We start from the raw sequence: 115,343 nt of genomic DNA, 5'->3' as shown, positions 1-115,343 counted from the left end.
AGCTGGCGACGATCACATTCTGATAGTTTTGCTTTATTTTGTAAGGGGTAACAGGTAAGAGATGCACGTTTGGGAGGTAAAATAGTGGGAAAGTAGGGCGACCAACGGCCACCCCACAGAATGGAAACTTAATTGAGTTCTTCTAACAATAGGGGCCATTGAACATAGCTCTGCCAATGACTTTCTTGTTCTAATGCTTCTGCTCGGTAAGGATGTTGTTGCAGCCAGCCCTGAGGCAGCAGTACATAAAGTGCCTCGCCATTAGCGCGCAATCTAACGGCTGGTAAGGTGTCATCCCGCCGACGGCTGGAGAAAATAATCGCCAGACGCAGCAAGCGGCACAGATGTTGTGCCATATCTACCGGCAATGCATTTTGCTGATTGAGCAGTGACAAATCGAGGGTATCACACTGGTTTTGTAGCAAAGCAGAAAGCAGAAGTTTTTGAGCAGGGGTAAAACCGGGTAAATCCAGATTGCGAATCAGGTAAGCAGCATGTTGGGGAGCGCGTTTAAAATCGACGCTTAGACCAATTTCATGAATCAAACAGGCATTTTGCAATAACTCACGACATCGGCCATCAAGATGCCACTCTTTTTCTACCTGAATTAAAAAACTATCAGCCAGTTTGCTGACACGCTTGGCTTGCTCGGTATCAAGGAAATAGCGGCGTTGCAAATTTCGCACCGTTCGGCTGCGAATATCCTGCTCTACCGGCAAATGAAGCATACCGTAGACTAAACCTTCACGCAGTGCACCGCCAGCCAGTGTCATGCTCTCAATCGCCAGTTCTTGGAATATCGCGATTAAAATAGATAACCCGCTAGGAAAAACCAGCGCTCGCTCCAGTGTTAAACCGGGGATTTCCAGCTCTTCTAGCTTGCCGCACTGAATGGCTCGTTGCTTAAGTTGTTGCAATTTGGCTAAGGTGATCAGTTCATCCATCCCCTGCGCAACCATGATCTCTTGCAATGCTTGAACGGTACCAGAAGCGCCGACACAAATTTGCCAACCATGATGACGAAAACGTTCGGCGATGGGTTTGAGCATCTCGCGAGCAGCCAGTTCAGCGCGTTCAAAATTATCTTTAGCCAGATTGCGGTCACTAAAGTAACGCTCTAGCCAAGTAACACAACCCATTGATAAACTAACCAGAATATTGGCCTGAGCGCCACTGCCTGTTACCAGCTCGGTGCTGCCACCGCCAATATCCACCACCAGACGCTGCTCCGGCCCACCGGTGGTATGTGCCACACCGTGATAAATCAGGCGGGCTTCTTCTTCCCCACTGATGACCTGAATGGGACAACCGAGGATCTCTGTCGCAGTTTGCAAAAACTCTTCCGCATTTGAGGCCAAGCGCAGAGTCGCTGTCGCCACCACGCGGATCTGATCCAGAGGAATGTCCTGCAAACGCTCTGAAAATAACTTCAGACATTGCCAGCCACGTTCCATGGCTTCTTGCGATAGGTGATTTTGCGTATCCAAGCCCGCGGCCAGACGGACTTTCCGTTTGATTCTAGCCAGAGTTTGGATACTGCCTGCCACCTCACGTACCACCAACATATGAAAACTGTTGGAGCCAAGATCGATGGCAGCATAAAGTGAGGTGGAACTTAGCATCATTTATCAGCTCGGTCGCTTACGGTTATTCCGCGGTGCACCACTATTACGGCGTGGGGCAGAGTTACGGCGTGGGCCATTCCCTGTACGGGTACGGGCCAGACGTTTTGGCGCCGGCAAATCGGTTAATAGCGCATCGCTATTATATTTGCTTACCGGAATGCTATGACCGGTATAGGTCTCAATAGCCGGTAAGTTTAATGCGTACTCTTCACATGCCAAGCTAATGGAATGACCACTTTCGCCAGCACGACCGGTACGGCCAATGCGGTGAACATAGTCTTCACAGTCATCTGGTAAGTCATAGTTGAAGACATGGGTGACCAGTGGAATATGCAGACCACGGGCAGCAACATCGGTTGCAACCAGAATATCCAAATCACCTTTGGTAAAATCTTCCAGAATTCGCAGGCGTTTTTTCTGTGCCACATCACCAGTCAATAGACCGACACGATGACCGTCAGCCGCTAAATGGCCCCAGATTTCTTCACAACGATGCTTGGTATTAGCAAAAATAATACAGCGGTCTGGCCATTCTTCTTCAATCAACGTCTGAAGCAGACGCATTTTTTCTTCATTTGAAGGGTAGAACAGCTCTTCTTTGATGCGGTGACCGGTTTTTTGTAACGGTTCCACTTCAATATATTCTGCATTATTCATCTGTTCAAAGGCCAATTCACGTACCCGATACGAGAGAGTGGCAGAGAACAACATGTTTAAACGCTTATCAACAGAAGGCATACGGCGGAATAGCCAGCGGATATCTTTGATAAAGCCCAGATCGTACATCCGATCCGCTTCATCCAATACCACCACCTGAATGGCGCCAAGGTTAATGTAATTTTGTTTTGCGTAGTCGATTAAACGGCCAGTGGTGCCGATCAGAATATCAACGCCACTCTCCAGCACTTTAAGCTGTTTGTCGTAGCCGTCACCACCATAAGCCAAGCCTAATTTCAGCCCGGTCATCTGGGAAAGTGATTCTGCATCGGAGTGAATTTGCACTGCTAATTCACGCGTTGGTGCCATAATCAATGCGCGTGGTTGATTAGTCTGGCGACCCTCTTCTGCCGGGTGAGAAAGCAAATAATGGAAAGTAGACGCTAAGAATGCCAGCGTCTTGCCGGTTCCTGTTTGCGCCTGACCCGCTACATCACGCCCGGATAGGGTGAGTGGCAATGCTAACGCCTGAATCGGCGTACAATATTGAAATCCTTTGTTTTCAAGGGCTTCAATAACTAGCGGGTGCAGGGCGAAGTCGGAAAACTTCTGTTCGGTCAAGTGTGTTTTGCTCATAGTGTGGTAGAATATCAGCTAACTATTGCTTTACGAAAGCGTATCCGGTGAAATAAAGTCATCCTATTGTTGGTTAATGCTACACCAACGAGGTAGACACAATCCTTTGGAGTAGAACATGAGCGATAAAATTATTCACCTGAGTGACGACAGCTTCGACACTGACGTGCTGAAAGCCAGCGGCCTGGTTCTGGTCGATTTCTGGGCAGAATGGTGTGGTCCGTGCAAGATGATTGCTCCGATTTTGGATGAAATTGCTGAAGAGTATGAAGGTAGACTGACCGTCACTAAATTGAATATTGATGACAATCAGGGTACGGCACCAAAATATGGTATCCGTGGCATTCCTACGCTGTTGCTGTTCCGTGACGGTGAAGTTGTCGCCACCAAGGTGGGCGCCTTGTCTAAAGGTCAGCTTAAAGCCTTCTTGGATGCAAATCTGTAAGCGGCGTTAAATCGCCAGCACCCAATGCCATTGATGTTGCAGCAAGGTCGCACACAAGCAAGTTCCAATGCGTTGACTCAGGTCACGGATTGCCGCAAGTGAGTGTCGCTAACACCGCTGTGGCTTCAAGGCTGTAGGGTGTGTTTAGCGGCAGTTGTGATTTCTCACACTGACCGCTAGACGCCTGCAAAGAAGCGTGTTAAGTTTACCTCACTGCGTATAGAACATTCCTGTGTATTGAGTCCGGGTTTGTAGCATCTAGCTTATTCTTTAGTATCTAAGAAATAGTCTGTAGCATCTAAATAGTTTGAATCTAAAGTTTTACTCTATGTCGAAATAATTTGTGTTGAGAATATGTATGAACTCAATCAGTTTTTGACAGTCTAGTGGTTTTACAAAATCAGTCTAAGGCACCTTCAATCTTTATACCGTTGTGTCGCGCAAATCTTGCGTAAGTCATTACTTGCGTAGTTTGTCCCAAGGCCGGTGATTGAATGTCCCGTTAAACAGGCACGGATGACGCTGCCATACCATTCACGACCATAGTTCGAGACATACCCCGAGTTTAAGAACCCACCATTATGAATCTTACCGAATTAAAGAACACGCCGGTTTCTGATCTGATAACACTTGGCGAAAATATGGGGCTGGAAAACCTGGCCCGGATGCGTAAACAAGATATTATTTTCTCTATTCTTAAGCAGCATGCGAAAAGTGGAGAAGATATCTTCGGTGATGGCGTGTTGGAGATATTGCAGGATGGATTTGGTTTCCTCCGTTCAGCAGACAGCTCCTACCTCGCCGGTCCCGACGACATCTATGTATCCCCAAGCCAAATTCGCCGTTTCAACCTCCGCACTGGTGATACCGTTGCCGGTAAGATTCGTCCACCGAAAGAAGGTGAGCGTTATTTTGCACTGTTGAAAGTTAACGAAGTTAACTATGACAAACCGGAAAACGCCCGTAACAAAATCCTGTTCGAAAACTTAACTCCATTACATGCCAATTCTCGTCTGCGCATGGAACGAGGGAATGGTTCGACTGAAGATTTAACTGCTCGTGTACTGGATTTGGCATCACCAATTGGTCGCGGCCAACGTGGTCTGATTGTGGCTCCGCCAAAGGCGGGTAAAACCATGCTGTTGCAAAACATTGCAACCAGCATTGCTTATAACCACCCTGATTGCGTCTTAATGGTATTGCTGATTGACGAGCGTCCGGAAGAAGTGACCGAGATGCAACGTTTGGTGAAAGGTGAAGTTATTGCTTCTACTTTTGACGAGCCAGCGTCTCGCCACGTGCAAGTGGCTGAAATGGTTATCGAGAAAGCGAAACGTCTGGTTGAGCATAAAAAAGACGTTATCATTTTACTGGACTCGATTACTCGTTTAGCCCGTGCCTACAACACCGTGGTTCCTGCTTCAGGCAAAGTGCTGACCGGTGGTGTGGATGCAAATGCCTTGCATCGCCCTAAACGTTTCTTTGGTGCCGCACGTAATGTTGAAGAGGGCGGTAGCCTGACCATCATTGCTACTGCGTTGGTTGATACCGGTTCTAAAATGGATGAAGTTATCTATGAAGAATTTAAAGGTACCGGCAACATGGAACTGCATTTATCGCGCAAAATTGCCGAGAAACGTGTGTTCCCAGCGATTGACTTCAACCGTTCAGGTACTCGTAAAGAAGAGCTGTTGACGACCACTGAAGAGCTGCAAAAAATGTGGATCTTACGTCGCATCCTTCATCCAATGGGTGAGATCGATGCCATGGAGTTCCTCATCAGCAAATTGGCAACAGCAAAAACTAACGATCAGTTCTTTGATAACATGAGACGTTCGTAAGTTTCACCTGTTCTATCAAAACGCCACGCTCAGTCGTGGCGTTTTTTGCATTTGGAATATAGGATAGCCGGGATTGTTATCCATGATGTGGATGAATCAATTGAACCGGTCTCTATTTTTGCTCTTAATTGTCATTATTGGCGAGAAAATACCAAAAATAGAGTTGGGAATAACAAGCAAGGCTGTCATCATATTCAGAAATAACTGAAAGCATGGGGCTGGCATGGTATACGCCAAGCCACATGTTAAGCTGTCGTATCTTTTTGCAGAGAGCGGTTAAACGTGAACTTACTCACTATGAGTACTGAAATATTTGTTATTTTCCTGTTTTCTCTGGCATTTTTATTTGTTGCTCGCAAAGTTGCCAAGAAAATTGGATTAGTTGATAAGCCCAATTATCGTAAGCGCCACCAAGGGTTGATCCCATTAGTGGGCGGAATATCTGTGTTTGCAGGTATTTGCTTTACCTTCCTGATTACTAACCAGCAGATCCCCCATTTCCGCTTATATCTCGGTTGCGCCGGTTTATTGGTGTTTGTTGGTGCTTTAGATGACCGATTCGATATTAGTGTGAAAATCCGCGCCTTTGTTCAGGCGTTGGTTGGTATTGCTATGATGGTTTTCGCCGGGCTTTATTTGCGCAGCCTGGGGCATGCTTTTGGCCCATGGGAAATGGTGTTAGGGCCGTTTGGTTATGTTGTGACACTGTTTGCAGTATGGGCGGCGATAAATGCGTTCAATATGGTGGATGGCATTGATGGTTTGCTGGGCGGTCTATCCTGTGTCTCTTTTGGCGCAATGGGGATTCTGCTGTATCAAAGTGGGCAGATGGCATTAGCACTGTGGTGTTTTGCAATGATCGCGGCCATTCTGCCTTATATCTTGCTCAACCTTGGATTATTAGGCCGTCGCTATAAAGTTTTTATGGGTGATGCTGGCAGTACTCTGATTGGTTTCACTGCAATTTGGATGCTGTTACAAAGTACGCAAGGTAACGCACACCCGATTAATCCTGTCACCGCATTATGGATTATTGCCATTCCATTGATGGATATGATTGCCATCATGTATCGGCGCTTACGCAAAGGCATGAGTCCGTTCTCCCCAGACCGTCAACATATCCATCACTTAATTATGCGTGCCGGTTTTACTTCTCGGCAGGCTTTTGTCTTAATCACATTGGCTGCGGCACTGTTAGCTGCGGTGGGTGTTATCGGAGAACGGCTAACATTTGTACCTGAATGGGTCATGTTGGCATTATTCTTGCTTGCATTTCTGTTATATGGCTACTGCATTAAACGGGCATGGCGAGTGGCGCGTTTTATCAAGCGCATCAAGCGTCGTATGCGCCGTGCATCGCAAAATAAGCATGAATCTTAACCAGAGGCTTTTAGGCAGTGATGAAACCAGAATCTATGTCGACTGATAAAACAGGATCTACCAATAATGAGCTTGCTGTGGATAACGAGTTAGACATCCGCAGCCTGTGCCGCACTCTTTGGCGCGGTAAAGTGTGGATTATCGGTATGGCAATTCTCTTTGCTGCAATAGCGCTGGGTGTCTCCTATATGGTGAAACAGCAGTGGAGTGCGACGGCAATTACTGACCGGCCAACAGTCAATAATCTGGGCGGTTACTATTCCCAGCAGCAATTTTTACGCAATCTGGATACTCGCATCAACAGTGGTGTTGCCAGTGAGCAGCCGGGCATCTCTGACGAAGCATACGGTGAGTTTATTACTCAGTTGGCAGCTTACGATACCCGTCGTGATTTCTGGCTGCAAAGTGATTACTACAAGCAGCGCCTGGAAGGTGATGCCAAAGCGGATGCCGCATTGTTGGATGAGTTAGTCAATAATATTGTTTTCACCCCACGTGATGACAAAAAAATACTGAATGACAGTATTAAATTGACGGCTGAAACCGCCAGCGATTCCAATAAATTACTGCGTAGTTACATTGATTTTGCCAGCCAACGTGCGGCCAGCCATTTAAATGATGAAATTCAGGGCGCTTGGGCGGCTCGAACTCAATCAATGAAAGCACAAGTTCAACGGCAAGAAGCCGTGGCTCAAGCGGTGTTCGACCGTGAAGTTGCTGCAGTCAAGCAAGCATTAAAAGTTGCAGACCAGCAAGGGATTAATCGTAATCAAACAGATACCCCAGCGGAGCAATTACCGGACTCCAAGATGTTTATGCTAGGCAAGCCAATGCTCGAGGCTCGTTTGGAAACCTTGCAAGCTACCGGCCCAAGTTTTGATATTGATTACGATCAGAATCGTGCAATGCTGGCAACATTAAATGTTGGGCCAACACTGGATAAAACATTCCAGGCATACCGTTACTTACGTACCCCTGAAGATCCGGTAACCCGTGATAGCCCACGTCGTGTATTCCTACTGATAATGTGGGGTGCCATCGGTGCATTGGTTGGCGCGGGTGTGGTATTGGTTCGCCGTACCAGTACGCAAGCATAAGTCTTTGCTGTAGAAGAGTATAAATCGTTAATGGGTGCATTGTGCACCCAACTTGCAGGCGCTGTCTGCGGCTAACTGACCTTAAAGAGATTCACTGTGAAAGTGTTGACTGTTTTTGGCACCCGGCCTGAAGCCATTAAAATGGCTCCTCTGGTGCATGCCTTGGCTCAGGATGAAGCCTTTGAATCAAGAGTTTGTGTCACTGCCCAACATCGTGAGATGTTGGATCAAGTGTTACGTTTATTTGAGATTCAACCGGATTATGATTTGAATATCATGAAACCGGGTCAGGGATTAACGGAAATAACCTGCCGAATTCTGGAGGGGTTAAAACCCGTGCTGGCGGAGTTTAAGCCAGACGTTATCCTCGTGCATGGTGACACCACGACAACCCTGTCGACCAGCCTTGCTGCATTTTATCATCGTATCCCTGTTGGCCATGTCGAAGCTGGCTTACGTACCGGGAACCTCTATTCTCCATGGCCGGAAGAAGCCAACCGTCAATTGACGGGTCATCTTGCCATGTATCATTTTGCGCCGACGGAAAACTCCCGACAGAATCTGTTACGTGAAATGGTGCCAGAAAATCGTATTTTTGTGACGGGCAATACCGTGATTGATGCGCTGTTCTGGGTTCGGGATCGGGTGATGAATAATCCAGAGCTGCGAGCCAGTTTGGCTGATCGCTATCCATTCCTTGATGCCAATAAGAAGATGATTTTGGTCACAGGCCACCGTCGTGAGAGTTTTGGTGGCGGGTTTGAGCGTATCTGTAGTGCATTGGCTGAAATCGCCCGTAAACACCCTGATGTTCAGGTTGTCTACCCCGTACATCTCAATCCAAATGTCAGTGAGCCGGTTAACCGTATCTTGAAAGGGATTGATAATATTATTCTGATCGACCCGCAAGATTATCTGCCATTTGTTTATTTGATGAACCACGCGTATCTCATTTTGACAGATTCCGGTGGTATTCAGGAAGAAGCGCCTTCATTAGGTAAGCCAGTACTGGTGATGCGCGATACAACAGAGCGTCCAGAAGCTGTCGATTCCGGTACTGTTTTGTTGGTAGGCACTAATATTAATAAGATTGTCGATGCAGTGACCCGCTTACTGACTGATGAAACTGCCTATCATCAAATGACACGGGCACATAATCCTTACGGTGACGGGCACGCCTGTCAACGCATCCTTGAAGCTTTAAAGAATCATCAGGTGACGCTATGAGTTTTGAAACTATTTCTGTTATCGGTCTTGGGTATATTGGTCTGCCAACTGCTGCTGCTTTCGCGTCGCGCAAGAAGAAAGTGATTGGTGTTGATGTTAACGCCCATGCCGTTGAAACGATTAATCGCGGTGCTATCCATATCGTGGAGCCGGATTTAGATAAAGTGGTAAAAATTGCTGTCGAAGGGGGTTACCTGCAGGCAGTAACCAAACCACTGCCAGCAGATGCGTTTCTCATTGCCGTGCCGACACCGTTTAAAGGCGATCATGAACCCGATATGGTTTTTGTCGAATCAGCCGCTAAATCTATTGCCCCTGTACTGAAAAAAGGCGATTTGGTGATTCTGGAGTCTACATCTCCAGTGGGTGCCACTGAACAAATGGCACAATGGTTAGCAGAAGCTCGCCCTGATTTAAGTTTCCCGCAACAAGCAGGTGAAGAGGCAGATATTAATATCGCTTATTGCCCTGAGCGTGTGTTACCGGGGCAGGTGATGGTCGAACTGATTCAAAATGACCGTGTTATCGGTGGTATGACGCCAAAATGTTCTGCCCGCGCCAGTGAGCTGTATAAAATTTTCCTCGAAGGTGAGTGTGTGGTGACGAACTCCCGCACCGCTGAAATGTGCAAGCTGACTGAAAACAGCTTCCGTGACGTGAATATTGCCTTTGCCAATGAGCTGTCACTGATTTGTGCTGAGCAGGGGATCAATGTATGGGAGCTGATTCGTCTGGCGAATCGTCACCCACGTGTGAATATCTTGCAGCCAGGCCCGGGTGTTGGCGGCCATTGTATTGCTGTAGACCCTTGGTTTATCGTTTCTCAAAATCCACAACTGGCCCGTCTGATTCATACCGCACGGTTGGTGAATGATGGCAAACCACTGTGGGTTGTTGACCGGGTGAAAGCGGCTGTGGCGGATTGTCTAGCGGCGACTGATAAACGAGCCTCTGAAGTGAAAATTGCCTGTTTCGGCCTAGCATTTAAGCCAAATATCGATGACCTGCGTGAAAGCCCAGCAGTTGAAATTGCTCATTTGATCGCCCAATGGCACGTTGGTGAAACATTGGTGGTTGAGCCTAATGTTGAGCAGTTGCCGAAGTCTCTGGCGGGTCACGTTACCTTGAAAGATACCGCGACGGCCTTACAGCAAGCCGATGTGCTGGTGATGTTAGTGGATCACAGCCAATTTAAGGCGATTAAACCTGAAGATGTGAAGCAATCATGGATTGTGGACACTAAAGGAGTATGGCGTTGAGACGTATTCTAGTCACCGGTGGGGCCGGCTTTATCGGCTCCGCAGTGGTAAGACATATTATCAATGGCACCTCAGATAGCGTGGTGGTGGTTGATAAACTCACCTACGCGGGCAATTTGGAATCACTGGCGGTGGTTGCTGACAGTGAGCGTTACGCTTTTGAGCAGGTTGATATTTGCGATCGCGCTGAGCTGGATCGGGTTTTTGCACAATACCAACCGGATGTTGTGATGCATCTGGCGGCAGAAAGCCATGTCGACCGCTCTATTGATGGCCCGGCTGCCTTTATCGAAACTAACGTCATGGGTACTTACCAGATGTTGGAAGCGGCGCGCCATTACTGGCAGCCACTCGGTGCTGAGGAAAAACTGGCGTTTCGCTTTCACCATATCTCAACGGATGAGGTCTATGGTGATCTGCATGGTACAGATGATCTCTTTACTGAAACTACGCCTTATGCGCCCAGTAGCCCTTATTCAGCGTCCAAAGCCTCCAGTGACCATTTAGTGCGCGCTTGGCTGCGAACCTATGGCTTACCCACGTTAGTGACGAATTGCTCAAATAACTACGGACCGTACCATTTCCCTGAGAAATTGATACCGCTGGTTATTTTGAATGCGTTGGCAGGCAAACCACTGCCAGTCTATGGCAATGGCGCTCAGGTTCGCGATTGGTTGTATGTTGAAGACCATGCCAGAGCTTTGTATCAGGTGGTTACCGAAGGTGTGGTAGGCGAAACGTACAATATCGGCGGTCATAATGAGCGCAAGAATATTGAAGTGGTTGAAACTATTTGCAGCTTATTAGATGAACTGGTTCCTGAAAAACCAACGGGAATTGCTCACTATCGTGACTTGATTACTTATGTCAAAGACCGGCCCGGCCACGATATGCGCTATGCCATTGATGCCAGCAAAATTGAGCGGGAGCTGGGTTGGAAGCCACAGGAAACGTTCGAAAGCGGCATTCGCAAAACCGTATTATGGTATTTGCATAACGAATCTTGGTGGCGTCGTGTTCAGGATGGCTCTTACGCCGGTGAACGTTTGGGTTTAAGTGACTGATTTAGTAGTCTCTTGCCTATTGTAGGGCACCCCGCCATAGGCTAAAAAATCGATTCATCATCAGGACGGCGCTATTGATTGATATTAATGGCGTCTTGCTTGATGGTTTCAGGAGTAAGTATGAAAGGCATAATTCTGGCTGGTGGCTCCGGCACAAGGTTGCACCCCATCACCCGTGGTGTCTCTAAGCAACTGCTTCCCGTTTATGATAAACCGATGATTTATTATCCGCTGTCCGTGCTGATGCTGGCAGGGATCCGCGATATCCTGATTATCTCTACCCCAGAAGATTTGCCGTCATTCCAGCGTCTGTTGGGCAATGGTGATGAGTTTGGTATCAAGCTGAGTTATGCCGCGCAGCCCAGTCCGGATGGGCTGGCACAAGCATTTATCATCGGTGAAGAGTTTATTGGTCATGAGCCTTGTTGCTTGGTGCTTGGCGATAACATTTACTTCGGTCAGGGCTTTAGTCCGAAACTGAAAGCCGTTGCTGCGCGTCAGAAGGGGGCAACTGTCTTTGGCTATCAAGTCATGGATCCAGAGCGCTTTGGCGTGGTGGAGTTTGATGACAACTTCCGCGCGTTATCTATTGAAGAGAAACCAAGTCAGCCTAAGTCTAATTGGGCAGTGACTGGGCTTTATTTCTATGACAATCAAGTTGTTGATTTTGCCAAGCAAGTTAAGCCATCTTCTCGTGGTGAACTGGAAATTACCAGCATTAACCAGATGTATTTAGAGCGCGGTGAGCTAACCGTTGAATTGTTAGGCCGCGGTTTTGCTTGGTTGGATACCGGCACTCATGACAGCTTGATTGAAGCCAGTACTTTTGTACAAACCGTTGAAAAACGGCAAGGTTTCAAAATTGCTTGTCTGGAAGAGATCTCATGGCGTAATGGCTGGCTGGATGACGATGGCGTAAAACGTGCGGCCACTGCGTTGGCTAAAACCGGTTATGGCAAATATCTATTGGACTTGCTCCATGCCCGTCCACGCCAGTATTGAGCCACTGGACTGGGAAAGTGAATTTTTCCAGCGACCAAGCGCAAAACTAATTTTCTCCGACTCAGCCCCGCAAGTTAATCCGGCTGAGTTGGATGCTTTTACCCTTGTCCAAGCCAAAGTCCCTACCCATCGTCTTGATCTTATTGATTCCCTTGGACTGCTTGGTTTTAAGCTCGTCGAAGGGGAGATTGATCTGGCGCTGTCAGTAGACGACGCGGTTGGCATGGAAAATGCTTCAGTTAGGGCCGATGTTGGAACTTATCAACAGCGGGTCGCTGTCATAGCAGATATACCACTGTTACGCAGTGTTGCTGCTAATGCCTTTGCATTGAGCCGCTTTCGTGCCCCATGGTATGACCCACAAGACAGTGGGCGATTTTATGCCTTATGGGCTGAAAAAGCGGTGCTGGGCACATTCGACCATCAATGTCTGTTGGTGATGGATTCGTCGGGGCAACCTGCGGGGTTTGTCACACTCCGTGATTTGCACGAGGGTAGCGCGCGCATTGGCTTGTTGGCTGTATTCCCTAATGCGCAGGGTAAAGGCATCGGTTTATCATTAATGTCGGCGGCAAAGCAGTGGTGCCAGAGTCATGGATTACACCGGTTACGGGTGGCCACACAAATGAGCAATATTGCTGCTTTACGTCTTTATATTCGCAGTGGTGCTTCGATTGAAAGCACCGCGTATTGGTTATGCAGGGGATGAGATGATTCCATTTAACGCTCCACCGGTAGTCGGCACTGAACTGGGTTATATGCAAGCAGCAATCACCAGCGGCAAATTATGCGGCGATGGTGGGTTTACCCGTCGCTGTCAGCAGTGGATGGAGAAGCACTTTGAGTGCCCGAAAGTGTTACTGACCCCGTCTTGTACTGCATCACTGGAAATGGCCGCATTGCTGCTGGATATCAAGCCTGGTGATGAAGTGATTATGCCAAGCTTTACTTTCGTCTCGACTGCCAATGCCTTTGTGCTGCGCGGTGCGAAAATGGTGTTTGTTGATATTCGTCCAGATACCATGAACATTGATGAAACCAAAATTGAAGCGGCGATCACTGACAAAACCAGAGCTATCGTGCCAGTCCACTATGCCGGTGTGGCTTGTGAGATGGACACTATTATGGCGTTGGCGCAAAAGCATAATTTGTTTGTGGTCGAAGATGCAGCTCAAGGCGTAATGTCGACTTACAAAGGCAAAGCGTTGGGGACTATCGGCCATATCGGTTGCTTTAGTTTTCATGAAACCAAAAACTACACCGCGGGTGGTGAGGGCGGTGCAACACTAATCAATGACCCGTCACTGATTGACCGCGCAGAAATCATCCGTGAAAAAGGCACCAACCGTAGCCAGTTCTTCCGTGGTCAGGTTGATAAGTATACGTGGCGCGATATCGGCTCCAGCTATTTGATGTCTGACTTACAGGCAGCTTATCTGTGGGGCCAGTTGGAAGCGGCAGAACAAATCAATAAACGCCGTCTGGCGTTGTGGCATAACTATTATGATGCTTTCAAACCCTTGGCTGAGGCTGGGCGCATTGATTTACCTGTTATTCCTGACAATCTGGCACAGAACGCGCATATGTTTTACATCAAACTGCGTGATATCGAAGAGCGTTCGGCGTTCATCAGCTACTTAAAAGAAGCTGAGATCATGGCGGTGTTCCATTATATTCCGTTGCATGCTTGTCCGGCAGGTGAGGAATTTGGCCGTATGGATGGCGAAGACCGTTTTACTACTAAGGAAAGTGAACGCCTGGTTCGCTTGCCAATCTTCTACAACCTGACTGATGTTAATCAGAGCACGGTTATTAATACTGTTCTCAGTTTCTTCGCCTGATATGTCTCTGGCAAAAGCATCGATTTGGACTGCTGGCTCTACGCTGATTAAGATTGGCGTAGGGCTGTTAGTGGTTAAACTGCTGGCGGTGACCTTTGGCCCTAGTGGTGTTGGGCAGGCGGGTAACTTTCGCCAGCTAATTACGGTATTAGGCGTGCTCTCCGGCGCGGGTATCTTCAACGGTATTACTAAATATGTTGCTGAATACCATCAGCAACCTGAACGTCTTCGGGCTGTTTTAGGAACCTCATCAGCGATTGTTCTGGGGTTCTCAACGTTGCTGGCATTGATTTTCCTGTTGGCGGCAAAGCCCGTTAGTATTGCGTTATTCGGTCATAGTGATTACCAGAATGTGGTGCGCGCAGTCGCGCTTATCCAGATGGGAATAGCTTACGCCAACCTGTTTTTGGCTATCCTTAAAGGTTATCGCGATGCCATGGGGAATGCGCTGGCCGTGATTGGCGGTAGCCTGATCGGTGTGGTGGCGTACTATATTTGCTTCCAGATTGGGGGCTATCCCGGAGCCTTAGTGGGGTTGGCATTGGTTCCTGCGCTGGTGGTTATCCCAGCGGGGGCAATGCTTATTCGGCGCAAGACTATTCCCTTAAGTTATCTTAAACTTAGCTGGGATAAAGCGTTGGCAAGCCATTTGGGTAAGTTTACCATTATGGCGTTGATTACTTCGGTGACCCTACCGGTCGCTTATGTGATGATGCGTAACTTACTGGCTGACCGCTATGGTTGGGATGCGGTGGGGATCTGGCAAGGGGTGAGCAGTATTTCAGATGCTTATCTACAATTTATCACAGCATCATTTACCGTCTATTTGCTGCCCACGCTGTCGAGACTGAAAGAGAAAGCGGCGATTTCGCGTGAAATCCTGCGCTCACTGAAGTTTGTCTTACCAGCAGTGGCGACCGCCAGCCTGATAGTCTGGTTGTTACGTGATTTCGCTATCTGGTTGCTGTTCTCTCACCAGTTTACGGCCATGCGTGACCTTTTTGCTTGGCAGCTCGTGGGCGATGTGTTGAAAGTCGGGTCATATGTGTTTGGTTATTTGGTAATCGCCAAAGCCTCTTTACGCTTTTACATTCTGACGGAAGTCAGCCAGTTTTTACTGTTAACCGGGTTTGCCCATTGGTTAATTCCAATGAATGGCTCTTTGGGGGCGGCACAGGCCTATATGGCCACCTATATCGTCTATTTCGCGCTCTGTAGCTGCGTATTCCTTATGTATCGTAGACATTCATCACCGTAAACACTCTTTACAGTAGAAAAAAATGACAACCCTGATTCATGTACTGGGATCTGATATCCCGCACCATAATCTGACTGTGCTGCGCTTCTTTAATGACGTGCTGGCCACTCGTGTGCCAGCAGAGCAGGTGCGGCATTTTATGGTGGCGGCAAAAGAGACGACGGCTTTTTCGGCATTCCCTCAATTGGATATCGAGACGCACAGCAATAAAAAAACGTTGGCTGAGGCGGTTATTGCTCGCGCGCAGGCAGATCGCAGCACGCGGTTTTTCTGGCATGGGCAATTTAATGCCACGTTGTGGCTGGCTTTACTGAGCGGAAAAATCAAGCGCCATCAAGTCTATTGGCATGTTTGGGGCGCTGACTTATATGAAGATGCTAAAAACTGGAAATTCCGCCTGTTTTATCTGCTGCGCCGCATCGCTCAGGGGCGAGTCGGCCATGTCTTTGCCACCCGTGGCGATTTAATTCATTTCCAGCAGCGGCACCCTCGAGTACCCGCATCATTGCTCTATTTTCCAACCCGAATGGACCCAGCCTTAACAGGCATTCACATCGAAAAACCGCTTGCTGGGCCAATGACGATTTTGGTCGGGAACTCTGGAGACACCACCAACCGCCATATCGAAGCACTCAAATCTATTCATGAGCAATTTGGCCCTGATGTCCGAGTGATTTTGCCAATGGGGTATCCTGCGAATAATCAGCTCTATATTGAGCAGGTTAGGCAGGCCGGCTTGGCGCTATTTGCGCCAGAGAATCTACGTATTCTGACAGAACAAATTCCATTTGATGACTATCTGAATATCTTGCGTGAATGCGATTTAGGCTACTTTATTTTTAATCGCCAGCAAGGTATTGGCACCTTGTGCCTGTTAACCCAATTTGGTGTGCCTTTTGTTTTAAGCCGGAAGAATCCATTCTGGCAAGACTTGGCCGAACAGCATATTCCGGTACTTTTCTATGGTGATTCATTGGATGAGCCATTGATTCGTGAAGCACAGCGTCAATTAGCTGGGTTAGATAAACACAATATTGCGTTCTTTAACCCCAATTATATTGAGGGCTGGCAGCAGGCGCTGGCACTTGCCGCAGGAGAACACCCATGACGCTGGGGCAGTTTGGTGGTCTTTTCTGTGTCTATCTGATAGCAGTGATTTTTATTCTGACGCTAACGTATCAGGAGTTTCGGCGCGTTCGCTTTAATTTCAACGTGCTGTTTTCAATGCTCTATTTATTGACGTTCTATTTTGGCTTCCCACTCACCTGCATGTTGGTGTTTCAGTTTGGGGTCGGGATCGTGCCGGTTGAGTATCTGCTCTATGCCATACTGTCTGCCACGGCATTCTATGGTATTTACTATGTGAGTTATAAAACTCGCTTGAGTAAGCCGCGTAGCCAGCCACGAGCTCCCATCTTCACGATGAATCGGGTGGAAACTAACCTGACTTGGGTATTATTAGCGCTGGTGGCTATTGGTACTGTCGGTATCTTCTTCATGCAGAATGGTTTTCTGCTATTTAAGCTAGATTCTTACAGTAAAATTTTCTCCAGTGATGTCTCTGGTGTGGCACTGAAGCGCTTTTTCTACTTCTTCATTCCTGCCATGTTAGTGGTCTATTTCCTAAAGCAGGATATGCGGGCTTGGTTTTTCTTTCTGGCCAGTACCGTGGCGTTTGGCATCCTAACCTACGTTATCGTCGGCGGGACTCGCGCGAATATCATCATCGCGTTCTCATTATTCCTGTTTATTGGTATTGTGCGCGGTTGGATAACTCTGTGGATGTTGGCGGCCGCGGGCGTCTTTGGGATTGTGGGCATGTTCTGGCTGGCCCTGAAACGCTATGGTCTGGATGTTAACGGCGCAGAGGCGTTTTATACCTTCCTTTACCTGACGCGAGACACATTCTCACCATGGGAAAATCTGGGGTTGCTGCTGCAAAATTACGACAAAATAGATTTTCAGGGATTGGCACCGATTATCCGTGATTTTTATGTCTTTATTCCTAGCTCTTTGTGGCCTGCTCGCCCTGACTTGGTTCTCAATACGGCCAATTACTTTACGTGGGATGTGCTGGATAACCACTCCGGGCTTGCTATCTCGCCAACGCTGATTGGATCTTTGGTGGTGATGGGCGGGGTGCTGTTTATCCCACTCGGGGCCATCGTGGTGGGGTTAATCATTAAATGGTTCGATTGGTTGTACGAACAAGGCAAAGCAGAAAGTAATCGCTACAAAGCGGCTATTTTGCAAAGTTTCTGTTTTGGCGCGGTATTTAACATCATCGTACTGGCGCGTGAGGGGTTGGACTCCTTTGTTTCACGCGTGGTATTTTTCTGCGTGATTTTTGGGGCCTGCCTGGTACTGGCGAAATTGTTGTATTGGCTGTTTGACACCGCGGGCTTGATAACACAACGGGTACAGCGTCGAGCTGGTAAGCCTAAGGGTCTATCTGCGCCGCAAGCGGGCAGCCAACCGTAAGGATCGTAATGGAACAGAATACTGCTACTCCCAAAAATACTGTTATTTCTAAAGATATCGCCATTCCAAAATACACTGTCCGTGGCTTCGAGATTTGGGGTTTTCGTGACATGACTCAGACGCTGGATCATCTGCTGAGTAGCGGCCCAGTGAAGACGGGCACATTGGTTGCAATGAACGCCGAAAAGCTGATGAAAGCCGAAGATGATGCTGCATTGCGTGAATTGATCTGTGAGGCCGAATATCTGTATGCCGATGGGATCAGTATGGTGCGCGCCATTCGCCGGAAATATCCGCAAGCGAAAATTTCAAGGGTTGCGGGTGCTGATCTGTGGGAAGCATTGATGCAGCGTGCGGGCCAACAAGGGACACCCGTATTTTTAGTCGGTGGCAAGCCCGAGGTGTTAGCTGAAACCGAGGCCAAGTTGCGTGCGCAATGGAATGTTAACTTAGTGGGGAGTCAGGACGGCTATTTCACGCCGGATCAGCGCGAAGCTTTGTTTGCACGGATTGCCGCCAGTGGCGCGGCGATAGTGACGGTAGCGATGGGGTCGCCAAAACAGGAAATGTTTATGCGTGATTGTCGTAAAGTCCATCCTAATGCGTTGTATATGGGTGTTGGCGGCACTTACGACGTCTTTACCGGGCATGTCAAACGTGCGCCTAAAATATGGCAGAACATGGGGCTGGAGTGGCTTTATCGCTTACTGGCGCAACCAAGCCGTATTCGTCGCCAATTCAAGTTGCTCAAGTTTGTTGGTTACTATTACAGCGGACGTCTGTAATCATCACCCAAAAACGGAGTTTTGTGGTGGGCTGTTTCCCTATTCTTTAGCTTGCATCCACTAATGTATTAATGATTAGGCTGAATACTTAAATTCAGCCTTTATTTTTTTCATCACCATGTTTTATTCATAAAAAAACAACCGGAATCCGGAACAGACATACACCAGTAAGTTGATAGAGGATATATGGCAGGGAACGAAGAGAAAAAAGGATTACACCGTGGGCTGGAAGCCCGGCATATCGAGCTAATAGCATTAGGCGGGACAATTGGTGTTGGGCTATTTATGGGTTCTGCCAGTACCTTAAAGTGGGCAGGGCCGTCAGTATTACTGGCATATATTATTGCCGGTTTGTTTGTATTTTTTATTATGCGGGCAATGGGCGAAATGCTGTATCTGGAGCCGGTTGCCGGTTCTTTTGCTGTATATGCGCATAAATATCTTAGCCCCTATTTCGGCTATCTGACCGCTTGGGGCTATTGGTTTATGTGGATAGCGGTGGGGATATCTGAAATTACCGCTATTGGCGTGTATGTCCAATTCTGGTTCCCGGAGATTCCCCAATGGTTGCCGGCTATTGCCGGAGTAGCCATTGTGGCGCTGGCGAATCTGGCCGCAGTCAGATTATATGGCGAACTGGAGTTCTGGTTTGCGATGATCAAAGTGACAACCATCATTGTGATGATTCTGGTAGGGCTGGGCGTCATCTTCTTTGGCTTTGGTAATCATGGCCAGCCTATTGGTTTTGATAACCTGACAGCTCACGGCGGCTTTTTTGCTGGGGGTTGGAAAGGTTTTATGTTTGCGCTGTGTATTGTGGTGGCCTCTTATCAGGGCGTTGAACTGGTGGGCATTACGGCGGGTGAAGCTCGAAATCCTCAGGTCACGCTAAAGCGCGCTATCAATAACATTTTATGGCGTATTCTGATCTTCTATGTTGGGGCTATTTTCGTCATCGTGACTATCTTCCCGTGGGATGGCATTGGTACGACGGGCAGTCCGTTTGTCCTGACCTTTGCCAAGATAGGTATCATTTCAGCGGCGGGCATTATCAACTTTGTGGTGCTTACCGCTGCGCTGTCGGGTTGTAATAGCGGCATGTACAGTGGTGGGCGCATGTTATATGCCTTAGCGAAAAACCGTCAGCTCCCTGCTTGCCTGACCAAATTGTCTGCCAGTGGTGTTCCGGTGTATTGTATTGCCGTTACGATTTTGTGCTTGATGGTGGGCTCTAGCCTCAATTACATCATCCCCAATCCACAGCAGGTATTCGTGTACGTTTATAGTGCCAGCGTATTACCGGGTATGGTGCCGTGGTTTGTGGTGTTGGTGAGCCAGCTGCGTTTTCGTCAGGTGCATAAAGAAGCATTGAAGCAGCATCCTTTCAAATCCATCATGTTCCCGTATGTAAACTACCTCACTATCGCTTTCCTGATTTGTGTGTTGGTGGGGATGGGGATCAACCCGGATACTCGCTTATCTTTATTCGTGGGGATGATTTTCCTTGGATTGGTCACCGTGTGCTATTTTGGCTTGGGTATGCATAAAAAGACGCCAGCCGAAGTGAAACGCCTATAAAACCAGCGAACAAGGCGGAGTGGGGGCTATTAAGCGCTGACTTTTGTGGCAGAGTGAGCAAAGCGTAAGCAAACGCATCATTTCTTCTAAAAAAGCACTAGACAGCCAAGCATTAAAACCGTAGTATCCCCACCCGCAACGGCGCTAAGCGCCCGTAGCTCAGCTGGATAGAGCGCTGCCCTCCGGAGGCAGAGGTCTCAGGTTCGAATCCTGTCGGGCGCACCATTAATTTTGTGTGCAAGAGCTGCGGTGGTAAGATTGCCGCGTAGGACGAAGTAAGCTGTATGAAGTGATGGTGGCTATAGCTCAGTTGGTAGAGCCCTGGATTGTGATTCCAGTTGTCGTGGGTTCGAGTCCCATTAGCCACCCCAAATTTTTGTGGAACATGCGATGGTGGCGGAATTGGTAGACGCGCTAGCTTCAGGTGTTAGTGTCCTTACGGACGTGAGGGTTCAAGTCCCTCCCTTCGCACCACACAAAACGTGTAGATTTTATTAAGATTTACATGGACATAGGTCGAAAGACCATGTAGAGTGAGCAGTAAGAAATCGGCGAGTAGCGCAGCTTGGTAGCGCAACTGGTTTGGGACCAGTGGGTCGGAGGTTCGAATCCTCTCTCGCCGACCAATTTCGAAGAAACCCCGCAATGCGGGGTTTTTTTTCGTCTGTATTTTATCTGTCTTGCCTCAATTCTTACGTCATATCCCACCTTAAGCTTCAGCCTGATGAGTGGCTACTCGCCCTTTGCAATTACCTTTCCTTATGCCTCTGAAACTCTTATTGGCACTCTTTGATCAAATTCGCCAAATGGCGGGAGCAGAATTGGGCATTCTTCGGCCAGAGTATGGGTGTTGGCTTTTTGCGACAAAAGACGAATGTATTGTCTCTGAAAGGTGACATATAACTATTTGATAATTATTAATAAAATTAACGTTCGTTTATAGCGTCGTTTTGTAGCGACAGATCACTCTGACGATATATATCTGAGTGCTGTAGGTGAATAGGATAAGGATATAGGGGGATATAAAAATAAAACCATTATTTATCATGTAATTAAATTAATAATTGAATGAAATGACAATCCATTGCACGATTTGGCACGCTAAGTGCAATATCTCTTATGTAGATGCTCATCCCACTTATTATGACTGCCTGGTTTTATCGCCAATTGTGCTTCATAAACCCAGGGATGATGCAGAGCCGATTTTAGGGTGCCTATTGTCCATGTAAACGATGTTGTATATCTTCATCACATACCGGGCATAACGTTGAGTGAGGCACCGACATTGTTGTCTGTAGACCTGAAAATTTTAGACGCTTGCCCCTATCGGCAAGCGTTTTTTTTTGCAAAAAATAAATAACATAAAGGCCCCCGAAGGAGCCTTTATGTTGCAGTTTAAGTTGAACCAAGGGGATACGTGCCGGCGTAAGCCGCCGGAGTGCCCTAGGCTGCTCAACGCAGGTTAGCAATCAAAGAGATTCACCGTTCTGCTTCAGCGTCAGCAATAACCCTTCGCGACGAGCCTGTGCGGCATCCTCAGGGCAGTGTAGTTTATCCAATGCATCAGCCAGCCATGCATAATCATATCCGTCTGGCCGCTGTGCCAGCGCAGCTTTGAAGGCTTCACTGGCTTTCTCCCACTCACCATGTTTTAGCATGAGCTGACCTAAGGTGCTGTTGAGTAACGGAGTTGCACCATGCTGTTTGATTTGCTGGCGCAATGATTTCTCTAATGGATCTGGATTTCCCGATTGTAAGCGCGGGATCAATAGCACTAAGCGTTCATCGTACTGACGCTTTAGACTGTCCAAAATAATTTGCTGGGCCACTTCATGATCATCACATTCAATTAAATGCTCTGCCAAGGCGACTTGCAGTGGGATCTCATTACGCACTTTACGACTTTGATCTTTCCACCAGCGTTTTAGACCTTCGCTACCTTCTTCAGCCATACATTGATTCATAATGCCAATGTAGGCTTGCTGCTCCAGTGCGGCGATCTCATCCTGGGTATGTACCTGAACTTTGCTCATCGCGGGGAGAATTTCCAACAATGAGCTATAAGCGCCAGAGCGCAAGTAAGCCAGCTCGGCCAGACGCAGGACTTCAGGATGGCGTGGCGCTTGATCTAATAGACGATCAACCCCATGACGAGCAGCATGAATGTGCCCTTGTGCTAATTGGATACGCACTCGGGTAATATCTACTGGCAATTGCTCAGTGTCGGCCACTTCTGCTGCCCGTTCAAGATATTGGTTGGTGCGGAATTCATCACCACGCTGCTGGGCTGCTTCTGCCGCCAGCAGGTAGTTCACCATCGGTTGTTCAGCATGATCAGCATTGCGGGTCAGTAATTTCTCAACCTGCTTGAAATCACCCTCAGCCAGTTTGATCAAGGCAGCTTTGGTTTGTTTACGCGCACGGGTGCGTTTGCGGCCCATAAACCAACCACGGGTGCGTGCGCCGGTACGAAAAATGCGGCGCAATATCCATTCAATTATCAGGAAAGCGACCAGTATCAATACCAACATAATGACCAAACCGGTGACACTGGTTTCGACGTTATAGTTGTCGGTTTGGATCAATACATAACCTTGATGCCCAGCCAACATGGGGCCAAGTACGATACCTGCAGTCAAAATGAGGAATAACAATAATACGCGTAGCATACTTATTCCCCCTGAGTGGCAGCTGGCGTTTGTGCCAGTAGGTTACGAACCCGAGTTTGCATCAATTTTTCCAGCATTGGCTGGCTCTTCAATTGATCAGGTACGTCCATTGAGATGGATTGCTGACTCAAACTCTCCAGTTCATCCAGAAATGCCTTGGTATTCGGATCATTCACATCAAAGTAAGCACGAACCCAAGTGGAGATGGTCTCCAGTGACTGTTTGTACACTTCATCCTGATGGCGTGGTACTGCTTGAGCGGCAACCAGTAGACGTGAGCGGATATTTTCACGCAAGTAAACATCCTGATTTGGTGCCAACAGAGGCTCCGCACTACTATCACGGCGGCGAATCGTAATGAAATCAGAGATAAAACTGTGCCAGCTCTTGCTCAGATTTTGGCGCCATTCAGATAACGAACTGGATAATTCATCGCTATTGGCATCCATGGGTGAGTCATCAATATTGTTATCAGCCAGGCGCAGATTATCCACCTGATTGGACAGTTGGTTCAGTTTGAGGATGATACCGTCAAAATCAACCTGACTGACCGCAGAAAGGGCGCTGATGTCTTCGGTCAACGCGCGACGAACCTCAATAAGACTAGGGTCATTCATATCAGCTAGACTGGCGTCGGCACTTTTCAGTAAGGTGGCAGCAGTAGTGACATCTTGATCGCTCCACAGTTTACGCCCTGCCATTTTCACCAGAAAATCAGCTTGTGCCAGTAACCAAGTCTTGGCATCACTGCCAGATATGGTCGCAACTTTCTCTTGCAACTCATTAAGTTGGCGAGTCAGTGACGTCTGTTGGCGGTCAGCGGCTTCCAGCGCTTTGCCTTGCTGTTGCAATAATGATTCAAGTTGCTGTTTTTCCTGCAATTGGCTCTGTTTAAGTTCAGCCAACTGCTCTTGCAGCGCGATATTCGCCGCATCTTGTAACTGGGCCTGCTGGTGTCCGTGATAATAAAGCCCAGCACCGAGCGCGATAGCCAGTGCAATAGCAATGGCACCCAGAATTGGACCGGTTCGTTTCTCCCGGCGAACTTCTGGTGCTGGCTGTTGGTGCCTCTCAGCCGCGGTGGTTGTCTCTTCCACTGGTGCGGATGGGGTATTTTGTTCCGTCATATTGGGCATCCCATAGTCAGGTTTCAGGTTTATTGAAATTCTTGTAGCGCGCGGATCAGTGCGTCATTATCAGCATTCTCTGCTACCCGGATATCACTCCAGCCCATTTGAGCCGCTAAGGCGGCCAAACGATCGCTCACCACGACCAAGCGGCAACGTAGTAACCAAGAAGAACGATAGTAATCAGGAACTAAAGTATAGATCTGTTGTAACATTTCGCCGCTGGTGACGACCAGAATATCAATCCCAGAGCGTTGCCAATGCGCACTTTGTTCACTGCCATCATAAAAAATAGGGCTACGTTGATAACACTCACAAAAAGTGACTGTGGCTCCTCGTTCTACAAGAGTTTCACCGAGAAGTTCTCGCCCGCCATTACCGCGCAATAGCACTACTTTTTTACCCGACAGCTTTTGCAGGTCGGGCAATGACAGCAGCATCTCGCTGGTTTCCCCTGTGGGGGGGAAAGTCACGTGCAAGCGGCTGGCAGTATGCAGTGCTAATGCCGTGCTACGGCCAATAGCATAATAAGATAACTGTGCGGGCCATGACAGGTTATTTCTTTTTAACAGCGAGTTAGCGTAGCGCACCGCGTTCTGAGATAACGCAAAAACCAAGTCACCCGCCTGCATTTCTTGCAGCAACTCAGGTAACTTGAACAGGTCATCTCCGGGTGAGAAATCAATCAACGGTGCATGATAGGCAACCCGGCCCAGCGCACGCAGGCGGCTGACTAACTGCTCTCCAGAAGGGGATGGGCGGGTAACCAGAATCGTCATAGTGGTGCGTTGTCCTGATAAACTTCAGCCAGTATTTCTCGTGCGCCTCGCGACAGGAGTTCATCAGCCAGCTCAATACCCATTTGTTCTGCATTTTCAGCCGGCCCTCGGCGTTCGCCGCGAATAATCTCACTACCGTCTGGTGCGCCCACCAATGCACGAAGCCACAATGTATCGCCTGCCAATTCGGCATAGCTGCCGATGGGCACCTGACAACCGCCTTCAAGGCGTGTATTCATGGCGCGTTCTGCACAAACCCTTAACTCGGTCTCGCGATGATTTAGCGGGATGAGCAATTGACGAGTAAAATCATCATCCAGACGGCATTCGATACCGACGGCACCTTGACCAACCGCGGGCAATGATTCTTCCGCCGGCATTGCATAGCGAATACGAGTCTCCAGCCCGAGACGTTTGAGGCCAGCAACAGCCAAAATAATCGCGTGATAATCACCGTTATCCAGCTTGGCAAGACGAGTGCCGACGTTACCTCGCAAATCGCGGACAATCAGGTCCGGGCGACGTTCACGCAATTGACACTGGCGGCGCAGGCTTGACGTCCCGACAATGCTACCTGCGGGCAGGTCATCCAAATGTGCGTAATGTGGTGAAACGAAAGCATCGCGCGGATCATCGCGCTCACAAATAGTGACCAAACCCAGCCCTTCAGGGAAGGCAATAGGGACATCTTTCATAGAATGCACAGCAATATCTGCCCGGCCTTCTAATAAGGCCAACTCTAACTCCTTAACGAACAAGCCTTTACCGCCTACTTTCGCTAGCGGTGTGTCCAGAATGATATCCCCGCGGGTTACCATCGGAACTAATTCGACTTGCAAGCCGGGATGATTAGCTTGCAGTAAATGTTGAACATAATGTGCTTGCCACAGGGCAAGTGGGCTTTGTCGCGTAGCAATTCGAATAATTTTGTCTAACATTGCTTGTTACCGTTTTATATTTTATGGCCCATCCTACCATTGACCGATGAAGAGTGTCAGTGCAGTAGCCACAAGAGCAGGGCGGTTAAGTGCATAAGAAAGCAGCTAGTGTAACAAATGTACGACGAGATAAGCGGTTTATACCTTTGCTTGTGACCGCACAACAACGTCGATGACTTTGGCTAGAGATAGGCATTATAATTGTTGGGATAGCTTTACTTTCTTTACGGTCAATCGGCAAGGTGTTAGATTGATCACGTTTCCAGCAATAATTCGTTAAATATTCTTCAAACAAAATGTTTTTTGGTCATTTCAACAAAAAGTACATTGTTGTTTCGATGAAGGCCAAATAAACAATAAACGAACCTGGAACGCGGGTTTCTTTCTAAGCACCGGAACAATCAGGCGAGACGTCTTGTACCTCTACATCGAGACACTGAAACAGCGACTGGATGCGATCAACCAATTACGAGTCGATCGCGCTTTGGCGGCGATGGGGCCAGCCTTCCAAAAAGTCTACAGTCTGCTACCGACCCTACTACATTGTCATCACCCACTGATGCCGGGTTACCTTGATGGTAACGTTCCCCATGGCATCTGCCTTTTCACGCCTAATGAAACGCAGCAAGATTATCTATCTGAAGTTGAAGCCAAATGGGGTCAGCCTTTAGAGCAAAGTGTCGGTGGCGAACTGCCAATTACCGGCGTTTACTCTATGGGGAGCACTTCATCTATTGGTCAGTGCCATACATCCGATCTGGACATCTGGGTATGTCACCAAGCCTGGCTGGATTCAGAAGAGCGTAACCGCTTGCAAAAAAAATGTAGCCTGTTGGAAAAATGGGCTGCATCGATGGGTGTTGAGGTCAGCTTCTTCTTAATAGATGAAAACCGTTTTCGTCACAATGCCAGCGGCAGTCTGGGCGGTGAAGATTGTGGTTCAACCCAACATATTCTATTGCTGGATGAATTTTACCGTAGTGCGGTTCGCCTAGCGGGAAAACGTATTCTGTGGAATATGGTGCCCGTTGAAGAAGAAGATAATTACGATGATTACGTGCTGTCGCTCTATGCGCAGGGCGTATTAACACCGAATGAGTGGCTGGATCTGGGTGGTTTGAGCACCCTGTCAGCCGAAGAGTATTTCGGTGCCAGTTTGTGGCAGTTGTACAAGAGTATCGATTCGCCTTATAAGGCGGTATTGAAAACTGTATTGCTCGAAGCCTACTCTTGGGAGTACCCAAACTCTCAATTGTTAGCGATGGAAATCAAGCAGCGTCTGCATGCCGGTGAAATCGTGGCGTTTGGTCTAGATGCTTACTGCATGATGCTCGATCGCGTTACCCGTTATCTTACCCAGATCAACGACACAACTCGGTTGAACTTGGTGCGCCGTTGTTTCTATCTGAAAGTGTGTGAGAAATTATCCCGTACTCCAGCGAGCGTTGGGTGGCGGCGTGAAATTCTTAGTCAACTGGTCAGCGAGTGGGGATGGAGTGACGAGAATTTGGCCGTGTTGGATAACCGCGCGAACTGGAAGATTGAACGTGTGCGTGAAGCGCATAACGAGTTATTAGATGCAATGATGCAAAGCTATCGCAATTTGATTCGCTTTGCGCGCCGCAATAACTTGAGTGTTAGCGCCAGTCCGCAGGATATTGGGGTATTGACCCGTAAACTGTATGCGGCATTTGAAGCGCTACCGGGTAAAGTGACACTGGTTAACCCGCAGATTTCACCGGATCTTTCTGAAGAGCACCTGACTTTTATTCATGTGCCAGCGGGCCGAGCCAACCGTCCAGGCTGGTATTTGTATAATCAGGCCCCTTCTATGGAGGCTATCGTCAGCCACCAGCCGCTGGAATATAACCGTTATCTGAACAAACTGGTGTCATGGGCCTATTTCAACGGTTTGTTGACCAGCAAGACTCGGCTGCATATTAAAAGTGCCAATCTGTGCGATACCGTAAAGCTACAGGAACTGGTGACTGATATTTCTCATCACTTCCCGTTACGCTTACCTGCACCGACACCAAAAGCCTTATACAGTCCGTGCGAAATTCGCCATTTGGCCATTATTGTCAATCTGGAAAACGATCCAACTGCAGCCTTCCGCAATCAGGTGGTCCATTTTGATTTCCGCAAACTGGATGTCTTCAGCTTTGGCGAGCAGCAACAGTGTCTGGTTGGCAGTATAGATTTGCTATACCGCAACTCATGGAATGAAGTGCGTACGCTGCATTTCAGTGGTGAGCAAGCGGTATTGGAAGCACTGAAAACGATTTTAGGCAAAATGCATCAGGATGCGGCTCCACCAGAATCGGTGGATGTGTTCTGTTACAGCCAACATTTACGTGGCTTGATTCGCACCCGTATCCAGCAGTTGGTCTCTGAATGTATTGAATTGCGGCTGTCGAGTACTCGTCAGGAACCGGGCCGCTTTAAAGCCGTGCGTGTTTCGGGTCAGACATGGGGGCTGTTCTTTGAGCGCCTGAGTGTCTCGGTTCAGAAACTGGAGAATGCCGTCGAATTCTATGGCGCGATTTCCAATAACAAGCTGCATGGGTTATCTATTCAGGTTGAAACGGATCAAATTCATCTGCCGCCAGTGGTGGACGGCTTTGCCAGTGAAGGGATTATTCAGTTCTTCTTCGAAGGCACTGCAGATGAAAAAGGTTTTAATATTTATATTCTTGATGAGACGAACCGCGTTGAGGTTTATCACCATTGCGAAGGCAGTAAAGAGGAGTTGGTGCGGGATGTTAGCCGTTTCTATTCATCTTCCCATGATCGCTTTACCTACGGCTCCAGTTTTATCAACTTCAATCTGCCGCAATTCTACCAAATTGTGCAGTTAGATGGCCGGACTCAGGTGATTCCTTTCCGCAGCAATACGCTGTCACATCTGCATATTGTTGATAAAGAAATGAATGCGCCTGCACAACCGCAGCAGTTCCAGCTACATTAAATCCCCTGCGTCCTTGAGGTCGTGGGGGATTGAGCTGTGTCTTTGGTGTTATTCGTCGAAACGAATCTCTTCACCCGCTTGGGCGGTGGCTGCTTCAGATAACTTGCTGAAAAACTCTTCGCCACTGCGTGAGCAATACCAATGCCCATCGCGGAAATCAAAATGATAACCGCCTGCTTTTGTTGCCAGCCATACCTGATGTAATGGCTCTTGGCGATTGATAACAATCTTGCTGCCATTGTCGAAAGTCAGAGTCATCACCCCACCATTGGTTTCATAATCGATATCACTATCGCCGGTAAAACCATCTAGTGTCTCTTCAATGCAAAGCATCAATTGATCGGCTAACTGATGAAACTCGCTGTCGTTCATATTCAATTCCTATTGCTTTTCATGATCCACCTGCGATTATAGAGACCTTAGACGCAAAAATTACAGGCATTAATACGAATATCCGCGTCAAAACGGTTTATTGATATCAAAACAGGTTACAGGCGTTAAAAATGAAAAATAAATTACGTTGGCTGTTAACGGCAATGATGGTGTTTGCGCTCTCCGGCTGTGGTTTGAAAGGTCCGTTATACTTCCCACCATCAGATAAGCCAAAAGTAGAAACGACCCAGCAAGATAGTGGCAACATTGAGCGTAATCAGCAAAATTCTCAGACCCAGAGCATCGCCGGGCCTCAGTGATTATCCTTATCGCAGCCAGATGAAGTCAGTACCGAATTTAGCCAGTACCGAAAATTTAGCAGGTAAATGAAAGTCAGCGGAGTATGAAATGCAGTTCTCCAAAATGCACGGTCTTGGCAACGACTTTATGGTTGTCGATGCAGTTACCCAAAATGTTTACTTTTCGCCGGAGTTGATCCGCCGATTAGCAGACCGGCACACTGGCGTGGGCTTTGATCAGATGTTGGTGGTTGAGCCACCTTACGATCCTGAACTGGACTTTCACTACCGTATTTTTAATGCCGATGGCAGCGAAGTTGCTCAGTGCGGCAATGGCGCACGTTGCTTTGCCCGTTTTGTCAGATTGAAAGGATTGACCAATAAGCGCGATATCAGTGTGAGTACCCAAACGGGCCGTATGATATTGAGTGTCACTGAAGACGAGCTAGTCTGTGTCAATATGGGTGAACCTAATTTTGACCCGCAGACAGTCCCTTTCCGTGCGGCAAAAGCGGAGAAAACGTACATTTTACGTGCAGCGGAACACACGGTGCTCTGTGGTGTCGTATCGATGGGCAATCCCCATTGTGTGATGCAGGTCGATGACGTTTCGGTTGCCAATGTTGCGTTGCTAGGCCCAGTATTAGAAAGCCATGAGCGTTTCCCTGAGCGGGCGAATATCGGTTTTATGCAGGTCGTGAGCCGGGAACATATCCGTTTGCGTGTGTATGAACGCGGTGCTGGTGAAACTCAGGCCTGTGGCAGTGGGGCCTGTGCAGCGGTTGCTGTTGGGATCCAACAAGAATTATTAGGTGAAGATGTTCATGTCGAATTATCTGGTGGCAGTTTACAAATCAGTTGGAAAGGGCCGGGCCATCCACTGTATATGACCGGGCCTGCCACCCATGTTTACGACGGGTTTATCCATTTATAACGAGTGGTGATGTATGACGGGTGTTACATGAAAAGTTATGAGGAGCAGGCGCTAGCAGGCATCGAGCTAGATGACGATGCTGTTATGCAGTATTTATTGCAAAATCCCGACTTCTTTATTCGCAACGCGCGTTTGGTCGAACAGATGCATATCCCTCATCCGGTGAGAGGCACGGTCTCGCTGGTGGAGTGGCAACTGGGGCGTCAGCGTAACCAGATAAGCCAGTTGGAAGAAGAGATCACTTTATTGATGGAGCAGGCGGGGCTGAATGAAGTGTTATTCAACCGCTTACTGCAACTGCAAGGCAACCTTGCCGCCGCCAGTAGCTTGCAAGATATGCTCAACCGCTTGCAGCGCTGGGCGAGAGATTTCGGGCTGGCCGGTGCCAATGTCCGGTTGTTCACTGACCGCTGGCAAATCGGTGCGCCATCTGATTTCACGCATTTAGGTCTGTCACGCCACGCTTTTGAGCCAATGCGCATCCAGCGGTTAGGTAACGAGCGCCACTATTTGGGGAGCCTAAACGGGCCAGAACTGTTGCTGTTATTGCCTCAAGCCAAGCTAGTCGGGTCAGCGGCGTTGTCATTGTTAGGTAAAGATGGCGATCTGGGGGTTATTATCTTCAGTAGCCGCGATACACAGCATTATCAGCAAGGCATGGGCACCGTGATGCTAAATCAGTTATCGACGCTATTGCCAAGCCTGCTGGAGCGTTGGATAGAACCGGTATGACCGAATTCAGTGCCTCGCTTGCTCCGCAGGTAGAGGCTTTCCTGCGTTATCTAAAAGTAGAGCGACAACTCAGCCCTCTCACCATCATCAGCTATCGGCGTCAGCTACAGGCACTGATGGACATAGGCGAGCAAATGGGTCTGGCGCATTGGCAAACGCTGGATGCCGCTCAAGTTCGTTCACTGGTTTCTCGCAGTAAACGTGCGGGTTTGCACTCATCCAGCCTCGCTTTACGGCTCTCGGCGTTACGCAGTTTCCTTGATTGGTTAGTCAGTCAGGGGGTATTGCAAGCCAACCCGGCGAAAGGCGTCAGTACCCCGCGCTCTGGCCGCCATCTGCCAAAAAATATTGATGTTGATGAAGTCGATAAACTGCTGGATATCGATCTTAATGATCCGCTGGCCGTGCGTGATAGGGCCATGTTGGAGGTGATGTATGGCGCGGGCTTGCGTTTATCTGAACTGGTTGGCATGAACTGTAAGCATGTGGACTTAGCCAGTGGCGAAGTCTGGGTGATGGGTAAGGGCAGTAAAGAGCGTAAAGTCCCAATAGGCAAGACAGCCGTTACTTGGTTAGAGCATTGGTTAGCGCTGCGTGAACTGTTTGAACCGCAAGATGACGCCATTTTTTTAGCAAATACCGGTAAACGAATTTCAGCAAGGAATGTGCAGAAACGCTTTGCAGAGTGGGGTGTAAAGCAAGGAGTCAGCAGCCATATTCATCCTCATAAACTGCGCCATTCTTTTGCCACTCACATGTTGGAATCCAGCGGTGACCTACGCGCGGTACAAGAGTTGCTCGGCCATGCCAATCTGACGACCACACAAATTTATACCCATCTTGACTTTCAACATCTGGCAACAGTGTATGATGCTGCTCATCCACGGGCCAAACGAGGCAAATCTTGATGCATTTTTATCGTCCACTTGAGCAGATTTCTGCCATTACTTTCGATTTGGATGACACCCTGTACGACAATCGGCCAGTCATTACCCGTACAGAACAAGAATCTGTGGCATTTTTACAGCAGTACCATCCCAACTTGGCACAGTTGCAAGCTGCAGATTTTCAACGTTTTCGCAGTGAATTACTGGCGCAAGATCCCGATATTTACCACGATGTCACTCAGTGGCGCTGGCATGCTATTGAGCTGGGGCTAATTCGCCATGGCCTGAGCAAATCAGAAGCGCAATGTGGTGCTGATGCCGCCATGGAAAATTTTGCCGTATGGCGTAGCCGCATCTATGTGCCGCCGGCCACGCATGACACACTCAGCGCGCTGGCTCAACATTACCCATTGGTGGCGATCACCAATGGCAATGCCGATCCCAAAGCGTGTGGTCTGGACGGTTATTTCCAGTTTGTGTTGCGCTCCGGCCCTCATGGCCGCGCCAAGCCTTTCCGTGATATGTACCATAAAGCGGCTAATCATCTGGATATTCCGTTGAAACATATTTTGCATGTCGGCGATGATTTGACCACTGATGTCGCCGGTTCGCTACGTTGTGGCATGCAAGCATGCTGGATTAACGATCGTCAACAAAGTCTGATGACTGCCCAAGATAGCCGGTTATTGCCACATATTGAGATTTCGCAGTTGGCTTCCCTGACAGCATTGCTATAATCCTCTGCAATAACTCTGTATAAATTCACAGTGAAATGCTGGTAAAATCGTCGGATAACCGGCGATTTAGCTATTTTCCCTTACCCGATGAACGGTGCCTATGGACGTTTCTGATCTGCTCGACAGCCTAAATGAAAAACAACGCGAAGCCGTGGCTGCGCCACGCTGCAACCTGTTGGTACTGGCCGGTGCGGGCAGTGGCAAAACTCGAGTACTGGTTCATCGAATTGCTTGGCTATTGTCGGTCGAAAACGCTTCTCCCTATTCCATTATCGCGGTGACTTTCACCAATAAAGCAGCCGCTGAAATGCGCCATCGCATTGAGCATTTGATTGGCACCAGTCAGGGGGGGATGTGGATTGGGACTTTCCATGGGCTAGCGCACCGTCTGCTGCGCGCCCACCATATGGATGCCAATTTGCCGCAGGATTTCCAAATTCTTGATAGCGATGACCAACTACGTTTATTGAAACGTTTAGTTAAGGCATTGAATTTAGATGAAAAACAATGGCCTCCACGTCAGGCAATGTGGTACATCAACGGCAAAAAAGACGAAGGGTTACGCCCGCAGCACATTGAAAGCTACGGTAATCCGGTTGAAGCCACTTGGTTGCGCATCTACCAAGCTTATCAGGAAGCTTGTGATCGCGCGGGGCTGGTCGATTTTGCCGAGTTGCTGCTGCGCGCCCACGAACTGTGGTTGAACAAACCGCATATTCTTAATCATTATCGTGAACGTTTTACCAATATTCTGGTGGATGAGTTCCAAGACACCAACAATATTCAATACGCTTGGATTCGGCTACTGGCTGGCGAGCGCTCCAATGTAATGATCGTCGGCGATGACGACCAGTCAATCTATGGCTGGCGTGGGGCACAGGTTGAGAATATCCAACGCTTCCTGAAAGATTTCCCTGGCGCTGAAACTATCCGTCTGGAGCAGAATTATCGCTCGACCAGCAATATCCTGACGGCTGCTAACGCCTTGATTGCCAACAACGATGGTCGCATGGGCAAAAACCTGTGGACAGAAGGAGCCGAAGGCGAGCCTATCTCGCTCTATTGTGCCTTTAATGAGTTGGATGAAGCCCGTTTTGTGGTTAACCGCATTAAAGTTTGGCAAGACAACGGCGGTGCGTTGAATGATTGCGCCATCTTGTATCGAAGCAACGCCCAGTCACGTGTGCTGGAAGAGGCTTTATTGCAGGCAGCGATGCCATACCGTATTTATGGCGGTCAGCGCTTCTTCGAGCGTCAGGAAATTAAAGATGCATTGGCTTATTTACGCTTAATTTCCAATCGTAATGATGATGCCGCTTTTGAGCGAGTGGTCAATACACCGACCCGCGGCATTGGGGATCGTACCTTAGATGTGGTACGTCAAACCGCCCGTGACCGCCAGTTAACCTTGTGGCAATCAACTCGAGCCATGTTACAGGAAAAAGTGCTGGCGGGCCGTGCAGCTTCCGCGTTGCAACGTTTTGTTGAGCTGGTGGACTCGTTGTCCCATGAAACCGCCGATATGCCACTGCATGTGCAAACTGATCGCGTTATTCGTGACTCTGGCCTGTGGTCAATGTACGAGCAGGAAAAAGGCGAAAAAGGTCAGGCACGTATTGAGAACCTTGAAGAGTTGGTTAATGCTACGCGCCAATACAGTTATCAGGATGAAGATCAGGATCTGATGCCGCTACAGGCGTTTCTCTCCCATGCCGCGCTGGAAGCCGGAGAGGGGCAGGCCGATGCTTATCAGGATGCAGTGCAATTGATGACTCTTCATTCAGCTAAAGGTTTGGAATTCCCGCAGGTATTCATCGTCGGAATGGAAGAAGGGATGTTCCCGAGCCAAATGTCACTGGATGAAGGTGGCCGTTTGGAAGAAGAGCGCCGGCTAGCCTATGTTGGTGTTACCCGTGCTATGCAAAAACTGACGCTCTGCTATGCAGAGAGCCGCCGTCTGTATGGCAAAGAAGTCAATCACCGCCCATCACGTTTTATCGGTGAACTGCCACAAGAATGTGTTGAAGAAGTGCGGCTGCGTGCCACCGTCTCTCGCCCGGTCAATCACCGTCGCATGGGGACACCGATGAATGAAAATGACAGTGGTTTCTCATTAGGGCAGCGCGTACGCCACCCTAAATTTGGCGAGGGCACCGTGGTTAATTTGGAAGGCAGTGGCGAGCACAGCCGGTTGCAGGTTGCTTTCCCCGGAGAGGGGATTAAGTGGCTTGTAGCGGCCTATGCCAGATTAGAAGCGGTTTAAGTTTACCCTGTGGCCTTGGCGCCGTAGCGGTGTTAGCGGCATTCACTTACCCGAATCACTTACCTGAGTAAGCTCATCGGGCTGCGTTCATTTGCTGCCTTGCTGCAACACCAATGACTTTGGGTTTACCCTGCGGCCTTGGCGCCGCAGCGGTGTTAGCGGCATTCACTTACCCGAATCACTTACCTGAGTAAGCTCATCGGGCTGCGTTCATTTGCTGCCTTGCTGCAACACCAATGACTTTGGGTCAACCCTGTGGCCTTGGCGCCGTAGCGGTGTTAGCGGCATTCACTTACCCGAATCACTTACCTGAGTAAGCTCATCGGGCTGCGTTCATTTGCTGCCTTGCTGCAACACCAATGACTTTGGGTCAACCCTGTGGCCATGGCGCCGCAGCGGTGTTAGCGTTTTTCGCTTTCATCCTGAGCGGCTAGACGTGCATCGGTTTCCGCCTGCAACAAAATAGCTTTGCCCATCCATTGAGTGACATCCTGAATTCCTGCTTCATCTAAGTGCCAAATATCTTTGAGCACCATAAAAACTTCTGACCCGTAAATTAATGAAAAGGCATGGATTACCCGTTGCAGTGCTTCTGGTGCCAGCTTGCCTTCCAATGGCTCGACGGCCAACTTTAGTAGCCGCTTACGGTTACCACGAACTAACTTTTCTTCATCGTTTGGATGATTACGGTTATCAGCCCATTGCTGTAATGAGAGATGCAACGCGGCTCGCAGCACGCCTTCGTGTTGCAACATGCGCGGATAAGCAAAGGAGAGTAACTCAGCAATGCGTTGACGAGCATCGGGTTGGGTCGGTTTCCACGACAATATCGGGCCAAGGCTTTCGTCAACCATGGCAGAAACCAGCGCACTTTGTGTTGGGAAATAGCGATAAGCCGTAGCACGGGAAAGTTGAGCGGCATTGGCCACTTCGGTTATGGATGGAAACGCGCCTTGCTCGTACATCGACATTGCGGTGTCGATGAGTAACCGCCGGGTTCTGGCCCTGATGGTGGTTAACGAGGGAGAAGCGCGCTCTTGTTTACCCTGATTATTCACGGTCCCTCCTGAGGGACTGGTCGTCTTTGTTCTCACTATAACAAACCGTTTGCACACATCGCCACGAAAGAACCCTGCATTCAAACTAATTATGAGACTAGAGTCTCATAATTGAATAATGCACTTTGCGCAAATGATACTACAGTCTCAATATGGTTCCATCTTAACCAACTCGCTTCATTATCCAGCAGTGAAAGAACATAAATATCCAATAAAAAGTGAGCTGTTAGCGCATTCATAGAAGGATGTTCAGATGCCTCGTCAAATTTATATTGCGACCACGACAGATACCAAAGGTGAAGAGCTGACATATGTCAGTGAATTGATTAAAGCCACCGGCTTGACGACAGTCACGGTTGATTTATCGACGAAAGAAGGTCCACGGGCCAGTGGTGCGGATATCTCGGCTGAGATGGTCGCGAGCTATCACCCGGATGGACGACAAGCGGTCTTTTGTGGTGATCGAGGGCGGGCGATAAGTGCAATGGCGCTGGCTTTCGAGGGGTTTATTAATAGCCGTGAGGATGTTGCTGCACTGTTAGGTCTGGGGGGATCTGGCGGCACGGCATTAATCACTCCTGCAATGCAAAGTTTGCCCATCGGTATTCCTAAACTGATGGTTTCTACTATGGCTTCGGGTGATGTTTCCGGTTATATCGACGCGAGTGATATCGCCATGATGTATTCAGTCACCGATATTGCCGGGCTTAATCGTATTTCTCGCCGAGTATTGAGTAATGCCGCCCATCAAATTGCCGGAGCGGTTTACTTTGCCAAAGCTGAGGTGGCAACCGATGACAAGCCGGCGCTGGGGTTGACCATGTTTGGCGTAACCACTCCCTGTATCCAGGCGGTCAGTGCGGCATTGTCGTCAGAATATGATTGTCTGGTTTTCCACGCCACGGGCAGTGGCGGTAAGGCGATGGAAAAATTAGCTGAAAGTGGCTTATTGGCCGGAGCGCTGGACCTGACCACCACCGAAGTGTGTGACTTGTTATTTGATGGCGTATTAGCCTGTGGGCCAGAACGATTCGATACTATTGCCCACACTAATATCCCTTACGTCGGCTCCTGTGGTGCCTTGGATATGGTCAATTTTGGTAGCCCAGCAACCATTCCTGCAAAATATTCAGACCGTTTATTCTATAAACATAATGCGCAAGTCACGTTAATGCGCACCACTGAGCAAGAAAATATCCAAATGGCGCGTTGGATTGGCGAGAAACTCAATCGTTGTCAGGGGGAGGTGCGCTTCTTAATTCCAGAGGGCGGCTTCTCGGCATTGGATGCTCCCGGTCAGCCGTTCTGGGATGAAAAAGCCCTGAAAGCCTTTATTCAAACACTGGAAGAGACCGTTATTCAAACCGACAAACGCCGCTTAGTGCATTATCCGTTCAATATTAATGATCCTGAATTTGCACAGGCTGCGGTAGAAAACTTTAAAGAAATAGCAAAAAGCCCAACCCATTAGGGCCATTTAATTAGGGGAGAAACATATGCCAAAATTTCAGCGTCAGGCCATATTAGCCAAATTCCGGGACATGATTGCCCGTCGCGAACCCATTATCGGCGGCGGTGCGGGAACGGGGTTGTCAGCCAAATGTGAAGAAGCGGGTGGTATTGATTTAATCGTTATCTATAACTCAGGCCGTTACCGTATGGCGGGGCGTGGTTCGCTGGCGGGGTTGCTTGCGTATGGCAATGCCAATGAAATCGTGGTCGACATGGCCAAAGAGGTACTGCCAGTCGTCAAAAATACACCGGTACTGGCTGGTGTGAATGGCACAGACCCATTCTGCCAGTTCGATCACTTTTTGGACCAGTTGAAAGACTTGGGTTTTTCTGGCGTGCAGAACTTCCCAACCGTTGGTTTAATTGATGGTAACTTCCGCGCAAATCTTGAAGAAACGGGCATGGGTTATGGCCTTGAAGTAGAAATGATCCGCTTGGCTCATGAAAAAGATTTGCTGACGACGCCTTATGTCTTCAGTGCGGCGGATGCTGTCGCCATGACGCAAGCGGGGGCCGATATTATTGTTCCTCATATGGGGCTGACGACCGGCGGTAATATTGGTGCTGATACGGCGCTGAAATTGGCCGATTGCGTGCCATTGATTAATGAGTGGGCGGCCGCAGCAAAAGCTGTGCGTGAGGATATTATTGTCTTGTGCCACGGCGGGCCAATTTCGACCCCGGAAGACGCTCAGTACATCATGGATAATTGCCCACAATGTGATGGATTCTACGGTGCCAGTTCTATGGAGCGGTTACCGACCGAAATTGCACTGACAGACACCACTAAGCAGTTTAAAAATATAAAACGTTGATATTTGCCAATACCAAAGGGAAAGCCTGTTTGTGAATTTTGCCTGATTATTGGTTGAATGAAGATGCAGGGTACACAAAACCGAGGCTGCTGTAGGCCTCGGTTTTTTTTACTCACATCACTCTACGTCGCACTTTCTGATATTCGTTAGGGAGTACCTACTTTTAACCGGTTGACAGTCTTTTTCTTCTCGGCGTAACATGCGCGCACTATTCTTGATGAGGACATTCGCCTTGGACACACCCAGTAGATACTGGCTCAAAAACCTGTTCATATGGTGCAACTTCTAAGGCTATCCTCATCTTTGCTGATAGCCTTCGTGGTTGTCAGCGACCCCGCTAAACCGTCGCTTTGAGTCAGATCTCCTTATGGTCTGAAACAAACGGTATTTCAATACTCACCTGTTTCTGTGCTTCAATGCGTTTCCCCTATCCACACCGCAAGGGAGTTTTGGCACATGCTGAGCGCATTTAAATTAAGTAACAATCGCTTATCCCGTTTGGAGCTGGATGAATCAGATGACCTGACTACCTCACTTTGGGTCGATTTAGTCGAGCCGGAAGAGGGGGAGCGGGAACGCGTCCAGTCTGAATTGGGGCAAAGCCTGGCCACTCGGCCAGAGCTGGATGATATCGAAGCCTCCGCACGATTCTTTGAAGATGAGGATGGTCTGCATATCCACTCCTTCTTCTACTACGAAGATGCAGAAGACCACGCCGGTAACTCGACTGTGGCATTTACTATCCGTGATGGCCGTCTCTATACCCTGCGTGAGCGCGAATTACCGGCATTTCGGTTGTACCGTATGCGTGCACGTAACCAGACGCTGGTTGATGGCAATGCTTATGAACTGTTGTTGGATCTGTTCGAAACCAAAATTGAACAGCTAGCTGATGAAATCGAAAATATTTACAGCGATTTGGAAGCACTGAGCCGCGTCATTATGGAAGGTCAGCAAGGTGATGAGTATGATGCGGCGCTGTCTACCTTAGCAGAGCAGGAAGATATCGGCTGGAAAGTTCGATTGTGTCTGATGGATACTCAGCGGGCGCTGAATTTTCTGGTACGCAAAGCGCGTTTGCCAAGCAGCCAATTGGAACAGGCACGCGAGGTCCTGCGCGATATCGAATCTCTGTTGCCACATAATGAATCCCTGTTCCAGAAAGTTAACTTCCTGATGCAGGCGGCGATGGGCTTTATCAATATCGAGCAGAACCGCATTATCAAGATCTTCTCAGTGGTCTCGGTGGTCTTCCTGCCTCCAACATTGGTGGCATCCAGCTACGGGATGAACTTTGAGTTTATGCCTGAGCTGCGCTGGTCGTTCGGTTACCCAGGGGCAATTAGCTTGATGATTATTGCCGGTTTAGCGCCATACCTGTATTTCAAACGTAAAAACTGGCTTTAGTCTGACGCTTGGAGTTGCAGGCGTTAGCTGCAACTCCAGTTCTTGGGGGAGCGTGATGGTTAGGTACGTAGCTTGCGTTGGGTGTAGAGCGCATCTAGCGTAAACAGTAACAATGCCGCCCAGATAAAGGCGAAAGTCACCATTTTATCGTTACCGATAGTCTCTCCGTAGAAGGTTACTGCCAGAATAAACATCAGTGTTGGCCCCAAATACTGGAAGAAGCCCAGCGTAGACAGGCGCAAACGGGTAGCCGCAGCGGTGAAGAACAGCAGCGGAATAGTGGTTATCACCCCGGCGGCGGCTAATAAGATATTCAGAGACCAGGTATTGGCGCTCAGGTGGCTGGTTGGGCTATCGGCAATAAAGAACAGATAGACTGCCGCGATAGGCAATAACCACATAGTTTCAACCAGCATGCCCGTCTGGGCATCAATCCCAATTTTTTTGCGTATCAGGCCATATAAGGCAAAGGTGATTGCCAAACCCAGCCCAATGACGGGCAATGAGCCAAATTGCCATAGCTGAATTAACACACCGCCAAAAGCCAATGCCACAGCCACCCATTGCATCCGACGAAAACGTTCGCCAAGAAATAGCATGCCAAATAGCACATTGACCAACGGATTAATAAAGTAACCCAAACTGGCTTCCAGCATATGGTTGTGGTTGACCGCCCAGATAAACAATAGCCAGTTACTGGCAATCAATACGGCGGTAACGGCCAGCAATAACAGCCGCTTATGATTTCTACAGGCACTGCGAACTTGCGGCCAATTGCGGCTGACGGTAAGCAGTATCAGCATAAAGAAAAATGACCAGATAATCCGATGAGTCAAAATTTCGTCAGCCGGCACCTGTTGGATTAGCTTGAAATAAGCAGGGGCAATACCCCAAATAAAATAGGCAGCCAGAGCAAAGAAAATGCCCTGACGGGTTCGTTGTTTATCCATGGTGTGGCTCGGAACAAGAAAGGAGATGCGGTGAGTGTACTGAACTTCGAGCGACTAATCATCACCGATGAAGGTCTATATCTGTCATCTTTCAAGATGCAGGGGGCTGGCTAACATCATTCATCCAAGTCATTGAGTGATATCAACTCCTCGGGTTTATTCAGTTACCACCGACCTGCAACTCGAAATCTATTGGGTCTAATTACCCCACCAGATAGGTCGCTGTTGCGCTGGCGATATGAATTTGCTGTTCATTATGTAACTCAACTCGAGCCACTGATACCTTATTCCCACTGCGTAAAATACTGCTGCTGGCAATAAAATGCTCACCACGACCGGGGCGTAAATAATCGACACGCAGATCGATAGTCCCCATTTTAGCGAGTTTCATTTGCAGTTGTTCTTGAATCAATGGCTCGTGGCGAACCAGACTGTTACCAACGCAAACTAATCCGGCGGCAACATCCAGCACAGCGGCGATAACGCCACCATGTAGAATTCTTTGCGCAATATTACCCACCAGCTTGTCATTATTGTCGAAAGTAATTTCAGCGTAATCTTGCTCAAAGCGGGTTAGTTTCAGACCTAATTCACGGTTGAATGGCATGTGATAGACAAAAATCTCCCCGATGACACGGCGAGCTTCTTCTAGCGTTAAGGGTGTTACTGGCATTGTACTCTGTTCTCTTCGTTACTATTGGCTGGCAATAATATTGTAAGTTAATGAGTTGTTTATTTTATGCTCCTATTTTGTTGTTTTCCAGTCGTTAAATCATAAATATAAACAACACTAATCCCAGATAACATTTGTGTGTAGAATGAGCTGTTTTCATTACAAATAGAAATAATTCGTAAGGTGATGGGGGAATAATGGGAAGATTTTGGCAGATATTAATGGCTTTGTTACTGGTGCCAGCATTGGCGCAAGCAGAAGTCGCAACGGTTGAGAAGATTCACGACGCGCCTACGGTGCGTGGCAGTATTATCGCGGCAATGTTGCAGGATCACGATAATCCATTCCTGCTTTATCCGTATGAAACTAACTATCTACTGTATACCTATACTAGTGATATCAATAAAAACGCCATCAGCTCTTATGACTGGGCTGAAAATGCCAAAAAGGACGAAGTTAAATTCCAACTGAGTTTAGGCTTTCCGATCTGGCGTGGTATTGCGGGTGATAATTCATTACTGGGTGCGTCCTACACCCAGCGTTCTTGGTGGCAGGCATCCAATAAAGATGAATCTTCGCCTTTCCGTGAAACCAACTATGAACCGCAATTATTCCTAGCATGGGCAACCGATTATGAGTTTGCCGGCTGGACATTCCGTGAAGTCGAGTTTGGTTATAACCACCAGTCAAATGGTAAGGCAGACCCAACGTCACGTAGCTGGGATCGTATTTATACCCGTGTCATGGCCCAGCGCGGTGACTTGGAAATTGACCTGAAACCTTGGTATCGTCTGCCTGAAAGCGATGAAAAAGATGATAACCCGGATATCAATAAGTACATGGGTTATTACCGCCTGAAAGTCGGTTATGCATTGGGTAATAGTGTGTTCAGTGTTGATGGCCACTATAACTGGAATACCGGTTACGGCGGCGCTGAAATGGGTTGGAGCTACCCTATCACTAAGCATGTTCGTTTCTATACCCAAGTGTTCAGCGGTTATGGCGAATCAATGATTGACTATAACTTTAGGCAAACTCGGGTGGGTATGGGTATCATGTTGAATGATGTCCTTTAACGTCATCCGGCGTTAGAAAAGTTTTAGACACAGGCCGGTTAGCCGGCCTGTGCAGATCTAATAGTTGGGGAAGAGTGTGTCAACCGCAGCAGTGATAAATCGGGAATTACTGGCAGAGCAAGTATTGCGAGAGACTTTCGGCTACCAGCAATTCCGGCCCGGACAACAGGAAATTATCAACGCCACCCTATCAGGACAAGATTGTCTGGTAGTGATGCCAACCGGCGGGGGTAAATCCTTGTGTTATCAGATTCCGGCGCTGGTGACAGATGGGCTGACACTGGTGGTTTCTCCTTTAATCTCCCTGATGAAAGATCAGGTTGACCAACTGCTGGCTTATGGCGTGGGGGCGGGGTGCTTAAACTCATCGCAAACACGTGAACAGCAATTAGCGGTGATGGATGGGTGTCGCAGCGGTCAGATTAAGCTGCTATATATCGCGCCAGAACGTCTGGTGATGGACAGTTTTCTTGATCAACTGCATCAGTGGCGTCCTGCGTTATTGGCGGTGGATGAAGCGCACTGTATCTCCCAATGGGGGCATGATTTCCGCCCAGAATACCGTGCTCTGGGCCAGTTAAAGCAACGCTTCCCTGATTTGCCCGTTATTGCACTGACCGCCACAGCCGACGAAGCGACGCGTGGCGATATTGTGCGTTTGCTCAATTTGGATCAGCCGCTGATTCAGGTCAGCAGCTTTGACCGCCCCAATATCCGCTACACGCTGGTCGAGAAGTTTAAACCGCTCGATCAACTGTGGCGTTTTGTCCAAGACCAGCGTGGTAAAAGTGGCATTATTTACTGCAACAGCCGGGCAAAAGTGGAAGACACCACCGCTCGTTTGCAAAGCCGTGGCCTGAGCGTTGCCGCTTATCACGCCGGGCTGGATAATGAACGTCGCGCACAAGTGCAAGAAGCATTTCAGCGTGATGACTTGCAAGTCGTGGTTGCCACGGTGGCTTTCGGTATGGGGATAAACAAACCCAACGTTCGCTTTGTGGTGCATTTTGACATTCCTCGCACGATTGAATCTTACTATCAGGAAACGGGCCGTGCGGGGCGTGATGGTTTACCCGCAGAAGCCATGCTGCTGTATGACCCGGCAGATATGGCGTGGCTGCGCCGCTGTCTAGAAGAGAAGCCCGCTGGTGCACAACAAGATATTGAGCGACATAAACTTAATGCGATGGGGGCTTTTGCTGAAGCGCAAACCTGCCGTCGATTGGTTTTGCTCAACTATTTTGGTGAGGGCAAACAGCAATCTTGTGGTAACTGTGATATCTGCCTTGACCCACCAAAGCGCTACGATGGGCTAGCTGACGCGCAAAAAGCGTTGTCATGCGTATATCGGGTGGGGCAGCGTTTTGGTTTGGGGTATATCGTTGAAGTATTGCGCGGGGCCAATAATCAGCGTATTCGTGAATTTGGCCATGACAAACTCTCGGTGTACGGTATTGGCCGCGAACAAAGCCATGAACACTGGGTCAGTGTATTACGTCAGCTTATTCACCTCGGTTTATTGAGCCAAAATATTGCGATGTTCTCCGCCTTACAGTTGACGGAAGCGGCACGTCCGATACTGCGTGCTGAATTACCCTTACAACTGGCTGTACCGCGTATTCAGAGCTTAAAAGTGCGCAGTAGTGCCAACCAGAAATCTTATGGCGGCAATTATGATCGCAAATTGTTCGCGAAGTTACGCAAACTGCGTAAATCTATCGCCGATGAGGGCAATATTCCGCCTTATGTGGTGTTTAATGACGCGACCTTGCTAGAGATGGCTGAACAGATGCCCATTACCGCCAGCGAGCTATTGAGTGTCAATGGTGTTGGGCAACGTAAACTGGAGCGTTTTGGCGCGCCGTTTATGGCGATGATCCGTGACCATGTTGATAATAACGATGACTAACACATCACTTTTCCTGCGATGAGAACCTATCCATGTTAATGCTATTTTTGACAGTTGCATTGGTGCATTTGGTGGCGCTAATGAGCCCAGGGCCAGATTTCTTTTTTGTCTCGCAAACCGCCGCCAGCCGCTCGCGGGGTGAGGCGATGATGGGGGTGGTTGGGATTTCGCTGGGCATTGTTATCTGGGCGGGTGTGGCGCTCATGGGGCTGAATCTGATTTTGCAGAAAATGGCTTGGTTGCATCAGATTATTATGGTCGGCGGTGGCTTGTATTTATGCTGGATGGGTTGGCAGTTGCTAAAATCTGCCCGTGCAAAACGGGAGCCTTCAGAGGCTGAGGTGCACGTTGTGTTGCCTGCCCGTGGCCGGACTTTTATTCGCGGTTTTTTGACCAATCTTTCAAACCCTAAAGCGGTTATTTATTTTGGCAGCGTTTTCTCTCTATTTGTGGGGGATGATGTCAGTGCTGGCGCTCGCTGGGGTTTATTTGTCCTGATTGTTGGGGAAACGTTCGTCTGGTTTAGCGTGGTGGCTTGTGTGTTTGCCTTGCCGGTTATGCGCCGTGGCTATCAGCGGTTATCCCGATGGATTGATGGTTTGGCTGGGGTGTTATTCGCGGGCTTTGGTATTCATCTGATTTTATCCCGCTAATGGACAAGCCCAACCGTTCAGCGTCAGTTGGGCCACTCATCTTATACTTTTCTGGCGGTGGCCAGTAATGCACCGACCAGCATAAATAGGCCGCCAAATACTCGATTCAGTAATTTCATTTGGTGTGGTGATTTAATCCAGCCAGCAATTCGTGTTGCCAGAGTGGCATAGCCAATCATCACAATGATATCGACAATCACACTGGTGCAACCAAGAATCAGATATTGCGCCACCTGCGGTTGATGCGGCAGCACAAATTGTGGGAATAACGCGGCCAGAAAAACAATGCTTTTCGGGTTGGTCAGGTTAACAAACACTGCGCGTTTAAAGAGCTTACGCCGTGGCATGCTGTTGGCCAGTGCATGCAGATCCAGTGCGCCCGCTGCACGCCATTGCTGAATGCCGAGCCAGATTAAATACGCCGCCCCGAGCCATTTTAAGATTTCAAATGCCAATAAAGATTGTGAAATCAATGCGCCAAGGCCCACGCCAACCAGCACAATATGTACCGCTAGCCCAAGCTGTAATCCGCAGATTGAGGCAACAACTCCGCGAGTACCATGGCTGATAGCGGTGCTCATGGTGTTAATAGCACCTGAGCCGGGGGACAAACTGAGGATCAGTGTTGTCAGCAAATAGGTTAGCCACCAGTCTAAGGTCATCGGCAAAACTCCCTGAATGTGCAATTTTATGCCACAATACTCCATTGCTAATAGTTGTGCTACGGCTCACAGAATGATGATTTGTTCACTGAACAGCGAGCGATGCTATGCCGTTAGATAATCATATGAATAACTGGCTGACCCGCGAAGAGCAGTTTGCTGCTTTTGTTAACGGGCCATTGTTAGATTTTTGGCAGCAGCGTGATGAAGATGAATTTATTGGGGTCGATAATATCCCTATTCGCTACGTCCGCTTTTGCGCACCGCAACATACCCGCGTGGTGGTGGTCGTGCCCGGCCGCATTGAAAGTTACGTTAAATATCCTGAAGTAGCCTATGATCTTTTTCAGCAGGGTTTTGATGTCATTGTGCTGGATCATCGCGGGCAGGGTAAATCCGGGCGGCTACTGGAAGATCATAATCGTGGTCATGTGATCAAGTTCGATGATTATATTGAAGATTTTTCGCAGTTAGTGCAGCGTGAATTAACGGATAGCCATTATCAGCAGCGCTTTGCTTTAGCTCATTCCATGGGTGGCGCAATTCTGACACGTTTTTTGGCAAGAGAGCCGCAGGCGTTTGATGCTGTTGCACTCTGCGCGCCGATGTTTGGTATCCATTTGCCGATGCCGGGCTGGCTGGCCCACCGTATTGTCGACTGGGCCGAAGGGCACCAAAAGCTGCGAGATTATTACGCCATTGGCACGGGCCAGTGGCGACCACTGCCGTATCTGGTCAATATGTTGACTCACAGCCGCGAGCGCTATCGCCGCTATTTGCGCCAATATGCTGATACCCCCGAAATCCGTGTGGGCGGGCCAACGTATCATTGGATCCGCGAAAGCCTGTTGGTGGGTGAGCAAATTATTGCCGAGGCAGACAAAATTACGACGCCGGTCCTGTTATTGCAGGCCAGCGAGGATCGGGTGGTTCATAACCCGGCCCACGACGCTTTTTCTCAGGCAATGACTCTGGCGGGGCACCCTTGCGAAGGGGGGCAGCCTATGGTCATTCACGGCGCACGCCATGAGATCCTGTTCGAGCGGGACACACTGCGTGCCGAGGCGCTAGGCGCCATATTGCGCTTTTTTGCACAACACAAAACAATCAGTCGGCCAGTAGACCCCGACGTCACCAGAGGTTAGAACATACCGCTATGTATCATGTTGTTGCTTCCGATTTAGATGGCACTTTGCTGTCACCTGACCACATCCTGACGCCCTATGCCAAAGAGACACTGAAGCTGCTGACACAGCGTGATGTGCACTTTGTGTTTGCGACCGGCCGCCATCACATCGATGTGGCGCAAATTCGCGATAGCCTAGAGATCAGCGCCTTTATGATCACCTCCAACGGCGCGCGCGTACATAACACGGCAGGGGAGCTGATTTTCAGTCATAACCTTGATGCCGATATTGCCCATGATTTGTACAACATTGAGCACCATAATCCGGATATTCTGACCAACGTTTATTTGAATGATGAATGGTATATGAACCGGGAAAGCCCGGCGCAGAAAGAGTTTTTCCGCGAATCGGTGTTTAACTATCAAGTGTTCGAGCCGGCTTTATTGCCTACTGAAGGGGTATGTAAGGTTTACTTCACTTGTGAAGATCATGACAAATTATTGATTTTAGAAGAAGCCATCAATGCACGTTGGGGCGATCGCGTGAATGTCAGTTTCTCCTTCCCGACATGTTTGGAAGTGATGGGCGGCGGGGTCTCTAAGGGCCACGCGCTTGAGCAAGTTGCCAAAATCATTGGTTATTCACTGAAGGAGTGTATCGCGTTTGGTGATGGTATGAATGATTTGGAAATGCTGTCTATGTCTGGCAAAGGCTGCATTATGCGTGATGCGCATCAGCGCCTGAAAGATATGTTGCCGAACTTGGAAGTGATTGGCTCAAATGTTGATGACGCGGTGCCACACTATCTGCGCAAGATGTTTTTAGGGACAGATAAGTAATTCATTATTTCATCTTTCAATCCGTAGGGATGTTGCCGCCTACCCGCAACTCGGAATCTCTTGGGTAGAGTAAAATAGAGCGATAAACAAAAAAATGGCGCACTCATTATAAGTGCGCCATTTTCATATTCTAGGGAATGTCAGACCATCAGCTTACTGATGTTGTCCCTGTTTTTGCAGGAACTGCACCCCTTTATCAGGGAAGTCAGTAAAGACCCCGTCAACCTGTGCTTGATTGTAGATAATATCGAACAACTGATTAACGTCGGTGGCGTATTTCGGCAGTTTATCAGCCCGGATGGTATACGGATGAACCATCATATTGCTGGCATGGGCTTCTTTCACCATATTGGTCAACTTGATGTTATCTGGTGTAGAGCTTTCCACAACCAACATATGGTAGTCAGGACCGATGCCGTCAGCGTATTGCGCGACTTGTTTCATCGCGCCCGGCTTGAACATCCAGTCGTAGCTGTAATTAACCCACTTGCCGTCAGCTTTCTGTTCGTAGGTCTCATTCCAGTCGGTATAGGCCACCAGTTGAACCAGTTTCAGGTTCATGCCCATCTTCGGTTCCAGTTCGTTCTTGATACGTTTTAATTCATTTGCATCAAAACATTGCAGATAAACTTTATCGGCTTTGGTGGTGTAACCGTATTGTTTGAGCACTTCCAACACCTTGGTGGAAATATCTTTCCCTTCTTGCTGATGGAACCAAGGTGCTTTGATTTCAGGATAAATACCAATGTTTTTACCGGTTGAATGATTTAGCCCCTGAACAAATTCAATCTCTTCCTGGAAGGTGTGCACACGGAAGTCTGATTTGCCCATAGGGAAGCGGCCTGGGAAGCTCTGTACTTTTTTGCCATCTTTACCAATATCAAAGCCTTCGGTAAATTTCAGTGACTTGATCTCTGGCAGTGTAAAATCAATGGCGTAATAACGACCATCCTTACGTGCGCGGTCAGGGAAGCGGTCGGCAACATCTGTCACTCGATCCAGATAATGGTCATGCAGAACCACTAACTCATTATCTTTGGTCATCACCAAGTCTTGTTCAAGATAATCGGAACCTTGTGCGTAGGCCATAGCTTTGGCTGGCAGAGAGTGCTCAGGTAAATAGCCACTGGCACCACGATGCGCGATAACGATTTTGTCTGCGGAAGGTTTGGTGAGTGTGGATTTGTCCGAGGAAGATGACTCTGCCGCGTGTGCCATACCCGCTACTGAAGATGCCAAAATGATGCTTGCCGCCAAGGTTTTTATATGAATTTGCATTGATTATGCTCCATTTATCAATTTCAAGGTATGAAAAAGGCTGTGGCGCTATACATCCATAGATAACGACACAGCCTGTTAGAGACTTAAAGCTTAGGGTGAAAATTTACTGGTTTTGCTTTCTCGCCATCTCTTCGTGATGTTTTTTCTCGCTAAACATCACGACGAGCAGCAGCAATACAGCCAAGATGCTGCCGCCAATCATCACCATAAAGCCACCGTCCCAACCGAAGTAGTCAACGGTATAACCAACGATGGCACTGGCCGCGACCGAGCCGCCCAGATAACCGAACAGACCCGTGAAGCCTGCTGCTGTACCTGCCGCTTTTTTCGGCGCTAATTCAAGAGCATGTAGACCAATCAACATGACCGGGCCATAAATCAGGAAGCCGATAGTGATCATACAAGCCATATCGATACCAGGGTTACCGACAGGGTTCAGCCAGTAAATAATGGTCGCGATAGTCACTAATGTCATAAAGAACACACCGGTAGCACCACGGTTGCCTTTAAACACTTTGTCAGACATCCAGCCGCACAGCAGCGTCCCTGGAATACCGGCGTATTCATACAGGAAATAAGCCCACGACGATTTATCCAGTGCGAAGTGTTTCACTTCTTTCAGGTAGGTCGGTGACCAGTCAAGGATGCCGTAACGCAGTAAATAAACGAAAACGTTAGCAATGGCGATATACCACAGCAGTTTGTTAGGGAAAACATATTGCATGAAGATTTGCTTAGCGGTCAGCTCTTCTTCAGCTTCTTTGGTGTAGTCATCTGGATAGTCGTTTTTGTACTCTTCAATCGGCGGTAAACCTACGGATTGAGGGGTATCACGCATCAAGCCAAAGACGATCAGTGCGACCAAAATAGCCGCGAAAGCAGGCATATATAACGCCGCTTTCCAGTCGTTAAACCAAGCCATCCCGAGCAAGAACAGTAGTGGTGGTAAGCCGCCACCCACGTTATGGGCGCAGTTCCAGATAGAAACAATCCCACCACGTTCTTTCTTCGACCACCAGTGCACCATGGTACGGCCACATGGCGGCCACCCCATCCCCTGGAACCAGCCGCATAAGAACAGCAGCACAAACATCACAGCGATACTGGATGTTGCCCAAGGTACAAAGCCCATAAACAGCATCACTGCTGCGGAGAGAATCAAACCGGCGGAAAGGAATACCCGCGGGTTGGAGCGGTCAGAAACCGACCCCATGATGAATTTTGAGAAACCGTAAGCGATAGAAATACCGGATAGTGCGAAACCCAGATCCCCACGAGAGAACCCTTGTTCGATTAAATACGGCATGGCCAGAGTAAAGTTTTTACGCACCAGATAATAGGCGGCGTAACCGAAGAAGATACCCATGAAGATTTGCCAGCGTAAGCGGCGGTAGGTGGGGTCGACCTGGTCTGCGGGAAGCCGTGCCACATGTGGCGCGGGCTTAAAAATACTCAACATGAGTGCCTCCGATGGCTATTTGTTGTTTTTTGACTCCGGTATAGCCTGGTATCTATCCGGTAGTTAAACGGCAGTCGGTAGCTAAACAGCAACGCGACTGTCGTTTATGTTCCATAACGAACGCCATGCTAGATAAATTCTTGGTATTTATCTGTGAGTGATGGCGCATTTGTTACAGTTATATGAAAGCGGCGGCAATTTTGAGCGATTGGTTAACATTTTGAAACCTGTAATCATAAATTACCTGTGACTTTGATCACAATCATGGTTTTTAAACACCACTTCACTTTCGTTTTTCGTTCGTTTTTGTTCCTTATCAAACAATAACCATAAAGATTGTGGCTCAATAGACTCATAATTAGCCGCCAGGCGGCTGTCTGATAATGTGGGGTCTTTCATGACGAACAGTTCTCCTTACACAGAAACGGATGTCATCATCATTGGTGGTGGCGCGACCGGGGCCGGGATTGCGCGGGACTGCGCTCGGCGTGGTTTGGCTTGTACTCTGCTCGAAAGGCATGACATTGCTACGGGTGCGACGGGGCGAAATCATGGTTTGCTGCACAGTGGGGCGCGCTATGCGGTGACGGATGGCGAATCTGCCCGTGAATGTATTGAAGAAAACCGAATTCTTAAACGTATCGCTCGCCATTGTATTGAACAAACGGATGGCTTGTTTATCACGCTACCGGAAGACTCCCTTGAGTATCAGACGCAATTTATTGCTCGTTGTCAGGATGCGGGAATCGAAGCGCAAGCCATTGATCCAAAGTTGGCATTACGTCTGGAACCTGCCGCCAATCCATCATTGATTGCCGCTGTTCGGGTGCCAGATGGCACGGTTGATCCTTTCCGCTTAACCGCTGCCAATATGCTGGATGCCCGTGAGCATGGTGCCAATGTACTGACTTATCACGAAGTGATTGGTTTACTGCGTCAAGGTGATCGAGTCACTGGTGTGCGCGTTTTCGATCATAAAAACCAATGCCAATATGATATCCATGCACAGATCGTAGTGAATGCCGCCGGGATCTGGGGACAACACATTGCAGAATATGCCGATCTACGGATCCGCATGTTTCCTGCCAAAGGCGCACTGTTGATCCTCGGTCATCGGATCAACAACATGGTGATCAACCGTTGCCGTAAACCTGCAGATGCGGACATTTTGGTGCCGGGCGATACCATTTCACTGATCGGTACGACCTCCACACATATTGAATATGATCAGATAGATAACATGATTGTCACCCCGCAAGAGGTGGACACTTTAATCCGTGAAGGGTCAAAACTTTCACCACAATTAGCGCAAACGCGCATTTTGCGCGCGTATGCCGGAGTTAGACCTTTAGTTGCCAGCGATGATGACCCTTCAGGCCGTAATGTTAGCCGCGGCATCGTATTACTGGATCACGCCAGTCGTGATGGGCTAGAGGGGTTCATTACCATTACTGGCGGTAAATTGATGACTTACCGGCTGATGGCTGAATGGGCCACCGATAAAGTATGTGAAAAACTGGGGGTGACTACAGCCTGTACCACGGCCCAAGAGCCATTGCCCGGTTCACAACAATCCGCAGAACAGACACTGACCAAAGTCATTTCTTTACCTGCCAGCATCCGTGGTTCGGCAGTGTATCGCCACGGTGACCGTGCGACACAGTTGTTGGCCGGAAATCGTCTGGATAACAGTCTGGTATGTGAATGTGAAGCTGTGACTGCGGGTGAAGTGCGTTATGCCATTGAATCTCTGTCAGTCAACAACTTACTGGATTTACGCCGCCGCACTCGTGTTGGCATGGGAACTTGTCAGGGAGAGCTTTGTGCTTGCCGGGCGGCAGGTTTACTCAGCCGCTTTAAGGTGACCACTCCCCAACAATCCCGTGAACAACTCGTGCAATTCCTTAACGAGCGCTGGAAAGGTGTGCGCCCAATAGCGTGGGGTGATGCTTTACGGGAAAGTGAGTTTACTCATTGGGTTTATCAAGGGCTTTGTGGTCTGGATGATACCCCGTGTGCGGCCAATGTTCAGGAGAAACACGATGAAATTTGATGTGATCATCATCGGTGGTGGATTAGCTGGACTGGCCTGCGGCATTCGTCTGGCTGAGCAAGGTAAATATTGTGCGATTGTCAGTGCAGGCCAAAATGCACTGCATTTCTCCTCCGGTTCTTTGGATTTGTTAGCAAAATTACCGGATGGGCGGCCGGTGAGCCAACCTCTCTCTGCACTGGAGGCGTTGGCTGAAATAGCCCCTGAACATCCCTACAGCAAGATGGGGCAAACCGGGCAAGTGGGAGAGTTAGCGCAACAAGCAGAATCCCTGTTACAGCGCTGTGGTTTAAAACTGGTTGGTAGTGCGGCTAAAAATCACTTGCGGCTGACACCGCTGGGTGGTTGCCGGCCAACTTGGCTCAGTCCAACGGATATCCCAGTTGCACCATTGGAAGGCCCACTGCCGTGGCAAAAAGTCGCGGTGATTGGTATTGAGGGTTTCCTCGATTTTCAGCCCCAAATGGTCGCCAGTGCTTTGCAAGAGCAGGGTGTTGCAGCCACACCTGACTATTTACATTTACCTGCGCTGGACCGCTTGCGGGATAACCCTAGCGAATTTCGTGCAGTTAATATTGCTCGTGTTCTGGATCAGCCAGAAAACCTGCAACCGTTGGCGGATGAATTAGCACGTTTATCATCTGCCGCAGAAATGATTTTGCTGCCTGCCTGTATTGGTCTGGATGATTCAGCGCCACTGGAAGCGCTACGAGCTGCCGTGGGCAAACCCATTCAACTGCTACCGACATTGCCACCGTCATTGCTCGGTATGCGTCTGCATCAAGCACTGCGCCATCGTTTCCAACAGCTCGGCGGAATAGTCATGCCGGGAGATGCCGTGTTGCGAGCCGAAATGGTGGGCAATCGGATTACTGGCCTTTATAGCCGTAACCACGGGGATATTCCACTGCGTGCCGCTCAGATGGTGCTGGCCAGTGGCAGTTTCTTCAGTAATGGGCTGGTGGCCACGTTCGAGCATGTCTATGAGCCCATATTGGATCTGGATATTTTATCGCTACCAAACCGTGCCGATTGGACCCACAGCAATATGTTTGCGCCACAACCTTATTTACAGTTTGGTGTGAACACGGATAACCAACTACGGGCACTGCGTGGCGGCATCGCGCTGGATAATTTGTATGTTATTGGCGCAGTCCTCGGTGGCTATGATCCGCTGCAACAAGGTTGTGGCGCCGGGGTTTCTTTGACCAGCGCCTTGTTCGTTGCAGAGCAAATTGTCAGCGCAATGGAGGTGACATTATGACCGGGTTACCACAGTACGAAGACATTCAGGATAAACACGTGGCGCGGGATAACAGTTTTGAAAGTTGCATTAAATGCACAGTCTGCACTACGTATTGCCCGGTGGCGAAGGTCAACCCACTGTATCCGGGACCAAAACAGGCCGGCCCTGACGGTGAGCGCCTGCGCCTGAAAGATCCGGCATTGTATGACGATGCATTGAAATATTGCACTAACTGCAAACGTTGTGAAGTGGCCTGCCCGTCAGATGTCAAAATCGGTGACATCATCCAGCGTGCGAAAGCCAGTTACAGCAGTCATAAACCCAAACTGCGCGATGCAATCCTTAGCCACACTGACATCATGGGCACGCTTTCGACACCGTTTGCCCCGGTCGTCAATGCGGTCACGGGCTTAAAACCGGTACGGGCCTTGCTGGATAAAGCACTGAAAATTGATCATCGGCGTGAATTGCCCAAATATTCGTTTGGCACCTTCCGCCGCTGGTATCGCAAACAAGCAGAAAAACAGCAGCAATATGCCGAGCAGGTAGCATTCTTCCATGGCTGCTTTGTGAACTACAACCATCCCCAATTAGGCAAGGATTTAGTCAGTGTATTCAACGCGATGAATATCGGCGTTCAATTGCTTAAACGGGAAAAATGCTGCGGTGTACCGCTCATTGCAAATGGGTTTATCGAGCAGGCGAAAAAACAGGCGCGAGTGAATCTGGAATCACTGACGGATGCAGTGGTGGACCGAGATATCCCCGTTGTTGCCACCTCCTCAAGTTGCACTTTTACCTTGAGAGATGAGTATCCACATTTATTGGATGTGGATACTGCTCCGGTGCGTGACAGAGTAGAACTGGCAACTCGCTATATCTACCGCTTATTAGACCAAGGGCGGGATCTCCCGCTGAAACCCTTATTTTCTAAAGAAAACAAGCCACTACGCATTGCCTATCATACACCTTGCCACATGGAAAAAATGGGTTGGACGGCTTATACCTTGGCATTGTTACAGCGAATCCCCGGTATTGAGCTGGTGGTCTTGGATTCTCAGTGCTGCGGGATTGCAGGGACTTATGGCTTTAAATCAGAGAACTACGCAACAGCTCAAGGGATTGGATCATCGCTATTCCAGCAAATAGAGGACAGTGGTGTTGATTTGGTGATAACCGACTGCGAAACCTGTAAGTGGCAGATTGAGATGTCGACGAGTAAGAAGTGTGAGCATCCGATGACGTTGCTGGCACAATCTCTCAAAGGATGATGTAGACAGCGCGCGGTTTGCCGCGCGCTATTAAGGTAGATTATTTCAGTTTTAAGGTACTGATGATGGACTCTGCTTCAGTTTGCGCTTGTTGCTGGTTCTCCGCAGGCAGCGTAATCTGCATTGTTATCAAGTGATTATCCACTTTCCCCATCAAGACTGATGAATAAGCTTTGTCGCCGCCACTGGTAATAATGCTGTCCAGTTGCTGGAAAGGCTGCCCATCAACTTTGATTTCTTTATTCGTCACGACTTGTAGATTGGCATCACGGGCGCGCTGCTGTTCTGCCAAGCGGTCAGTCAGGACATTCAAACTCTCATTGGTGTTATCACCTAAAATCACGATAACCGCTTTATCGCCCGTTTTATTGGCATAAACGTGCATGTTGTTGGCTTGATTGCCCATTTTCCCGCTTTGGTCTGATAAGTCTGCTGGTAAGCTAAACGCGACTTTACCCTCTAACAGGCTGATTGGCTGGCCAACATTATTATCGCTGCTACCATCACAAGCACTTAATCCTGCAACCAACAGGCCGACGGCGAGAAATTTGGTTATTTTATGCATGAGAATCCCTTATTGATGATTAATCGTCTTATCGCACCTTATTCAGACGCCAAAAGCAATCTATTGTTCAGCGGGACTCATCTGAGTTAGTGCTTGCTGACTGGTTTTTTTAGCAAAGTATTTCAATAACACATTGAGCATCACGCCATAGGCTGGCAGGAAGAAAAGCATGCAGATCAGTAGCTTGAAACTATAATCTACCAAGGCGATTTCCACCCAGTTTGCAGCCATAAACGGGTCAGTACTGCGATAGAATGCAATAAAGAAGAACGCCATCGTGTCACTGATATTGCCAAAGAACATGGCCGCAGTAGGGGCAACCCACCAAGCACTGCGCTGGCGTAGGCGATTAAACACTTGAACATCAAGAATTTGTCCAAGCACATAGGCCATAAAGCTAGCCACGGCGATGCGCGCTACCACCCAATTAAAACTGGTTAATGCCGGGAACCCTTGCCAGCTTCCCTGATAAAACAGGGCTGAAATAAGGTACGAAATAAGCAGTGCAGGCACCATGACAGACAAAATAATTCGGCGCGCCAAAGGGGCACCAAAAATCCGCACAGTCAGGTCAGTGGCTAAGAAGATAAACGGAAAGGTAAAAGCCCCCCACGTGGTGTGAAAACCAAAGATAGAGATCGGTAATTGCACCAGATAGTTGCTGGAGGTAATGATGACAATATGGAATAGCGACAGCCATACCAAAGCGGTCATCCGCTGTTGGGCAGTAAACGAAAACATAAATGTGACCTTTTTGGTTATTGGGGTGAGGGAACCCAAACAAAATATGCCGCAATTTCTGCGACGCGGCGGCATAATACGCGTTTGCGCAACGAATGCAATGGTTAATTTTAACGCAAACGTTAGCGCAACTTGCACCTGAAAAACAGCAGAGTAAACTATCGAACCTCTTTTATATTGCTGCTAACCCACAAGAGAATTGCAATGACCGATATTTTTGCCAATCCGGATAAAACACTTGATGCACTGGGGCTACGTTGCCCAGAGCCAGTTATGATGGTGCGTAAAACCGTCCGGAATATGGAAGACGGTCAAACGCTATTAATTATTGCTGATGATCCCGCCACGACCCGCGATATCCCCGGTTTTTGCCGCTTTATGGATCACCAGCTATTAGCACAAGATACCGTACAGACACCTTACCGGTATCTGGTCAAAAAAGGGGCAAAAGCAGGGTAGTCTGCCGCTTTGCCCGAGTTCTCAAACCTCTCTTCTACGCAACAATCTTAGGGCATTGGCGGTCACTAAGGCGGTTGCGCCAGAATCAGCTAACACCGCCAGCCACAAACCGGTTAAACCGAGCAAGGTGGTGACCAGAAAAATCCCTTTTAGCCCCAATGCGATAGTAATATTTTGGCGAATATTGGCGTTAGCTGCCCGTGATAGCAGAATAATTTCTGCCAACCCGGTAAGCCGATTATGGGTCAATGCGGCATCGGCTGTTTCCAAAGCAACGTCCGTACCACTGCCCATGGCAATACCAATACTTGCGGCTTTCATCGCAGGGGCATCATTAATACCGTCGCCGACCATCACGGTAGGTTGGCTCTCATTGAGCGCCATAACGGCCTGTACTTTATCGGCAGGGAGCAATCCAGCACGGTAATCAATTCCTAGCTCACCAGCAATTGCAGCTGCTGCTCGTGGATTATCACCGGTCAACATCACACCTTGAATACCTAATTTTTTGAGTGAATCAATGGCTTGTTTGGCATCAGGGCGTAACGTGTCACGCAGGGCCAATAAACCAATAAGTTTCTCATTTTCCAGCACTGCGACGGCGGTTTTACCGCTGCTTTCTAACTGATCGAGTAGGTTCTGCCACTCGGGTGTCAATAACATCGGTGATATTTTTCCAGGCGCGCTGACACGAACTGCAAGACCGTTAACTACCCCTTCAACTCCCACCCCCGCTAACGCACGGCGCTCTTCAGCCAGTGGCAGTATGGACATGTTCTTTTGCGCTGATTGTATAATTGCGACAGCTAATGGATGGTGTGATCCAGCTTCGACTGCTGCCGCCAGTGCTAACAGGCGAGATTCACTCACGTTGGGCGCGGGGAGAATATCGGTTACTTTCGGCTTACCCTCCGTCAGAGTCCCTGTTTTGTCAAAAGCAACGGCCTGAATACGGCCAAGCTGCTCAAGTGCCGCGCCTCCTTTAATCAGCGCGCCACGCCGTGTAGCCGCAGCCAATGCCGAGGTAATCGCTGCTGGTGTGGAAATAACCAATGCGCACGGGCAACCAATAAGCAGCAGTGTCAGGCCACGGTAAATCCAGGTTTCCCAAGGTTCGGCGAAAGCCAAAGGTGGAACCAACATCACCAACGCGGAAAGAAGCATAATCGCGGGGGTATAAACTCGACTGAATCTATCGATAAAGCGTTCAATCGGTGCGCGACGTTCTTCAGCTAATTCAATCAGTTGTAATATGCGGTCGATAGCATTATTACCCGGCTCTGAGATAACGCGCATTTCGGTAGCACGGTCAATCGATAAGCTCCCTGCCGCGACTTTCTCACCTTGCTGGCGCTCAACGGGAATAGATTCTCCGGTGAGGGCACTTTCATCGAAGCTGGCAAAAGGGGTGATTAATTCAGCATCTGCGGGTAGGCGGCCACCGGGTGAAACTTCAATGACATCGCCGGGGCGTAAACTGGCGACAGGAACCTGCCTGCGCTCACCATTCTTGAGTAACAGCGCATCTTCTGGAACCAGTGCCATCAACGCAGTGACGCCACGGCGAGCGCGGTTTGCAGCATAGGATTCAAGTAACTCGCCAATCATAAATAGCAGCAATACCATGGCGGCTTCGGCTGTTGCGCCAATAAACATTGCCCCGATAGCGGCAACGCTCATCAAGGTTTCGATGGCAAAAGGGGTACCGGAGCGGGTGAGCTTCCAAGCTTTAGTCACTATCGGAATTAGCCCAACAATGGTTGTTGCGGCAAAAGCAAATTCACTCAGCTCAGTGCTAAATAACGAAATGCCCCAGCTGATAAGCATCAGCGTGGTTAATAATGCGATTGGCAAATATTCACTAAAGGGTGATTCTGGTGAGGTGGTTTGATTCGTTGCTGCTGACTGGGTATCCACCAGATTGAATCCGGCTTTCACTACGGCATTATGAACTTGGGGACGAATATCTGTACTGGCATCGACGACCAGTTTTTCTGTTGCAAAGAACACTTTTACATTTTCAATTCCGATCAGACTACTGACGGCGTTTTCAACTTTACGGGCGCAACTAGGGCAATCCATCCCTTTGATCTGCCAGCTAAAACGCTGGCTTCCAGCAGGTGGTATTGCCGCAAGTATGTCGCTTTCATCGTCGCCCTCATCGGCATGATTCTGACTACAGCAACCCCCTTCGTGATGTGAATGCTCACTAACTTGGTTTGTACTGTCATTATTGTTATTGGTTGCTTGTTGGCTACTGCAACCTGTCTGTTTTTTAGCGTGCGTATGGCCACAACCACAGTGGCTGTGGGTATCGGTTGAATGTCGATGTTCGGAATGTGAATGCATGGTGCCTCCTGGACATAATGTAAAAGAGATACGGGTTCTAAGCGGTATAGTTGCACTCTACACCTTAGAGTCAACTCCAGAGTCAAGAGGGTAAATGAGAATAATTGCTAAACAGTGGGATTTGACAGGAAGGAGGGACATAACGCTCGGCAATGTATCGGCCGTCAAAGATTTCAGCTCCCTCCATGGAACTGTGTGTCATTCTGTTTTATCTTATCGTTTTTGCTAAATCACATTGTATTACAGTGAGTTAATTACAAATACAGTGACCTAACAATCAGGAAGTGCCCAACAAAATAGCACCCCGCGACGATGGCCGCCGACGCTCGGAAAGAAAAACGATAGCGGTTCAGCAACCAAATACTGTGTGATATCAACAACAGCACTGTGCCTGCCAGTAATGAGAAGCTCAGATCCGTACTGCGGGCAAAGTACTGCTCACCCGCCATCCATACCATAAGTAATGTCATTCCGACGAAAGCCACAACAGGCCAACGCATCTCTTCTAATTTGGTCCAGATTGTTGCCAACAAGAGTGCGCCAATGACAATCAACACCAAAGGCAGTGGCCAGAACAGGGTGAATGTCATCTGACTGGCAAAGCTGATGGTATACAGTAAATGCGATAGGAAGAACGCGCCAAGAGCATAAAGTAAGCGCTCACTGGGTAGTAGTAATAACGCGTCGGCAACCAACGTTGCCAGTAGACCTAATACAATCAGATAGCCTGCTGGGCCGAGAATAGGTGCTTGCCATGCAAGTAACAGCAACAGCAATAAAGTGACGGGTTTGAATACCCAACGTTGCCAACGTGGGCCTCGGTAAGTTGCATCAACAAACAACCAACCAGAAAAGAATACGGCAAGGAATGGCCAGCTCATTATTTATCCTTTTTTCTGTACAGGTTTCAATGAAAGTACCTGTGTTGTAATGATAATCCGCAATGCCAGTTGCTCTGGGTATGTCTCCATCAAGTGTAAGGGATGGAAGCAAAGAGTGATAGACGGGCTAACGTGATTTGTATGATTTGTGGCACTTAATGCGTAGCAGTACGCATAATCAGAGTTAGCGGCAGAATCGACCTGCTGAGGTCTTGGTCTTGTTTGGACCACATGTTATGTTAACGCCGATTTCCGTTTGCTAAATCAAGGGATAATAGAGGCAAGAGCGCCATGGCCAATGAACAATTGCTTTATCGTATTCAATTCATAAATAACGGTAAGAATTATCAGCTCTATGTCCGTGAGGTCATCCCAAGCACCCTGTTTGGGTTTATTGAAATTGCTGATTTTGTCTTCGATAGCCAATCAACGTTGCTGGTTGACCCTTCAACAGAAAAATTGAAGACAGAATTTTCCGGTGTTAATCGTAGCTATATTCCACTTCATTCTGTGATTCGAATTGATGCGGTAACGGAAAAAGGCAGTGCACGAATCTCCGAACTGGGCAGCAACGTGATGAGTTTCCCTTACCTGCCGGGTAATAAACCTTAGAGACGTCTCCTGAGTGAGATTTGTAATATTTTATGAATAAACCTCCGTTGTTATTTATTGCTGTGATCGTACTGATTGTCGTGCTGGCAACACGTCAGTATTGGCAAAAGAAACGACAGGATGCGGAAAACGACCGCTCGCCCGTGCGCAGTTTGCAAGTTGAAGTTATTGATAAACGCGAAGTTCTGGCACCCAATCGTCGTTCACGTCAACGTGAAGAAATTGTTGCTGAAGACAAGCGTTATGAAGTGTATTTTCGACCACTTTTCAGTAATGTGGTTGTAAAAAATAATAGCGAAATCAAGATGGTAGTTTCACGGCAGGAATATAATCGTATTGAGCAAGGTGCTCAAGGAACGTTACGTTTACAGGGGACCCGCTATATCGACTTCACGCCAAACCCAGCCACTACGAATCAGTAACTGGGAGAAAGTAGTCAACATACCTATGGCTTGAAAGATGACGGATAGAGAACATTATTTTTTAGGAACCGGTGGCTGCTTCTTTTGCCAGGCCAGTAACTCAAAAACCCCGAACACAAAAATTTTCACTTGTTGTAAGCTACTGATTGGCTGGTCTTTCGGTTGGGTAGATTTGAGCAACACCAATTGCAATCCATGCATTAACACCATGAATATCAACGCAACATTAATAAAATATTTTAACGGCGTTGGGAACGGCTGAAATAGGTTTAAGAGCAGGAAAAACCAGACTCCTAGCATCAGTAATCGGCCGAGATTAATCCACATGGTGTTACTCCTGCCCTTCAACGGGTTCTATGTCTTGATGAGTTTGCTTATGACGAATATAGAGACGATAAGCAACTTGGCCGGCAATTTTCTCGCGGTGTAACTGCCAACTGGTGGGAACATCTGCGGCGGCACTTTCAGCCTCAGCTTCAACATAAATCCAGGCGTCAGCTGTCAGCCAGTTAAACTGCTCCAATAAATTGATGGTTTCGGCCAATAAACCTTGACGAAAAGGGGGGTCAAGGAAAACCAAATCGAAAGGCTGCCCTGGTTGGGCCAACCATTGCAACGAATTAGTATTCACGACTTGCCCGTTTTCGGCACTTAATAGTGTCAGGTTACTGCTCAGTTGTTTAGCGACATGCCGATCAGCTTCCAGCAATATGGCTTCACCTGCGTAGCGCGACAGCGCTTCCAGCCCTAATGCACCGCTACCCGCAAAACAGTCTAGGCATCGGGCACCTTGAATCATAGGAGCAAGCCAGTTGAACAGTGTTTCTCGAACTCGGTCAGTGGTCGGGCGCAGGCCAGGGCTATCAGGCACAGGTAATTTACGCCCTCGCCATTTACCGCCAATGATCCGAATTTGCCCTGCTGACTGTGATGAGGCTTGTTTTGCTTTTGCTGTAGGTCGCTTTGCCATAAATCGCTTTGTTTGAAAGTTGGCCAATATTGCAGCACTGAATAAAAAAGTAGGTTCCTATTCTACCTGTGTGTGCAGTGTGGGGGAAACGTTAAACCTTTGTTGATTGAATTCACAATAGAAAGCAGCATCGTGCGCGTGTTGCTGTTCAGGGGAAAGTGATAGACTTGCGAACTATTATCTTATTTATGCAAACCCAAAGTAATTTAGAGTCCAAAAATGGCAAAAGATAAAAAACGTGGATTTTTTTCCTGGCTGGGTCTTGGCCGGCAGAACGAAGAAAATACAGCAGAGCCATTGGCTACTGAGAAAGAAGATACCGCAGAGCACGTTGCCGTAGAGCATGCGATCAGCGAGAAACCTGCTGAGGTAACCCCCGAAAGTGCGGAAACCGAATCTGTAGCAGAGCACGCCACACTCACCCCTGGTGAATGGGACGGTGCCGCGATTAATGAAGCTGCCGCTGAAATTCTACCCGAAGTGGCGGCAGAAATTGCGGCACAATCAGTTGAAGAGCCTGTCACAATCGAAGAGCCAGTCGTCAGTGAAAAACCGGCAGACTCCGCGGAAGATCCTCAGTATTTACAGCATCATTTCTCGCAGCCTCCTTCGCCGCAACAGCGCGATGATAAGAGTATTGCTGCATGGGATGACGGTACGGTTAGTGCACCAGAATTACCGTTGACACCAGACAATGCGGCTATTGATACCCCAGCACCGCAGCCAGTTGTGGAAGAACCTCTAACTGAGGTTATTGAAGATCTTGATATTGTTGATGTTAATGACGATAAAACTGACGAAGAAATTGAACCAATAGCGGCTCAAGAACAAGAGCGACCAACCAAAGAAGGTTTTTTTGCACGGTTAAAACGCAGCTTAATCAAAACCAAGCAGAATCTTGGCTCCGGTTTTATGGGGCTATTCCGTGGTAAAAAAATCGACGACGATCTGTTTGATGAGCTGGAAGAACAACTCCTGATCGCCGACGTTGGCGTCGAAACAACTCGCAAGATTATTACCTCTCTGACAGAACATGCCAGCCGTAAACAACTAAAAGATGCGGAAGCGTTGTATGGCAAACTCAAAGAGGAAATGTCTGAAATTCTGTCTAAAGTAGACAAACCATTGGATGTCAGTGGTAAAAATCCTTATGTCATCTTAATGGTTGGCGTTAATGGTGTTGGGAAAACCACCACCATCGGTAAGTTGGCACGTCAATTTCAGGCTGAAGGTAAATCCGTCATGCTGGCTGCAGGAGATACTTTCCGTGCGGCTGCAGTAGAACAACTGCAAGTTTGGGGCGACCGCAACAAGATTGCCGTTGTGGCACAGCATACTGGTGCAGATTCCGCTTCAGTCATTTTCGATGCGATTCAGGCAGCTAAAGCTCGGGGTATTGATGTGCTATTGGCAGATACCGCGGGACGTTTGCAGAATAAAGCCCACTTGATGGAAGAGCTGAAGAAGATTGTCCGAGTAATGAAAAAGCTGGACGGTGATGCCCCACATGAGGTTATGCTGACGTTGGATGCCAGTACCGGACAAAATGCGGTTAGTCAGGCAAAACTGTTTAATGAGGCCGTAGGGCTAACGGGGATTACTCTGACTAAACTTGATGGAACTGCCAAGGGCGGAGTTATTTTTGCCATTGCAGATCAATTTGGTATCCCAATCCGTTATATCGGTGTTGGGGAAGGTATAGAAGATTTACGGCCATTTAAGGCTGACGATTTTATTGAGGCTCTTTTTGCCCGAGAGGATTAATACGGATGATTCGCTTTGAACAGGTCAGTAAAGCTTATCTGGGCGGACGACAGGCGCTGCAAGGTGTAGATTTTCATCTGCGCCCGGCGGAAATGGCGTTTCTGACCGGCCATTCTGGTGCAGGGAAAAGTACCTTGCTGAAGCTGATTTGTGGTATCGAGCGACCAAGCGCTGGCCATATCTGGTTTGGTGGTCACGATATCAGCCGCTTGAAAAACCGCGAAGTGCCATTCTTGCGCCGTCAGATCGGGATGATCTTCCAAGATCACCATCTGCTGCTGGACAGAACGGTGTATGACAATGTTGCTATGCCATTGATTATCGCTGGTGCCAGTACCGAAGATATTCGTCGCAGAGTTTCTGCCGCACTGGATAAAGTGGGGCTATTGGATAAGGCGAAAAGTTTCCCTATTCAACTCTCCGGCGGTGAACAACAGCGTGTTGGTATTGCCCGAGCAGTAGTGAACAAGCCTGCGGTGTTATTGGCTGATGAACCAACGGGTAACTTGGACGATGCCTTATCCGAAGGTATTTTGCGCCTGTTTGAAGAGTTTAATCGTGTGGGGGTTACCGTCCTCATGGCAACCCACGATACGTCGTTGATTGCCCGGCGGCGCTACCCAATCCTGACCCTGAGTCAGGGGCGGATGTTAGGAGCGCATCATGGTGAATAACGCACAGAAAGCAAAAACCAAGGCGCTGAAAGGTGGCTGGCGTGAGCAGTGGCGCTATTCATGGGTTAATGCTATTGCCGATATGATGCGCCAACCACTGGCAACGCTGTTAACGGTGATGGTTATCGCCATCTCCCTAACACTACCAAGTGTGTGTTATATCGTCTGGAAAAACGTCAGTCAGGCGGCGGATCAATGGTATCCAACTCCGCAACTGACTGTTTATTTGGATAAAGCTCTGGATGATAATGCGGCAGAAAATGTCGTGACCACGCTGAAAGCGCAAGCCGGTGTAGATAAGGTTAACTATCTGTCGCGGGAAGAAGCGATGGGTGAGTTCCGTAATTGGTCTGGTTTTGGTGGTGCGCTGGATATGCTGGAAGAAAATCCACTACCAGCTGTCGCTATCATCACGCCTAAGTTGGATTTTCAAAGCTCAGGTTCGCTCGATACTCTACGTGACCGAGTCAGTAAAGTTGAAGGAGTGGCTGAAGTTCGTATGGATGACAGCTGGTTTGCTCGTTTGGCAGCACTCACTGGGCTAGTCGGGCAAGTTGCGGCGATGATTGGTGTTTTGATGGTGGTAGCGGTGTTCCTGGTGATTGGTAACAGCGTACGTTTGAGTATCTTTAGCCGCCGCGACACTATCAATGTGATGAAACTGATTGGTGCAACCGATGGTTTTATCCTACGGCCGTTCTTGAATGGAGGGGCAATGCTGGGTTTTGGCGGGGCGGTGCTATCGCTAATCCTATCTGAAGCACTGGTATGGAAGCTAGGTTCAGTTGTTACGCAGGTAGCGACGGTGTTCGGCACCAGCTTTACACTCCATGGTTTAAGTTGGGATGAGTCCCTATTGTTGGTATTGATCTCGGCTATGATTGGCTGGATTGCCGCTTGGCTGGCGACGGTGCAACATTTACGCCGATTTACACCGCAATAAAAAATGTTTGTTATACTCTTTCCCTGTAGTGTTCAGTTAAAGACAGGGAAAGAGCGGTTATTTACCTGTCTATTCTATTGGCTCTCCCTGATAGCCACAGTCGGTTATCTACCCCGATCAACAGCTAGAAACTGTGATCCAGTTTGAACTTTTTTGGCAATAACCAGTCGAAGAACACAGTGAAATGATAAGGTGCCCAGCGCTTGAATCTGTTTAAACAGATGCTAAAATATTTGCGCTGAGATGAATCTGCACTAAACATGCAATGAGAGGGTTTTGAATGACCAAAGAAATGCAAACTTTAGCCTTAGTACCCCAAGGTAGTTTGGAAGCCTATATTCGGGCTGCCAATGCCTATCCGATGCTGACTGCAGAGGAAGAGCGGGAGCTGGCTGAACGGCTGCATTACCAGGGCGATCTGGGAGCGGCTAAACAGCTTATCCTGTCTCACCTGCGCTTTGTCGCTCATGTTGCCCGCAACTATTCTGGGTATGGTTTGCCACAGGCTGACCTTATTCAGGAAGGTAATATTGGCTTGATGAAAGCAGTTCGTCGTTTTAACCCTGAGGTTGGGGTGCGTCTGGTGTCTTTCGCAGTACACTGGATCAAAGCAGAAATTCATGAGTATGTTCTGCGCAACTGGCGGATTGTGAAAGTCGCGACCACAAAAGCTCAGCGTAAATTGTTCTTCAATCTGCGTAAAACCAAGCAGCGTTTGGGCTGGTTTAATCAGGATGAAGTTGAGTTGGTTGCCAAAGAACTGGGTGTGACCAGCAAAGATGTACGCGAGATGGAATCACGCATGTCCGCTCAGGATATGACTTTTGATCCTTCTCCAGATGATGAAGCTCGTGATGGTCAATCTATGGCCCCAGTTCTGTATTTGCAGGACAAAACCTCTGACTTTGCTGATGGCATCGAAGAGGATAATTGGGACAGCCACGCGGCAGATAAACTGTCTTATGCGTTGGAAGGGTTGGACGAACGTAGCCAGCACATTATCCGTGCCCGTTGGCTAGACGATGACAACAAGTCTACGTTGCAGGAGCTTGCTGATCAGTACGGTGTCTCTGCTGAACGTGTTCGTCAGCTTGAAAAGAACGCAATGAAGAAATTACGTATGGCGATTGAAGCCTAATACGGCAACATCGATGCAGTCATACGACAAAAGGGCGATTTTAATATCGCCCTTTTGCTTTTTTGGCGCCGGTGACAGAGCACTAACTCAGTAAAACCGCCATTACTATCGCTGCCAACCTTGTGTAGTGCGAGTAAAGCCACAGGCATGCATAAAACTATCCATTACGATTCGATTTACAGCAGTGACTTGCTCATCACGCAGGTGCCAATGTCTAACGCCAGATAGCTGGCGCACTGTTTCTTCAATCAGATATAACCCCACTCCACGGCGACGCGTCACCTCCCTGATACATAAATCCTCAAGCTCGGCTTGTTCATCTTTTATCATGACTTTAACTGCACCTAACAGACGCTCATTAAAACGTGCGGCAAAGAGCGGTTTATCGTCATTAATCCATTGCTGCCAGACGGTGGGTTGCTGCTCAGGCCAAATTTTAGCTAAATCGATAAGGTCCTGATGAGTAAGGGTTGTTAATCGTTCAATAGTCAGTTTCATCGTCGTTAGACCACAAGGAAGTAAGGGTTATGGGGCTATGGTTTATTGTACTAGATCACAAGTCAGAGAGTTGTGTAAGTTTTTCTGTACGTTCACGGGGGAAAATGTTTTTTCGATACTGCATTTTCCGAGTTTTAACAGAGTAAATGATCACATATCCAGCACAACTCACTAGCATTTGTGCAAAACCCATTCAATTTAATCCTAATTTTCTGCTGTTTACACCGCTTGTTTCTGCTTGTCTCAGTTGATTTACAGCATAAAACTCCTGTTTAATGACATGAAAAATAAAGTCTTATTAGAAAAAAGCATGTCTTTTGAGACTAAATCATTATTACTTATGAAAAAAACGTTACGGCACAATAAAAAACGTTAAGACCAACACACAACACAACAAGCATGTTCACAATGACAGATGGGGAATTCGCAGATGAAATTAACAAAAGGTAAAGTGTTGCTGGCTGGGTGTATCGCAATGGCGATGAGCCATTCCGTGCTGGCGAAAGACATTAAAGTTGCCATTGTGGGTGCGATGTCTGGTCCAGTTGCTCAATATGGTGACATGGAATTTACCGGTGCACGCCAGGCTATTGCTGATATCAATGCCAAAGGCGGAATTAAAGGCGATATGCTGGTCGGCGTGGAATACGATGATGCCTGCGACCCTAAACAAGCCGTTGCTGTCGCTAACAAAGTCATTAACGATGGCATTCGTTATGTTATCGGCCACCTGTGCTCTTCTTCAACTCAGCCAGCTTCAGATATTTATGAAGATGAAGGCGTGATTATGATCACTCCGGCTGCGACCAATGCTGATTTGACTACTCGTGGCTATAAAATGATTATGCGCACCACCGGTCTGGATTCTGACCAAGGCCCAACCGCTGCGAAATATATTCTTGAGACCATCAAACCTAAACGTATTGCCGTGGTACATGATAAGCAGCAATACGGTGAAGGTTTGGCGCGTTCCGTGCGTGACAGCCTGAAAAAACAAGGCACAGAAGCCGTGTTGTTTGAAGGTGTGACTGCGGGTGATAAAGATTTCTCGACTCTGGTTGCTCGTTTGAAGAAAGAGAACGTCGATTTTGTTTATTTTGGCGGTTACTACCCAGAGATGGGCCAAATTCTGCGTCAGGCTAAACAAGCAGGTCTGACTGCCCGCTTCATGGGCCCAGAGGGTGTTGGTAACTCTTCACTGTCTAACATCGCTGGTGATGCTTCTGAAGGCATGCTGGTGACATTACCAAAACGCTATGATCAGGTTCCTGCTAACCAACCTATCGTTGATGCACTGAAAGCGAAGAAACTCGATCCGACTGGCCCATTCGTTTGGACGACTTATGCCGCGTTGCAATCGTTGACTACCGCGATGGAACGTAGTGGCAGCCAGGAACCGGCTGATTTGGTCAAAGATCTGAAAACCGGTAAACCGGTAGAAACAGTGATGGGGCCATTGAACTGGGATGAAAAGGGTGATTTGAAAGGGTTTGAATTCGGTATTTTTGAATGGCATGCGGATGGCTCCTCTACCGCAGTCAAATAACAATAATATTAGAATCATCAAGTTGTAGGGTTGCTCTTGCAGCAATCCGGCCCCTTTTACCAACTGCATCCCCCCACGTTCCGGGGGGATTTTTCCTCTCTGCACACAGTAGATTTGGCGCGGTTGGCTAGGGCAGCCAGGCAAGTGAATCAAAGGGTTAGGGTATGTCAGAGCAGTTTCTTTATTTTCTGCAGCAGATGTTCAACGGCGTTACGTTGGGCAGCACTTATGCGCTGATCGCCATCGGCTATACCATGGTGTACGGCATTATCGGCATGATCAACTTCGCTCACGGCGAAGTCTATATGATAAGCAGCTACGTCTCGTTTATTGTCATCGCCGCATTGATGATGATGGGGATCGATGCCAGTTGGTTATTGATCGGCTCCGCTTTTCTCATCTCGATTGTGATCGCCAGTGCTTATGGTTGGAGTATTGAGCGGGTCGCCTATAAACCTGTTCGCAGTTCCAAGCGTTTGATCGCATTGATCTCCGCGATCGGGATGTCAATCTTCCTGCAAAACTATGTCAGTTTGACCCAAGGTTCACGCGATCTGGCACTGCCCAGTTTAGTGACGGGGCAGTGGACGTTGGCCGAGGTCAATGGCTTTGCTGCAACCATCAGCACCATGCAGTTGACTATTTGGATAGTGACTTTCCTAGCCATGTTGGCGTTAACGCTATTTATCCGCTATTCCCGCATGGGGCGAGCATGCCGCGCCTGTGCTGAAGATTTAAAAATGGCCAGTTTACTGGGCATTAATACTGACCGGGTTATCTCACTGACTTTCGTTATCGGTGCTCTGATGGCTGCCGTCGCAGGGGTCTTGCTGGGGCAGTTTTATGGAGTGATTAACCCATACATCGGTTTTATGGCCGGTATGAAAGCCTTTACCGCAGCAGTCTTAGGCGGTATTGGCAGTATTCCGGGGGCGATGATCGGTGGCTTGATTCTGGGCGTAGCCGAAGCATTAACGTCAGCTTATCTAAGCACTGAATATAAAGACGCTGTCTCATTCGCGCTGTTGATTGTTGTGCTGCTGGTGATGCCAACTGGGATCTTAGGCCGTCCGGAGGTTGAAAAAGTATGAAACAACTCAACTTCCTTAATGCCATTATCTCCAGCTGTGTTCTGCTGGTCCTCGCCTCGTTTGTGATGGGATTGCAGTTGCAGTTAGACGGCACCAAACTCATCGTACAAGGGGCCTCAGAAGTGCGCTGGTTGTGGATTGGCGCAGCGTGCATCGTGGTCTTTTTCTTCCAGTTGGTACGCCCATTTATACAGCAAGGCATTAAAAGAGTCTCTGGTCCGGCTTGGGTATTACCCAGCTTTGATGGGACGACCCCACGGCAGAAGTTACTGGCCGCAGCAATTATTATTGCCGCAATCGCCTGGCCATTTCTGGTTTCTCGTGGCTCAGTAGATATCGCGACACTGACACTGATTTACGTCATGTTGGGCTTGGGCTTGAACGTTGTGGTTGGGTTATCGGGCCTGCTGGTACTGGGTTATGGCGGCTTTTATGCCATTGGCGCCTATACCTATGCTCTGCTGAATCACTATTACGGCTTAGGTTTTTGGGAGAGTTTACCGCTAGCGGGCATTGTTGCAGCGCTGTCGGGTTTCCTTCTGGGTTTTCCGGTTTTACGACTGCGCGGAGATTATTTGGCGATCGTGACATTGGGTTTTGGCGAGATTGTGCGAATTTTACTGCTCAACAATACCGAAATTACCGGTGGGCCGAATGGTATCAGCCAAATTCCTAAACCTACACTGTTTGGTTTGGAATTCAGTCGCACAGCGAAAGATGGTGGTTGGGATACCTTCCACAATTTCTTTGGCCTAGATTATGACCCAAGCGATCGCATCATTTTCCTGTATATGGTGGCGCTGTTATTGGTGATCCTGACTCTATTTGTGATTAACCGATTATTGCGTATGCCGCTGGGACGGGCATGGGAAGCATTGCGCGAAGATGAAATAGCCTGTCGTTCATTGGGTCTTAGCCCTACTAAAATCAAGCTGACTGCGTTTACTATCAGTGCCGCTTTTGCTGGTTTTGCGGGTACGTTGTTTGCTGCTCGACAAGGGTTTGTCAGCCCTGAGTCTTTTACCTTTGTTGAATCGGCTTTCGTGCTGGCGATTGTGGTATTAGGCGGAATGGGGTCGCAGTTTGCGGTTATTTTGGCTGCTGTGCTGCTGGTGGTTTCGCGTGAATTAATGCGGGATCTCAATGCTTACAGTATGTTGCTGTTGGGTGCATTGATGGTATTGATGATGATTTGGCGTCCACAAGGGCTGTTGCCAATGAAGCGGCCACAATTGAAGCTGAAAGTGGCAGATATCAAAGCTAAACAGGGGGAGCAAGCATGAGTACGCAACCTTTGTTAGCGGTTGAAGGGCTGTCAATGCGTTTTGGCGGATTGCTGGCGGTGAATAACGTCGGTTTGACCCTCAATCAGGGCGAGATTGTCTCCCTGATTGGCCCTAATGGAGCGGGTAAAACGACGATTTTTAACTGCCTCACCGGTTTCTATCGTCCGACAGGTGGCACCATTAAGTTACGAGATCGCCATCTTGAGGGGTTACCCGGCCAGATCATTGCCCGTATGGGGGTCATTCGTACTTTTCAGCACGTGCGTTTATTTCGCGAAATGACCGTAGTGGAGAATCTGCTGGTGGCACAGCATCAGCATCTTAAAAGTGGTGTTTTTGCTGGACTGCTGAAAACACCCGCTTTTCGGCGAGCGGAGGCGGATGCCTTAGAACGTGCTGCAACTTGGTTAGAGCGAGTAGGGTTATTGGATTTGGCCAATCGTCAGGCAGGGAATTTGGCCTACGGTCAACAACGACGTTTAGAAATCGCTCGTTGCATGGTGACGCGCCCTGAGTTATTGATGCTTGATGAACCTGCCGCTGGCCTGAACCCGAAAGAAACTGACGAGCTGAATCAGTTGATTATGGAATTACGCGATCAACATCAAGTGTCGGTATTGCTCATTGAGCATGACATGAAACTGGTGATGGGGATTTCTGATCGTATTTATGTGGTGAATCAGGGAACGCCGTTGGCGCATGGTACTCCAGCAGAAATTCGTAATAATCCTGATGTGATCCGCGCCTATTTGGGCGAATAAAACGTGGGCGAGGCATAAACATAACATGTTGTCATTTAATAAAGTTTCCGCCCATTACGGCAAGATTCAGGCACTGCATCAGGTTAGTCTGCATATTCAACAAGGTGAAATTGTGACCCTGATTGGTGCCAATGGGGCGGGTAAAACCACGCTGTTGGGGACACTGTGCGGCGAACCTCGAGCGACCGAGGGCAGTATTGTTTTCGGTGAGCAAGATATTACAAACTGGCAGACTGCGCGCATTATGCGTGAGGCGATTGCGATTGTGCCTGAAGGGCGCCGTGTGTTCTCTCGTATGACTGTTGAAGAAAACCTGGCAATGGGCGGTTTTTTTGCTGATCGTCAACAATATCAGCAGCGTATTGAGCGGGTTTACGATTTGTTCCCAAGACTATTTGAACGGCGCGCTCAACGGGCTGGCACCATGTCTGGGGGTGAGCAACAAATGCTGGCGATAGGTCGTGCATTGATGAGTCAGCCTAAATTATTGCTGCTAGATGAGCCGTCATTGGGGCTGGCACCCATTATTATTTTGCAAATATTTGATACTATTCAACAGCTAAGGGAAGAGGGCATGACCATCTTCTTAGTTGAACAGAATGCTAATCAGGCGCTGAAACTGGCTGATCGTGGTTATGTACTGGAGAATGGCCGTATTGTTCTTGAGGACACGGGGGCAGCCCTGCTTGCAAATGAGGCTGTGCGTTCGGCTTATTTAGGCGGTTAAGTATTCGGTGATTATATTTTTTTAGGCCCGCTTGCGGGCCTTATTTTATTATTTAATAGTTTTATGCTTCTGGGGTGATAGTAAAACTCAGTGTGTCGCTGTAGCTGCCTTTATCGGTAGTGTCCGTACGGTATAGGCGTATTTTAGGTGACCAACACATTTGTTCTTCACCGGTATATTCATTCGTTTTTAACTGAATAAATTTTTTATGTTTTGGTAATGTGAAACTTGTTTGGGTATTGTCATCATTTTTGAGCCTTACTCCATAATTAATAAAACTTTTCCCATTTTTTTCTTTTAATTGAAAGTGCTGGTTACTATTTGATAATCCATTTAGATTGCTGGCGCTAATCATATAACGAGTGCTTTGTACACCCATGGCTCGATAACTGATACAAAAACGATTAGCAGTTCCATTTTTCAATGGAACATATAAACCGTTAGTATCAGTCGTGTTATCAAGTAAGTGATCCAGATCGATAGATTGTAGTTGCCATACAGTCGAAGCTAAACGGAATTTGGGATCGACTTTTAGCGCCTGTGGCGCGGCATTCTGTTGAGGATCAAACGGTAGACATTGATTACCTAAAGGGCCAAAAGAAACGCCTTTTGATGAAAGTAGCGGGTATTTGGGCTTATCCACTCCACCTGTAACCAGTTCACCTCCAACAGTTGCACCGATTCGGATATATTTTAGAGTATTAGCTTTAACTGTGAATGACACGTTATAGCTACTATGCTCATTACTAAATTCCCAAGGATTATAAAATTTAATTTCTCTAATATTATCACTGGAATTATCAAATCGAGCACTGTTGAGTACAATGTTATGAAGGTGATTAATATTGATATTTAAATTGGGTGAACCATCGGCATTGTAGAAGTAGAGAGAAAGAAGGGCCTTACGTGAATGCAATGAAACATTTTTTACCTCTTCATTAGGAATATTTATTAATTTTGCCAACGCAACCCGATGGCGAGATTCTAGGCCAAACAGTTTACTCACCATATTGACATTAAAAGAAACCTTTACACTGTTATCGTCTAATAGCTGCAATGAGCAGTCGGAATATCTTTCGACTATTCCATCGTAAAAATAAGGGCTAGCTATAGCTGTGGGTTGCAATATTAATAGCATTAATCCCATTAATACTGTTTTATATTTAACGTTCACTTAGTGTCTCTCCATGACTGTCAGCTATTTGTTTCAAAGATTAATGTTAGCTGCCCGTGATACTTCCCTGCACTATTTGGGTGATTGGGCGCCAGCGCTGAAATGCGCAATATATAGTCAGTACTGGTTAAACTGGATGTGCCTTCATCTACAGTAAAAATTTCCGGAGTAGCCGATAATGGCTGCAACAGGGTACGTTCTTTGCCCCAATATACTTGTGCGGGGGAAAATGCTAATTCCTGCACGGCAGCATTATTCGATTGGCGAGTGAGTATCAGCGGATTTTTAACTGAAATTCGGAACCCAGTTTGTTGGCGTAGCTTGATTGTTATTGGAAACTCAGATTGATAAACTTCATGATCTTCTAGGCTATTATTCAGCTTTATATTGTCATACCATCCACCTTGCGGTTTTTCGACCTCAATTCTGGGCAGTGCAGTTACCTCTAGCTGGACGTCAATATCCCCAAGGGGAACTGGAATACCAGCAGAAATGGCCAGCCATGGAAAGAATAATGATATGGCCGCTATTTTTATCATATTCATAACGCTCCTTAATTTTTAATCAGTAGAACACTGCAAGTTGAATAATTTATCTTCAACCATTCCCTGTAGATTGCTGACGGTTAGTTGTCGCTGCTGTTCTGGGTAGAGATTAAAATCATCGATTCTTTCTCCCTGTGGGGTCTTCAACTGGTGCCAATGCAGGCGAGTATTACCGGTATTTTGTAATTTCAGCTTCCCGTCGATACAGTGATGCGTCCATAAGTGGTGTGGAGAATCGGGTAGATGCCTGACCAATCCCATATAACTTAGTTGAACGCCCACGACAGCACCTTGACCACCACTAACTCGCAAGTTCTTTTCGGGTACGACTGATAACCGATATACCTGTTCTTTATCAGGCGATTGCAGTGCCTTAAGTAATATTCTCCCGCTCTGATTTGGACCGAGAGTCAGTTTAGATGGCATAGCAAACAAGGATGGTTGTGACTGCTCACCAACAGAAATTAATGATTCCTGATCCGGTGGAACACCTGGGTTATTAATCTGATATAGCTGAACCCTGATGTACTCCGTCATTGAACTGTGATTGATAACGTTGACCACTGCGTTGGCTTGTTGCATTTCCAGCACATGTGGTTGAATGTCTATTGTCGCGATAGCACTGAGCGGCAGCAAACTAGCTACAACGAAGAGTAAAGGTTTCATTATCAGCCTGCCCGCTGAGTTGTTTGACTGATAAAGTGACGGGTGCACCTCGGTATAAATTTAGGCTATCTGCCAATGTGGCGTTATCGGGTGATTTGAGCTGTACAAATTTGCTGTGAACACTGCCTGTGGAACTGAGCATCAGGCCGTCAGGTGTGCATTGATGTTGCCACTGGTGGGTCTGCGCAGCTGCGGGTGGGATATGGTGGATAAGAACACCATAGCCAATACTGATGGTCATAGGCGCATGGATTTTACTTTTATCCCCATCACCTACTGCCTTGATATCAACGACTGGGTCAATATATAGACGGTATAAAGTCTCCTGCTCCGGAGACTTTAGTGGGAGTAATTTTATATCCCGCTTTTGCTTCGGCCCTAACGTAATTCGGCCTGGATTAAAGATCATCTCAGGTTGACTAATATCACTAATCGGTGTTTTCTTCTCCGGATTCATTCCCGGATTTTCTACCCGTTGCAAAGAGATATTTAAATAAAGCGGCTTATCACCACTATTGTAGACCTGTACTGTCCGGTGTTGATTCATAGCTTCTACTGTCGTGCGAGTAGGGATCGCCATTAATTGCCCATAAGCTGTAGTGATAGGGGCTAGGAATAAAGCAATAATTGGTAGTAATTTTTTATATTTCATCGTGTTTCCGTCAGTATTAATTAGAGTGGCAAAGGTAAATATGGTCACGCTGTTGGCGCATATCGCAGTGATAACGGACCGAACCATTTTGGACCGTAATATTTTTCAGCATGACGTTAGAGTTAATGGCAAATAATCCATTCGGGTGGATAGCATCGCCGGTTTCCTCAATCACCCCACTAACCGGTTTCCCCTGTGGGTCTTTAAGAAAACCGCTATAAAGCATATCGAGCGTGATATCCGCTTTACTCATAAAGACTTGGCCAGGATGTGCACGGACAATATTGACCGGTAATTGGATATTCATATCCAGATCACTGCGATCATTATGTGTACGAACAAAGAAGCGGTCTTGATAGCGCGGAACAGGAATGGCGTAGACTCCTCCCCCCGTGATCGGATTGCCTTCCGCATGGAAGCTATAAGGTGTACCTGCTAATTCCGGTGTTTTGATTAGTAATGCTGAACCGCTATAACTGCTGCGGCCTAATGCTAAACCTTGAGGGCTGACAGCTAACATGCCGCTATAGCTGACACCCCCGTTAGCTATCTTGTTATCAAGACCCGCACGGGCAGAAATATCACCACGACTGCCGCTACGTTGCGCAAAAGCGCCGATCCCATTGTTTTTTCCACTGGTACTGCCACTAATGCCCAAAGAGCTAGTACCATGGTTATCGGTGAACTCTTTTTGGTAATTAGCGCTGGTACTTAACTGCCGGCGAACATAGGCACTGTTGATGCTGGCGCTACTTTGGCGGAAAGAGAGTGTGGTATTCATAAATACCCCGTAGTTATTCTGGCTATGCCATTGCCCACCTTTCTGCACTCCAAGGGATAGGTTCAGGCCAAATTGTGGTTGTCGCCAGCCCCAACTGCTTTGAATACGGTGTTGCTGATTATTTTTATATTGATTGAATTGATAACTGAGTTGAGTTGAACCTAACCGACGGCTATAAGACGCTGATGTGCTGCCGGTATTAGGGGCATATATTGATACATTCGGTACTTGATAACGCGCCACCGCGAAATACCCCACAGCAGAATTTCCGCCATTTAAGCGCAGATAACCCCCACTACGTTTTTCCCCAGACATCATGCCCAATACAGGAGTGATATTAAGGCTGAGGAAATCTAATGGGTGCGCTATATTCCCTTCAACAGCCCAATGACGGGAATCATCAGTTAGCAATGTGAAATTAGCCTGTGCGCTTTTTATTGACATACTGCGGCCAAATTGCGCCAGATGATGAGTGCGATTTTTGTTTTGTGATGCTCCTTTTCCCATCGTCAAGAACCAACCATTATTGGTTTGAGTACCAATATTGCTGATGGTTTGACTTTCCTGGCTGATGACACGGCCGGTGTGATCGACTAATCGAATATCAATGTTGTAATAGCCACCGGGGAGTTGGTTATAATCAATTTCATTACGGCCAAGTTGTGCTGGAATACGACGAATAAGTTGATTATCACGATAGATTTCATAATCACCATCGGCAGTGGCATATAACACAAGACTGCCTGCTGAGGGTTTATCAAGGGCCAAATAGCTCTGACTCCCTAAGGTAATAAATTGGTCTAATGCTGGATTTATCAAGGTATGAATGCTGCCAGCATTATTATCCAGATTATCTTGCTTGCCAGCTCGTAAATAGAGTGCCTGAAAGTTTTTTTGTAAATACCAGCTACCGATTCCGGCCTGATTATTATTTTGATATTGCGATTGATTTGCAAGTTGATAATTATTTTTTGAGCGAGTGGTATTATAAAACCATTGTACAAAACCATAGGATTGTAGTGGTAGCCCTAGATAGCCTTGCCCACGAGCAGACATCGCACTGTAGTTTTTTGCGGTCATGCGCAGATCAAAAGATTGGTTATGTACCAGTCCCCAAGTCGTTACTGGCATTAGGTATTGGTTGTTATTATTCGTGATAGTGACTACTTGATTTATTTTATCTAACATGACGCGATGGTCTGATAGAATATAGTCACAGCCATTTTGGCATTGTAAATAAGGTATCTGCGATAAGATTTTTTCTAATAAAAAAATTGACTGTTCATCAACATGGTTATTTCGGTATTGCTGATGATCGAAGCTTAGTTGCTGTTTTTCTTCGGAGAAAAAAATCGGGGCAGGTAATGTTTTGCCATCTAATATACCCAGTAGTTGCAGTGATTTATGTTCTTCAATAGATGAAAATCCAGTTGGTACTAGATGCTCAATGGTAATGCTTTCTTCTGCACAGATGGAACCAGATGTGGAAAAAAATAAACTTAACATAATTATCTGATTGACTGCTTTGACCTTTGTCATTGGATTCCATTCCATCATTGGTTATATAATTAAAAAATAGACGCCTCTGATAAATATATTTTCATTCCATGAGTAATATTATTAAGCTATTGCTTTATATATTAGTGTCAAAGGCGTTGCAGCCAAGGTCCTAAGCTCTTGGCTGTATAATATATAAAAGATATTCTCTATATTTACTGATAGAATAAAGTTACACTGCGTCCTCTAAAACAAGGTGAAGTTTTCCAACATAGACTTCGCCTCCTCTTACATTAGCTGGTTCTTTCGCCGTAATAACTAGAGGGATAGCGGTGTCAATATCGGCTGCTTTCAGCTGAATATAATCAAGAGTACCTAATTCCTTCTCTGCGATGGTCACATGATGTTCAATAAATCTCTTTGAAGGCCCTATATCCCGAATTACAGGAGACCCTATATTATTTTCGTTAGTATATCTGGGCTCCTTCACTAGGTTCAGCGGAGAACCGAGCTTGATATTAACGCCGGTACCACCGCTAACTGATATCAGAACACTTTCACTAAGAGAATGAACACCATCATCCCCCCTTTCTAAGTGAAGAGACTCTAAATCCCTCCCATTAGCTTGTATTATTTCGATTCTGGAAGGTATTTCTGCGAAGACGTCAATATATTTATCTAGCGGTAGCGAGTGTGTGACTGTACTTGTACTTAATATTGCTATGGTCATTACTGATAATAGTATTTTCTTCATTACTGACACTCCTTGTCTGATCGAAATCTTTATTGATGTATTTTATAACTGGCATTAACTTGTATTGGTGCTAACTTAGGTGGTTAGCACCAATAAACCAACTGTAACTGATTTTGGCTTAGTACAATTAAAAGGATATTTTATTTTTTAATTAAATGTCTTCTTCAATAACAAGCTTGGCTACGCCAGAGTATATGCCCACCGCAGAGTTTTTAGGTTGCTTGGCACTTATTACCAATGGAAGAATAGTTGCATTGCCATTACTTAAATCAAAAGAAGTACCTTTGCCTAGGAAATACTGTCGCGTCCCGTCCACTGAACCTGAATATATTTCTTCCTCACCGAGAGTTATTACATGGTCAAAGAATTTATTCTTCCCATTCTTCAATATAAATACATCAGAGAGACGGACTTTGACTTTATCGGTATTAGTTGCTTTTATTTCGATATTCTCACTGTAGGTATAGGTACCGTCATTCTTAGCTGCATCATAGTTAAGCTTAATCTTATCGAGTGGGGAGCCATCTGCTTTATTCATGCTGACTATAGAGTGAACCTCGGCTTCAACTTGAATGTTTTTTTCTAGAGGTTGTGCATAAACAGTCGTGCTACCAATTAATGCAGCTATAGCCATAGTAGATAATAGAGTCTTTTTCATTGTAGATACCTAATCGTCCTTTGCATAAAGTCCCATTCAGTAATGAATAGGGGGGATTCTTCTGGGTGGTCCTTGTGGTTTATATTTGACGACGATAACGAGGGCATTAATATAATCGTATTAATATAGTGTCATCCACAAGGCGAGAAAACAGTAACATGCCTGATAGAGGTGGTTCAATAATGATACAACCAATTTAAGGAAAGAAAATTAATTTAAATTAAATGGCGGAATAAGTTCCTAATTGATGTTTAAGCTTTTATTGCTTCGTTGAATAATGCTTATTTTGTCTGTCAAACAATTTAGACGAAATACTAATTTAATTCGTTATCAGTAATGATATTAACGACTGATTTTATTTTGATTCTCTGTCATTTTTATGTCATCTGAAGGTTATATTTCTGTCATGAAATAGTGTCATGTTTGCTTTCGAACAAAAACTGATTTATTTCGCTCACCGGCAGTCATTCATCGATGTGGGCTGTATAGATTTATTCAGGGGCTAGATATGTTTAACAATATTATTCGTAAAACGTCGATTTGTATCGCACTTACCTTGGCATTCAGTGCTAATGCAATGGCTGTCACCGAAATCCCATTCTGGCATTCAATGGAGGGGGAGTTAGGTAAAGAGGTCGATTCATTAGCAGATCGTTTTAATCAGTCACATACCGATTATAAAATTGTTCCCGTCTATAAAGGTAACTACGAACAAAGTCTGGCAGCGGGTATCGCGGCTTTCCGCTCAGGGAAGGCTCCGGCCATTTTGCAGGTTTATGAAGTTGGTACGGCGACAATGATGGCCAGTAAAGCCATCAAGCCAGTATTTCAGGTTTTTAAAGACGCTAATATCAATTTTGATGAGTCCGTTTTTGTGCCAACGGTCGCGGGTTATTACACCGATGCCAAAACGGGCCACTTATTATCTCAGCCCTTTAATAGCTCCACTCCTGTGCTGTATTACAACAAAGATGCTTTCAAAAAAGCAGGATTGAACCCAGATCAACCGCCGAAAACCTGGCAGGAACTGGCGGCGGATACCGCCAAATTACGTGCGGCGGGTTCAACTTGTGGTTATGCCAGTGGTTGGCAAGGTTGGATCCAAATTGAGAATTTCAGTGCTTGGCATGGCCAACCCATTGCTAGCCGCAATAATGGGTTTGATGGCACCGATGCTGTACTGGAATTCAATAAGCCATTGCAAGTTAAGCATATTCAGTTGTTGTCAGATATGAACAAGAAAGGTGACTTCACCTATTTTGGTCGCAAAGATGAATCAACCGCCAAGTTCTATAATGGTGATTGTGCTATTACCACCGCCTCTTCCGGTTCACTGGCCGATATCCGCCATTACGCCAAGTTCAATTATGGCGTCGGCATGATGCCTTATGACGCTGATGCTAAAAATGCCCCACAAAACGCCATTATTGGTGGTGCTAGCCTGTGGGTGATGGATGGTAAAGATAAAGACACCTACAAGGGTGTGGCAGAATTCCTGCAATATCTGGCCCAACCAGAAATTGCAGCGGAATGGCACCAAAAAACCGGTTATCTGCCAATCACGACAGCGGCTTATGAGCTAACCAAGCAGCAAGGTTTCTATGATAAGAATCCGGGTGCAGATGTCGCGACACGTCAAATGCTGAACAAGCCACCTTTGCCTTATACCAAAGGATTGCGTCTGGGCAATATGCCGCAGATTCGTACCGTGGTAGATGAAGAGTTGGAAGGGGTATGGACGGGTAAGAAAACGCCTCAGGAAGCGTTGGATGCATCAGTGAAGCGGGGCGATGTGTTGCTACGTCGTTTCGAACAAGCAAATAAATAACGTTATTTGGCTACTCTATTTACCAGTTTGGGATTGCGGTCTGCGCGCCCAAACTGGTTACGCCTGTAACGCCAAATAGTTTTGTGCAGTCATTAGCACCAGTTCGATAAACGGTTAAATTTATGTCATCTTCCCGTCCCGGTTTCTCCTGCAGTTGGTTGCCTTATTTGTTGGTATTACCCCAACTGGCCATCACCGCGGTTTTCTTCCTATGGCCTGCCGGCGAAGCACTGTGGTATTCAGTGCAAACATTGGATCCGTTTGGCCTTTCTAGCGAGTTTGTCGGGCTAAGCAACTTTATTCAGCTATTTCAGGACGAATATTATTTAGCGTCGTTTTACACCACGCTGATTTTCAGTTCGTTGGTGGCGGGGATCGGCTTGGTTGTGTCGCTCTTTTTGGCGGCGATGGTGGATTACGTTCTGCGCGGTAGTCGTCTCTATCAAACATTAATGATTTTACCTTATGCCGTGGCTCCTGCGGTGGCGGCGGTATTGTGGATTTTTCTGTTCAATCCGGGGTTAGGGTTGATAACTCATTTTCTGGCTACGCTGGGGTACACTTGGAATCACGCCCAGAATAGCGGGCAGGCGATGTTCTTGGTGGTGCTGGCTTCCGTGTGGAAGCAAATCAGTTATAACTTCTTATTTTTCCTCGCTGCACTGCAATCTATCCCGCGCTCATTGGTTGAGGCTGCCGCCATTGATGGCGCTGGGCCAGTACGCCGTTTCTTCAATTTGGCGCTGCCCTTAATTTCGCCGGTGAGCTTCTTTCTATTAGTCGTGAATTTGGTGTACGCCTTCTTTGATACTTTCCCGGTTATTGATGCAGCAACTGGCGGTGGCCCAATGCAGGCAACCACCACCTTGATTTATAAGATTTACCGCGAAGGTTTTGCTGGGTTGGATTTATCCAGTTCCGCGGCTCAGTCAGTGATTTTGATGTTGCTGGTGATTGGTCTGACGGTTATCCAGTTCCGCTTTGTTGAGCGTAAGGTGCGTTACCAATGATTGAGAATCGTCGTGGGTTGGATATTTTCTGTCATGTCATGCTGATTATCGGCGTGCTACTGATCTTATTCCCGTTGTATGTGGCTTTTGTGGCGGCCTCTTTGGATGATACACAGGTTTTTCAGGTGCCAATGACGCTAGTGCCAGGGTCGCACTTATGGCAGAACATCAGCCAGATCTGGCACGCGGGTGTGGGCAGTAACAGCGCCCCTTTTGGGTTGATGCTATTTAACAGTTTTGTCATGGCATTTGCGATTACCGTCGGCAAAATCACGGTATCGATGCTGTCGGCCTATGCCATCGTTTATTTCCGTTTTCCGCTGCGTAACCTGTTTTTCTGGCTAATTTTTCTCACCTTAATGTTGCCGGTGGAAGTGCGAATTTTCCCAACTATTCAGGTGATTGCGAACCTGAACATGCTCGATAGCTATACCGGATTGACGTTGCCATTGATGGCCTCTGCGACAGCCACATTCTTATTTCGCCAGTTCTTTATGACGTTGCCAGATGAGTTGTTGGAGGCGGCACGTATTGATGGCGCGGGCGCGATGCGCTTTTTCTGGGACATCGTTTTACCACTGTCAAAAACCAATTTGGCGGCGCTGTTTGTTATCACTTTTATCTATGGTTGGAACCAGTATCTCTGGCCAATCCTGATTACCAGCGATGCTTCGATGGGGACAGCGGTGGCCGGGATAAGAAGCATGATTTCCAGCTCAGGTGCGCCAACACAGTGGAATCAGGTGATGGCGGCGATGATCTTGACATTAATTCCACCGGTTGCGGTGGTTCTTTTGATGCAGCGGTGGTTTGTACGCGGCCTGGTAGACAGTGAGAAGTAATCAGATATGGCATGTTTAAAGCTTCAGGCAGTAACCAAATCTTATGACGGCGTCACGCCGGTGATTAAACAGATTGATTTAGATGTTGCTGACGGCGAGTTTATCGTCATGGTTGGTCCGTCAGGGTGTGGCAAATCGACACTGCTGCGTATGGTGGCAGGATTAGAGCGCACCACGAGTGGCGATATTTATATTAATCATCAGCGCGTGACTGAGATGGAGCCTAAAGATCGTGGCATTGCCATGGTCTTTCAGAATTACGCGCTGTATCCCCATATGAGTGTGTTTGACAACATGGCCTATGGCCTGAAAATTCGTGGTTTCGGCAAAGAACAGATTCGCCAGCGTGTTGAGGAAGCAGCACGTATTTTAGAGCTGCAACCGCTGCTCAAACGCAAACCGCGCGAGCTTTCTGGTGGACAGCGTCAGCGGGTTGCTATGGGGCGTGCCATTGTGCGCGAACCGGCGGTGTTTCTATTTGATGAACCGCTTTCCAATCTGGATGCCAAATTACGTGTACAAATGCGTCTTGAGTTGCAACAACTGCATCATCGGCTGAAAACCACCAGTTTGTATGTCACTCACGATCAAGTTGAGGCGATGACGTTAGCGCAACGGGTGATTGTGATGAACAAAGGTATAGCGGAGCAAATTGGTACGCCGAGCGAGGTTTACCAGCGGCCAGCTTCACTGTTTGTCGCCAGCTTTATGGGCTCACCGGCAATGAATCTATTCGCTGGAACCATCAGCTCGGATGGGCATGCCTTTATTTTATCTGATGGCATGACTTTGCCGCTGGATGTTCCGCAGCCACAATGGGCTTCTCGGTGCTTGACCCTAGGCATCCGCCCGGAGCATATTCAGCAAACAACTTCAGCGCTGGGTGTACCGATGGCCTTATCAACCTTAGAATTACTGGGGGCTGATAATTTGGCTCATGGGCAGTGGGGAGGGCAAAGTGTTATTGCTCGTTTATCTCATGAAGAGATGCCAAAAGTGGGCAGTATGCTCTATCTCTATCTGCCCTCAGCAGCGTTGCACTTTTTTGATTCGCAAAGTGGATTACGGATGGAATCATGAGTAAAAACTGGCCTTATCCTGCTATTGTCGCTCACCGTGGTGGCGGTTCATTGGCACCAGAAAATACCTTGGCAGCCATTGATGTGGGGGTACGGTATGGCCACAAAATGATCGAGTTTGATGCCAAGCTATCGCAAGACGGTCAGATTTTCCTCCTCCATGACGATACACTCGAACGTACCAGTAATGGCTGGGGCGTGGCCGGTGATTTGCCTTGGGAAAAGTTGATCCGGCTTGATGCCGGGGATTGGTATAGCACGGCCTTTCGTGGTGAGCGTTTACCGCTGCTCTCTGATGTAGCCGCTCGCTGCGCCCAGCATGGTATGGCGGCGAATATTGAAATTAAACCGACCATCGGCACTGAAATACCGACAGGGCGAGCCATTGCATTGGCTGCGCGTATTTTGTGGCAAGGCCAGACGATGCCGCCGTTGTTGTCTTCTTTTTCGTTTGAAGCATTAGTCGCAGCACAACAGGCTGCACCAGAACTGCCGCGCGGGTTGTTGTTGGATAAGTGGGATGACAACTGGCTGGCGATGACTCGCCAGTTGGATTGCGTTTCGTTGCATATAAATCACAAACAACTGACGGCAGAGCGTGTGGCTCTACTTAAAGCCGCTGGGCTACGCATTCTGGTCTATACCGTTAACCAACCGGATCGGGCGCAGCAATTGTTAAATTGGGGCGTTGACTGTATCTGTACTGACCGTATAGATTTAATAAGGACGGACTTCGACCTTCGTACTTGAAGTCACAGGGGTGTTAGCCGCATTCACTCACCCGAATGACCTACTTGAGTGGGTTCATCGGGATTCGTCCATTTGCTGCCTACCTGTAACTCCAATGACGTTGGTATAAATAAAACGGAAAACAGAACAGGTCAGCCATTCTTACATTGACGGGCTGACCTGGCCCGGTTTGACAGGAAGTTACCATGCCCGCCTTTGTTATTTCGCTTTGGCACCAGATTGTATTGTCTTCACCGCTCTTTGTTTTACTTGCTTTGGGGTACTGTTTGGTGCGCTTTGGCAAGTGGCCCTCGACCATCACTGATGGTCTAACTCGCTTTGTGTTCTCCCTCGCGCTACCCGCCATGCTGTTTCGTATGATGTGTGATTTCTCTGAGCGCCCCGCAGTCGATGCTCGCCTGCTCATCGCCTTTTTTGGCAGTTGTTTGGTGGTGTTTATTATTGGGCGCATTGTTGCTAGCCGGGTTTTTCATCTGGATGGAGTGTCCGGCTCGGTGTTTGCCCTTGGCGGAATTTTTTCCAATAATGTGATGCTGGGGTTGCCTATTGCTACCCTCATGTTGGGAGAGAAATCTATCCCAGCCGTGGCACTGGTTTTAGTATTTAATGGTTTGATTTTGTGGACATTAGTGACTATTTCGGTGGAGTGGGCGCGCAATGGCTCCCCCACATTGGCGGGCTTTGCGAAAACGGCGCGCAGTGTGCTGACGAACCCGCTGATTATTGGGATTATCTCTGGCACCTTATTCAGTCTGACGGGTTTGCCATTACCACAATTTATCGACCAGCCTGTCACTATGTTAGGGCAAATAGCCCCACCATTGTCATTGATCGTACTGGGCATGGGATTGGCGGAATACCGAGTGAGTGACGGCTGGCAAATCAGCAGCGCCATTTGTTTACTCAAGTTAGTTGTACAACCCATGGTGGTATGGGCCATAGCATGGGCTATGAATCTACCGGCACTGGAAACACAGGTGGTGGTTTTACTAGGTTCAATGGCAACTGGCGTGAATGTGTATTTGATGTCGCGCCAATTTAATGTATTAACTGGCCCTGCTGCTGCGAGCCTGGTGATGTCTACTGTGCTCGCGGCTATCACGACGCCACTGATCTTGACCATTATTGGGGTTGGGATGTAGCCACTGGTACTACGCGCACAAATTCCCCTTTTCATTATTGGCTGAGAGGGGAATATTGTTTGCGTGATTATTTATTGAGCACATGTAAACCTAGTTAGCATAAAAATTGTCTCTCCCTTGGGCTACAATGGCACTTTGTCATCTTAAAGAGCCAATTTATTGTGTTTTTACTGGTCATTACCACCATCTTATGGGCGTTCTCTTTTAGCCTGATTGGCGAATATCTGGCAGGGCATGTGGATAGCTGGTTCTCTGTGCTGATGCGTGTCGGGCTAGCCGCGCTGGTCTTCTTACCTTTCTTACGTTGGCGCAATATAAGTGGGCGAGTGATCCTGCTGTATATGACTGTGGGTGCTATTCAGTTAGGTATCATGTATTTGTTCAGTTTCCGCGCGTATCTGTATCTGACGGTGCCGGAATTTTTGCTGTTCACGGTGATGACCCCACTCTATGTCACGTTAATCTATGATTTGTTACGTCGCCAGCGCTTGCGCTGGGGTTATGCTCTCAGTGCGCTGTTGGCAGTCGTGGGGGCGGCTATCATCCGTTATGACCATCTGAGTGAACACTTCTGGTGGGGATTGATGCTGGTGCAGGCGGCGAATATCTGTTTTGCCATTGGACAAGTGGGTTACAAACGTCTAATGGAAGTTCACCCAATTGCGCAGCATGTGGCATTTTCATGGTTTTATATCGGTGCGTTGGTTGTCGCAGTCGTGGCTTGGTTTGCCTTTGGTAATCCACAAAAACTACCGACCACATCGTTACAGTGGGGCGTGCTGGTTTGGCTCGGCGTCGGAGCTTCCGCTCTAGGTTATTTCATGTGGAACTATGGTGCGACACAAGTGGATGCCGGCACCTTGGGTATCATGAATAACGTGCATGTTCCGGCTGGGTTACTGGTGAACTTGGCTATTTGGCAAGAAAAGCCCCATTGGCCCAGCTTTATCATTGGGGCAATTGTGATAATGGCCTCGCTATGGGTACACCGGCGTTGGGTCGCTCCGCATTCTTTACAAACGGCAGATGATCGCAAGCGTGCTGTCGAGCCGAACGAATAAAAGCCTCAGTGACCGGTTGGCGCTGCTCCCCATCACGGACGGCAGCGTATAACCGGCTCCATAAACCATTTCCCAGCGTTTTTGTGACCACCAATCCCTGACGTTCGAAACTCTCCACCACCCAGTGTGGCAGAGCGGCGATCCCCATCCGTGCAGAGACCATTTGAATGAGCAGTAACGTGTTATCGACATTTTTCAGTTGAGGGTTAATCCCTGCCGGTTGCAGGAAATGCCGCCAGACATCTAATCGTTGACGTTGCACCGGATAAATCATCAGCACTTCTTGTGCCAAATCTTCTGGCTCAATGCGGGCTTTATTGGCTAACGGATGGTCCGGTGCCAGCACCAAGCGCACCTCAAAGTCGAACATTGGCGAATAGTGTAGACCACTGCGCGGCAAAATATCCGATGTCAGTACCAAGTCCAATTCCCCTTGCTGCAACGCGGGTTGTGGATCAAAAGTCACGCCTGATTGAAAGTCCATCGCCACTTGCGGCCAGTTTTTGTGAAAGCTATCTAGCGCCGGTGTCAGCCATTGAATGCAGCTATGGCATTCAATGGCGATCCGCAGAGCCGTTTGATGAGGTTCATTGCACGTTTGCAGGGCTTGTTTAATTTGCGGCAAAACTTGTTCTGCTAACTGCAACAGGATTTCACCTTGTGTGGTGAAACGTAATGGCTGGCTTTTACGCACAAATAGGCGAAAACCCAGACGCTGCTCCAGATCGCTGAATTGATGGGACAAGGCCGATTGGGTCTGATGGAGTTGTGTCGCCGCCGCAGCCAGTGAGCCGGTATTACGCAAAGCTTGCAGGGTGCGTAAGTGTTTCAGTTCGATCATGAGAGTCCTTCACAGTGACAGTGAACAAATTGCGCTTGTGGATTATACAGTACCTGCTGATTATGGATGTGTAAACATCTGGATGGCTAAATGGGAAATATGACGATGACAATTTTAAATCACACACTGGGTTTTCCGCGTGTAGGTCTGAAACGTGAACTGAAAAAAGCACAAGAAAGTTACTGGGCAGGCAACTCCACGCAAGAAGAATTGCTCAATGTGGGTCGCGAATTGCGTGCTCGCCATTGGCAACAACAACAACAGGCTGGTGTTGATTTAGTGCCAGTTGGTGATTTCGCTTGGTATGACCATGTGCTGACTACCAGTCTGCTGCTGGGTAACGTCCCACAACGTCATCAAAATGCTGATGGCTCTATTGATTTGGATACTTTATTCCGTATTGGCCGTGGCCGTGCTCCAACGGGTAAGCCAGCGGCGGCGGCAGAAATGACCAAATGGTTTAATACCAACTACCACTACATGGTGCCTGAGTTCCAGCTGGGTCAGCAATTCAAGCTGGGCTGGACTCAACTGTTAGATGAAGTGGATGAAGCGTTGGCATTAGGCCATAAAATCAAACCGGTACTGCTTGGCCCCGTCACATATCTGTGGCTGGGCAAAGTAAAAGGTGAACAGTTCGACCGCCTTTCTTTGCTGAAAGACATTTTACCGGTTTACCAGCAAGTGCTGGCTGAACTGGCAAAGCGCGGTATCGAGTGGGTACAAATCGATGAGCCGGCATTGGTACTGGAGTTGCCACCAGAGTGGCTGGTGGCTTTCCAACCGGCTTATCAGGCGCTGCAAGGTCAGGTCAAACTGTTGCTAACCACATATTTTGATAGCATTGGCCACAATCTTGACACTATCCGCACACTACCAGTGCAAGGTCTGCATGTCGATGTGGTCGCAGGCCAGGATGATATTGCTACCCTGAATGCAACACTGCCAAAAGAGTGGCTACTATCACTGGGGGTCATCAATGGCCGTAACGTATGGCGTGCTGATTTGAGCCGCTGGTTAGAGCGCCTACAGCCGCTGGTTGATAGTCGCCCGCTTTGGCTGGGTACTTCTTGCTCTTTATTACACAGCCCGATTGATTTAAGTGAAGAGACGCGCCTTGATGCGGAAGTAAAAAGCTGGTTTGCCTTTGCTTTGCAAAAATGTGCGGAGCTGGCATTACTGACGCGGGCATTAAATGCGCCAACTGAAGCCAAACTGGCTGAGTTAGCTGCATACAGTGCACCTATTCGTGCTCGTCGTGCTTCCCGCCGTGTTCATAACGCACAAGTAGAACAGCGTTTGGCGGCAATTACGGCTCAAGATATTGAGCGCCAACTGCCTTATGAGGCGCGTGCGGTCGAACAACGTAAGCGTTTTAATTTGCCTTCATGGCCGACTACGACTATCGGCTCATTCCCGCAAACCACTGAGATCCGGGGCCTGCGTTTGGACTTCAAGCAAGGTCGTCTGGATGGCAAGAACTACCGTACCGGCATCAGCGAACATATTAAACAAGCTGTTGCAGAACAGGAACGTTTGGGCCTGGATGTATTGGTGCATGGTGAAGCCGAGCGTAATGACATGGTCGAATACTTCGGTGAACATCTGGATGGCTTCGTCTTTACTCAAAATGGGTGGGTGCAGAGCTATGGCTCACGCTGTGTTAAACCACCGGTCATCATCGGTGACATCAGCCGCCCTGAAGCTATCACTGTTGAATGGGCTAAATATGCACAATCCCTCACGGACAAACCAGTCAAGGGCATGTTGACTGGGCCGGTCACCATCCTGTGCTGGTCATTCCCGCGCGAAGATGTCAGCCGCGAAACCATTGCCAAGCAAATCGCACTGGCACTGCGTGATGAGGTGGAGGATCTGGAAAAAGCGGGTATTGGAATCATCCAGATTGATGAACCCGCGCTGCGTGAGGGCTTACCTCTGCGCCGTGCTGAGTGGCAAGCGTATCTGCAATGGGCGGTCGATGCATTCAAATTAAATGCGGCAGTGGCGCAAAATGACACTCAAATTCATACCCATATGTGTTATTGCGAGTTCAATGACATCATGGATTCTATTGCTGCGCTGGATGCGGATGTCATTACTATCGAAACCTCTCGCTCAGATATGGAACTGTTGGAATCATTTGAAGATTTCGCTTATCCGAATGAGATTGGTCCCGGCGTTTATGATATTCACTCGCCAAATGTGCCGAGCGTGGAATGGATTGAGGCTTTATTGCGTAAGGCGGCCCAGCGTATTCCTGCGGAACGTTTGTGGGTTAACCCAGACTGTGGTTTAAAAACTCGAGGTTGGCCGGAGACCCGTCAGGCACTGGCAAACATGGTACTGGCTGCACAACGTCTGCGTGAAGAACAGGTTTAATAAAACGATTTACTCTGTGTGAGACTTTGGGCGCATCCTTTGCGCCCTTTTTTGTGGCGGCTATTTGCCTTCTTGGGGCACCGGATGGGCCGCCACCCCATGTTGGGTAAACCAGTTAAGCATTCGCTGCCAGCCATCCAGAGCCGATTCTGCATGATAACTTGGGCGATAATCAGCATTAAACGCATGCCCTGCATCAGGATACACAATGATTTCTGCATCGGCATTTGCCGCGCGTAATGCTTGACGCATAATGTCGATATGCTCTTGCGTTATGCTGCCATCTTTACCGCCATATAACCCCAACACCGGTGCACTGAGGTCAACTGCAACATCCACCGGATATTTTGGCAGCAGCAATGTTTTCTCCCCAATTAATTTGCCATACCAAGCAACTGCTGCTTTTAATTGCGGGTTATGGGCGGCATACAGCCATGCAATTCGTCCCCCCCAACAAAATCCAGTGATCGCCAACTTGCTTGTATCGCCACCGTGGCGAGACGCCCAATGTGCAGCATGATCAAGATCTACCATGACTTGGTGGTCAGGCACTTTACTGACCAGATTTTTATATAATGCATTGATATCATCATATTCTTTGGCATCTCCCTGACGGAAAAACAGCTCAGGAGCGATGGCCAGATAGCCCTGCTTTGCTAATCTGCGACAGATATCTTGAATGTGCTCGTGCACACCAAAGATCTCCTGTACCACAATGACTACCGGATAAGGACCTGCGTGTTGAGCAGGTTTAGCAATATAAGCAGGTAATTCATCACCTTGAGAGGGGATGGTGGTTTCTCCGCAGTGAATACCTTGTTGGTCGGTATAGCGGGTCGTCGAGGCCAGCGGATTTACCGCAGGTGTGAAACCCCCACCTACCTGCCTGAGAGTCATAATTTGATCCGTTTTCACTGTGGTCTCCTTGCGAAATGAGAAAAGTACGGCATCCCGTTGGGCTGAATGATCTTTCGCCCCTCTATTTTCTATTGTCGACTTTAACTATAGGTAATCTTTGAGATTAATGAGGTCAGGTTTTACGGTAATTATGTATTTTATTGCGATATGGAATATGTTTGATAAGTCAGACAATAAAGATATATGCACAACATTAATCACTGGGTTCTATCATTGTTATTCATATACAAAATCACTGAGGCGATGGGTGCATCTTGTATGAATAATCGCCTTAATGAATTATTTTTGTGATTATCATCACAATTAAAATGTACATGAAATTGTCATTTCTTTTGTCAAAGTGATTATGGTCACGAAATAATGCGCTAATTTTGAGTAAAGTGTTTCTTTGTACCTCCCTATAACATCTCTCATGAAAGAGGAGTCTCACACATGGCTAAATCCGACGTTTTTCACTTGGGCCTAACTAAAAACGACCTGCAAGGGGCGACTCTGGCTATCGTTCCAGGTGATCCACAGCGTGTTGAGAAAATCGCTAAATTGATGGATAACCCAGTGCATCTGGCTTCACATCGTGAATTTACTTCATGGCGTGCCGAGCTTGATGGCAAAGCTGTGATTGTCTGTTCAACCGGTATCGGTGGTCCATCAACGTCTATTGCCGTTGAAGAATTAGCACAACTTGGTGTGCGGACTTTCCTGCGTATTGGCACTACAGGCGCTATTCAGCCACATATTAATGTTGGTGATGTATTGGTCACCACAGCCGCGGTGCGTTTAGACGGTGCCAGCTTACATTTTGCGCCGATGGAATACCCTGCGGTGGCAGATTTTGACTGCACGACTGCACTGGTGAACGCAGCCAAGTCAGTCGGTGCGACCACCCACATTGGTGTTACTGCGTCTTCAGACACCTTCTATCCGGGGCAAGAGCGTTACGATACCTTCTCTGGCCGTGTTGTCCGTCGTTTCAAAGGCTCTATGGAAGAATGGCAATCTATGGGTGTGATGAATTATGAAATGGAATCTGCCACCCTACTGACCATGTGTGCCAGCCAAGGTCTGCGCGCCGGTATGGTTGCTGGAGTGATTGTAAACCGCACCCAGCAAGAGATTCCAAACGAAGAGACCATGAAAACTACGGAAAGCCACGCTGTAAAAATTGTGGTAGAAGCCGCGCGTCACTTGCTGTGATATCTGTAGTGAATGAAATTACTGCTGATAATGGCCCAATCTATTTAGGCCAGTAACTCGCGGTAAATTAAGCAATAAATGCTCTATAAACGGGTCAGGTTACTGGCCCGTTGTTTATTTCATCTGATTATCTGGTAATGTCGTAGCTCTTAAAATGAACAATAATAAGAGGCAAACATGACGACACCTGCTTTATCTCATCCTTCGCTGTTACCACTGGATGGTGGTATTAACTTCCGTGATCTTGGCGGTAACGTCGTTGCCGATGGTCGGAAAATCAAGCGTGGGTTACTGTTTCGCTCCGGTTCACTTGACCGCTTAAGCGCCAAAGATTGTGATTTGCTCAGTAGCGGTTCTGTTGCTCAAATTCTTGATTATCGAGATGCTGATGAAGTCCAAGCCAAACCTGATGTTGTTTGGCATGGAGCCAGTTATCACAATATTCCTGCCAATCCGCTAAGTAGCGAAGTGAATGCCAATCTGGAGAAACTGACTAACGAGACGTTAGCGACATTTGATGCCCGTGCCTTCATGTTAGAGCTTTATCGACGACTCCCTTTTAGTAATCAAGCTTACAAACAGTTAGCCACTTTGCTACAAAACAGTGCTTCACCACAGCATGCTGCGACAGGTGTGGTACAGCATTGTGCGGTAGGGAAGGACCGAACTGGTGTAGGTTCTGCCTTGGTGCTATTTGCTTTAGGCGCTGATGAATCGACGGTGATGGAAGATTACTTGTTGACTGAAACGACACTGAAGCCTTTCCGCGAGCATATGCTGGCAGAACTGGCGCTGAAATTAAATGATCAAGCATTAGGCCAATTTGCTTTTGTGCTATCGGCGAGAGAAGAGTTTATTCAAACTGCGCTGCGTAGTATTCAAGAGCGCTATGGTAACCGCGAGCAGTGGTTACAACAGGAGTTTGGTTTGGGCAGCATCGAGCGCGAGAAATTGCAGTCCTATTTCTTAGAGTGATGGCCTCGACAGGCTGCTTTCCGATTTGTCTTATATGGAGCCACTGAGTGGCTCTTTTTAACCGCTTAATGATGCAAACTACCGCTTAACCAGTTCACTGATATTTCTTCTTGGGAGCAAGCGTATGTTAACGCCTGACAAATTCCCTGGAGAGAATGCTCATGCAACATGCGATTACCTTTGTCATCGCCTCCGCGTGTATCCTTATGATCTGCTACCGTTTATACGGTATCTTCTTTGTTCGTAAGGTCTTGCGCGTCGATGACAGTGAAGTCACACCTTCCCACACCTTCGAAGATGGCAAAGATTACGTTCCAACTAAAAAATGGGTGAATTTTGGTAGCCACTTTGCAGCAATCGCTGCGGCGGGTCCCTTGGTTGGCCCTGTGTTGGCAGCCCAATATGGTTATTTACCCGGTTTCCTGTGGTTATTGATAGGTTGTGTTATCGGCGGGGCTGTTCACGACACCGTGGTTCTGTTTGCTTCAATGAAGCATCAGGGCAAGTCACTGTCTGAAGTCGCCAAATCAGAACTTGGACCGGTTGCAGGCTGGTGTACTGGTCTGGCTATGCTGTTCATTATCACGATTACTATGGCCGGGTTATCAATGGTTGTGGTACATGCTCTGGAACGTAACCCTTGGGGGACGTTTGCGGTCTTCATGACAATACCTATCGCTATTTGCGTTGGTTTATGGGAACGCATGACCGGTAGCATGAAAGGAGCTTCTTATGTGGGTATTGCCGCCATCATGGTGTGCGTGTTTGTTGGCCCTTATATTGAAGGTACTTGGCTTGGCGAATGGTTAATGCTGAAAGCAGATACTGTCAGCATTATTTTGCCAATGTATGCTTTCTTTGCGACCGCATTGCCGGTCTGGATGCTATTAACGCCTCGCGGTTATCTCTCAAGCTTTATGAAAATCGGTGTATTCGGCGCACTGATTGTCGGGGTTGTATTTATTAACCCTGAGATTCAATTCCCGGCACTCACACAGTTTATTCATGGCGGAGGCCCGGTTCTGGCTGGCCCAGTCTGGCCATTTATCTCCATTACCATTGCTTGTGGTGCTATTTCTGGTTTCCATGCCTTCATCGGTTCAGGGACTACACCAAAACAGATTGATAAATGGAGTGATATTTTGCCCGTCGGTTTTGGTGCGATGTTGGCCGAATGTATGGTTGGGGTGATGGCCTTGATCGCTGCAACCTCTCTGCATCCTGCCGACTACTTCGCGATTAACTCATCCGCTGAAGCATGGAGCATGCTCGGTATGGATGTCGTCAATCTGCCAAAATTGAGTGAAGAAATTGGTCTGGATTTGTATGGGCGAACCGGTGGTGCTGTAACCTTAGCCGTTGGTATGACGGATATTTTCATCCGTGTGCCATGGTTTAGTAGTTTGGCCGCCTACTTCTTCCAGTTTGTGGTTATGTTTGAAGCCGTATTCATCCTGACAGCAGTTGACTCTGGTACTCGTGTTGCTCGCTACTTGCTGCAAGATTTCCTGGGCGATATCTGGGCACCACTAAAACGTACTGATTGGTTACCTGGCACATTGGCATGTAGCGTTATCGCTTGTGCTTTGTGGGGCTACCTCCTGAATTCTGGTGATATTAACTCAGTATGGGCACTGTTCGGTGTATCAAACCAGTTAATGGCTTCTGTTGGCTTAATCATTGGTGCGACTATCATTCTGCGGCTGGCTACCAAACGGATTTACATGCTGACCTGTGTTATCCCACTGGCTTATTTATTTGTTACTGTAAACTATGCTGGCTACTGGATGATTACTCACGTGTATTTCAATTCAGCAGCGAAAGGTTACAACCTGTTCAACGGCATCATCTCTATCATCATGATGACTCTAGGTGTAATCATCTTGATTTCAGCACTGAAAAAATGGCGTGAACTATGGATTCGTAGATCAGCCGAGATGGCGGGGAATAAAACGGTCACCGCCAACGCCTAGTCGTCCAAATTAATGGTAATAACAGGTAAAACGGTCGGAATCTTCCGGCCGTTTATTTTTTGTTAAGTCAAAATGCCAACACATTGCGTATGCTAATGGCTACTTTATTGATAACAGGAAAATCCCTGTGACCCTGAATGATGTCATTACTGTCACTATCGATTTTGTTCGTGAACATGAATCGTGGGCTATGCCTATCGTGTTTATCCTCGCTTTTGGTGAGTCACTCGCCTTTCTTTCCTTACTTTTCCCAGCGACGGTTATCTTACTAGGGTTAGGTGCATTGATCGGTGAAAGTGGTATTTCTTTCTGGCCAATTTGGATTGCTGCCGTCGCAGGGGCTTTCTTTGGCGACTGGGTTTCTTATTGGGTTGGCGATCATTACAAAGATCGTGTTGGCACCTTATGGCCACTTTCCCGCAACCCTCAGTTATTGGTTCGTGGCCATGCTTTCTTTGAACGCTGGGGGTTCTTTGGTGCCTTTATTGGCCGTTTCTTCGGCCCATTACGTGCAGTTGTTCCTTTAGTTGCCGGAATTTGCGCCATGCCAAAGTTTTATTTCCAGCTGGCTAACATCACCTCTGCTTTAATTTGGGCATTTGGTATTTTGGCCCCCGGAGCATTCGGTATTCAGTGGCTTTCTCACTGGATAGATTAATGCAGTCTGAGCATATGAGTGGTCACCCACACTTTACGGCTGACAGTTTAAGCCGATTTCTTTGTGGCAAAGTAGTGACTTTCTGATCTGCTTGTTATTTATGCGTATGGCTTCGCAAGATGGAATGTAACGGAAAAACACTCTGGACATCCATACAGTATCCCCTTACCTTGACTAACATTAGGTTGATGGGGAGATAACCGTGGACATCAGTTTATTTTATGGGCTGGGAGGTAGTCTGCTTGGTGGGCTTATTGGCTGGCTAATTGCCAGCTTGTATCAGCAGCGTAACAAAGCACAGCAAGATATTGAACAGCGGTTGTTAGAGCAAACATTACAGCATTCACAGCAAAATAGCGCAGAATTACAGGCGACTTTGCAACGTAATGAACAGCAGTTGCGGCAAAGTGAGCTGGAACTGCGCAACTTACATAGCCAGTTGGCGGGCAATGCTGAAAAATTGCAACAACTTGCTCATTTGCGCAATGAATGTGACCAATTGAATCAAGAGCTGCGCGCTCAACGGGAAGTGAATAGTGCGCAAGAGGCTGAATTACGGGAAGTTACGATCCGCTTGGAAGAAACACGCCTGACAGCAGAAGAAAAGCAACGTTTACTCCTTAATAGCGAACAGCGGCTAACGGCCCAATTTGAAAATTTGGCAAATCGTATCTTTGAACAAACTGGCCGCCGTGCGGATGAACAGAATAAACAAAGTCTGGATCGGTTGTTATTGCCTCTTCGGGAACAATTGGATGGTTTTCGTCGACAGGTACAGGATAGTTTTGGGCAAGAGGCTCGTGAACGCCATACTTTGACCCATGAAATTCGTAGCCTGCAACAGCTCAATGCTCAAATGGCACGTGAAGCATTAAACCTGACCAAAGCTCTTAAAGGCGATAATAAAACTCAGGGAAACTGGGGTGAAGTGGTCTTGGCTAAAGTGCTAGAAGCGTCAGGTCTGCGCGAAGGCTATGAATATCAAACCCAAGTTAGTGTAAAAATTGACAGCAATAGTCGCATGCAGCCGGATGTTATTGTTCGCTTACCTCAAGGCAAAGATGTCGTTATTGACGCTAAAATGTCACTAGTAGCTTATGAACGCTATTTTAATAGTGACGATGACATTGAGCGTGAAGCGGCACTAAATGAACATTTATCATCGCTGCGCGCCCATATTAAGATGCTAGGCCGCAAAGATTATCAGCAACTCCCCGGCTTGCGCTCGCTTGATTATGTATTGATGTTTATCCCGGTGGAGCCTGCGTTTCTGGTAGCAATAGACCGCCAGCCAGAGTTGATTAGTGAAGCTCTGCAACACAATATTATGCTCGTTAGCCCAACAACATTGCTGGTGGCTTTACGCACAATCACTAATTTATGGCGATATGAGCATCAAAGCCAAAATGCGCAACGTATTGCCGAGAGAGCAGCCAAACTCTATGACAAATTGCGCTTATTTGTTGATGATATGGAGTCATTAGGGCAAAGCCTCGATAAAGCGCAGCTAAGTTATCGTCAGGCAATGAACAAACTGTCGCAAGGCCGTGGTAACCTGATAGGGCAAGTTGAAGGTTTTCGTACTCTGGGGGTCGAGGTAAAACGGCCTATTAGTCCATCGCTGGCGAAAAAAGCCAGTATAGAGGATCAACCAGAGAGTGATTTAGCGCTATCCGATGATGTGGAATCAGAAATCAATGATTCTACACCGCTGAAGTATCAGGGTTAGTTGCATGTTCCTCTTCTGTATGATGTTGAGAAGACTGCGATTAAGCAGTTACCTTAATACCAGGTGAGGTGGGGCTTTCATCGGAGTTCTGGTACACTTCCTCGAAAGATTGACTGAAAAGCAGGCACAGAAAATGGTAGATCAGGAGAAGGAAACCACTCATTTTGGTTTTCGCACCGTAGCCAAAGAACAAAAAGAAAGCATGGTGGCAGAAGTTTTTCATTCCGTAGCCGCCAAATACGATTTGATGAATGATCTGATGTCGTTTGGTGTTCACCGTATTTGGAAGCGTTTCACTATTGACTGTAGCGGTGTTCGGCGCGGCCAACGAGTATTGGATCTTGCTGGTGGTACTGGAGATTTGACTGCTAAGTTCTCTCGCTTGGTTGGTGAGCAGGGTGAAGTGGTTCTGGCTGATATCAATGAGTCTATGCTACGAATGGGCCGTGAAAAGCTACGTGACAAAGGCGTCGTCGGTAATGTCAGTTATGTGCAGGCCAACGCAGAGGCTTTACCTTTCCCAGATAATTACTTCGATTGCATCACCATTTCATTCGGATTGAGAAATGTCACCGAAAAAGAAAAGGCGCTGCGCTCCATGTTTCGGGTATTAAAACCAGGTGGCCGTTTGTTAGTTCTTGAATTCTCTAAACCTCTGCTGGAACCTTTGAGCAAAGCCTATGACGCTTACTCTTTCCATATTTTGCCAAAGATTGGTGAACTTGTGGCGCAGGACTCTGAAAGTTACCGCTATTTGGCGGAGTCTATTCGGATGCACCCTGACCAAGAAACACTGAAAGGCATGATGATGGATGCCGGGTTTGAAAATGTAACCTATTCCAATTTAACCGGTGGCATTGTTGCGTTACATCGGGGTTTCAAGTTTTAACAGGAATATGGCTATGCCACTAAAATCACTGATATTTAAACCCTTGTCACTGAAACCAGTTTTGCTGTCGCCACTTATCACTGCTGCTATAGAAACCTCACTAAACAGTGTGTTATTTCGCGATAAAAGCATGAAAGCGGCTCGTTTACGTCTAGTGGGAAAAGTGTTGCGTATCGAGTTACGTGAGATGAGCTTTCCCTTATTGCTCGTCTTTAGTGAACGGCAGATAGATGTTTTAAGTCAATGGGATGGTGATGCTGATTGCATAGTGAAGACCGAAGTTGCTGTGTTGGCAAAATTACGAGACCGCCAGCAACTTTCACCTTTGATGCGCAGTGGTGAGCTGATTGTCGAAGGCGATATCCGAGTAGTTCAACAGCTTGTTGCACTATTAGAACTTGCTGAATGGGAACCTGCTGAATGGTTGGCTCCCTATATTGGTGATATCGCTGCGGAATCTATTGGGCAAATGGTACATAAAAGCAGCCGTTTTCTCAGTAAACAGTTACGGCAGCAGCAACATTATGTGGCTGAAGCAATAACTGAAGAATGGAGAATGGCTCCGGCTCCGCTGGAGATTGTGTGGTTTAACGAAGAAGTTGATGCCACCGTCCGTGCCACCGAAGCGTTGAGTGCCAGATTGGCAATCATGGAGACAAAACAATGACGCCAGGAGAACTTCGGCGCCTGTATCTAATTATTCGGGTCTTCTTGAGTTATGGGTTGGATGAATTAATCCCGAATATACGTTTAACGCTGCCACTACGTATTGGCCGCCACCTATTTTTCTGGTTACCTAATCGCCACAAAGACAAACCTCTGGGTGAGCGTTTACGTCTCGCCTTGCAGGAGTTAGGCCCTGTCTGGATCAAGTTTGGCCAGATGATGTCCACACGTCGCGACCTTTTCCCACCCAACATTGCCGACCAACTTGCGTTGTTACAAGACAGAGTTGCTCCATTTGATGGTGCGCTGGCACGCAAGCACATTGAAATTGCGATGGGGGGGCCACTAGAAACATGGTTCGATGACTTTGAACAGGAAGCGTTGGCCTCTGCTTCTATTGCTCAGGTACACACGGCACGCTTAAAAGAGAACGGTCAGGAAGTCGTACTTAAAGTTATCCGCCCTGATATCTTACCGATTATTAAAGCAGACGTTCGTTTAATGTACCGCCTTGCAGGTTGGGTACCCAAACTATTACCTGATGGTCGTAGATTACGCCCACGCGAAGTTGTACGTGAATATGAAAAAACGCTACTTGATGAGCTAAACTTGCTGCGCGAAGCTGCTAATGCTATTCAACTGCGTCGCAATTTTGAAAACAGTCCAATGCTCTATATTCCAGAGGTTTATTCCGATTATTGCCGGGAAAGCGTGTTGGTGATGGAGCGTATTTACGGCATACCTGTATCTGATATTGCTGCTTTGGAAGAGCAAGGTACGAACATGAAATTGCTGGCTGAACGTGGGGTTCAGGTTTTCTTCACTCAGGTTTTCCGCGACAGCTTTTTCCATGCAGATATGCATCCTGGGAATATTTTTGTCAGCTATGAACATCCTCATGACCCACTTTATATCGGTATTGACTGTGGCATTGTGGGCTCACTGAACAAAGCTGATAAACGTTATCTTGCTGAAAACTTTATTGCTTTCTTTAACCGCGATTATCGGCGTGTTGCTGAATTGCATGTTGACTCTGGCTGGGTTCCTCGCGATACCAATGTTGAAGATTTCGAGTTCGCTATCCGTACCGTTTGTGAGCCAATTTTTGAAAAGCCATTGGCGGAAATATCATTCGGACATGTGTTGTTGAATCTTTTTAACACGGCACGCCGATTTAATATGGAAGTGCAGCCGCAACTGGTTCTACTACAGAAAACGTTATTGTATGTTGAAGGTTTAGGGCGGCAGCTCTACCCTCAGCTTGATCTCTGGACGACAGCTAAACCATTCCTTGAAAGCTGGTTACGAGATCAAGTTGGTCTACCCGCCGTTATCCGTGCACTCAAAGAGAAAGCACCTTTTTGGGCGGAGAAGTTTCCAGAGTTGCCTGAATTGGTTTATGACAGCTTGCAGCAGCACAAACTATTACAGCAAAGTGTCGATAAACTCACGATTCAGATGCAAGGCCAGCAACAACGTCAAGGCCAGTCACGGTATTTGTTCGGGGTTGGCGCTACACTATTAGTCAGTGGTACCATTTTATTCTTGGCTGATGAGGTAGAAATCTCAATAGGATTCATTGTCGTCGGAGTATTGGCTTGGTTTATTGGTTGGCGACGAACCAGTTAGCTTATTGCTAGAAGTCTTTGTGGATAGCTTGTGGTGTGGCTTGTGAGTTATGTAAAAGTTATTCAAGAAGCCATTTATTTGTTCAAGAAGCTATGCGCTAGTTCAAAATGCAGTAAGTTAGATAGGTATTCATAGAGGTTATATGACGTATAATGCGGCCCTCTGTGGAATAACCCTTGAATATAGAGGTGAATGTAATGGGTGGGATAAGTATTTGGCAGTTATTAATCATTGCCGTGATCGTCGTTCTGTTGTTTGGAACTAACAAACTACGGACGCTAGGGTCAGATTTAGGCGCATCCATCAAAGGCTTTAAAAAAGCGATGGGTGATGAGTCACAAACGCCGCCAACGGATGCAGATAAGACGAGTAACGATGCTGATTTTGCAAAATCGATTACTGAAAAACAGCAGCCGGTGGCCAAAGCTGAAGAGTCTAAGAGCCACGACAAAGAGCAGGGATAAGCTGTGTTCGACATCGGGTTTAGTGAACTGCTACTGGTACTTGTGATCGGTCTGGTCGTCCTTGGGCCAGAACGGTTGCCGGTTGCTGTAAGAACAGTTGCCGGTTGGATTCGGACATTACGTTCACTTGCGGCAACTGTGCAAAACGAATTGGCACAAGAGCTTAAAATACAGGAACTACAAGATAGCCTGAAAAAAGCAGAACAGGCTGGTTTGCAGAATCTGACACCAGAGCTGAAAGCCTCAATGGATGAACTCAAAGAGGCAGCAGAAGCGTTGAAACGCTCCTATCGTTCAGATATTGGATCGGATGCGCCACATACGATCCATAACCCGTTGGTAACAGAGCCAGAAGCGATTCATGATGGCGTTACGCCAGCTGAGTCTGCGACGCAGGCTCAAGCATCAGCTCAAGCACCAAGTCATACTGAGGCGAGCTCTTCTCTGGTCGTTGAAACCACGCCTGATAACGTAGAAAAACCTATTGTTCAGGTTGCGGCATCTGCGGAGCCTATCCCTTCAGTTGAAAGGGAGGCGATGCCCGTGGCAAATGTTCCTGCGGCCAAGGCAAAAACTGCCACAATTGACACCCATAGCACGGGCTCACTCAGTGCTGACCAACCTCGAACTCACCAACCTGGCGGCGATCGGTAAACATGGCTGTTGATGATACCCAACCCCTAATTACTCATTTGATAGAACTGCGTAAGCGGCTATTGAATTGTATTATCACTATTTTAGTGGTTTTTTTTGTATTGGTTTTCTTTGCCAATGATATCTATCACTTAGTTTCAGCACCGCTGATTAAACAGTTGCCCGTTGGCTCCAGTATGATTGCAACTGATGTTGCATCACCGTTCTTTACCCCGATTAAATTGACCATGATGGTCTCGGTGTTTGTGTCAGCACCAATGATCCTCTATCAGGTTTGGGCATTTATAGCCCCTGCGCTATACAAACATGAGCGCCGTCTGATGGTTCCACTGCTGATATCTAGCAGCTTCTTATTTTATCTGGGTATGGCGTTTGCTTACTTTATTGTTTTCCCGCTAGCTTTTGGTTTTTTTGCCAAAACAGCCCCAGAAAGTGTATTAATCGCAACGGATATCACCAAGTACCTTGATTTTGTTATGGCACTTTTTATGGCTTTTGGTATTTCTTTTGAGGTTCCGATTGCGATAATTCTTCTGTGCTGGGCTGGAGTGACAACCCCTGAAGCACTCAAGAAAAAGCGTCCTTATGTGTTTGTTGGTGCTTTTGTTGTGGGCATGCTCCTCACGCCGCCTGATGTGTTGTCACAGACATTACTGGCTATTCCGATGTATCTGTTGTTCGAGATTGGTTTGTTCTTTGCTCGTTTTTATACGGGTAAACAGCGCCGTGCAGATATAGAGGAAGAGGATGAAGAAACCAATAACAACCCGAAAGTGCCTTAAATTTCAGTTTTGATGTTTTAGCCGCCCTGAGGGGCGGCTTCTGTTTTGGAACGCTCATGTTTGATATTGGTGTGAATTTAACCAGCTCGCAATTTGCCAAAGATTGTCCCCAAGTTGTTGCTCGTGCACAAGACGCAGGAGTAACGGGGATGTTGATTACCGGTACTAATGCTGAAGAGAGCCAGTCTGCGCTTGAGCTTGCCACTGCTTACCCGGGGTATTGTTGGTCAACGGCCGGTGTTCACCCGCATCATGCGAGTTGCTGGCAAACGAGGGTTGAGCAACAAATCAGGGCATTGGCGGCAAATACTTCAGTGGTGGCGATTGGTGAATGTGGGTTGGATTTTAACCGCAATTTTTCGACGCCAGCAGAACAAGAAATTGCATTCACTGCGCAACTTGCGTTGGCCGCAGAGCTTTCTTTGCCTGTATTTTTACACTGTCGTGATGCCCATGAACGTTTTATCGCTTTGCTTTCGCCTTGGTTAGATAAAATCCCTGCCGCTGTTGTGCATTGTTTCACAGGCACCGCTGATGAATTGGACGCTTGCCTTGCATTAGGATTATCTATCGGCATTACAGGCTGGGTTTGCGATGAACGTCGGGGTCTTGAACTAAGAGCGCTACTGCCGCGCATTCCTGTTCAGCAATTGTTGTTAGAAACAGACGCCCCTTATTTATTGCCAAGGGATATACATCCTAAACCTGCATCCCGCCGCAATGAACCCTGCTTTCTGCCTCACATCGTCCAGCAGGTTGCTGTCTGGCGAAAAGAAGACCCTAAATGGCTGGGGCAGAAAACTGATGAGAACGCCCGCCGGATTTTCCGGTTGGTTTGAGTTAGGAGAACAATATGAGCTATGCATTCCCGGGCACCTTCCCAGGTCGCCGTATGCGCCGTGTGCGCCGCCATGATTTCAGTCGCCGACTGGTTGCTGAAAACCAGCTAACAGTCAATGACCTGATCTACCCGGTGTTTGTCATGGAAGGCAACAACCAGCAGCAAGCGGTCTCGTCTATGCCCGGTGTTTCGCGTATGACGATTGACGTGTTGGTAAAAGAGGCTGAGGTCATTGCCAAGCTCGGCGTCCCGGTTATCTCCCTGTTCCCAGTGATTGAATCAGGCTCGAAATCATTACTTGCAGAAGAAGCCTATAATCCAAATGGCTTGGTACAACGAACCGTGCGTGCTTTAAAAGACGCTGTACCGGAGTTAGGAATCCTTACCGATGTTGCCCTCGACCCATACACAACTCATGGGCAAGATGGTGTGATTGATGCTGACGGTTATGTCATCAACGACATCACTAAAGAGATTCTGGTGCGTCAGGCGTTGTCACATGCAGAAGCGGGAGCAGAGATTGTTGCCCCAAGCGATATGATGGATGGCCGCATAGGCGCTATTCGTGATCAGTTAGAATTACAAGGGTTGGTGAATACGCAAATTATGGCGTATTCAGCGAAATATGCCTCTTGTTACTATGGCCCTTTCCGCGATGCTATTGGCTCTAGCAGTAATTTGAAGGGGGGGAATAAGAAAACCTATCAAATGGATCCAGCTAACAGTGATGAGGCTTTGCAAGAGATAGCCCAAGATTTGCAGGAAGGTGCCGACATGGTGATGGTCAAGCCTGGAATGCCTTATCTGGATGTTGTGCGTCGAGTGAAAGATACCTTTGGGGTTCCGACTTTTGCGTATCAGGTTTCTGGTGAATATGCGATGCACATGGCAGCCATTCAGAATGGCTGGCTGCAAGAAAAACCGACAGTTATGGAGTCACTGTTATGCTTTAAACGTGCAGGTGCTGATGGGGTATTAACCTATTTTGCCAAGCAAGTTGCACAATGGTTGCATGACGATCAAATGCAGCGCTAACCTTTTGAAATATCTATTTAGGTAGGTACAAATGTACCTACCTCTATTGGCTGTTGTTCTGAAACATTATTGTTTTTCGAACTGGCGATTATCCAGACTTTGCAGCACTTGGCTGTTGAGCATTTTCAGTAGCAGCATTGAGCGTGCTTCACCATCGGGTTCGGTATAAATTGCCTGTAACCCGGAAAAAATCCCCTCTGTAATCGTCACGATATCCCCTGGTACGGGCACCTCTGGGGCAACGATTTTGTCCGCAGTATGAGATTGCATTTCAGCGATAACCAGTGCAGGAATGATAGCGGGTTGGGCACCAAATCGCACAAAATGGCTGACACCACGGGTGGCGCTTATCGTGGTGGTATGAATATGTTCCGGATCAAACTCGACAAACAGATAATTGGGAAATAACGCTTCTGTCGTTTCCGCTCGCTTTCCGCGGACTATCTTTTCGATAGTCACTACCGGTGTCCAGCAGTTCACTTCTTGTCGCTCAAGATGCTCTTTTGCGCGTAAAAGCTGGCCACGTTTGCAATATAATAAATGCCAATATTTCATAATTTCACATGCCTTTAGGTACTATTTGGCAGCATAGCAAAAGTGGTGATATATAAACAGTGAGGATAAATGTGCTATGTAGAGCATATGGTTTTTATACAAAGAGTTAGCCTATTTCTATCGATAGCATGATCTTTCTATTAATTATTGTTAATGATAGAGGGTGGCATGATACTTTTTCGAGTGAGCCCTTATCCATTTTTAACAAAAAGACAGCAACTGCTATAAAGACAGCCTATAATGGCGCATCACATAGCCGCCGAAATGATCAGCATGAAATACCGTGACCTACGTGACTTCCTCTCGTTGCTGGAACAGAGGGGTGAACTTAAACGTATTAGCCAGCCTATCGACCCCTATTTGGAAATGACAGAAATTGCCGATCGCACCCTGCGTGCCGGTGGTCCTGCATTACTGTTTGAAAATCCTAAGGGCCACACTATGCCAGTGCTGTGTAATCTGTTTGGTACAGCCAAGCGGGTTGCCATGGGAATGGGGCAAGAAGATGTCAGCGCACTACGCGATGTTGGCAAGCTATTGGCTTTCTTAAAAGAACCCGATCCTCCGAAAGGGTTTCGTGATTTATTCGATAAACTGCCAAAGTTTAAGCAAGTGTTGAATATGCCAACCAAGCGCTTAAGCTCTGCCCCGTGTCAGGAGCAGGTCTGGGAGGGAGATGATGTCGATCTGAGTCGAATTCCGGTCATGCACTGTTGGCCAGAAGATGCCGCACCCTTGGTTTCTTGGGGGCTGACGGTAACTCGTGGGCCACATAAAGAGCGTCAGAATTTGGGTATCTATCGCCAACAAGTGCTGGGCAAGAACAAGTTAATTATGCGTTGGTTATCCCATCGTGGTGGGGCTCTGGACTACCAAGAGTGGTGCGAGGCGCATCCTGGCGAGCGTTTCCCGGTGGCGGTGGCTCTGGGCGCTGATCCTGCAACTATTTTGGCTGCGGTAACCCCTGTGCCCGATACGTTGTCTGAATATGCCTTTGCCGGTTTGTTGCGTGGGTATAAAACGGAAGTCGTGAAGTGCCTTTCCAATGACCTTGAAGTGCCTGCCAGTGCGGAAATTGTGTTGGAAGGGTATATTGAGCAGGGTGAGATGGCCCCGGAAGGCCCTTATGGTGACCATACCGGCTATTACAACGAAATTGATAGTTTCCCTGTCTTCACTGTCACACATATCACTCAGCGCCAAGACGCGATTTATCATTCAACTTATACTGGTCGCCCACCGGATGAGCCCGCGGTGATGGGGGTTGCGCTGAATGAAGTATTTGTCCCTATTTTGCAAAAGCAGTTCCCAGAAATTGTCGATTTCTATCTGCCACCAGAAGGGTGTTCATACCGTCTGGCCGTGGTGACAATCAAGAAACAGTATGCAGGCCATGCTAAACGCGTGATGATGGGTGTTTGGTCGTTTTTGCGCCAGTTTATGTATACAAAATTTGTTATTGTTTGTGATGATGATATTAATGCACGTGATTGGAATGATGTTATTTGGGCCATTACGACCCGAATGGACCCCTCCCGCGATACGGTATTAATTGAAAATACACCAATAGATTATTTGGATTTCGCCTCACCGGTTTCCGGTTTGGGATCGAAAATGGGGCTGGATGCCACCAATAAATGGCCAGCAGAGACTCCGCGTGAATGGGGGCGTCCAATTAAAATGGATGAAGAAGTCCGCGCCCGCGTTGATGCTATTTGGGATGAACTCGCCATTTTCAGTGACAAAGAGACGACACGCTAACCGGCGTTGATCTTGTCCTTAGTTTTGCATTTGATGACCCGACAGAGGGAAGGCATGACAACTTTAAGCTGTAAAGTAACCTCCGTAGAGGCCATTACCGATACGGTGTACCGGGTGCAATTGGTGCCTGCATCTGCATTTTCTTTCCGTGCTGGGCAGTATTTGATGGTAGTAATGGATGAGCGGGATAAGCGCCCATTCTCTATGGCATCCACACCGTTGCAGAAAGATTTCATCGAGCTGCATATCGGAGCTTCGGAAATCAATCTCTATGCTATGGCGGTGATGGACCGAATTCTGAAAGAGAAAACGCTGGATGTGGACATCCCTCATGGCGAGGCGTGGTTCCGCGAGGGCAGTGATCGTCCGTTGGTGTTGATTGCCGGTGGCACAGGTTTCTCCTATGTGCGCTCAATTTTGTTAGCGGCACTGGCAGAGCGGCCTGATCGTGAAGTCTCCATCTATTGGGGTGGACGCGAAGCTGTGCATTTATATGACTTAAGCGAGCTAGAAGCGCTGTCGATTAAGTATCCTCAGCTAAAAGTTATTCCAGTGGTCGAGCAACCAGAAGAGGGTTGGCGTGGCCGTACCGGAACGGTACTGAGCGCGGTGTTGCAAGATTACGGCTCTCTCGCTGAGCAGGATATCTATATTGCTGGCCGTTTTGAAATGGCTAAAATTGCCCGTGAGCGTTTTTGTACTGAACGTGGTGCGCAGGAAGCACACATCTATGGTGATGCTTTTGCCTTTATCTGAGTGAATGTTGTGATTCAGAATAAAAAAGCCCGCCCCTGACAGGCGGGAAAACGGCAACTAAACACCAGGTACAGCGGTTATCAGGGCCTGTATTCAGGCCCTTAATATTTCTTAGTGAGATATTTGAAGTTATACGCGTTCAAAGACGGTAGCGATACCTTGGCCTAAGCCGATACACATGGTCGCCAAACCGAACTGCACATCGCGGCGTTCCATTAGATTGAGCAATGTGGTTGAGATTCGTGCCCCTGAACAACCCAATGGATGACCTAATGCAATAGCTCCTCCATTCAAATTGACCTTGTCATCCATGCTCTCCAGCAAACCCAAACCTTTCAGACAAGCCAGTGATTGAGCGGCAAACGCCTCATTTAATTCAAATAAACCAATATCTTCCAGCTTTAGCCCCGCACGTTTTAATGCTAATTGACTAGCAGGCACTGGGCCATATCCCATAATTGATGGGTCACAGCCGACAACCGCCATTGAGCGAATACGGGCGCGCGGTGTTAAACCTAATGATTTCGCACGGGATTCACTCATAATCAGCATGGCAGAAGCACCATCGGAAAGTGCCGATGATGTTCCTGCAGTCACTGTACCGTTGACGGGGTCAAAGGCCGGGCGCAGTGCTGCCAGACCGGCCAGATTTGTTTCTGGGCGAATAACTTCATCGAAATCAAAACGCTTTAAGATGCCATCAGCGTCATGTCCATTAGTCGCGACGATCTCATTGGCAAAATGACCAGCTTGTGTCGCGGCATAAGCGCGTTGATGAGAACGAACAGCAAACTCATCTTGTGACTGGCGGCTGATATTGTGGATTTTTGCCAGCATTTCAGCGGTTAAACCCATCATACCCGCAGCTTTAGCCACAGTACGGCCCATGCCCGGATGGAAGTCAACGCCATGATTCATGGGGACGTGCCCCATATGTTCTACACCACCAATCAAGCTGACTTGTGCGTCACCCACCATGATAGATCTTGCGCCATCATGTAGAGCCTGCATTGACGAACCACACAGGCGGTTAACGGTAACGGCAGGAACGCTATGTGGGATTTCAGCCAACAAAGAGGCATTGCGGGCGATATTAAAGCCCTGTTCTAGCGTCTGTTGCACACAGCCCCAATAGATATCATCGATTTCAGCGGCATTTAGCCCAGGATTACGGCTCAAGATTTCTCGCATCAAGTGAGCGGAGAGGTCTTCTGCTCGAACCTGACGGAATGCACCGCCTTTCGAGCGGCCCATCGGCGTGCGGACGGCATCAATAATGACTACATTTTCCATGTTTTCAGACCTCATGCCGGTTGACTGGTAGAAACATCAAGCAGCGCTGCTGCTACAGGATAATAACTTTCGTTATGTTCAGCTTTGGCTCTCAATCCCGCAGGGACGTGATACAGCGCGCCAAGGTGGGTATAGCGCTGGGCCATTTCGACATAATTCGCACTGCCGATAGTATCGAGATAACGGAAGACACCACCGTGGAATGGCGGGAAGCCCAGCCCATAAACCAAAGCCATGTCACCTTCAGCCGGGCTGGCAATAATGCCTTCTTCCAGACACCGCACAACCTCATTGATCATCGGTATCATGGCGCGCGCGATAATATCGTCGTCGCTAAATTTCTGAGTAGGTTGGCTGACTTGTGCCAGTAATGCATCAACTTGCTCGTCATTCTCTTTACGCGGTTTACCTTTGGCATCTTGGGTATACCGGTAGAAGCCTTGGCCATTTTTCTGACCGAATCGTTGGTTCTCAAACATCACGTCAATGGCATCGCGATAATCTTTATTCATACGATCCGGGAAGCCAGCAGCCATCACGGCTTGTGCATGATGCGCGGTATCAATCCCTACCACATCTAACAGATAAGCTGGGCCCATTGGCCAACCAAACTGTTTTTCCATCACTTTATCAATTTGACGGAAATCACCGCCATCTCTGACTAACAGACCGAACCCCGCCAGATATGGGAATAAAACGCGGTTAACAAAGAAGCCCGGACAATCATTCACTACAATCGGTGTTTTACCCATTTGTGTGGCATAGGCCACAACGGCAGCAATCGTTTTGTCGGAAGTTTTGGCACCACGAATAATTTCAACCAGCGGCATACGATGAACTGGGTTGAAGAAATGCATACCGCAGAAATTCTCTGGGCGTTTAAGTGAGTGAGCTAATTGATCGATTGGAATGGTCGAGGTATTAGAGGCTAAAACGGTTTCTTCACTGATCAGCGCTTCAACTTCAGCCAGAACAGCGGCTTTCACTTTTGGATTTTCCACCACCGCTTCTACGATGACTTGCGCACGTTCAATTCCGCTGTAATCCAGTGTTGGCTGGATAGTTGCCAAAATATTCGCCATTTTCAGGCCATCGACTTTGCCGCGTTCCAGTTGTTTATTGAGGAGTTTGGCAGCTTCATTCATCCCAAGGGTGAGCGATTTGTCATTAATATCTTTCATAATGACGGGCACGCCTTTCAGTGCCGATTGATAGGCAATTCCACCGCCCATAATCCCGGCCCCCAATACCGCCGCTTGTTTGGGGGCGCTGACACCTTTGGACAGTTTTTTTGCCTGACCTTTAACGTATTGGTCATTAAGGAAAATACCGACCAATGCACGAGCTTCATTGGAACCTGCCAATGGCACAAAGCTATTGGTTTCAAGTTTCAATGCCTCGGCTCGGCCAAGTTTTGCCGCAGCTTCGATAGTTTTTACGGCGGTTATTGGCGCTGGATAGTGTTTCCCCGCGACTTGCATAACCATGCCTTTGGCAATGGTAAAGCACATGGCGGCTTCTGTTAGGTTGAGCTTTAGTGGCTCTAATTTTGGGCGGCGGGCTGCTTGCCAATCAAGTTTTCCATCAATCGCCTGTTTCAGCATAGCTAAAGCGGCATCAGCCAGCTTTTCAGGTGCAACAACTGCATCAACCAGTCCAACTTTTAGGGCGTCTTTGGCAATAATATCTTTGCCAGCTGCAATGATTTCTAATGCACTGTCAGCACCTAATAAGCGGGGTAAACGTACAGAACCACCGAAGCCCGGCATGATACCGAGTTTAGTTTCGGGCAGACCAATACGGGTTTCTGGCGATGCAACACGGAAATCAGTGGCCAGAATACATTCACATCCACCACCTAATGCGTATCCATTAATGGCAGAGATTGTCGGGACTGGTAAGTCTTCCAAGCGATTAAAGATATCGTTGGCGAAGACCAGCCATTGGTGCAACTTTTCCGGTGGCGCATTAAACAGAGACAGAAACTCGGTGATATCGGCACCGACAATAAAGGCCGCTTTGGCAGAACGCAGCAGTAACCCTTTAAGTTCGCTTTGTTTTTCCAGCACAGCCAGGGCTTCACCCAAATTGGCTACTGTTTTGGTATCCAGCTTATTAACTGAACCCGGTGCATCAAACACCAACTCGGCAATGCCGTTTTCCAGCCAGTGAAGCTGTAGTGTTTCGCTTTGGTAGAGCATATCTATCTCCTGAATAAGCGCATGTGATCTGGTATGACCAGATATTCAGGAAGTGTGGATATTTTGTTAATGAATTGCAAACAAGAGATTGATTTTTTGCAGTGAAGATCACAGTCAATCAGAAAGGGTAATTGATTTTTATCATATTTATTCGTGACGTTTGGGCGGTTAAATAATCAATTTATCGAGTGACGTAATGTATTTTTCAGGCAGATAAGTTGTCATCAAAACATGGCTTTGGCGACTATGATAAGATGAAAAAATTAAGTTCTAATAGCAAAGGGTACTGTGATGGAAACGCTGGCTTCTTTATATAACGAACATTTATCCACCCTACAACAGCGCACTCGCGACGTGCTGGAGCGTCATCAGCTAGATGCTTTACTGATTCACTCCGGCGAATTACAACGTATTTTCCTTGATGACCGTGACTATCCTTTTAAAGTTAATGCCCAGTTCAAAGCTTGGGTGCCGGTGACTCAAGTCCCAAACTGCTGGTTATGGGTTGATGGGGTTAATACGCCGAAGTTATGGTTTTACTCCCCGGTAGACTATTGGCACAGTGTAGAGCCACTACCAGATAGCTTCTGGACAAAATCAATTGATATGCAGCCGCTAGCTAACGCGGATGATATTGCGCAGCAATTACCTGTGCAGCGGGATCGCGTGGCCTATATTGGATATGCGCAACACCGTGCTCAGGCTCTAGGTTTCAGTGCGGAAAATATTAATCCGCAGCCGGTGCTGGATTACCTTCATTTCTATCGTTCTTATAAAACGGACTATGAGCTGGCGTGCATGCGCGAAGCACAAAAGATGGCGGTCACCGGACATCGGGCTGCTTATGAGGCATTCCAATCAGGAATGAGCGAGTTTGATATCAATCTTGCCTATCTGATGGCAACGGGGCATCGTGATACTGATGTGCCTTACGATAATATCGTGGCGCTGAATGAACACTCTGCTGTGCTTCATTACACTACCTTACAGCATCAGCCACCGGCAGAAATGCGTAGTTTCTTGATGGATGCCGGTGCCGAATATAATGGTTATGCTGCTGACCTGACTCGCACTTATGCCGCTGACAGTGACAGCGATTTTGCCGCATTGATCAAAGATATGAATGATGAACAATTGGCACTGATCAAAACCATTAAAAGCGGTGTGCGCTATACCGATTATCACGTTCAGATGCACCAGCGCATTGCCAAGTTGCTTCATTCCCATAATTTAGTCACAGGTATCAGTGAAGATGCCATGGTTGAGAAAGGGATTACCTGTCCGTTCTTGCCTCACGGGCTGGGCCATCCTCTAGGGCTTCAAGTGCATGATACCGCTGGCTTTATGCAGGATGATACCGGTACTCACTTGGCAGCTCCATCAAAATACCCTTATCTGCGTTGCACTCGAATTCTGCAACCACGGATGGTTCTCACTATTGAACCTGGCCTCTACTTTATTGAATCGTTATTGGCTCCTTGGCGTACCGGGGAATTCAGTAAGCACTTCAATTGGGAGCGCATTGAAGCGCTGAAGCCTTATGGTGGCATTCGCATAGAAGATAATATCGTTATCCATGATAATCGAGTTGAGAACATGACTCGTGACCTGAAGCTGGCCTGATGCAGCCTTATCTGATACCTGCCGCGCCGGTAACTATCAGCGAAGAGATTAAAAAAAGTCGTTTTATCACCTTGTTGGCACACACCAATGGGGTGAATGAAGCGAAAGATTTTATTCAGCAGGTTAAACAGCAGCATCCTACAGCCCGGCATCATTGCTGGGCTTTTGTTGCAGGTACGCCGACAGATTCACAGCAATTAGGTTTTTCTGATGATGGTGAGCCCTCTGGTACTGCGGGGAAACCTATCTTGGCCCAACTGATGGGGAGTCATATTGGCGAAATTACTGCCGTGGTTGTGCGTTACTATGGTGGTATCAAGCTCGGTACTGGCGGATTAGTCAGGGCGTATGGCAGCGGTGTCCAGCAAGCGTTAAAACAGATTGAAGTAAAATATAAAGTCCCACAGGTAGAATATACTTTGCAGTGTGACTATGCGCAGCTTGCCATGGTAGAAACACTATTACAGCAGGTTGAAGGCCAGATTTTACAGAGTGAATATGCACAACTCGTGACTCTTCATCTCTCATTGCCAGCAACTCAAGCCAGTCAGGTCGGGGATAAATTGCGTGATCTCAGTCGTGGTACGTTGCAATTGACGCCCATTTCGCAATAATCCCCATCCAAGTGAATTGCTAAGGAACGTGCCGGAATGCATTTTCGTGCCATAACCCGTATTGTTGGTCTGCTGGTCATCTTATTCTCCGGGACAATGTTTATTCCTGGGCTAGTGGCCTTGATCTATCGTGATGGTGCCGGCCGTGCCTTCAGCGAAACCTTTTTTGTTGCTCTGGCGATTGGTCTTTTGCTTTGGCTACCAAACCGAAAACAGAAACATGAATTGAAGCCGCGTGAAGGTTTCCTGATTGTTGTGCTGTTCTGGACGGTACTGGGCAGTGTCGGGGCATTACCTTTCTTATTCTCAGAGCGGCCCAATCTCTCTCTCACTGATGCATTCTTTGAATCATTCTCCGGTTTGACCACTACTGGAGCGACCACGTTGGTGGGTTTGGATTCATTGCCAAAAGCCATTTTATTTTATCGGCAAATGCTGCAATGGTTGGGGGGCATGGGGATCATTGTGCTGGCGGTGGCAATCTTACCTATTTTGGGCGTTGGAGGGATGCAGCTCTATCGGGCAGAGATGCCTGGCCCGTTGAAAGATAATAAAATGCGGCCTCGAATTGCTGAAACCGCGAAAACACTATGGCTTATCTATGTCTTACTGACCATTGCCTGCGCGCTTTCTTTGTGGGGGGCGGGGATGTCGGTGTTTGATGCTATCTCTCATAGCTTCTCCACTATTGCAATTGGTGGTTTCTCTACTCATGACGCCAGTATTGGTTACTTCAACAGCCCGACTATTAACACCATCATCGGTATTTTCTTGCTGATTTCTGGCTGTAACTTTGGTCTGCACTTTGCGGTACTCAGTGGACGCAGTTTGAAAGTCTATTGGCGTGATCCTGAATTTCGCATGTTTATCTTTGTACAATTGACCTTGGTTATCGTGTGCACCTTGGTGCTTTGGCAACATAGTGTGTACAAATCGGGGTTAGAAACCTTAAATCAGGCATTTTTCCAAGTGGTCTCTATGGCAACCACGGCAGGCTTCACGACGGACAGTATTTCTAAATGGCCGTTGTTCTTGCCGATACTCTTATTATGCTCTGCATTTATAGGAGGGTGTGCGGGATCAACTGGTGGTGGTCTGAAAGTGATTCGTATCCTGCTGCTCTACCTGCAAGGCTCGCGTGAATTAAAACGTTTAGTGCACCCGAATGCGGTTTACACCATTAAGCTGGGGCGGCGTGCGTTGCCGGAAAGAATACTGGAAGCTGTCTGGGGGTTTTTCTCCGCCTATGCTTTGGTTTTCATCATCAGCATGTTGGCGATCATCGCAACGGGTGTTGATGAATTTTCTGCTTTTGCGGCAGTCACCGCAACTTTGAACAATCTTGGGCCAGGTCTGGGTGTTGTTGCTGATAACTTTACCTCTATGAATCCGGCGGCAAAATGGATACTGGTGATAACCATGTTATTTGGTCGACTGGAAGTCTTCACTTTGTTGGTTCTCTTCACTCCAACATTCTGGCGTGAGTAATTCTGCATAAGGAACATTGCTATGAAAGTATTGATACTTTACTCCAGCCGAGATGGCCAAACGAAAACCATCGCTTCTTATATAGCTAAAGAATTATCGGTGGTAGCCACTTGTGAAATACAGGACTTGGCAGACGTGGGGCAAATCGATCTGAGCCAATACCAGCAGGTAATGATTGGTGCTTCAGTACGCTATGGGCATTTCAATCCGAGTTTGACCAAATTCGTCAATAAACACGTCGAACAACTCAACCAGATGCCGAGTGCTTTCTTTGCGGTTAACCTGACAGCACGTAAGCCAGAAAAGCGTTCGCCACAAACAAATGCTTATGTGCGTAAGTTCCTGCTCAGTACACCGTGGCAACCGACATTGTGCACCGTATTCGCAGGAGCCTTGCGTTATCCCCGTTACCGTTGGATCGACCGGGTAATGATCCAGCTTATTATGCGTATGACTGGTGGGGAAACGGATACCAGTAAAGAAGTTGAATATACGGATTGGCAGCAGGTCAGCGGTTTTGCTCAGGATTTCTCGGAATTGTCGTACAAAAAATAACAAGAATGACGTTTATCGCAGCAAATCGTTGAAATAAAACACGGTTGAAAAGTTTTTTTAAATTAGGGGTTGCAGGCTGTCAGGAACTCCCTATAATGCGCCTCCACTGACCGGGAACAACGAAACAAA

At 47.7% G+C, this 115,343-nt stretch carries 106 protein-coding genes and 4 tRNA genes; 76 read left to right on the top strand and 34 right to left on the bottom strand.

What is annotated here, in order from left to right:
* Positions 1-128: 128 nt before the first annotated feature.
* On the bottom strand, positions 129-1,622 hold the full coding sequence (gene ppx, locus HUZ92_RS15740) for an exopolyphosphatase (protein WP_050140312.1): 1,494 nt from the start codon (positions 1,620-1,622) through the stop codon (positions 129-131).
* Positions 1,623-1,628: 6 nt separating this feature from the next.
* Entirely contained in the window at positions 1,629-2,918 is a 1,290-nt protein-coding gene (rhlB, locus tag HUZ92_RS15735) for an ATP-dependent RNA helicase RhlB (RefSeq protein WP_050100936.1), read from the bottom strand.
* A gap of 118 nt (positions 2,919-3,036) precedes the next feature.
* On the opposite strand from rhlB, the gene trxA reads away from it, so the two are divergent.
* From trxA to HUZ92_RS15640, 19 genes are all read left to right on the top strand, one after another.
* A complete protein-coding gene (gene trxA, locus HUZ92_RS15730; protein WP_050100937.1) occupies positions 3,037-3,363 on the top strand; it encodes a thioredoxin TrxA in 327 nt (108 codons plus the stop codon).
* 581 nt (positions 3,364-3,944) lie between these two features.
* Positions 3,945-5,204, top strand: coding sequence for a transcription termination factor Rho (gene rho, locus HUZ92_RS15725; protein ID WP_004704159.1), 1,260 nt, complete (start codon positions 3,945-3,947; stop codon positions 5,202-5,204).
* A gap of 282 nt (positions 5,205-5,486) precedes the next feature.
* Entirely contained in the window at positions 5,487-6,584 is a 1,098-nt protein-coding gene (gene wecA / locus HUZ92_RS15720; RefSeq protein ID WP_072086707.1) for a UDP-N-acetylglucosamine--undecaprenyl-phosphate N-acetylglucosaminephosphotransferase, read from the top strand.
* 20 nt (positions 6,585-6,604) lie between these two features.
* The gene (gene wzzE, locus HUZ92_RS15715; protein WP_050100939.1) at positions 6,605-7,681 is read left to right on the top strand and encodes an ECA polysaccharide chain length modulation protein; all 1,077 of its coding nucleotides are present in this window, start codon (positions 6,605-6,607) and stop codon (positions 7,679-7,681) included.
* A 96-nt stretch (positions 7,682-7,777) separates the two neighbouring features.
* Entirely contained in the window at positions 7,778-8,908 is a 1,131-nt protein-coding gene (gene wecB, locus HUZ92_RS15710) for a non-hydrolyzing UDP-N-acetylglucosamine 2-epimerase (RefSeq protein ID WP_050100940.1), read from the top strand.
* Positions 8,905-10,167 (top strand): UDP-N-acetyl-D-mannosamine dehydrogenase, encoded by a 1,263-nt coding sequence (wecC, locus tag HUZ92_RS15705; protein ID WP_050100941.1) that lies wholly within the window; start codon positions 8,905-8,907, stop codon positions 10,165-10,167. Before wecB ends, wecC begins: the two co-directional genes overlap by 4 nt.
* The gene (gene rffG, locus HUZ92_RS15700) at positions 10,158-11,231 is read left to right on the top strand and encodes a dTDP-glucose 4,6-dehydratase (RefSeq protein ID WP_174846863.1); all 1,074 of its coding nucleotides are present in this window, start codon (positions 10,158-10,160) and stop codon (positions 11,229-11,231) included. The genes wecC and rffG overlap by 10 nt, the downstream gene beginning before the upstream one ends.
* Before the next feature lie 120 nt (positions 11,232-11,351).
* Positions 11,352-12,233, top strand: coding sequence for a glucose-1-phosphate thymidylyltransferase RfbA (gene rfbA, locus HUZ92_RS15695; protein WP_050100942.1), 882 nt, complete (start codon positions 11,352-11,354; stop codon positions 12,231-12,233).
* Positions 12,211-12,942: a dTDP-4-amino-4,6-dideoxy-D-galactose acyltransferase gene (rffC, locus tag HUZ92_RS15690; RefSeq protein WP_050100943.1), complete on the top strand. Its 732-nt coding sequence runs from the start codon at positions 12,211-12,213 to the stop codon at positions 12,940-12,942. Before rfbA ends, rffC begins: the two co-directional genes overlap by 23 nt.
* A gap of 1 nt (position 12,943) precedes the next feature.
* A complete protein-coding gene (gene rffA, locus HUZ92_RS15685) occupies positions 12,944-14,074 on the top strand; it encodes a dTDP-4-amino-4,6-dideoxygalactose transaminase (protein ID WP_050100944.1) in 1,131 nt (376 codons plus the stop codon).
* Position 14,075: 1 nt separating this feature from the next.
* Complete coding sequence (gene wzxE / locus HUZ92_RS15680) at positions 14,076-15,332, top strand: lipid III flippase WzxE (RefSeq protein ID WP_050100945.1); 1,257 nt, start codon at positions 14,076-14,078, stop codon at positions 15,330-15,332.
* 22 nt (positions 15,333-15,354) lie between these two features.
* Positions 15,355-16,440: a TDP-N-acetylfucosamine:lipid II N-acetylfucosaminyltransferase gene (locus HUZ92_RS15675; protein ID WP_050100946.1), complete on the top strand. Its 1,086-nt coding sequence runs from the start codon at positions 15,355-15,357 to the stop codon at positions 16,438-16,440.
* Positions 16,437-17,813 carry an ECA oligosaccharide polymerase gene (gene wzyE / locus HUZ92_RS15670; protein WP_050100947.1) on the top strand — a complete coding sequence of 459 codons (1,377 nt, stop codon included), beginning with the start codon at positions 16,437-16,439 and terminating at the stop codon, positions 17,811-17,813. The genes HUZ92_RS15675 and wzyE overlap by 4 nt, the downstream gene beginning before the upstream one ends.
* Positions 17,814-17,821: 8 nt before the next feature.
* On the top strand, positions 17,822-18,598 hold the full coding sequence (gene wecG, locus HUZ92_RS15665; RefSeq protein ID WP_050100948.1) for a lipopolysaccharide N-acetylmannosaminouronosyltransferase: 777 nt from the start codon (positions 17,822-17,824) through the stop codon (positions 18,596-18,598).
* A gap of 186 nt (positions 18,599-18,784) precedes the next feature.
* Positions 18,785-20,176: a bifunctional threonine/serine APC transporter ThrP gene (gene thrP / locus HUZ92_RS15660; protein WP_050100949.1), complete on the top strand. Its 1,392-nt coding sequence runs from the start codon at positions 18,785-18,787 to the stop codon at positions 20,174-20,176.
* A 148-nt stretch (positions 20,177-20,324) separates the two neighbouring features.
* Positions 20,325-20,401, top strand: a tRNA-Arg gene (locus HUZ92_RS15655).
* Positions 20,402-20,471: 70 nt separating this feature from the next.
* Positions 20,472-20,547: transfer RNA gene (locus HUZ92_RS15650), tRNA-His, on the top strand.
* A gap of 16 nt (positions 20,548-20,563) precedes the next feature.
* Positions 20,564-20,650 (top strand) — tRNA-Leu (locus HUZ92_RS15645).
* Positions 20,651-20,725: 75 nt separating this feature from the next.
* Positions 20,726-20,802: transfer RNA gene (locus HUZ92_RS15640), tRNA-Pro, on the top strand.
* Positions 20,803-21,645: 843 nt separating this feature from the next.
* Here the strand turns inward: HUZ92_RS15640 and hemY are convergent.
* The 5 genes from hemY to HUZ92_RS21045 form a co-directional block, all read right to left on the bottom strand.
* Positions 21,646-22,845 (bottom strand): protoheme IX biogenesis protein HemY, encoded by a 1,200-nt coding sequence (gene hemY, locus HUZ92_RS15635; protein WP_145525058.1) that lies wholly within the window; start codon positions 22,843-22,845, stop codon positions 21,646-21,648.
* Positions 22,846-22,847: 2 nt separating this feature from the next.
* Positions 22,848-23,972, bottom strand: a complete 1,125-nt coding sequence (gene hemX / locus HUZ92_RS15630; RefSeq protein WP_050100951.1) for a uroporphyrinogen-III C-methyltransferase — start codon at positions 23,970-23,972, stop codon at positions 22,848-22,850.
* Positions 23,973-24,001: 29 nt separating this feature from the next.
* The gene (gene hemD, locus HUZ92_RS15625; RefSeq protein ID WP_050100952.1) at positions 24,002-24,751 is read right to left on the bottom strand and encodes a uroporphyrinogen-III synthase; all 750 of its coding nucleotides are present in this window, start codon (positions 24,749-24,751) and stop codon (positions 24,002-24,004) included.
* On the bottom strand, positions 24,748-25,689 hold the full coding sequence (hemC, locus tag HUZ92_RS15620) for a hydroxymethylbilane synthase (RefSeq protein WP_050140306.1): 942 nt from the start codon (positions 25,687-25,689) through the stop codon (positions 24,748-24,750). Before hemC ends, hemD begins: the two co-directional genes overlap by 4 nt.
* Positions 25,690-25,774: 85 nt before the next feature.
* Positions 25,775-25,984 (bottom strand): hypothetical protein, encoded by a 210-nt coding sequence (locus tag HUZ92_RS21045; protein WP_072087768.1) that lies wholly within the window; start codon positions 25,982-25,984, stop codon positions 25,775-25,777.
* A 120-nt stretch (positions 25,985-26,104) separates the two neighbouring features.
* On the opposite strand from HUZ92_RS21045, the gene HUZ92_RS15610 reads away from it, so the two are divergent.
* A complete protein-coding gene (locus tag HUZ92_RS15610; RefSeq protein ID WP_050100954.1) occupies positions 26,105-28,657 on the top strand; it encodes a class I adenylate cyclase in 2,553 nt (850 codons plus the stop codon).
* Positions 28,658-28,705: 48 nt separating this feature from the next.
* On the opposite strand, the gene cyaY is transcribed toward HUZ92_RS15610, so the two are convergent.
* The gene (gene cyaY / locus HUZ92_RS15605; protein WP_050100955.1) at positions 28,706-29,029 is read right to left on the bottom strand and encodes an iron donor protein CyaY; all 324 of its coding nucleotides are present in this window, start codon (positions 29,027-29,029) and stop codon (positions 28,706-28,708) included.
* A gap of 131 nt (positions 29,030-29,160) precedes the next feature.
* On the opposite strand from cyaY, the gene lptM reads away from it, so the two are divergent.
* From lptM to uvrD, 6 genes are all read left to right on the top strand, one after another.
* Positions 29,161-29,349 carry an LPS translocon maturation chaperone LptM gene (lptM, locus tag HUZ92_RS15600; RefSeq protein ID WP_050140307.1) on the top strand — a complete coding sequence of 63 codons (189 nt, stop codon included), beginning with the start codon at positions 29,161-29,163 and terminating at the stop codon, positions 29,347-29,349.
* 88 nt (positions 29,350-29,437) lie between these two features.
* On the top strand, positions 29,438-30,262 hold the full coding sequence (gene dapF / locus HUZ92_RS15595) for a diaminopimelate epimerase (RefSeq protein ID WP_145580145.1): 825 nt from the start codon (positions 29,438-29,440) through the stop codon (positions 30,260-30,262).
* 27 nt (positions 30,263-30,289) lie between these two features.
* Positions 30,290-30,994, top strand: a complete 705-nt coding sequence (locus HUZ92_RS15590) for a DUF484 domain-containing protein (protein ID WP_050100958.1) — start codon at positions 30,290-30,292, stop codon at positions 30,992-30,994.
* Positions 30,991-31,902 carry a tyrosine recombinase XerC gene (gene xerC / locus HUZ92_RS15585; protein WP_050100959.1) on the top strand — a complete coding sequence of 304 codons (912 nt, stop codon included), beginning with the start codon at positions 30,991-30,993 and terminating at the stop codon, positions 31,900-31,902. The genes HUZ92_RS15590 and xerC overlap by 4 nt, the downstream gene beginning before the upstream one ends.
* Positions 31,902-32,618: a 5-amino-6-(5-phospho-D-ribitylamino)uracil phosphatase YigB gene (gene yigB, locus HUZ92_RS15580; RefSeq protein WP_050100960.1), complete on the top strand. Its 717-nt coding sequence runs from the start codon at positions 31,902-31,904 to the stop codon at positions 32,616-32,618. Before xerC ends, yigB begins: the two co-directional genes overlap by 1 nt.
* 100 nt (positions 32,619-32,718) lie before the next feature.
* The gene (uvrD, locus tag HUZ92_RS15575; RefSeq protein WP_050100961.1) at positions 32,719-34,881 is read left to right on the top strand and encodes a DNA helicase II; all 2,163 of its coding nucleotides are present in this window, start codon (positions 32,719-32,721) and stop codon (positions 34,879-34,881) included.
* A 401-nt stretch (positions 34,882-35,282) separates the two neighbouring features.
* Here uvrD and HUZ92_RS15570 read toward each other — a convergent pair whose 3' ends face one another.
* Positions 35,283-35,939 carry a TetR/AcrR family transcriptional regulator gene (locus tag HUZ92_RS15570; RefSeq protein WP_050100962.1) on the bottom strand — a complete coding sequence of 219 codons (657 nt, stop codon included), beginning with the start codon at positions 35,937-35,939 and terminating at the stop codon, positions 35,283-35,285.
* Between the two features lie 253 nt (positions 35,940-36,192).
* On the opposite strand from HUZ92_RS15570, the gene HUZ92_RS15565 reads away from it, so the two are divergent.
* The 3 genes from HUZ92_RS15565 (at position 36,193) to corA (ending at position 39,673) form a co-directional block, all read left to right on the top strand.
* Positions 36,193-37,410 carry a Tm-1-like ATP-binding domain-containing protein gene (locus HUZ92_RS15565; protein WP_145580144.1) on the top strand — a complete coding sequence of 406 codons (1,218 nt, stop codon included), beginning with the start codon at positions 36,193-36,195 and terminating at the stop codon, positions 37,408-37,410.
* A gap of 25 nt (positions 37,411-37,435) precedes the next feature.
* On the top strand, positions 37,436-38,266 hold the full coding sequence (locus HUZ92_RS15560; protein ID WP_050100964.1) for a phosphoenolpyruvate hydrolase family protein: 831 nt from the start codon (positions 37,436-37,438) through the stop codon (positions 38,264-38,266).
* A 456-nt stretch (positions 38,267-38,722) separates the two neighbouring features.
* Positions 38,723-39,673: a magnesium/cobalt transporter CorA gene (corA, locus tag HUZ92_RS15555; RefSeq protein WP_050100965.1), complete on the top strand. Its 951-nt coding sequence runs from the start codon at positions 38,723-38,725 to the stop codon at positions 39,671-39,673.
* A gap of 59 nt (positions 39,674-39,732) precedes the next feature.
* On the opposite strand, the gene rarD is transcribed toward corA, so the two are convergent.
* Both rarD and HUZ92_RS15545 read right to left on the bottom strand, forming a co-directional pair.
* Positions 39,733-40,623 (bottom strand): EamA family transporter RarD, encoded by an 891-nt coding sequence (gene rarD, locus HUZ92_RS15550; protein WP_050100966.1) that lies wholly within the window; start codon positions 40,621-40,623, stop codon positions 39,733-39,735.
* 202 nt (positions 40,624-40,825) lie between these two features.
* Positions 40,826-41,296 (bottom strand): thioesterase family protein, encoded by a 471-nt coding sequence (locus HUZ92_RS15545; protein ID WP_050100967.1) that lies wholly within the window; start codon positions 41,294-41,296, stop codon positions 40,826-40,828.
* 197 nt (positions 41,297-41,493) lie between these two features.
* On the opposite strand from HUZ92_RS15545, the gene pldA reads away from it, so the two are divergent.
* From pldA to rhtC, 3 genes are all read left to right on the top strand, one after another.
* Positions 41,494-42,372, top strand: a complete 879-nt coding sequence (gene pldA / locus HUZ92_RS15540; RefSeq protein WP_050100968.1) for a phospholipase A — start codon at positions 41,494-41,496, stop codon at positions 42,370-42,372.
* Between the two features lie 76 nt (positions 42,373-42,448).
* The gene (gene recQ, locus HUZ92_RS15535; RefSeq protein ID WP_050100969.1) at positions 42,449-44,281 is read left to right on the top strand and encodes an ATP-dependent DNA helicase RecQ; all 1,833 of its coding nucleotides are present in this window, start codon (positions 42,449-42,451) and stop codon (positions 44,279-44,281) included.
* Between the two features lie 32 nt (positions 44,282-44,313).
* On the top strand, positions 44,314-44,934 hold the full coding sequence (rhtC, locus tag HUZ92_RS15530; protein ID WP_050141120.1) for a threonine export protein RhtC: 621 nt from the start codon (positions 44,314-44,316) through the stop codon (positions 44,932-44,934).
* 41 nt (positions 44,935-44,975) lie between these two features.
* Here the strand turns inward: rhtC and rhtB are convergent, their stop codons facing one another.
* Positions 44,976-45,596 carry a homoserine/homoserine lactone efflux protein gene (gene rhtB, locus HUZ92_RS15525; protein WP_050100971.1) on the bottom strand — a complete coding sequence of 207 codons (621 nt, stop codon included), beginning with the start codon at positions 45,594-45,596 and terminating at the stop codon, positions 44,976-44,978.
* Between the two features lie 107 nt (positions 45,597-45,703).
* Here rhtB and pldB point away from each other — a divergent pair, with 107 nt between their 5' ends.
* Both pldB and yigL read left to right on the top strand, forming a co-directional pair.
* Positions 45,704-46,741, top strand: a complete 1,038-nt coding sequence (pldB, locus tag HUZ92_RS15520; RefSeq protein WP_050100972.1) for a lysophospholipase L2 — start codon at positions 45,704-45,706, stop codon at positions 46,739-46,741.
* 11 nt (positions 46,742-46,752) lie between these two features.
* On the top strand, positions 46,753-47,562 hold the full coding sequence (gene yigL, locus HUZ92_RS15515) for a sugar/pyridoxal phosphate phosphatase YigL (RefSeq protein WP_050100973.1): 810 nt from the start codon (positions 46,753-46,755) through the stop codon (positions 47,560-47,562).
* A 153-nt stretch (positions 47,563-47,715) separates the two neighbouring features.
* Here yigL and glpQ read toward each other — a convergent pair whose 3' ends face one another.
* The 3 genes from glpQ to HUZ92_RS15500 all read right to left on the bottom strand — a co-directional run bounded on the left by glpQ (position 47,716) and on the right by HUZ92_RS15500 (position 50,701).
* Positions 47,716-48,840, bottom strand: coding sequence for a glycerophosphodiester phosphodiesterase (gene glpQ / locus HUZ92_RS15510; protein ID WP_050100974.1), 1,125 nt, complete (start codon positions 48,838-48,840; stop codon positions 47,716-47,718).
* A gap of 106 nt (positions 48,841-48,946) precedes the next feature.
* Entirely contained in the window at positions 48,947-50,302 is a 1,356-nt protein-coding gene (gene glpT / locus HUZ92_RS15505; protein ID WP_050100975.1) for a glycerol-3-phosphate transporter, read from the bottom strand.
* 240 nt (positions 50,303-50,542) lie between these two features.
* Positions 50,543-50,701: a hypothetical protein gene (locus HUZ92_RS15500; protein ID WP_164908391.1), complete on the bottom strand. Its 159-nt coding sequence runs from the start codon at positions 50,699-50,701 to the stop codon at positions 50,543-50,545.
* Between HUZ92_RS15500 and glpA the strand changes: the two genes are divergently transcribed.
* The 3 genes from glpA to glpC are packed head-to-tail and all read left to right on the top strand — an operon-like array spanning position 50,700 to position 54,872.
* Positions 50,700-52,355, top strand: coding sequence for an anaerobic glycerol-3-phosphate dehydrogenase subunit A (gene glpA / locus HUZ92_RS15495; RefSeq protein WP_050100976.1), 1,656 nt, complete (start codon positions 50,700-50,702; stop codon positions 52,353-52,355). The two genes, HUZ92_RS15500 and glpA, sit on opposite strands and share 2 nt — an antisense overlap.
* A complete protein-coding gene (gene glpB / locus HUZ92_RS15490) occupies positions 52,345-53,619 on the top strand; it encodes a glycerol-3-phosphate dehydrogenase subunit GlpB (RefSeq protein ID WP_050296232.1) in 1,275 nt (424 codons plus the stop codon). The genes glpA and glpB overlap by 11 nt, the downstream gene beginning before the upstream one ends.
* Positions 53,616-54,872: an anaerobic glycerol-3-phosphate dehydrogenase subunit GlpC gene (gene glpC / locus HUZ92_RS15485; protein ID WP_050100978.1), complete on the top strand. Its 1,257-nt coding sequence runs from the start codon at positions 53,616-53,618 to the stop codon at positions 54,870-54,872. The genes glpB and glpC overlap by 4 nt, the downstream gene beginning before the upstream one ends.
* A 40-nt stretch (positions 54,873-54,912) precedes the next feature.
* Here glpC and HUZ92_RS15480 read toward each other — a convergent pair whose 3' ends face one another.
* A complete protein-coding gene (locus tag HUZ92_RS15480; protein WP_050100979.1) occupies positions 54,913-55,437 on the bottom strand; it encodes a DcrB family lipoprotein in 525 nt (174 codons plus the stop codon).
* A gap of 60 nt (positions 55,438-55,497) precedes the next feature.
* Positions 55,498-56,178 carry a 7-cyano-7-deazaguanine/7-aminomethyl-7-deazaguanine transporter gene (locus HUZ92_RS15475; RefSeq protein WP_050101036.1) on the bottom strand — a complete coding sequence of 227 codons (681 nt, stop codon included), beginning with the start codon at positions 56,176-56,178 and terminating at the stop codon, positions 55,498-55,500.
* 204 nt (positions 56,179-56,382) lie between these two features.
* Here HUZ92_RS15475 and tusA point away from each other — a divergent pair, with 204 nt between their 5' ends.
* A complete protein-coding gene (tusA, locus tag HUZ92_RS15470; RefSeq protein WP_050141124.1) occupies positions 56,383-56,637 on the top strand; it encodes a sulfurtransferase TusA in 255 nt (84 codons plus the stop codon).
* A 21-nt stretch (positions 56,638-56,658) separates the two neighbouring features.
* Here the strand turns inward: tusA and HUZ92_RS15465 are convergent, their stop codons facing one another.
* Together HUZ92_RS15465 and HUZ92_RS15460 are read right to left on the bottom strand one after the other, a co-directional pair.
* Positions 56,659-58,986: a zinc/cadmium/mercury/lead-transporting ATPase gene (locus HUZ92_RS15465; RefSeq protein ID WP_050141125.1), complete on the bottom strand. Its 2,328-nt coding sequence runs from the start codon at positions 58,984-58,986 to the stop codon at positions 56,659-56,661.
* A 254-nt stretch (positions 58,987-59,240) separates the two neighbouring features.
* Positions 59,241-59,867: a lysoplasmalogenase gene (locus HUZ92_RS15460; protein ID WP_050100982.1), complete on the bottom strand. Its 627-nt coding sequence runs from the start codon at positions 59,865-59,867 to the stop codon at positions 59,241-59,243.
* Positions 59,868-60,158: 291 nt separating this feature from the next.
* On the opposite strand from HUZ92_RS15460, the gene HUZ92_RS15455 reads away from it, so the two are divergent.
* Complete coding sequence (locus tag HUZ92_RS15455) at positions 60,159-60,479, top strand: DUF1820 family protein (protein WP_050100983.1); 321 nt, start codon at positions 60,159-60,161, stop codon at positions 60,477-60,479.
* 32 nt (positions 60,480-60,511) lie between these two features.
* On the top strand, positions 60,512-60,901 hold the full coding sequence (locus tag HUZ92_RS15450) for a DUF2500 domain-containing protein (protein WP_050100984.1): 390 nt from the start codon (positions 60,512-60,514) through the stop codon (positions 60,899-60,901).
* Between the two features lie 54 nt (positions 60,902-60,955).
* Here the strand turns inward: HUZ92_RS15450 and HUZ92_RS15445 are convergent, their stop codons facing one another.
* Positions 60,956-61,228, bottom strand: coding sequence for a DUF1145 family protein (locus tag HUZ92_RS15445; protein ID WP_050100985.1), 273 nt, complete (start codon positions 61,226-61,228; stop codon positions 60,956-60,958).
* Positions 61,229-61,232: 4 nt separating this feature from the next.
* On the bottom strand, positions 61,233-61,871 hold the full coding sequence (gene rsmD, locus HUZ92_RS15440; RefSeq protein WP_145580143.1) for a 16S rRNA (guanine(966)-N(2))-methyltransferase: 639 nt from the start codon (positions 61,869-61,871) through the stop codon (positions 61,233-61,235).
* Positions 61,872-62,090: 219 nt separating this feature from the next.
* Between rsmD and ftsY the strand changes: the two genes are divergently transcribed.
* From ftsY to rpoH, 4 genes are all read left to right on the top strand, one after another.
* Positions 62,091-63,635: a signal recognition particle-docking protein FtsY gene (gene ftsY, locus HUZ92_RS15435; RefSeq protein ID WP_050141126.1), complete on the top strand. Its 1,545-nt coding sequence runs from the start codon at positions 62,091-62,093 to the stop codon at positions 63,633-63,635.
* Between the two features lie 5 nt (positions 63,636-63,640).
* Positions 63,641-64,309: a cell division ATP-binding protein FtsE gene (gene ftsE / locus HUZ92_RS15430; RefSeq protein WP_050100988.1), complete on the top strand. Its 669-nt coding sequence runs from the start codon at positions 63,641-63,643 to the stop codon at positions 64,307-64,309.
* Complete coding sequence (gene ftsX / locus HUZ92_RS15425) at positions 64,299-65,252, top strand: permease-like cell division protein FtsX (protein ID WP_050100989.1); 954 nt, start codon at positions 64,299-64,301, stop codon at positions 65,250-65,252. Before ftsE ends, ftsX begins: the two co-directional genes overlap by 11 nt.
* 280 nt (positions 65,253-65,532) lie before the next feature.
* Positions 65,533-66,390: an RNA polymerase sigma factor RpoH gene (rpoH, locus tag HUZ92_RS15420; protein WP_145580142.1), complete on the top strand. Its 858-nt coding sequence runs from the start codon at positions 65,533-65,535 to the stop codon at positions 66,388-66,390.
* 105 nt (positions 66,391-66,495) lie between these two features.
* Here rpoH and panM read toward each other — a convergent pair whose 3' ends face one another.
* Positions 66,496-66,888: an aspartate 1-decarboxylase autocleavage activator PanM gene (panM, locus tag HUZ92_RS15415; protein ID WP_050296228.1), complete on the bottom strand. Its 393-nt coding sequence runs from the start codon at positions 66,886-66,888 to the stop codon at positions 66,496-66,498.
* A gap of 430 nt (positions 66,889-67,318) precedes the next feature.
* On the opposite strand from panM, the gene HUZ92_RS15410 reads away from it, so the two are divergent.
* The 5 genes from HUZ92_RS15410 to livF all read left to right on the top strand — a co-directional run bounded on the left by HUZ92_RS15410 (position 67,319) and on the right by livF (position 72,299).
* Positions 67,319-68,434: a branched-chain amino acid ABC transporter substrate-binding protein gene (locus HUZ92_RS15410; RefSeq protein WP_050100991.1), complete on the top strand. Its 1,116-nt coding sequence runs from the start codon at positions 67,319-67,321 to the stop codon at positions 68,432-68,434.
* Positions 68,435-68,598: 164 nt separating this feature from the next.
* On the top strand, positions 68,599-69,525 hold the full coding sequence (gene livH / locus HUZ92_RS15405) for a high-affinity branched-chain amino acid ABC transporter permease LivH (RefSeq protein ID WP_050100992.1): 927 nt from the start codon (positions 68,599-68,601) through the stop codon (positions 69,523-69,525).
* On the top strand, positions 69,522-70,808 hold the full coding sequence (locus tag HUZ92_RS15400; RefSeq protein ID WP_050100993.1) for a high-affinity branched-chain amino acid ABC transporter permease LivM: 1,287 nt from the start codon (positions 69,522-69,524) through the stop codon (positions 70,806-70,808). The genes livH and HUZ92_RS15400 overlap by 4 nt, the downstream gene beginning before the upstream one ends.
* Positions 70,805-71,572 carry a high-affinity branched-chain amino acid ABC transporter ATP-binding protein LivG gene (gene livG / locus HUZ92_RS15395; protein ID WP_050100994.1) on the top strand — a complete coding sequence of 256 codons (768 nt, stop codon included), beginning with the start codon at positions 70,805-70,807 and terminating at the stop codon, positions 71,570-71,572. Before HUZ92_RS15400 ends, livG begins: the two co-directional genes overlap by 4 nt.
* Positions 71,573-71,597: 25 nt before the next feature.
* Complete coding sequence (gene livF / locus HUZ92_RS15390) at positions 71,598-72,299, top strand: high-affinity branched-chain amino acid ABC transporter ATP-binding protein LivF (protein ID WP_050100995.1); 702 nt, start codon at positions 71,598-71,600, stop codon at positions 72,297-72,299.
* 61 nt (positions 72,300-72,360) lie between these two features.
* On the opposite strand, the gene HUZ92_RS15385 is transcribed toward livF, so the two are convergent.
* The 7 genes from HUZ92_RS15385 to HUZ92_RS15355 form a co-directional block, all read right to left on the bottom strand.
* Positions 72,361-73,473, bottom strand: coding sequence for a hypothetical protein (locus HUZ92_RS15385; RefSeq protein ID WP_145580141.1), 1,113 nt, complete (start codon positions 73,471-73,473; stop codon positions 72,361-72,363).
* 20 nt (positions 73,474-73,493) lie between these two features.
* Positions 73,494-74,018, bottom strand: a complete 525-nt coding sequence (locus tag HUZ92_RS15380; RefSeq protein ID WP_145580140.1) for a fimbrial protein — start codon at positions 74,016-74,018, stop codon at positions 73,494-73,496.
* Between the two features lie 15 nt (positions 74,019-74,033).
* Positions 74,034-74,684 (bottom strand): hypothetical protein, encoded by a 651-nt coding sequence (locus HUZ92_RS15375; RefSeq protein WP_050100998.1) that lies wholly within the window; start codon positions 74,682-74,684, stop codon positions 74,034-74,036.
* The gene (locus HUZ92_RS15370) at positions 74,656-75,336 is read right to left on the bottom strand and encodes a fimbria/pilus periplasmic chaperone (protein WP_145580139.1); all 681 of its coding nucleotides are present in this window, start codon (positions 75,334-75,336) and stop codon (positions 74,656-74,658) included. The genes HUZ92_RS15375 and HUZ92_RS15370 overlap by 29 nt, the downstream gene beginning before the upstream one ends.
* 16 nt (positions 75,337-75,352) lie before the next feature.
* Entirely contained in the window at positions 75,353-77,623 is a 2,271-nt protein-coding gene (locus tag HUZ92_RS15365; RefSeq protein ID WP_409350114.1) for a TcfC E-set like domain-containing protein, read from the bottom strand.
* Positions 77,624-77,846: 223 nt separating this feature from the next.
* Complete coding sequence (locus HUZ92_RS15360) at positions 77,847-78,368, bottom strand: hypothetical protein (protein ID WP_050101000.1); 522 nt, start codon at positions 78,366-78,368, stop codon at positions 77,847-77,849.
* Between the two features lie 151 nt (positions 78,369-78,519).
* Positions 78,520-79,026, bottom strand: coding sequence for a CS1 type fimbrial major subunit (locus HUZ92_RS15355; RefSeq protein ID WP_145525076.1), 507 nt, complete (start codon positions 79,024-79,026; stop codon positions 78,520-78,522).
* Between the two features lie 508 nt (positions 79,027-79,534).
* On the opposite strand from HUZ92_RS15355, the gene ugpB reads away from it, so the two are divergent.
* The 7 genes from ugpB to HUZ92_RS15320 all read left to right on the top strand — a co-directional run bounded on the left by ugpB (position 79,535) and on the right by HUZ92_RS15320 (position 86,738).
* Positions 79,535-80,854, top strand: coding sequence for a sn-glycerol-3-phosphate ABC transporter substrate-binding protein UgpB (ugpB, locus tag HUZ92_RS15350; protein ID WP_050141133.1), 1,320 nt, complete (start codon positions 79,535-79,537; stop codon positions 80,852-80,854).
* Positions 80,855-80,976: 122 nt separating this feature from the next.
* Positions 80,977-81,864 carry a sn-glycerol-3-phosphate ABC transporter permease UgpA gene (gene ugpA, locus HUZ92_RS15345; RefSeq protein WP_050101003.1) on the top strand — a complete coding sequence of 296 codons (888 nt, stop codon included), beginning with the start codon at positions 80,977-80,979 and terminating at the stop codon, positions 81,862-81,864.
* A complete protein-coding gene (ugpE, locus tag HUZ92_RS15340) occupies positions 81,861-82,706 on the top strand; it encodes a sn-glycerol-3-phosphate ABC transporter permease UgpE (RefSeq protein ID WP_050296224.1) in 846 nt (281 codons plus the stop codon). Before ugpA ends, ugpE begins: the two co-directional genes overlap by 4 nt.
* Before the next feature lie 6 nt (positions 82,707-82,712).
* Complete coding sequence (locus HUZ92_RS15335; protein WP_050101005.1) at positions 82,713-83,786, top strand: sn-glycerol-3-phosphate import ATP-binding protein UgpC; 1,074 nt, start codon at positions 82,713-82,715, stop codon at positions 83,784-83,786.
* Entirely contained in the window at positions 83,783-84,535 is a 753-nt protein-coding gene (gene ugpQ, locus HUZ92_RS15330; protein WP_145580138.1) for a glycerophosphodiester phosphodiesterase, read from the top strand. Before HUZ92_RS15335 ends, ugpQ begins: the two co-directional genes overlap by 4 nt.
* 185 nt (positions 84,536-84,720) lie before the next feature.
* Complete coding sequence (locus HUZ92_RS15325) at positions 84,721-85,677, top strand: AEC family transporter (protein ID WP_050101007.1); 957 nt, start codon at positions 84,721-84,723, stop codon at positions 85,675-85,677.
* A 161-nt stretch (positions 85,678-85,838) separates the two neighbouring features.
* The gene (locus tag HUZ92_RS15320) at positions 85,839-86,738 is read left to right on the top strand and encodes a carboxylate/amino acid/amine transporter (protein WP_050101008.1); all 900 of its coding nucleotides are present in this window, start codon (positions 85,839-85,841) and stop codon (positions 86,736-86,738) included.
* Here the strand turns inward: HUZ92_RS15320 and metR are convergent.
* Positions 86,626-87,579: an HTH-type transcriptional regulator MetR gene (metR, locus tag HUZ92_RS15315; protein WP_050101009.1), complete on the bottom strand. Its 954-nt coding sequence runs from the start codon at positions 87,577-87,579 to the stop codon at positions 86,626-86,628. The two genes, HUZ92_RS15320 and metR, sit on opposite strands and share 113 nt — an antisense overlap.
* 105 nt (positions 87,580-87,684) lie before the next feature.
* Here metR and metE point away from each other — a divergent pair, with 105 nt between their 5' ends.
* Entirely contained in the window at positions 87,685-89,961 is a 2,277-nt protein-coding gene (gene metE, locus HUZ92_RS15310) for a 5-methyltetrahydropteroyltriglutamate--homocysteine S-methyltransferase (protein ID WP_072086717.1), read from the top strand.
* A gap of 60 nt (positions 89,962-90,021) precedes the next feature.
* Here metE and HUZ92_RS15305 read toward each other — a convergent pair whose 3' ends face one another.
* Positions 90,022-90,876: a dienelactone hydrolase family protein gene (locus tag HUZ92_RS15305; protein ID WP_050101011.1), complete on the bottom strand. Its 855-nt coding sequence runs from the start codon at positions 90,874-90,876 to the stop codon at positions 90,022-90,024.
* 435 nt (positions 90,877-91,311) lie between these two features.
* On the opposite strand from HUZ92_RS15305, the gene udp reads away from it, so the two are divergent.
* The 13 genes from udp to hemB all read left to right on the top strand — a co-directional run bounded on the left by udp (position 91,312) and on the right by hemB (position 104,368).
* Positions 91,312-92,073 carry a uridine phosphorylase gene (gene udp, locus HUZ92_RS15300; RefSeq protein ID WP_050101012.1) on the top strand — a complete coding sequence of 254 codons (762 nt, stop codon included), beginning with the start codon at positions 91,312-91,314 and terminating at the stop codon, positions 92,071-92,073.
* Positions 92,074-92,250: 177 nt separating this feature from the next.
* Complete coding sequence (locus HUZ92_RS15295) at positions 92,251-93,048, top strand: tyrosine-protein phosphatase (protein ID WP_050101013.1); 798 nt, start codon at positions 92,251-92,253, stop codon at positions 93,046-93,048.
* A 161-nt stretch (positions 93,049-93,209) separates the two neighbouring features.
* The gene (locus HUZ92_RS15290) at positions 93,210-95,021 is read left to right on the top strand and encodes a carbon starvation CstA family protein (RefSeq protein WP_050101014.1); all 1,812 of its coding nucleotides are present in this window, start codon (positions 93,210-93,212) and stop codon (positions 95,019-95,021) included.
* 127 nt (positions 95,022-95,148) lie between these two features.
* Entirely contained in the window at positions 95,149-95,679 is a 531-nt protein-coding gene (locus HUZ92_RS15285) for a DedA family protein (protein WP_050101015.1), read from the top strand.
* A 202-nt stretch (positions 95,680-95,881) separates the two neighbouring features.
* A complete protein-coding gene (rmuC, locus tag HUZ92_RS15280; protein WP_050101016.1) occupies positions 95,882-97,408 on the top strand; it encodes a DNA recombination protein RmuC in 1,527 nt (508 codons plus the stop codon).
* Between the two features lie 133 nt (positions 97,409-97,541).
* On the top strand, positions 97,542-98,297 hold the full coding sequence (gene ubiE, locus HUZ92_RS15275; RefSeq protein ID WP_050101017.1) for a bifunctional demethylmenaquinone methyltransferase/2-methoxy-6-polyprenyl-1,4-benzoquinol methylase UbiE: 756 nt from the start codon (positions 97,542-97,544) through the stop codon (positions 98,295-98,297).
* A 13-nt stretch (positions 98,298-98,310) separates the two neighbouring features.
* The gene (gene ubiJ / locus HUZ92_RS15270) at positions 98,311-98,964 is read left to right on the top strand and encodes a ubiquinone biosynthesis protein UbiJ (protein WP_050101018.1); all 654 of its coding nucleotides are present in this window, start codon (positions 98,311-98,313) and stop codon (positions 98,962-98,964) included.
* Complete coding sequence (gene ubiB, locus HUZ92_RS15265; protein WP_050101019.1) at positions 98,961-100,592, top strand: ubiquinone biosynthesis regulatory protein kinase UbiB; 1,632 nt, start codon at positions 98,961-98,963, stop codon at positions 100,590-100,592. The genes ubiJ and ubiB overlap by 4 nt, the downstream gene beginning before the upstream one ends.
* 197 nt (positions 100,593-100,789) lie before the next feature.
* The gene (gene tatA / locus HUZ92_RS15260; protein WP_050101020.1) at positions 100,790-101,056 is read left to right on the top strand and encodes a Sec-independent protein translocase subunit TatA; all 267 of its coding nucleotides are present in this window, start codon (positions 100,790-100,792) and stop codon (positions 101,054-101,056) included.
* Between the two features lie 3 nt (positions 101,057-101,059).
* The gene (gene tatB, locus HUZ92_RS15255) at positions 101,060-101,710 is read left to right on the top strand and encodes a Sec-independent protein translocase protein TatB (protein ID WP_050141138.1); all 651 of its coding nucleotides are present in this window, start codon (positions 101,060-101,062) and stop codon (positions 101,708-101,710) included.
* 2 nt (positions 101,711-101,712) lie between these two features.
* Positions 101,713-102,492, top strand: coding sequence for a Sec-independent protein translocase subunit TatC (tatC, locus tag HUZ92_RS15250; protein WP_050101022.1), 780 nt, complete (start codon positions 101,713-101,715; stop codon positions 102,490-102,492).
* A gap of 56 nt (positions 102,493-102,548) precedes the next feature.
* On the top strand, positions 102,549-103,331 hold the full coding sequence (tatD, locus tag HUZ92_RS15245; RefSeq protein ID WP_050101023.1) for a 3'-5' ssDNA/RNA exonuclease TatD: 783 nt from the start codon (positions 102,549-102,551) through the stop codon (positions 103,329-103,331).
* Positions 103,332-103,345: 14 nt separating this feature from the next.
* Entirely contained in the window at positions 103,346-104,368 is a 1,023-nt protein-coding gene (hemB, locus tag HUZ92_RS15240) for a porphobilinogen synthase (protein WP_128451640.1), read from the top strand.
* Positions 104,369-104,434: 66 nt separating this feature from the next.
* On the opposite strand, the gene rfaH is transcribed toward hemB, so the two are convergent.
* Positions 104,435-104,923, bottom strand: coding sequence for a transcription/translation regulatory transformer protein RfaH (gene rfaH, locus HUZ92_RS15235; protein ID WP_050101025.1), 489 nt, complete (start codon positions 104,921-104,923; stop codon positions 104,435-104,437).
* A gap of 264 nt (positions 104,924-105,187) precedes the next feature.
* On the opposite strand from rfaH, the gene ubiD reads away from it, so the two are divergent.
* Both ubiD and fre read left to right on the top strand, forming a co-directional pair.
* Positions 105,188-106,684 carry a 4-hydroxy-3-polyprenylbenzoate decarboxylase gene (gene ubiD, locus HUZ92_RS15230; RefSeq protein ID WP_050101038.1) on the top strand — a complete coding sequence of 499 codons (1,497 nt, stop codon included), beginning with the start codon at positions 105,188-105,190 and terminating at the stop codon, positions 106,682-106,684.
* 54 nt (positions 106,685-106,738) lie between these two features.
* Entirely contained in the window at positions 106,739-107,440 is a 702-nt protein-coding gene (fre, locus tag HUZ92_RS15225; protein WP_128451639.1) for an NAD(P)H-flavin reductase, read from the top strand.
* Between the two features lie 129 nt (positions 107,441-107,569).
* On the opposite strand, the gene fadA is transcribed toward fre, so the two are convergent.
* Positions 107,570-108,733, bottom strand: a complete 1,164-nt coding sequence (gene fadA / locus HUZ92_RS15220; RefSeq protein ID WP_050101027.1) for an acetyl-CoA C-acyltransferase FadA — start codon at positions 108,731-108,733, stop codon at positions 107,570-107,572.
* 11 nt (positions 108,734-108,744) lie between these two features.
* Positions 108,745-110,934 (bottom strand): fatty acid oxidation complex subunit alpha FadB, encoded by a 2,190-nt coding sequence (gene fadB, locus HUZ92_RS15215; RefSeq protein WP_145580137.1) that lies wholly within the window; start codon positions 110,932-110,934, stop codon positions 108,745-108,747.
* Positions 110,935-111,225: 291 nt separating this feature from the next.
* Between fadB and pepQ the strand changes: the two genes are divergently transcribed.
* Genes pepQ through hemG form a run of 4 tightly spaced genes read left to right on the top strand, consistent with a single transcriptional unit; the run spans position 111,226 to position 115,214 of the window.
* Complete coding sequence (gene pepQ / locus HUZ92_RS15210) at positions 111,226-112,557, top strand: Xaa-Pro dipeptidase (protein ID WP_050101029.1); 1,332 nt, start codon at positions 111,226-111,228, stop codon at positions 112,555-112,557.
* The gene (locus HUZ92_RS15205) at positions 112,557-113,171 is read left to right on the top strand and encodes an IMPACT family protein (protein ID WP_050101030.1); all 615 of its coding nucleotides are present in this window, start codon (positions 112,557-112,559) and stop codon (positions 113,169-113,171) included. The genes pepQ and HUZ92_RS15205 overlap by 1 nt, the downstream gene beginning before the upstream one ends.
* 36 nt (positions 113,172-113,207) lie before the next feature.
* Positions 113,208-114,659 carry a Trk system potassium transporter TrkH gene (gene trkH / locus HUZ92_RS15200; RefSeq protein ID WP_050101031.1) on the top strand — a complete coding sequence of 484 codons (1,452 nt, stop codon included), beginning with the start codon at positions 113,208-113,210 and terminating at the stop codon, positions 114,657-114,659.
* Positions 114,660-114,680: 21 nt separating this feature from the next.
* A complete protein-coding gene (gene hemG, locus HUZ92_RS15195; protein WP_050296220.1) occupies positions 114,681-115,214 on the top strand; it encodes a menaquinone-dependent protoporphyrinogen IX dehydrogenase in 534 nt (177 codons plus the stop codon).
* The last annotated feature ends 129 nt before the right edge of the window (positions 115,215-115,343 follow it).

The sequence above is a fragment of the Yersinia vastinensis genome (genome assembly GCF_902726565.1).
Lineage (GTDB): Bacteria > Pseudomonadota > Gammaproteobacteria > Enterobacterales > Enterobacteriaceae > Yersinia > Yersinia vastinensis.
Note: the sequence above shows the minus strand (reverse complement) of the source record. Positions and strands in the feature narration are given on the sequence as shown.

Bases quoted from the DNA above. Each gene is read 5' to 3' on its own strand.
- ppx (WP_050140312.1), bottom strand. From the start codon at position 1,622: ATGCTAAGTTCCACCTCACTTTATGCTGCCATCGATCTTGGCTCCAAC.
- rhlB (WP_050100936.1), bottom strand. From the start codon at position 2,918: ATGAGCAAAACACACTTGACCGAACAGAAGTTTTCCGACTTCGCCCTG.
- trxA (WP_050100937.1), top strand. From the start codon at position 3,037: ATGAGCGATAAAATTATTCACCTGAGTGACGACAGCTTCGACACTGAC.
- rho (WP_004704159.1), top strand. From the start codon at position 3,945: ATGAATCTTACCGAATTAAAGAACACGCCGGTTTCTGATCTGATAACA.
- wzzE (WP_050100939.1), top strand. From the start codon at position 6,605: ATGAAACCAGAATCTATGTCGACTGATAAAACAGGATCTACCAATAAT.
- wecC (WP_050100941.1), top strand. From the start codon at position 8,905: ATGAGTTTTGAAACTATTTCTGTTATCGGTCTTGGGTATATTGGTCTG.
- rffG (WP_174846863.1), top strand. From the start codon at position 10,158: ATGGCGTTGAGACGTATTCTAGTCACCGGTGGGGCCGGCTTTATCGGC.
- rfbA (WP_050100942.1), top strand. From the start codon at position 11,352: ATGAAAGGCATAATTCTGGCTGGTGGCTCCGGCACAAGGTTGCACCCC.
- rffC (WP_050100943.1), top strand. From the start codon at position 12,211: ATGCCCGTCCACGCCAGTATTGAGCCACTGGACTGGGAAAGTGAATTT.
- rffA (WP_050100944.1), top strand. From the start codon at position 12,944: ATGATTCCATTTAACGCTCCACCGGTAGTCGGCACTGAACTGGGTTAT.
- wzxE (WP_050100945.1), top strand. From the start codon at position 14,076: ATGTCTCTGGCAAAAGCATCGATTTGGACTGCTGGCTCTACGCTGATT.
- HUZ92_RS15675 (WP_050100946.1), top strand. From the start codon at position 15,355: ATGACAACCCTGATTCATGTACTGGGATCTGATATCCCGCACCATAAT.
- wzyE (WP_050100947.1), top strand. From the start codon at position 16,437: ATGACGCTGGGGCAGTTTGGTGGTCTTTTCTGTGTCTATCTGATAGCA.
- wecG (WP_050100948.1), top strand. From the start codon at position 17,822: ATGGAACAGAATACTGCTACTCCCAAAAATACTGTTATTTCTAAAGAT.
- thrP (WP_050100949.1), top strand. From the start codon at position 18,785: ATGGCAGGGAACGAAGAGAAAAAAGGATTACACCGTGGGCTGGAAGCC.
- hemY (WP_145525058.1), bottom strand. From the start codon at position 22,845: ATGCTACGCGTATTATTGTTATTCCTCATTTTGACTGCAGGTATCGTA.
- hemX (WP_050100951.1), bottom strand. From the start codon at position 23,972: ATGACGGAACAAAATACCCCATCCGCACCAGTGGAAGAGACAACCACC.
- hemD (WP_050100952.1), bottom strand. From the start codon at position 24,751: ATGACGATTCTGGTTACCCGCCCATCCCCTTCTGGAGAGCAGTTAGTC.
- hemC (WP_050140306.1), bottom strand. From the start codon at position 25,689: ATGTTAGACAAAATTATTCGAATTGCTACGCGACAAAGCCCACTTGCC.
- cyaY (WP_050100955.1), bottom strand. From the start codon at position 29,029: ATGAACGACAGCGAGTTTCATCAGTTAGCCGATCAATTGATGCTTTGC.
- lptM (WP_050140307.1), top strand. From the start codon at position 29,161: ATGAAAAATAAATTACGTTGGCTGTTAACGGCAATGATGGTGTTTGCG.
- dapF (WP_145580145.1), top strand. From the start codon at position 29,438: ATGCAGTTCTCCAAAATGCACGGTCTTGGCAACGACTTTATGGTTGTC.
- HUZ92_RS15590 (WP_050100958.1), top strand. From the start codon at position 30,290: ATGAAAAGTTATGAGGAGCAGGCGCTAGCAGGCATCGAGCTAGATGAC.
- xerC (WP_050100959.1), top strand. From the start codon at position 30,991: ATGACCGAATTCAGTGCCTCGCTTGCTCCGCAGGTAGAGGCTTTCCTG.
- yigB (WP_050100960.1), top strand. From the start codon at position 31,902: ATGCATTTTTATCGTCCACTTGAGCAGATTTCTGCCATTACTTTCGAT.
- uvrD (WP_050100961.1), top strand. From the start codon at position 32,719: ATGGACGTTTCTGATCTGCTCGACAGCCTAAATGAAAAACAACGCGAA.
- HUZ92_RS15565 (WP_145580144.1), top strand. From the start codon at position 36,193: ATGCCTCGTCAAATTTATATTGCGACCACGACAGATACCAAAGGTGAA.
- HUZ92_RS15560 (WP_050100964.1), top strand. From the start codon at position 37,436: ATGCCAAAATTTCAGCGTCAGGCCATATTAGCCAAATTCCGGGACATG.
- corA (WP_050100965.1), top strand. From the start codon at position 38,723: ATGCTGAGCGCATTTAAATTAAGTAACAATCGCTTATCCCGTTTGGAG.
- rarD (WP_050100966.1), bottom strand. From the start codon at position 40,623: ATGGATAAACAACGAACCCGTCAGGGCATTTTCTTTGCTCTGGCTGCC.
- HUZ92_RS15545 (WP_050100967.1), bottom strand. From the start codon at position 41,296: ATGCCAGTAACACCCTTAACGCTAGAAGAAGCTCGCCGTGTCATCGGG.
- pldA (WP_050100968.1), top strand. From the start codon at position 41,494: ATGGGAAGATTTTGGCAGATATTAATGGCTTTGTTACTGGTGCCAGCA.
- rhtC (WP_050141120.1), top strand. From the start codon at position 44,314: ATGTTAATGCTATTTTTGACAGTTGCATTGGTGCATTTGGTGGCGCTA.
- rhtB (WP_050100971.1), bottom strand. From the start codon at position 45,596: ATGACCTTAGACTGGTGGCTAACCTATTTGCTGACAACACTGATCCTC.
- pldB (WP_050100972.1), top strand. From the start codon at position 45,704: ATGCCGTTAGATAATCATATGAATAACTGGCTGACCCGCGAAGAGCAG.
- yigL (WP_050100973.1), top strand. From the start codon at position 46,753: ATGTATCATGTTGTTGCTTCCGATTTAGATGGCACTTTGCTGTCACCT.
- glpQ (WP_050100974.1), bottom strand. From the start codon at position 48,840: ATGCAAATTCATATAAAAACCTTGGCGGCAAGCATCATTTTGGCATCT.
- glpT (WP_050100975.1), bottom strand. From the start codon at position 50,302: ATGTTGAGTATTTTTAAGCCCGCGCCACATGTGGCACGGCTTCCCGCA.
- glpA (WP_050100976.1), top strand. From the start codon at position 50,700: ATGACGAACAGTTCTCCTTACACAGAAACGGATGTCATCATCATTGGT.
- HUZ92_RS15500 (WP_164908391.1), bottom strand. From the start codon at position 50,701: ATGAAAGACCCCACATTATCAGACAGCCGCCTGGCGGCTAATTATGAG.
- glpB (WP_050296232.1), top strand. From the start codon at position 52,345: ATGAAATTTGATGTGATCATCATCGGTGGTGGATTAGCTGGACTGGCC.
- glpC (WP_050100978.1), top strand. From the start codon at position 53,616: ATGACCGGGTTACCACAGTACGAAGACATTCAGGATAAACACGTGGCG.
- HUZ92_RS15480 (WP_050100979.1), bottom strand. From the start codon at position 55,437: ATGCATAAAATAACCAAATTTCTCGCCGTCGGCCTGTTGGTTGCAGGA.
- HUZ92_RS15475 (WP_050101036.1), bottom strand. From the start codon at position 56,178: ATGTTTTCGTTTACTGCCCAACAGCGGATGACCGCTTTGGTATGGCTG.
- tusA (WP_050141124.1), top strand. From the start codon at position 56,383: ATGACCGATATTTTTGCCAATCCGGATAAAACACTTGATGCACTGGGG.
- HUZ92_RS15465 (WP_050141125.1), bottom strand. From the start codon at position 58,986: ATGCATTCACATTCCGAACATCGACATTCAACCGATACCCACAGCCAC.
- HUZ92_RS15460 (WP_050100982.1), bottom strand. From the start codon at position 59,867: ATGAGCTGGCCATTCCTTGCCGTATTCTTTTCTGGTTGGTTGTTTGTT.
- HUZ92_RS15455 (WP_050100983.1), top strand. From the start codon at position 60,159: ATGGCCAATGAACAATTGCTTTATCGTATTCAATTCATAAATAACGGT.
- HUZ92_RS15450 (WP_050100984.1), top strand. From the start codon at position 60,512: ATGAATAAACCTCCGTTGTTATTTATTGCTGTGATCGTACTGATTGTC.
- HUZ92_RS15445 (WP_050100985.1), bottom strand. From the start codon at position 61,228: ATGTGGATTAATCTCGGCCGATTACTGATGCTAGGAGTCTGGTTTTTC.
- rsmD (WP_145580143.1), bottom strand. From the start codon at position 61,871: ATGGCAAAGCGACCTACAGCAAAAGCAAAACAAGCCTCATCACAGTCA.
- ftsY (WP_050141126.1), top strand. From the start codon at position 62,091: ATGGCAAAAGATAAAAAACGTGGATTTTTTTCCTGGCTGGGTCTTGGC.
- ftsE (WP_050100988.1), top strand. From the start codon at position 63,641: ATGATTCGCTTTGAACAGGTCAGTAAAGCTTATCTGGGCGGACGACAG.
- ftsX (WP_050100989.1), top strand. From the start codon at position 64,299: ATGGTGAATAACGCACAGAAAGCAAAAACCAAGGCGCTGAAAGGTGGC.
- rpoH (WP_145580142.1), top strand. From the start codon at position 65,533: ATGACCAAAGAAATGCAAACTTTAGCCTTAGTACCCCAAGGTAGTTTG.
- panM (WP_050296228.1), bottom strand. From the start codon at position 66,888: ATGAAACTGACTATTGAACGATTAACAACCCTTACTCATCAGGACCTT.
- HUZ92_RS15410 (WP_050100991.1), top strand. From the start codon at position 67,319: ATGAAATTAACAAAAGGTAAAGTGTTGCTGGCTGGGTGTATCGCAATG.
- livH (WP_050100992.1), top strand. From the start codon at position 68,599: ATGTCAGAGCAGTTTCTTTATTTTCTGCAGCAGATGTTCAACGGCGTT.
- HUZ92_RS15400 (WP_050100993.1), top strand. From the start codon at position 69,522: ATGAAACAACTCAACTTCCTTAATGCCATTATCTCCAGCTGTGTTCTG.
- livG (WP_050100994.1), top strand. From the start codon at position 70,805: ATGAGTACGCAACCTTTGTTAGCGGTTGAAGGGCTGTCAATGCGTTTT.
- livF (WP_050100995.1), top strand. From the start codon at position 71,598: ATGTTGTCATTTAATAAAGTTTCCGCCCATTACGGCAAGATTCAGGCA.
- HUZ92_RS15380 (WP_145580140.1), bottom strand. From the start codon at position 74,018: ATGAATATGATAAAAATAGCGGCCATATCATTATTCTTTCCATGGCTG.
- HUZ92_RS15375 (WP_050100998.1), bottom strand. From the start codon at position 74,684: ATGAAACCTTTACTCTTCGTTGTAGCTAGTTTGCTGCCGCTCAGTGCT.
- HUZ92_RS15370 (WP_145580139.1), bottom strand. From the start codon at position 75,336: ATGAAATATAAAAAATTACTACCAATTATTGCTTTATTCCTAGCCCCT.
- HUZ92_RS15365 (WP_409350114.1), bottom strand. From the start codon at position 77,623: ATGTTAAGTTTATTTTTTTCCACATCTGGTTCCATCTGTGCAGAAGAA.
- HUZ92_RS15360 (WP_050101000.1), bottom strand. From the start codon at position 78,368: ATGAAGAAAATACTATTATCAGTAATGACCATAGCAATATTAAGTACA.
- HUZ92_RS15355 (WP_145525076.1), bottom strand. From the start codon at position 79,026: ATGAAAAAGACTCTATTATCTACTATGGCTATAGCTGCATTAATTGGT.
- ugpB (WP_050141133.1), top strand. From the start codon at position 79,535: ATGTTTAACAATATTATTCGTAAAACGTCGATTTGTATCGCACTTACC.
- ugpA (WP_050101003.1), top strand. From the start codon at position 80,977: ATGTCATCTTCCCGTCCCGGTTTCTCCTGCAGTTGGTTGCCTTATTTG.
- ugpE (WP_050296224.1), top strand. From the start codon at position 81,861: ATGATTGAGAATCGTCGTGGGTTGGATATTTTCTGTCATGTCATGCTG.
- HUZ92_RS15335 (WP_050101005.1), top strand. From the start codon at position 82,713: ATGGCATGTTTAAAGCTTCAGGCAGTAACCAAATCTTATGACGGCGTC.
- ugpQ (WP_145580138.1), top strand. From the start codon at position 83,783: ATGAGTAAAAACTGGCCTTATCCTGCTATTGTCGCTCACCGTGGTGGC.
- HUZ92_RS15325 (WP_050101007.1), top strand. From the start codon at position 84,721: ATGCCCGCCTTTGTTATTTCGCTTTGGCACCAGATTGTATTGTCTTCA.
- metR (WP_050101009.1), bottom strand. From the start codon at position 87,579: ATGATCGAACTGAAACACTTACGCACCCTGCAAGCTTTGCGTAATACC.
- metE (WP_072086717.1), top strand. From the start codon at position 87,685: ATGACAATTTTAAATCACACACTGGGTTTTCCGCGTGTAGGTCTGAAA.
- udp (WP_050101012.1), top strand. From the start codon at position 91,312: ATGGCTAAATCCGACGTTTTTCACTTGGGCCTAACTAAAAACGACCTG.
- HUZ92_RS15295 (WP_050101013.1), top strand. From the start codon at position 92,251: ATGACGACACCTGCTTTATCTCATCCTTCGCTGTTACCACTGGATGGT.
- HUZ92_RS15290 (WP_050101014.1), top strand. From the start codon at position 93,210: ATGCAACATGCGATTACCTTTGTCATCGCCTCCGCGTGTATCCTTATG.
- ubiE (WP_050101017.1), top strand. From the start codon at position 97,542: ATGGTAGATCAGGAGAAGGAAACCACTCATTTTGGTTTTCGCACCGTA.
- ubiJ (WP_050101018.1), top strand. From the start codon at position 98,311: ATGCCACTAAAATCACTGATATTTAAACCCTTGTCACTGAAACCAGTT.
- ubiB (WP_050101019.1), top strand. From the start codon at position 98,961: ATGACGCCAGGAGAACTTCGGCGCCTGTATCTAATTATTCGGGTCTTC.
- tatA (WP_050101020.1), top strand. From the start codon at position 100,790: ATGGGTGGGATAAGTATTTGGCAGTTATTAATCATTGCCGTGATCGTC.
- tatC (WP_050101022.1), top strand. From the start codon at position 101,713: ATGGCTGTTGATGATACCCAACCCCTAATTACTCATTTGATAGAACTG.
- tatD (WP_050101023.1), top strand. From the start codon at position 102,549: ATGTTTGATATTGGTGTGAATTTAACCAGCTCGCAATTTGCCAAAGAT.
- hemB (WP_128451640.1), top strand. From the start codon at position 103,346: ATGAGCTATGCATTCCCGGGCACCTTCCCAGGTCGCCGTATGCGCCGT.
- rfaH (WP_050101025.1), bottom strand. From the start codon at position 104,923: ATGAAATATTGGCATTTATTATATTGCAAACGTGGCCAGCTTTTACGC.
- ubiD (WP_050101038.1), top strand. From the start codon at position 105,188: ATGATCAGCATGAAATACCGTGACCTACGTGACTTCCTCTCGTTGCTG.
- fre (WP_128451639.1), top strand. From the start codon at position 106,739: ATGACAACTTTAAGCTGTAAAGTAACCTCCGTAGAGGCCATTACCGAT.
- fadA (WP_050101027.1), bottom strand. From the start codon at position 108,733: ATGGAAAATGTAGTCATTATTGATGCCGTCCGCACGCCGATGGGCCGC.
- fadB (WP_145580137.1), bottom strand. From the start codon at position 110,934: ATGCTCTACCAAAGCGAAACACTACAGCTTCACTGGCTGGAAAACGGC.
- pepQ (WP_050101029.1), top strand. From the start codon at position 111,226: ATGGAAACGCTGGCTTCTTTATATAACGAACATTTATCCACCCTACAA.
- HUZ92_RS15205 (WP_050101030.1), top strand. From the start codon at position 112,557: ATGCAGCCTTATCTGATACCTGCCGCGCCGGTAACTATCAGCGAAGAG.
- trkH (WP_050101031.1), top strand. From the start codon at position 113,208: ATGCATTTTCGTGCCATAACCCGTATTGTTGGTCTGCTGGTCATCTTA.
- hemG (WP_050296220.1), top strand. From the start codon at position 114,681: ATGAAAGTATTGATACTTTACTCCAGCCGAGATGGCCAAACGAAAACC.